The sequence below is a fragment of the Oceanobacter mangrovi genome, from assembly GCF_019740315.1.
In the GTDB taxonomy this organism is placed as follows: Bacteria; Pseudomonadota; Gammaproteobacteria; order Pseudomonadales; family Oceanobacteraceae; genus Oceanobacter; species Oceanobacter mangrovi.
This window is the reverse complement of sequence record NZ_JAHXZR010000002.1, coordinates 115,343-230,685: the sequence shown is the minus strand read 5'-3', so window position 1 is coordinate 230,685 and position 115,343 is coordinate 115,343. Positions and strand designations below refer to the sequence as shown.

The window sequence follows — 115,343 nt, the reverse complement described above, 5'->3', positions numbered from 1 at the left end:
CAACATCCAGGGTAAAACGAATAGTCCGGCCATCTTCGAGTTGGCACTGCCAGCCCTGCAATCGACCAGGCACCCGCAACTGGCGAATGACTTCAGCAACTTCCGGCTCCGGCAACAGATGACCAATCGCCGCCAGCGCCTGAATCGCCGTAGCGATATTGGCGCCCGGGATATAACCGGCTGGCAGTTGCCATTCCATGCGGGTGTCTTCGTCCGGATATGGCAGGAAGCGGATTTTCAGAACACGCTCGTCACCGTTGGCCTGCTCAACCACATCGAACTGCTCACCGCGCCCCAGCCAGAAACCATGCAGCTGCTCAACCGTTTCACGGCCACGGGCTGGTGCATCCGGCTGGCCACATACCAGGTAACGACCTTCACGGGCAATCGAACATTTCTCATAGGCAATGACGTTAACGTCGTTACCCAGCCAGGCCTCGTGATCAAGCCCAATGCTGGTCACCACCGACAGATCAGCTTCGACCACGTTCACGGCATCCAGACGACCGCCCAGGCCAATTTCCAGCACACAGGCATCAAGAGACTGCGAGCGGAACCAGGCCAGTGCCGCCAGGGTACCAAATTCAAAATAGGTCAGTGGAATATCACCACGAGCCTGTTCGACCAGCTCAAATGAGTGACACAGATCCGCGTCGGCAATATCACTACCATTCACCGAAACACGTTCGTTGTACTTCAGGATATGCGGGGAGTTGTAGGTCCCTACCCGCATACCCTGTCTGGCCAGCAGTCGCGTCAGCAAGGCTGAAGTCGTACCCTTGCCATTGGTGCCACCGACCAGAATCACCAGGGGTGCTGGTTTGAGACAATCGAGACGAGCCGCAACCTGCTGCACCCGTTCGAGTCCCATATCAATATCCGCCGGGTGAATCGCTTCCAGATGTTGCAACCAGCGATTCACATTCCAGGTGGATGTATCCATTCTTGTCTCTCCAGCAACCGTGTTTAATCAATAAAGCAAAAGCGGATCAGGCCTGATCCATCGCCGTACGCATCTCAGCAATCAGCTCACTGACCTGCTGGCGGGCAAGTTCGGCGTTGTCGGCATTGGCAGCGATACGATTGACAATCGCCGAACCAACAATCACGCCATCACAGACTTTGGCAACGGCACCGGCAGTTGCGCCGTTGCTGATACCAAAACCCACTCCGACCGGAATCGACACATGTTTACGAATGCGGTCGAGGTTACGCGCCACATCGTCTACGTCCAGTGCTTTGGAGCCGGTAACACCCTTCAACGACACGTAATATACGTAACCACTGCCCGCCTTGCCGATGGTTTCGATACGTTCATCGGTGGTGGTTGGTGCGATCAGATAGATCATATCCAGCTCACGGGATTTGAAGCTGTCTTCAACATCAACTGCCTCTTCCGGTGGCAGATCGACCAACAACACACCGTCAACGCCAGCCACCACCGCCGCCGCCGCAAACTCGTCGTAGCCCATCCGCTCAACCGGGTTCAGATAACCCATCAGCACCACCGGCGTGGTGGCGTTAGTGGTACGGAATTCAGCCACCATCGCCAGCACATCTTTCAGCGAGGTGTTGTGCGCCAGAGCGCGCTCACAGGCCAGCTGAATAGTCGGGCCATCCGCCATTGGATCAGAAAAAGGCACGCCCAACTCAATCAGATCGGCACCCGCTTCAACCAGCGCGTGCATCATGGGAACGGTGGCTTCCTTCTGTGGGTCACCGGCAGTGATGTAGGGGATCAGCGCCTTTTTGCCCTGCGCTTGCAGGGCTGCAAACAAACCGTTAATACGAGACATTTTTAAATTTCCTGAATTCTTGATCCTGTATCCGCGAGCAATTTCGAAAGCGTCGTGAGCGATACGCAAGCAAGGCAAAAGTCGGCGATGAAGCGGAGTTTATAACTCATAAATGAGCATTCAGAGCCGACTTTTAACGCAGCATACGTGAGCGCAACAGCTTTCAGTGCATCAAGCGGTTACACCGTCGAGCGCTGCGATAGTATGAATGTCCTTGTCACCACGACCGGACAGGTTGACCACAATGACCTTGTCTGACGACATGGTTTTGGCCAGCTTCATGCCATAAGCAACCGCGTGAGAGGATTCCAGTGCTGGCATAATGCCTTCCAGCCGGGTCAGCTTGTGGAATGCGTCAATCGCTTCGTCGTCCGTCGCCGCCACATAGTTGGCGCGGCCAACGTCTTTCAACCAGGAATGCTCAGGACCAACGCCCGGATAATCCAGACCGGCAGAGATGGAGTGTGTTCCCATGATCTGGCCGTTCTCATCTTCCATCAGGTAAGTACGGTTACCGTGCAAAACGCCCGGGCGACCCTTGTTCAGTGGCGCGGCGTGATCATCACCGTCCAGACCCAGGCCACCGGCTTCAACGCCGTACAGGGCCACTTCCGGATTCTTGATGTAGGGATAGAACATACCAATGGCGTTGGAACCACCACCCACACAAGCAACCAGCGCGTCTGGCTGGCGACCCAGTTGCTCCAGGCTCTGTTCTTTCAGCTCACGGCCAATAATCGACTGGAAGTCACGTACCAGCATCGGGTACGGGTGTGGGCCTGCGGCAGTACCAATAATGTAGAAAGTGTCGTCAACATTGGTTACCCAGTGACGCATGGCTTCGTTCATGGCGTCCTTGAGGGTTTTGGTACCGGAAGTCACAGACTCCACTTCGGCACCCAGCAGCTTCATGCGGTATACGTTGAGCTTCTGGCGCTCAACGTCGGTAGAGCCCATGAACACCTTACATTCCAGACCAAAGCGTGCTGCCACTGTGGCAGACGCCACGCCGTGCTGACCGGCACCGGTCTCGGCAATGATTTTCTTCTTGCCCATAAACTTGGCCAGCAAGGCCTGACCAATGGTGTTGTTCACCTTGTGGGCACCGGTGTGGTTAAGATCTTCGCGCTTGAGGAAAATGCGCGCACCACCACAGTGGTTGCTGAGACGCTCGGCGTAGTACAGCGGTGACGGACGGCCAACATAGTGGGCCAGATCAGAATCGAACGCTTTCTGGAAATCTGCGTCATCACGCAGTTTCAGATAGGTTGCCTGCAGCTCATCAAGCGCTGCCGTCAGGGTCTCAGAAACAAAACGGCCGCCGTGGATACCAAAGTGGCCACGTGCGTCTGGCAGGTTGGCTTCCATAAAAGCCGCGTGTGCGTTATCAGGAGTGGTTGACACGATACACCTCGTTCATAAATGCCTGGATCTTGCTGGCATCTTTGATGCCTTTTTGTCCGTCGGCTTCAACACCACCGCTGATATCCACTGCAAAGGGATTAACATCACGAATGGCGGTAGCCACGTTATCCGGCGTCAGGCCGCCAGCAAGAATAATGGGTTTGGTCAGATTAGCGGGTACCAGTGACCAGTCGAAGGTCTCACCAGTACCACCGGGAACACCCGGCTTATAGCTGTCTAGCAGCAGTGACAAGGCACCTGGGAAGCGCAGGCACGCCTCCACCATATCCGACGCTTGCCGGACACGGACGGCTTTGATGTAGGGGCGGTTGAATTGTTGGCAGAAGCCATCGTCTTCGTCACCATGGAATTGAATAAGGTCGATTCTAACGGCATCCAGCACGCTTTGCACTTGTTCGGAAGTCGGATTCACAAAAAGTGCCGTGATGCTGACAAACGCAGGCACAACAGCGGCAACAGCCTGCGCCTGCTCAATACTGACCGCCCGCGGACTGGGTGGATAAAACACCAGCCCCAGTGCATCAGCACCGGCATTGACCACCGCAATGGCATCTTCCGGACGGGTAATCCCACAGATTTTGGTACGGGTGCGCACCACAGCGTTGGCCAACATTCTGCTACTCCAGCGTCAAAAATGCCGAAATAGTATCAGAGAAAACACCCTGATGAATCAGAGCGCCTGCCTGATTAGCGCGTTAGCGACAGCGCAGGTTCAAGAATCAGCGGACCAAATGGCTGCGACGGAATCTCAAACTGCTCAGGGTAGCGCACCCCCACAAAATGCAGACCGTCACCCGGTGCTGTCACGCCAGCTGCCAACCGCGAACGAGCATCCAGCACGTCCTTCATCCAGTCAGGTTCTTTATGACCTTCGCCCACCGGAATCAGTACCCCCATGATGTTGCGCACCATGTGGTAAAGAAAGGCACTGGCCTCCAGCTCTACCATGATCAGATCACCCCACTGCCGCACCTCGATGCGATGCATGGTTTTGACCGGAGTTTTGGCCTGACAGTCCTTGGCCCGGAAAGAAGTGAAGTCGTGCTCACCGAGCAAATGATTGGCCGCCTGCTGCATTCGTTCAGCATCCAGCGGATAGCGCCACCAGGTCATCTGATCATGCTGCAACGCCTGACGGTATTTGCTGTTGTTGATGAGGTAACGATAACACCGGGCCCGGGCCTTGAAGCGGGCATGGAAGTCGCCATCCACTTGCTGCAACCACTGTACTGACACCGCTGGCGGGGTATTGGTATTGATCCCCATTATCCAGCCGTAATCGGTACGTTTCGAGGTGGAATCAAAGTGAATCACCTGGCGGGTAGCATGCACACCGGCATCAGTACGCCCGGCACAGGCTACTTCGACAGGATGATTGGCTACTTTCGAGATAGCCGCTTCGAGAGCGGCCTGAACGGTAGGTTCGTTGTGATGTTTTTGCTTCTGCCAGCCGTGGAAACAAGCACCGTTGTATTCCACGATGGCAGCATATCGATAGACTTCAGACATTAATCAGGACAGTGAATCCAACAAAGATTGAGCTTCCTGCTTTTGCTTGTCACTGCCTTCCTGCAGGATCTCACCCAGCAATTCACGCGCACTGTCTGATTCACCCATATCAACATAGGCACGAGCCAGATCCAGCTTGGTTTCACTGGCATCGGTACCAGACAGATAAGCGAACTCATCGTCTGTTTCAGCCAGCTCATCCAGGTCAATGGCATCATCGGCGTCTGCAGCGTTGAAAGTGACTTCTTCCAGTCCATCAACATCGGCGGCTGCCGGCTCTTCCAGATCAGCCAGCTCAGGCAACTCTTCTGCCAGCTCGCCCAATTCTGGCAATTCTTCATCCAGTTCGCCCAGCTCTGGCAAAGCTTCGTCAAAGTCGGCCAGATCAGCTTCCTCTGCAGTCAGCTCTGCACCCAGTTCAGGCAGTTCTGACTCCTCAAAAGCTTCCAGTTCTGGCAAGTCATCAGCTTCGGCAAAGTCTTCCAGATCAGCCAACTCGGGCAATTCAGCATCGCCAGACAGATCACCCAGATCAAGCTCCGCCGGCTCAGCTTCGGCAGCCACTTCGCTACCATCAGCTTCCCACTCCATTGCCCGGTTCAGGTCATCCAGGCTCAGTGCCGGAGCTTCAGAATTCTCACCCAGACCATCCAGATCGAAGTCGAGAGAATCCAGGTCAAACTCTCCAGCACCAGCATCCATCAGCTCGTCGAGGTCAGGCATCGCTGTTGCAGCCAACTCAGGCTCAGCATCCAGTGTCGGCAATTCTGACGCTGTTTCTTCAACAGTAACCTGTTCTTCAGCAGCATCATCGTCAGCGACTTCACCCTCTTCAACGAGTGCAGTGTCAGCGACAGACAGGTTATCTTCATCGTCCAGTGCAGGCAGATCATCCAGCTCTGCAAGACCGTCCAATTCAGCCAATTCGTCCAACTCAGCCAGGTCTTCCAGCTCAGCGAGAGGCTCAGAATCCACATCAGCAGATGTTTCTTCCAGCTCAGCCAGATCGCCGGACAGGTTCAATTCCAGCTCAGGCAAGTCATCCTCTGCAATGGCTTCCAGCTCTGGCGGTTCTTCATCACCCAATTCCGGAATTTCCATATCACCGAGATTGAAATCCAGTGAATTATCATCTGTTGCAGTTTCAACAACCGGGGCTTCTTCTACAGGCTCATCGAACCCGGATAGGTCAAACTCCATCAGGTTGTCATGAGAGTCTGTCTCATCTGAACTGGCGGTGTCAGAACCCAACTCCAGATCCAAACCGCCAGCCGGTGCAGAGTCACCCAGGTCGAAGTCCAGAGTCGGCAAGCTATCGTCAGCATCACCTTCGTCCACTGCGGCGTCGTTGCCACTGTCCAGATCAAAATCCAGCGAAAATTCATTGCTGGTTTCGACGGATTCTTCCTCACCATGATCCAGTGCTGATTCGAAATCCAGACCACCTTCCAGGAAGTCAGTGAAGTCTTCACTTTCGTCAACGCTGGTTTCGGCGACAGCAGGAGCGACGTCATCCAGACCGCTCTGGAATTCCATATCCAGATCATCCAGCGACACATCATCAAAGTCGTTATCCGACAATGCTGTCGCACCAGCAGCAACACCGGCCCTGGCGGCAAATGGCGCAATTGGACGGCTCAAACGAGCACGCATAGACTCGGCCGTATCCAACTGATAGCTGTCGCCAAACTGTTGCAAACGGGCTTCTTCATCCGCGAAGGATTGTTCGTCATCCAGCTCTGCATATACTTCCAGCAGCTTCAGGCTCAGTTCACCACTTTCCGGATTTTCGTCAATGGCATCTTGCAATTGCGCCTTGGCATCATCAAAACGGCCGTAGGCAATGTGCTCATCAACTTCTTCCAGCAACTGATCGAATCGATTGAGAGAGAGGCTTGAAACATCAACCGCATCGTCATCCATGAAATCGTTGCCAAGATCAAAGTCAGGCTGCGCAGTGGTTTCTTCGGCTTCATCCATCTGGTTGAAGGCAAATGCATTCTCATCAACTTCTGGTTCCGCATTGAGATCTGCAACCGCTTGCTCCAGTGCAGCAGCTTCTTTAGCGGATTCAGCTTTTTTACCCTTGCCAGCCAGACGCTTTTTGACAGCCACATAGATCAGGCCCAGTAGCAGCAGCACAACAACCAGCAAGCCTCCAGCCATCAGCGGATCCAACAGAATCTGGTCAACCAGACTTGGTGGCGGAGGTGGTGGCAGCACTGCTTTTGGACGCTTGACCTGTTCTGGTTTGGCTGCCTCTGGCGCTTTCGCGGCAGGAGCTGGAGCCGCGTCAGCAGGCTTGGCCGTTTCTGCCTGACCAGCAACGGCTGGAGACTGCTCCGCCATCGCGGGTTTTGCAGCTGGCGCAGACTGGGCTTCAGGCATTGACTGTTTGGCAGCAGAGTTAGCCTGCATGCTGGCCAACTGATCGTCTTTCAAACTCATCAAGCGCTGCAGTGCGGCAATCTGCTCTTCCAGCGACGCCAGGCGCTCAGCCAGGTCGGCATTGTCACGACGAGACTTGTCGAGGTTTTCCAGCGCGATGGCCAATTCATTTTCCAGCTCAGCCTGTTTGCCAGAACCTGCAACCTTGCCGTCACCACTGGCACCGGCTTTATCAGAAGCCTGTTCAGATGGTGTAACCAGACGCACTTCCCCACCGGAGGTGTTGAAGCGTGCCGCAGGGTCGCTGCTGCCACGGCCAGTGGCATCAATCTGGGCAACGCCGGCCAGGGCATCGTTCTGACGAGCCACTTCAGCAATCGCGGTTTGTTGGGCCACCGTAGAAATCTGATCAGCTGCCGGAATACGCAACACCTGGAAGGTTTTCAGACGATTGATGTTGCCGCCAATAAAGGCTTCCGGGTTGGCACGTTGAATAGCCACCATCATTTGTTGCGGTGTTACATCCGCAGCTGGACGGGTCGCCAGAGAAATGGCCCAAAGGGTATCGTTTGGCTGTACGGTGTAGGTGCCAGGCTGCTCACTGCCCGCCGGCTGACGAGGTGCTGGCTTGTTGCCAGAACGGATATTAACAGCACCGGTAGCTGCAGCCTGACCATTGGAGCCAGAGGTGCTTGATGATGGCGACGACACCAGCGGCTGGTAGCTTTCTTCTTCGAAGGTCGGCGGATCCAGCAATACGGTGAATTCACGCACTACACGACCAGACGGCCAATTCAACTCCACCAGGAAATTCAGGAAGGGTTCGGTTACACCGTCTTTGGTTGTCAGTTCGATCTTATCGCCAACAACCGTGAATTTGATCTTGGTCAAAAAATAGGACCGATCCACACCAGAGCGCTCAAAAACTTCCTGACTGGCCAGGGCAGGTTTAATTTCCCAGTCAGATAATCCCTGTGAGTCAATAAGGCCAATCTCCGCTTTTAACGGCTGGTTCAGAGCTGACTTCAATGTCAGCTCACCAAGACCCAGAGCCATGAGCTGACTAGAGATGACCAGACTTCCTAACAGCAGCAAGGCATTTGAAAACAGGCGCTTCATTAGTGCTTCCTTGGTGTCACGATTTGGCAATTGCCGGAATTTTTACATAACGACCCGGCCATAACCGAATCGGCACACTAATACCAGTGTTGATAAAACTGGCGTAAGTATTAAGTATAAAAAGTTCCGGTGCAATGTTTTGGAATGGTAACCCTCCACAAAACTGATATAGAAGAAGGGTTTATGAATCTTTCAGGAAGGAATGTATGAAAAAGCGGGCTGACGCCCGCTTTAAATAAAAAATTCTATGAACGATTTAACAAAATACGCAACATACGACGCAGCGGTTCGGCCGCACCCCACAGCAACTGGTCACCGACAGTAAAGGCTGAAATATATTCAGGACCCATATTCAGTTTACGGATACGGCCAACCGGAATACTCAGAGTACCGGTTACCTTGGCTGGGGTCAGTTCCTTCATAGTGATATCACGATCATTTGGAATCACTTTGACCCAATCGTTATGCGCCGCCAGAATCTCTTCGATCTCGGCAATGCTGATATCCTTGTTCAGCTTGATGGTCATCGCCTGGCTATGACAACGCATCGCGCCTACACGCACACACAGACCATCAACCGGGATTTGCTGTTCGGAGCGTCCCAGAATCTTGTTGGCCTCAACCTGAGCTTTCCACTCTTCACGACTTTGGCCGGAAGCCAGCTGTGAATCGATATATGGAATCAAACTGCCAGCCAGCGGCACACCGAATTGTTCTTTTGGATATTCATCGCTATTAATGAATTCAGCCACCTGACGGTCGATTTCCAGAATCGCAGAAGCCGGATCGTCCAGTTTGTCTTTAACGTTGGCGTGTACAGCACCCATCTGGCTGATCAGTTCGCGCATATGACGCGCACCAGAGCCGGAAGCCGCCTGATAGGTTTGCGGAGCAACCCACTCCACCAGGCCTTTTTCGAACAGGCCGCCCAACGCCATCAGCATCAGACTGACAGTACAGTTCCCGCCAACATAGGTTTTGATGCCGCTATCCAGACCGCGCTCGATCACGTCAGCATTAACCGGATCCAGCACGATAATGGCGTTGTCGTCCATCCGCAGGGATGATGCGGCGTCAATCCAGTAGCCCTGCCAGCCGGCTTCGCGCAGCTTGCCATAGACTTCCTTGGTGTAGTCGCCACCCTGACAGGTAATAATCACGTCCTGGGCCTTGAGCGCATCAATATTGAAAGCGTCTTCCAGAGTGCCGCAATCCTTGCCACCAAACTGCGGAGCAGCTTGCCCGGCTTGAGAGGTGGTGAAAAAAGTGGGCTCGATCAGGGAAAAATCACCTTCGGCTTCCATACGCTGCATCAGCACGGAACCTACCATGCCACGCCAGCCAACCAGACCTGTTTTCAACATACGTCGTTTACCTTGTTTAACACCGTTTATACGGCAGAACCGCGCCAGGCGCGGTTCAGTTTAATTACGTCAACCCCAGAAGGTATCAAAGAGCAGCGACGACTGCATCTCCCATTTCTGAAGTAGAAACCTTTTGCATACCTTCAGAGAAGATATCGCCAGTACGCAGATTGCTGTCCAGCACCTTGCTGACAGCCGCTTCAATCGCATCGGCGGCTTCGTTCTGACCGAGGCTGTAACGCAGCATCATGGCAGCAGACAGAATCGTTGCCAGCGGGTTGGCAATGCCCTGACCCGCGATATCCGGCGCAGAACCGTGACAAGGTTCGTACATACCCTTGTTGTTCTTGTCCAGTGAAGCAGAAGGCAGCATGCCGATCGAACCAGTCAACATGGCAGCCGCATCAGACAGGATGTCACCGAACATGTTGCCGGTTACCAGCACGTCGAACTGCTTCGGTGCGCGCACTAGCTGCATCGCCGCGTTGTCGACGTACATGTGTGACAGCTCGACTTCCGGGTAGTCTTTGGACAGTTCGTCCATGATTTCACGCCACAGTACAGTCACCTCCAGCACGTTGGCCTTGTCGACGGAGCACAGCTTCTTGTTACGCTTCATCGCTGCTTCAAAGGCAACACGACCAATGCGACGAATCTCGGATTCGTTATAAACATAGGTGTTGTAACCTTCACGCTCGCCGTTTTCCAGCGTCCGAATGCCGCGAGGCTGACCGAAATAGATACCACCAGTCAGTTCACGCACGATCAGAATATCCAGACCGGAAACCACTTCTGGTTTCAGCGTGGAAGCATCCGCCAATTGCGGGTACAGAATGGCTGGACGCAAGTTGCCGAACAGTTCCAGGTTCTTGCGGATATCCAGCAGACCTTGCTCAGGGCGTTTGGAACGGGCGTCCAGCTTGTCCCACTTTGGACCACCCACAGCCCCCAGCAGAATGGCATCAGCGGCTTTGGCTTTTTCCAGTGAGTCAGCTGGCAGCGGCGAGCCGGTTTCGTCGTAGGCAGAACCACCAACCAGACCGTGTTCGATTGCCAGATCCAGAGAGAACTTTTCGTTAACCGTGTTCAGAACCTTGACGGCTTCAGCAACGATTTCAGGGCCAATACCATCACCTGGCAGCACCAGAATTTTCTTGCTCATGTTACGTATCCTGTAAAAAAGCCTGCAACCAGGTTGCAGGCTGAATTCAAATTAGTGATTCAGAAGACTCAGGCGCCAGCGTTGAACAACCACGGCGCATTTTGCTTGCGCTGTTCTTCGTAGGCATGAATGTCGTCAGCGTCCTGCAGGGTCAAACCGATGTCATCCAGGCCATTCAACAAACAATGCTTGCGGAAAGCGTCTACTTCAAACGGAATGTCCTGATCGTCCGGGGTCATCACCAGCTGTTTATCCAGATCAATGGTCAACTGGTAGCCTTCGGTACCGGCCACTGCCTTGAACAGGCCATCAACCACGTTTTCCGGCAGAATAATTGGCAGCAGACCATTCTTGAAACAGTTGTTAAAGAAGATGTCGGCAAAGCTCGGAGCTATCACCGCACGGAAACCGTAGTCTTCCAGCGCCCACGGCGCGTGCTCCCGGCTGGAGCCACAACCAAAGTTCTCACGCGCCAACAGCACGGATGCACCCGCGTAACGCGGTTGGTTGAGCACAAAGTCCGGATTCAGCGGCCGGCCTGAGTTGTCGGCATCCGGCTGGCCTTCATCCAGATAGCGCAGCTCGTCGAACAGGTTCGGGCCAAAGCCGGAACGCTTGATCGATTTCAGGAACTGCTTCGGAATGATCATATCGGTGTCGATATTCGGGCGATCCATTGGCGCCACGACACCTGTGTGTACAGTAAAAGCTCGCATGTCAGGCTCCTCAGAATTCACGTACGTCGACAAAGTGACCGGCAATCGCCGCAGCAGCTGCCATGGCCGGGCTGACCAGATGGGTCCGGCCGCCGTAACCCTGACGACCTTCGAAGTTACGGTTGGAGGTGGAAGCACAATGCTCACCGGCACCCAGCTTGTCCGAGTTCATCGCCAGACACATGGAGCAACCAGGCTCACGCCATTCAAAACCGGCTTCGAGGAAAATCTTGTCGAGACCTTCCGCTTCCGCCTGCTCTTTCACCAGGCCAGAGCCAGGTACAACCATGGCTTGCTTGATGCTGCCAGCAACCTTGCGACCTTTGGCAACGTCAGCCGCCTGACGCAAGTCTTCGATGCGGCTATTGGTACAGGAACCAATGAATACGCGATCCAGCTGGATGTCGGTAATTTTCTGACCGGCTTCCAAACCCATGTATTCGTAGGCACGCTTGAATGCAGAACGCTCAACGTCATCACGGGCATCGTCCAGGGTTGGCACGGTGCCATCAATGGTCGTCACCATCTCTGGAGAGGTACCCCAGGTTACCTGCGGCTTGATGTCTTCAGCCTTGATATCAACGACCTTGTCGAACACTGCGTCATCATCGGAAACCAGATCTTGCCAGGCAGCAACAGCCGCTTCCCACTGAGCTTCGGTTGGCGCGAACGGGCGCCCTTTGACGTAGTCAGCGGTAATTTCATCGAATGCCACCATACCCACGCGGGCACCGGCTTCGATTGCCATGTTACACATGGACATACGGCCTTCCATGCTCATCGAACGGATGGCCGAACCGCCGAACTCCATCGCATAACCAGTACCACCGGCAGTGCCGATAACACCAGTCACATGCAGCACCACGTCTTTACCCGTAATCGCCGCGCCCAGCTCACCTTCGACCTTGATCAGCAGATTTTTCATCTTGCGCTGAATCAGACACTGGGTTGCCAGCACGTGTTCGACTTCGGAAGTACCGATACCGTGTGCCAGCGCCGCCAGGGCACCGTGAGTGGCTGTGTGGGAATCACCACAGACGATGGTCATACCTGGCAGAGTCGCGCCCTGCTCTGGACCAACCACGTGAACGATGCCCTGACGCTTGTCTTTCATATCAAACTGGGTGATCCCAAAATCATGACAGTTGTCATCAAGGGTTTTCACCTGGATGCGGGAAACCGGATCCTGAATACCATTGATACCACCGGCACGCTCACCAGCATCGGTTGATACGTTGTGATCTGGCGTCGCCAGGTTGGCGCTCAAACGCCATGGCTGACGACCAGCCAGACGCAGCCCTTCAAATGCCTGCGGGGAAGTTACTTCGTGCAGCAGCTGACGATCGATATAAATCAACGCCGTACCGTCATCCCGTTCCTTAACGACATGTTGCTCCCAGAGCTTGTCGTACAAAGTCTTGCCAGCCATGAAGGGCTCCTTGGATTTCTCTCATTAATTGTGTCTGTCAGAGACAGCCAAACCAATCCGGATGTTCAGGAACATCTCTTTGATTGCTTTATGCTACCTGCTTTGTTAAACAACACAAATTCATATTATTTCTAAATTGAATTCCTGTAAGGAATGCGAAGTCTATGGACAATCAACAGCTGAAGGCTTTTCTGGCGGTTGCCGAAAGCGGTTCGTTTTCATTGGCCGCTGAAAGTCTGTTTCTGACCCAGTCCGCAGTATCGAAGCGCATCCAGACACTGGAGCAGCAACTCAGCAGCCAGCTGTTCGAGCGCCACAATCGTTCGGTCAGTCTGTCTGAATCCGGTAAAGTACTGTTGCCCAAGGCCCGTGCGATTCTGCAATTGATGGACGATACCCAGCTGCAGCTGACCAATCTGGCAGGGGCTGTCAGCGGCACGCTCAGCATCGCCACCAGTCACCACATAGGTTTGCACCGCCTGCCACCGGTATTAAAAGCCTTTGCACGGGAATACCCGCAAGCCCGGCTGGATATCCATTTCCTGGCATCCGAAGACGCTTACCAGGCGGTCGAAAGCCGCCAGGTCGAGTTGGCTCTGACCACCCTGCATCCCGATCAAACAGACCACCTGCATGCCGAACCCCTGTGGCAGGACAAGATGCTTTGTGTCGCCGCAGCCGACCACCCGCTCAGCCAACTGACCGAAGTTACCCTCGAGCATCTGGCTGATACCCCGGCGATTTTGCCGGAACCCGGCACCATCACTTATCAGGTCGTTAATGAAGCTTTTCGTGACGCCGGCCTGCCACTCAACACCCTGATGCCAACCAATTATCTGGAAACCATCAAGATGATGGTAACCGCCGGTCTTGGCTGGAGCGTGTTACCAGCCAACATGCTGGATGAACACTTGGTTGTATTGCCATGGCCAATAAAGACCATGCAACGACAGCTGGGTCTGATATGGTTGCGCCACCGCCCTCAAAGCAATGCCGCGAGGGCCTTTATCGACATGCTGGCCAGTGATTGACCGGCCAGCTATTTTTGATGCAAGGCATACGGACTGGTTTGCCAAAGGCGTATGCTGAAAGCAGGTTTCAACGGAGGATAACGCCATGCTGGATATCAACCACATTCTTGTTGTGCTGGATTCCGACCACCCTGAACAGATCGCACTCGACAAGGCGATGTGGCTGGCTGGCCAGGTCAATGCCGACATCACACTGATTACTTCGGTTTACGAACCTTACTGCGGCGAAGGCTCTGCACTGGACCCGGATACCAAAAAACGTATCCACGACGCCCGTATGGAATCGACCGAAAAATGGATCAATAGCTTCGTACCAGAAGTCCTGTCTGAAGGCCGCAAGGTCGCAACCCGGGTTTACTGGCAGAAACACCTGCATGATGCCGTAGTCGAGGCCATGCGTCAGGATCATTACGATTTGGTCATCAAGGGCACCCTGCCCCACAGCCTGATCGACCGTATTTTCACCCATACCGACTGGAACCTGCTGCGCCACTGCCCGGCTCCGGTTCTGCTGGTGAAATCTGCAACCCCATGGCAACACAATCGCCTGTTGGCTTCCATCGACGCCACCTCAGTCGATGATGGTCATCAGCAAATCAACGACAATATCCTCGCTTTTGCTGAGCACCTGGCCGATCACTTCGAAACAGATCTGCATCTGACCAACGCCTATCCGCAGATTTCCGTGGCGTTTGCCATGGTGCCGGAAGTTACTGCTCCGGATGATATTCAGGAGTACATCGTTGAGCAGCACAAAACTGCCTGCGACCAATGGGCGCGTAAATACAAGGTTTCTGAGGACCATGTTCATATCGGTGAAGGGGAAACAGACGAAGTTGTCTCAGCAGTCGCCACTGAAATTGGCGCCGACCTGCTGGTTGTCGGCACTATGGGTCGTAGCGGTCTCGCTGGCGTACTGATTGGCAACACCGCTGAACAGCTGGTTGACAAGGTGCCTTGTGACGTACTGGTCGTAAAACCCCAAGACGGTGTCGCCGAATAGGCTCTTACCGAACAGCCTTTGGTGAACAAATCACAGGCATAAAAAAGCCGGGCCAATTGGCCCGGCAGAATCCATCATGAAAGAGAGCGGGTAGTTGAAACCGGATCTGACGAATCCGCCTCAAGCTATAACCATAGACAGCCAATACTGAAATGGTTCACAAAAATTTCCCGCAACGGCAAATTTATTTGCAGATTCCCTTCAGCTTCAGAATATCCTGAATTTCTTCAAGGCAAGCCGGATCATCAATGGTTGACGGTGCCACGTATTCTTCACCGTTGGCAATGTTACGCAGGATCTTGCGCAGGATCTTGCCGGAACGGGTTTTCGGCAGCCGTTTCACCACAATCGCGCTCTTGAAGCTGGCAACTGCACCAATCTGGTCGCGCACACGCTGCACCAGTTCTTTCTGCAATTGCTCTTCATCAACGTCAAAGCCGTCTTTCAGCAACACCAGGCCCAACGGTTCTTCGCCCTTGAGATCACTGGACTGGCCGATAACGGCACACTCTGCAACCGCAGCATGACCCGCCACAACCTCTTCCATCTCACCGGTCGACAAACGGTGCCCAGCGACGTTAATGATGTCGTCGGTACGACCGAGTACAAACAAATAGTTGTCATCGTCCAGATAACCGCCGTCACCAGTAATGTAATAACCGTCAAAAGTCGCCAGATAACCGGCAACAAAACGATCATGATTACCCCAGATGGTTGGCAGACAGCCCGGTGGTAACGGCAGCTTGATGGCAATACTGCCCTGCTCGTTACGCGCTACCGGATTACCCCGGCTATCCAGGATCTGCACGTTGTAACCAGGTGACGGACGAGTCACCGAACCGGCTTTTACGGCAACAGGCTCCAGACCCACATGGTTACCGGCGATGGCCCAGCCGGTTTCGGTCTGCCACCAGTGATCCACTACCGGACGTTGAATGTGTTCAACAACCCATTCATAGGTTGGAGGATCAAGGCGCTCACCCGCCATGAAGATGGTTTTCAGTTTGCTGAGATCGTACTTTTTCGCCAGATTGCAATCCGGATCTTCCTTGCGAATGGCCCGGAACGCGGTTGGCGCAGCAAACAGCCCCTTCACGCCATACTCTTCACAGACGCGCCAGAATGCGCCGGCATCCGGGGTACGAACAGGTTTGCCTTCGTAGAAGACAGTGGTGCAACCCGCCAGCAGCGGCGCGTAGACGATGTAGGAGTGACCAACCACCCAGCCTACGTCGGAAGCCGCCCAGAACACGTCACCTGGCTCCATATCATAGACAACGTCCATGCTGTATTTCATCGCTACCGCATGGCCACCGTTGTCCCGCACAACGCCTTTTGGCTTGCCGGTAGTACCTGAGGTATAGAGAACGTACAAGGGGTCAGTTGCCAGTACTGGCGTGCAATCTGCTGGCTCTGCCGCCAGCTGTGCTTCTTGCCAGTCGATATCATTCTGGCCCATGGCGCAGCGGCTGATATCCCGTTGCAGGATCACTGAACAACCCGGCTTGTGGGTAGCCATTTCTATGGCAGCGTCCAGAATTGGCTTGTAATCAATGATACGGTTGATTTCGATGCCGCAAGAAGCCGACACAATCACCTTGGGCTCTGCGTCGTCGATACGCACCGCCAGCTCATGAGCCGCAAAGCCACCAAACACTACTGAGTGAATGGCGCCCAGACGAGCACAGGCCAGCATGGCAATCGCTGCTTCTGGCACCATCGGCATGTAAACCACCACCCGATCACCCTTTTCAACGCCCTGTGCTTTCAGTACACCGGCAAATTTGGCAACCGCTGCGGTTAATTCGGCATAGGTATAGCTGCGTCGAGATTCGGTTACCGGGGAATCGTAGATCAGCGCCAGCTGATCGCCACGTCCTTGCAACACGTGATAGTCGAGAGCCAAATAGGCGGTGTTCAGTTCACCGTCAGCAAACCAACGGTCAATGCCGTTTTCATCCTTTGAGAGAATGGTTTCCGGATCACGGAACCATTGGATGCGTTTGCCTTGTTCGCGCCAGAATCCTTCTGGATTGGTAATGGACGCCTGATATTGTTGTTGGTATGTCATGAGGAATCCCCGCTTGGTCGTTGTCACACAATAGGCTGACGACAACAACAGCTCTATTCGACATTTGGGGATCAAACCTTGGTCTATCGAGACTTTAGTTCGCGGCAATATGAGCCAAAACAATACTTTAGCATCACCCTGCAAACATAAAAAAACCCGCGCATTGCGCGGGTTTTTCAGGAAGCAAAGCCGGGGTAAATAATTACCAGCCGGTTTTTTCCTTCAGTGCCTTACCGATGTCAGCCAGGCTGCGAACGGTAGTAACACCAGCGTCTTGCAGGGCAGCAAACTTCTCGTCAGCAGTACCTTTACCACCAGAGATGATCGCACCAGCGTGACCCATACGCTTGCCAGCCGGAGCAGTAACACCAGCGATGTAGGAAACTACAGGCTTGGTTACGTTTTCCTTGATGAAGGCAGCGGCTTCTTCTTCAGCAGTACCACCGATTTCACCAATCATAACGATGGCTTCAGTCTCAGGATCTTCCTGGAACAGTTTCAGGATATCGATGAAGTTTGAGCCTGGGATTGGGTCACCACCAATACCAACACAGGTGGACTGGCCGAAACCGTAGTCAGTAGTCTGTTTTACAGCTTCGTAAGTCAGAGTACCGGAACGGGATACGATGCCAACTTTACCTTTCAGGTGGATGTGACCAGGCATAATGCCGATCTTGCACTCATCAGGAGTGATAACACCCGGGCAGTTTGGACCGATCAGGGTAACACCCAGCTCGTCACACTTAACCTTGGCATCCAGCATGTCCAGCGTAGGAATGCCTTCAGTGATACATACGATCAGCTTGATGCCGCCATTGGCAGCTTCCAGGATGGAATCCTTACAGAAAGGTGCTGGAACGTAGATCACGGAAGCATCTGCGCCAGTCGCTTCAACAGCTTCGGCAACGGTGTTGAATACTGGCAGGCCCAGGTGAGTCTGGCCACCTTTACCTGGAGTAACACCACCAACCATGTTGGTGCCGTATGCGATCGCCTGTTCAGAGTGGAAGGTACCCTGAGCACCAGTGAAACCCTGACAGATTACTTTGGTGTCTTTATTGATAAGAATGCTCATGATAACCCCTTACTTGCCAGCTGCTGCAGCAACAACCTTCTGGGCAGCGCCAGTCAGGTCAGTATCCGCGATGATGTTCAGACCAGATTCACCCAGAACCTTGGCACCCAGTTCAGCATTGTTACCTTGCAGACGAACCACAACAGGTACCTTAACGCCTACTTCCTTAACAGCGCCGATCACGCCTTCAGCAATCATGTCACAACGAACAATACCGCCGAAGATGTTGATGAATACGGCTTTAACCGCTTCGTCAGACAGAATGATCTTGAATGCTTCAACAACGCGTTCTTTGGTTGCACCGCCGCCCACGTCCAGGAAGTTGGCAGGAGCACCACCGTGCAGCTTGACGATGTCCATGGTACCCATGGCCAGGCCAGCACCGTTAACCATACAACCGATGTCGCCATCCAGAGCTACATAGTTCAGTTCCCACTTGGCAGCATGAGCTTCACGAGGATCTTCCTGTGAAGGATCGTGCATTTCCTGCAGGTCCTTGTGACGGTATACCGCGTTGCTGTCGATGTTCAGCTTGGCATCCAGACAGTGCAGGTTGCCTTCGTCGGTGATAACCAGTGGGTTGATTTCCAGCAGCGCCAGATCCTTGTCAGCAAACAGCTGAGCCAGACCCAGGAAAATTTTGGTGAACTGCTTGATCTGGTCGCCTTCGAGGCCCAGTTTGAAAGCCAGTTCACGAGCCTGGTATGGCTGTGCGCCAACCAGTGGGTCGATGGTTGCTTTCAGAATCTTTTCTGGAGTTTCTTCAGCAACTTTCTCGATCTCTACACCACCTTCGGTAGAGGCCATGAAAACGATACGACGAGTGGAACGGTCTACAACCGCGCCCAGATACAGCTCTTTGGCGATATCAGTGCAGCTTTCAACCAAGATACGGCTAACAGGCTGGCCTTTTTCGTCAGTCTGGTAAGTTACCAGATTCTTGCCCAGCCACTGTTCAGCAAAAGCCTTGATCTCTTCCTTGGAAGAAACCAGCTTAACGCCACCTGCCTTACCACGGCCACCGGCGTGCACCTGAGCTTTAACAACCCACTTGTCACCACCGATTTCGTCTGCTGCTGCTACTGCTTCTTCTGCAGTCTTGGCTGCCACACCCTTGGATACTGGCAGACCGTACTGTGCAAAAAGCTGTTTACCCTGATATTCGTGAAGGTTCATCGCTTTCGTCCTGTTTATTTTGTCGAGGATTACCCGACAGCCTGTGTTAACTGAACCGCCATTGTGTGGCGCACTTACGTGCCGAGTGTTCAGCAATATAAGCAAAGGCCCGGAATAACCGGGCCGTTGTTATTATCTTGTATTATTTTTTCGGGCGACGGTTTGCTTTATGGATCGCCGCGTTGTTCACCGCCAGTGCCGCTTCGTGTACTGCTTCGGACACAGTCGGGTGAGCAAATACCATCATGCCGATGTCTTCAGCGCTGGAGCCGAATTCCATCGCAACCACTACCTGCTGACACAGGTCGCCAGCGTTAGGGCCAACGATGTGTGCACCCAGGATGCGGTCAGTTTCTGCATGAGCAACGATCTTGACGAAACCGTCAGTCTGGTTGCCAGCCATTGCACGACCGTTGGCCGCGAATGGGAACATACCCACATTGTATGGTTCGCCTTCGGCTTTCAGCTGATCTTCAGTCTTGCCAACCCAGGCAATTTCAGGGCTGGTGTAGATAACAGAAGGAATCACGTCGTAGTTCATCTGGGCTTTGTGGCCATGGATGCGCTCGGCAACCATTACGCCTTCTTCAGAAGCCTTGTGAGCCAGCATTGGGCCACGAACCACGTCACCGATTGCCCAGATTCCTGGTGCATCAGTCTGACAGCTGTCATCAACGTGGATGAAGCCTCGCTCATCCAGGTTCACACCACAGTCAGCAGCCAGCAGACCTTCGGTGAATGGACGACGACCAACAGCAACGATCAGCTTGTCGAAAGTTTCAGACTTCTCTTCACCACCTTCCTGGAAGGTAACGGTAACCTTGCCGTCTTTCACTTCAGAACCGGTCACACGGGCACCCAGACGGATGTCCATACCCTGCTTGGTGAACAGCTTCTGGGCTTCCTTGGAAACCGCAGAGTCAGCCACGTGCAGGAACTTGTCCTGAGCTTCCAGAACAGTCACCTTGGCACCCAGACGCATCCACACGGAACCCAGTTCCAGACCGATAACGCCGGCACCGATCACGCCCAGTTTCTCTGGAACGCTGGTGAATTCCAGAGCGCCAGTGCTGTCGACAATGATGTCTTCAGTCAGCGGAGCTGGTGGAATGTTGAACGGTACAGAACCAGTAGCGATGATGATGTGTTCCGCTTCAATCAGCTCAGCTTCACCACCGTGAGGGGTGTACTCAACTTTCTTGCCAGCCAGAACCTTACCAACACCTTCCAGACCAGTAACACCGTTAGCCTTGAACAGGGTGGCAACACCCATGGTCAGGTTTTTAACGATCTGATCCTTGCGAGCCAGCATTTTGGCGATATCAACAGTCACTTCACCAGTGCTGATGCCGTGCAGATCGAAATCATGCTTGGCTTCTTCATACTTGTGAGAAGTATCCAGCAGCGCCTTGGAAGGAATACAGCCAACGTTCAGACAGGTACCGCCGAAAACGCCTTTGCCTTCCTTGCCGATCCACTTGTCGATACAAGCAGTGTTCAGACCCAGTTGGGCTGCACGAATAGCGGCAACGTAACCACCAGGGCCACCACCGATTACAACTACATCAAATTTCTTGCTCATTGCGAATCCTTAAACTTGTCGATTAAACGTCCAACAGCATACGGGCAGGATCTTCCAGCAGATCCTTGATGGCAACCAGGAACTGTACTGCTTCCTTACCATCGATCATGCGGTGATCGTATGACAGCGCCAGGTACATCATTGGCAGAATTTCTACCTGACCATTTACAGCCATTGGGCGGTCCTGAATCTTGTGCATACCCATAATGGCAGTTTGCGGTGGGTTCAGGATTGGAGTGGACATCAGGGAACCGAAAGTACCACCGTTGGTGATAGTGAAGGTACCGCCCTGCATTTCTTCGATGCCCAGCTTGCCATCACGACCGCGTTTGGCGTAATCACCAATGGAGCTTTCGATCTCAGCCAGACCCATAGCATCAGTATCACGCAGTACAGGTACAACCAGACCGCGGTCAGTAGATACTGCAACACCGATATCCTGGTAACCATGGTAAACCATGTCGTTACCGTCGATAGAGGCGTTAACGGCTGGGAAGCGCTTCAGGGCTTCAGTAGCAGCTTTCACGAAGAAAGACATGAAGCCCAGTTTAACACCATGCTTGGCTACGAAAACGTCTTTGTACTTGTTACGCAGTTCCATAACAGGCTTCATGTTGACTTCGTTGTAGGTAGTCAGCATGGCAGCGTTCTGCTGGGCATCAACCAGACGCTTGGCGATGGTTGCGCGCAGACGAGTCATCGGAACGCGTTTTTCCGCACGTTCACCGGCAGTTACCACGGCGGCAACGGCTGGAGCAGTTACCGCTGGAGCAGCAGCGGCAGGCTTGGTAGCGCCTTTCAGGTGGTTCAGTACGTCTTCCTTGGTCACACGGCCGTCTTTGCCGGAACCTTGAACAGCCGCCAGGGAAACACCCTTCTCTTCGGCCAGCTTGCGGGCAGCCGGGTTAACCATGCCGTCCTCTTCAGCAGCGTCAGCGGCTGGTGCCACGGCAGCTGGAGCTTCAGCGGCTGGTGCAGCAGCAACAGCGCCTTCAACAAAAACAGCCAGCACTTCATCACTCAGAACGACATCACCTTCGCCCTTGAAAACTTCTTTCAGGGTACCGCTAGCAGGAGCTACAACTTCCAGTACAACCTTGTCGGTTTCGATGTCGACCAGCAGCTCATCACGTTCTACTGGTTCACCTGGCTGTTTGTGCCAGGTTGCGACTGTGCCGTCAGCGACGGACTCAGGAAAAGTTGGGGCCTTGATTTCGATGCTCATTGATTTTTCCTTAGTGTTCCTGCTATTAGCCCTGAATATCCAGAGCGTCTGTGATGTATTCTTCAAGCTGCTTCAAGTGCAGCGCCATATAACCTGCGGCTGGAGAAGCAGCAGCAGCACGACCGGCGTAGTTCAGTTCCAGATCGAGACCGACGGTGCTGATTGCACGCTCCATGTAATGCTTGGTGTGGTACCAGGCACCCATGTTCTTCGGCTCTTCCTGTACCCAGTAGATCGCTTCCAGATTTGGATATTTGGCCAATTCGGCTTCCAGATCGTCATGCGGGAACGGGTACAGCTGTTCGATACGGATGATCGCGATGTCGTTGATTTCTTCGGCACGACGACGTTCAAGCAGGTCGTAATAAACCTTGCCGGAACACATCAATACACGACGCACTGCCGCTGGATCCTGCTCATCCAGTTCTGGCAGGACGGTGTGGAAGCTGCCTTCTGCGAGTTCTTCCAGAGTGCTGGTAGCCAGTTTGTGACGCAGCAGGCTCTTTGGAGACATAACCACCATTGGCTTGCGCAGCGGGCGAATCACCTGGCGACGCAGCATGTGGTACACTTGGGCAGGAGTCGACGGTACGCAAATCTGCACGTTGTGCTCGGCACACAGCTGCAGGTAACGCTCCAGACGCGCAGAGGAGTGTTCTGGACCCTGACCTTCGTAACCGTGTGGCAACAGCATGGTCAGACCACACAGGCGGCCCCACTTGCTTTCACCACTGGAGATGAACTGGTCGAATACCACCTGGGCACCGTTGGCAAAGTCACCGAACTGGGCTTCCCAGATTACCAGCGCGTTTGGCGTGGTAGTGGCGTAGCCGTATTCAAATGCCAGTACCGCTTCTTCAGAAAGCAGCGAATCGTACAGGGCAATTGAAGGCTGGTCATCTTTCAGGTTCGCCAGTGGCACGTAAGTGCTGGCGTCTTTCTGGTTGTGCAGTACCGCATGACGGTGGGAGAAGGTACCACGACCAACGTCCTGACCAGTCAGACGGACCTGATAACCTTCATCCAGCAGCGTGGCGTAAGCCATGGTCTCTGCGTAACCCCAGTTAATTGGAGTTGCGCCAGCGCCCATACGGCCGCGGTCTTCCAGAATCTTGCCAACCTGACGCTGAATGCTGAAGCCTTCTGGTACTTCCAGCAGCTTGGCAGACAGTTCCTGCAGGCGCGCCAGATCAAAGGTGGTATCCGCATCAGCAGTCCAGCCGTGACCCAGGTGTGGAGTCCAGTCAACAAACAGTTCCTTGTTCGGCTCTTTAACCAGGCTCTTCACTACGTGCTGACCGGCATCCAGTGCAGAACGGTATTCTTCTTCCAGATCCTTGATACCCGCCTCAGTGATGACGCCTTCCGCAGCCAGTTTGGCGGAGTACAGTTCACGAGTGGTTTTTTGCTTCTTGATCTGGGCATACATCAGCGGCTGGGTGCCAGATGGCTCATCCGCTTCGTTGTGACCGCGACGACGGTAACAAACCAGGTCGATCACGATGTCTTTACGGAACTCACGACGGTAGTCAGCAGCCATTTGGGCTACGAACAGCACAGCTTCCGGATCATCACCGTTAACGTGCAGAATCGGCGCCTCGATCATCTTGGCAACGTCTGTACAGTATTCGGTAGAACGCACGTCTTCACGCCTGGAAGTGGTGAAACCAACCTGGTTGTTGATCACAACGCGAATGGTACCGCCAGTCTTGTAGGCGCGAGTCTGGGACATCTGGAAGGTTTCCATTACCACACCCTGACCTGCGAATGCAGAGTCACCGTGCAGGGTAATAGGTACTACCTTCTCGCCAGTCTTGTCAGCGCGACGGTCCTGACGGGCACGTACGGAACCTTCAACCACTGGTGATACGATTTCCAGGTGAGACGGGTTGAACGCCATCGCCAGGTGCACTTCGCCACCGGACGTCATCACGTTGGAAGAGAAGCCCTGGTGGTACTTCACGTCGCCGTGGTGCTGGTAATCAGCCTTGCCTTCAAATTCATCAAACAGGTCGGAGGTCTTTTTACCCAAGGTGTTGATAAGGGTGTTCAGACGACCACGGTGAGCCATACCGATGACGATTTCCTTGGCGCCGTAGGAACCAAAGCGCTGGATCAATTCGTCCATCAGAGGAATCAGGGATTCACCGCCTTCCAGACCAAAACGCTTGACGCCCGGGTAACGGGAGCCGAGGTATTTTTCCAGGCCTTCAGCCGCAGTCAGACGCTCCAACAGGTGCAATTTGACTTCGTTGCTGAACTTTGGATGGGCGCGGGCGCTTTCCAGACGCTGTTGGAACCAGCGCTGCTCTGCGGTGTTCACAATGTGCATAAACTCTGCACCGATTGTTCCGCAGTAGGTAGCTTCCAGAGAATCAACGATCTCTTTCAGAGTCGCTTCTTCCTGGCCAATAAACAGGGTGCCACACTGGAATTTGCTGTCGAGGTCAGCCTTGGACAGGCCATGGAAATGCAGATCCAGATCAGGTACAGATTCGCGTTTCATCAGACCCAGCGGGTCGAGACGGGCTTGCTGGTGACCGCGACCACGGTATGCGTGGATTAATTGCAGAACCTGAACCTGTTTGCGCTCGTGCTCAGTGCTGACACTGGAGGCAGCAACAGGACGGCTACGGCGCTGGTTCTTGGAAATGAGCAGAAACTGTTCACGAATCGGTTTGTGAGGAATATCGACGGTAACGTTTTCGTCAGCTCTGGGGAGTTGGTCAAAATAATTGCGCCACTCTTCAGACACCTCATTTGGGTCTCTGAGATAGGCTTCATAGAGCTCTTCTATGTAAGCCAAGTTCCCACCGTCAAGCTGGGAAGTGCTCCATAGCTGCTCCATTGTCTGCTCGTGCATGTACGATCACCCTGTTCCTGATTAATTGAGGACGATCACCCAAGATGGCTGCACCGACTCTAGCAATGCCAGGCAAGATAGAGGGCCGACTGATAGGTCGCAAGGCCTCTGAGGTGAAGCAGGAATACCCTGGTCCCTCAACAACGTTTTTTCACTTTATATACGCGCTTTGTGGGCGCGAAATTTTTGGGATTTTTTACGAAAACGAGCTGTGTGTCCAGCCCACTTACGTCTAACCGGAAACCCTGAAACACAGGGTTTCCGTCAGCGTGCTGATTAAATCTGTTGATTCAACAGCATGTTGCGAATGTGACCAATCGCACGGGTCGGATTCAGACCCTTTGGACACACATTCACACAGTTCATGATGCCGCGGCAACGGAACACACTGAATGGATCAGACAGATCCGTCAGACGCTCAGCTGTAGAAGTATCACGACTGTCAGCCAGGAAACGGTAAGCCTGCAGCAAACCGGACGGGCCAACAAACTTGTCTGGGTTCCACCAGAAAGATGGACACGCAGTTGAACAACAAGCACACAGAATACACTCGTACAGGCCATCCAGCTTTTCACGCTCTGCAGGAGTCTGCAGACGTTCGATGGCTGGCGCAGGAGTATTATTCTGCAGGTACGGCTTGATGCGCTCGTACTGCTTGTAGAACAGCGACATGTCGATAACCAGATCACGAATCACTGGCAGACCAGGCAATGGACGCAGCACCAGCTTGTCCATTTTACCTTTGGTAGCTTCAGAGATCGGCGTGATACAAGCCAGACCGTTCTTGCCGTTGATGTTCATACCGTCAGAGCCACATACACCCTCACGACAGGAACGACGGTAAGCCAGACCGGTGTCCTGCTCTTTAACCAGAGCCAGAACATCCAGCACCATCACGTCACGACCACCAGGAATCGTCACCTCAAAGTCCTGCATATAAGGTGCAGAATCTTTTTCTGGGTTGTAGCGATAGACACTTACTAACATTGCTTACCTCCCATTAATAGGTACGGATTTTTGGTGGGAACGCTTCCATGGTCTTGGGAGCGAAGTTCACTGCACGCTTGCCAATGGTCTTGGTTTGCGGGAAGTACAGGGAGTGGCACAGCCAGTTTTCGTCATCACGCTCGGTGAAGTCGTTACGGGCATGAGCACCACGGGATTCCTTACGCTCAATCGCTGCTACCGCAGTGGCATAGGCAGTTTCGAACAGGTTATCCAGTTCCAGCGCTTCGATACGGGCAGTGTTGAAAGCACCACTCTTGTCATCCAGCACAGTGTTCTTGACGCGCTCACCGATCTCTTTCAGCATCGCCAGACCCTTCTCCATGGAAGGACCTTCACGGAACACACCAAAGTACAGCTGCATGGTTTTCTGCAATTCAGCACGAACGTCAGCAACACTCTCACCACCAGTGGTGCTATTCAGGCGATTCAGACGAGCCATTGCTGCGTCGATGTCGGCATCAGAAGCAGGAACAGATTCGAAACCGTCACGGAAGCTTTGTTCAACCTGCAGACCCACTGCACGACCGAACACCACCAAATCCAGCAGTGAGTTACCACCCAGACGGTTGGCACCATGTACGGATACACAGGCGATTTCGCCAGCAGCGTACAGACCTTCAACAACAACATCGTTGCCGTTTTCATCAACAGTCAGCGCCTGACCACCGATATTGGTTGGAATACCACCCATCATGTAGTGACAGGTTGGAACAACCGGGATCGGCTCTTTAACAGGATCTGCATGAGCGAAGGTACGGGACAGTTCCAGAATACCTGGCAGCTTGGCGTTCAGGGTGGCCTCACCCAGGTGATCCAGCTTCAGGAATACGTGATCGCCGTTTTCACCACAGCCACGACCTTCCAGAATTTCCAGAACCATGGAGCGCGCAACAACGTCACGACCCGCCAGGTCTTTGGCGTTAGGAGCATAACGCTCCATGAAACGTTCGCCGTCCTTGTTGATCAGGTAACCACCTTCACCACGACAGCCTTCAGTTACCAGAACACCGGCACCGGCAATACCGGTCGGGTGGAACTGCCACATTTCCATATCCTGCATTGGCACGCCAGCACGGATCGCCATACCAACACCGTCACCAGTGTTGATCAGAGCATTGGTAGTGGACTGATAGATACGACCAGCACCACCGGTTGCCAGCACAGTCGCCTTGGACTGGATGTAAACGGTTTCGCCGGTTTCGATGCAGATAGCGATAACACCCGCTACCTGACCTTTGGAGTTTTTCACCAGATCAACGGCATACCATTCATTCAGGAAGGTAGTACCGCCTTTCAGGTTGCCCTGATAGAGAGCGTGCAGCAGTGCGTGACCAGTACGGTCAGCAGCAGCACAGGTACGAGCAGCCTGACCACCCTTACCGAAGTCTTTCGACTGACCACCAAACGGACGCTGGTAGATACGACCTTCTTCAGTACGGGAGAATGGCAGACCCATATGTTCCAGTTCGAACACCGCCTGCGGGCCTACGGAACACATGTACTCGATAGCGTCCTGGTCGCCGATATAATCGGAACCTTTAACGGTATCGTACATGTGCCAGCGCCAGTCATCATTGGGATCAGCAGAAGCGATCGCACAAGTGATACCGCCCTGGGCAGATACGGTGTGGGAACGGGTTGGGAAAACCTTGGTAATACAAGCTGTCTTGATGCCAGCTTCGGTCAGCTGCAGCGCGGCACGCATACCAGCACCGCCACCACCAACTACGATGGCATCAAACGACATGGTTCTGATAGATGACATAACTTACACGCTCCAGAGGATATCGATACCCCATACGAGGTAAACAAACAGAAAACCTGCACACACCAGCTGGAATACGATACGAACGCCAGCGTTCTTCAGGTAGTCAGTTGAAATGGTCCACATACCTACCCAGGCATGGGCACAAATCGAAATCAGAGCGGCCAGACTGAAGACTTTCATCCAGGTCTGGGCAAACAGGCCCTGCCACTGGGCAAACTGCAGATCTGACGAAGACGCCAGGAAGCCCACCAGAAACAGAGTGTAAAGGGCAAGAACAACCGCCGTCAGGCGCTGCACAACCCAGTCATAAAGGCCACTACGGCCCAGGTTTGTGACACTTGTTACCATACCCAAACTCCTGCCAGTACGATCACAACGACGCCCAGAACCAAGGTAATAATGGCACCGGTACGTCCGCTTTCTTTGGTTTCACCAATTCCCATGTCCATCAACAGGTGTTTGATACCTGCTACAAAGTGGTAACCGAGAGCAGACAAAATGCCCCAGGCGATGAACTTGACCAAGCCATTATCGAAGGCACCGACCAGGCTTTCGAAGCCTTGCTCAGATTCCAGTGAGGTCGCCAGTGCGGTCAGCATGAACGCAACAGCAAAAAACAGGATGAAACCAGAGATACGGTGAATGATGGATGCTTTAGCGGGAAGTGGGAGCTCAATAGTAGAAAGATCTAGGTTTGTAGGTCTATTGCTATTCACGGCTCTTTACACTCTCTTATGGGCTGGACAGCTGCCAGATAGCAACAGTACAGCGCGGGCTCAAGAAGACAGCCGACACCTTGTACAAGGTTTGCACAAGTTTTACGGCCGCGACAAATTATAGTCACGCCCTACCTCTTTTACAAACACTTCACACCCCCCTTCTACTACTATCGTATAAATAGAAGATACTAATTTGCCCCATAATTCCCCGTGCCACGTGGATATTATTGTTTCCTGTACGGAATATGCTCATCGACCAGTAATTGACAAAAATACTTCAGTACCTATAGTAAACGCCCTTAATTAGAGGTAACGCCTTAATTATTGGGCTTAATTTTGAACAGCAGGAGGCCTATCCATGGCTGACAAAAAAGCAATACTAACAGTCGACGGCATCGAGGAATCCCTGGAATTACCGGTTTATGAAGGTACGCTTGGACAGGATGTAATCGATGTTCGTAGCCTGACTGGAAAAGGCCTTTTTACGTACGACCCTGGCTTCGTTTCTACCGCAGCAACCGAATCCAAAATCACCTACATCGATGGCGCTGCTGGCATTCTGCTGCATCGCGGCTACCCGATTGAACAACTGGCTGAAAAGTCTGACTACCTGGAAACCTGCTACCTGCTGCTGCACGGCGAACTGCCAACTGCAGAGCAAAAACAGGAGTTCGTCAGCACCATCAAGAACCACACCATGGTTCATGAGCAACTGAGCCACTTCTTCAACGGTTTCCGTCGTGATGCTCACCCAATGGCGATCATGTGTGGCGTTGTTGGCGCATTGTCTGCGTTCTACCACGACTCACTGGACATCCATGACGAAAATCACCGTGTGATTTCCGCTCACCGCCTGATCGCGAAGATGCCTACCCTGGCAGCAATGGTTTACAAGTATTCCATTGGACAGCCGTTCATGTATCCACGCAACGACCTGAGCTACTCTGAAAACTTCCTTCACATGATGTTTAACACCCCATGTGAAGACAAGGAAATCAGTCCGGTTCTGGCCAAGGCAATGGACCGCATCTTCCTGTTGCACGCAGACCACGAACAGAACGCCTCTACATCTACAGTACGTCTGGCTGGCTCCACTGGCGCCAACCCATTCGCCTGTATCGCAGCCGGTATCGCCGCACTGTGGGGCCCTGCTCACGGCGGTGCTAACGAAGCCGTACTGCGCATGCTGGCTGAAATCGGTGACGAGTCCAACATCGACAAGTTTATCGCCAAAGCCAAGGACAAGGACGACCCATTCCGCCTGATGGGCTTCGGTCACCGCGTCTACAAGAACTTTGACCCTCGCGCCAAAGTGATGAAGCAGACCTGTGACGAAGTACTGGCAGAACTGGGCATGGAAGACGATCCAATGCTGAAGATCGCCATGAAACTGGAGAAAATCGCCACCGAAGACGAATACTTCGTCAAGCGTGGCCTGTATCCAAACGTCGACTTCTACTCTGGCATCATCCTGAAAGCCATCGGCATCCCGACTGAGCTGTTCACTGTGATCTTTGCCACCGGCCGTACGCCAGGCTGGATCGCCCACTGGAACGAGATGATCAGCGGCGACTACCGTATCGGTCGTCCTCGCCAGCTCTACACCGGTCACACCCAGCGCGATTACCCAGCCTGATATGACCAATAAAAAAAGCCGCATATGCGGCTTTTTTTATATCTGCGCAAAATATATCCAGTCGTAACGAAAAAACGAATAACCAAATCAAATATTTAATATACCCTCATACTTATTCCCAACATAAAGGTATTAAATATGGACATCGCATTTATTGGCCTCGGCACCATGGGATATCCAATGGCAGGTCATCTCGCAAAGAATGGCCACAATGTCACTGTGTATAATCGTTCACCAAATAAAGCTGAAAACTGGATAAATGAGTTCTATGGCAGTCGGGTAACAAGCCCGGCAGAAGCCAGCCTCAAGGCCGACATTTTGATGCTGTGCGTTGGCCGCGATGAGGATGTCGAGGAAATGATCTGCGGTGCTGAAGGCATCCTCCGCAATGCCCGCCCCGGCCAAATCATCATCGACCACACGACCACCTCATCCGCACTCGCCGAACGCATGTCAGATGCCTGCCAACAAGCCGGGGTTACCTTCGTTGACGCACCCGTCTCTGGCGGCCAACAAGGAGCGATCAATGGCCAGCTTAGTGTGATGGTTGGCTGCAGCGAAGAGGTCTATGCCAAAGTTGTTGAAGCAACCAACGCCTACACCAAAACCATCGCCCGCATCGGTAACGTTGGCAGCGGTCAGAAAGCCAAAATGGTTAATCAGATCTGCATCGCCGGATTGGTACAAGGACTTGCCGAAGGCCTGCATTTTGCCCAACAAAACGACCTCGACATTGAAACCCTGATTCCGGTTATTTCACAGGGAGCCGCCGGTAGCTGGCAAATGCAGAACCGCTACAAAACCATGATCAACAACCATTATGACCACGGTTTCGCGATCGACTGGATGCGCAAGGATCTCGGCATCTGTTTACAGCAGGCACGCAACGTCAACGCCAGCCTGCCAGTCACCGCCCTGGTCGACCAGTTCTATGCCGAACTGCAAGGCCGCGGTGAAGGCCGCAGCGACACTTCCGTCCTGCTCAAACGCCTGCAGCGCAAACAGGACTGATCTTGTCCGCATTTCTCCCCAACTTGCATAAAGTGGTCTAGGGTTAAAGGACCACTGCAGTGAGATGCACCAATGAACAGAGAAAGACACTCGATAGCAGGCAATGCCCAGCCCGATGACCAGACCATGGACTGGAGCCAGATTGGTGAAACCATGGCCATGCTGGCGTTGGCCGTCGCCCAGATTGAAACCACCATGAAAGATGGTTCCCAGTCAGTCGACAAGCTATCGACCACCTTTCTTGCGATGGCATCCAATACCTTGCGAATTCTCGAAATAACCCAACAGGATCACAGTAGCGACAGCATTGCTGACAGCGCTGCTCTCAAGGCTGAAATCCACCGTATTGCCAGCGGCGTCAGCGAAGAAATCCAACAGTCAATTATTGCCTTCCAGTTCTATGATCGCCTCAGTCAACGGCTTGACCACGTCAGCCATAGCCTTGAACAGGTTGGCCACCTGATGGCCGATAACAGCGCCCGCTACAAACACAGTGCCTGGAAACATCTGCAAAACCAGATCAAAAGCAACTACACCATGGAAGCCGAGCGCATCATGTTCGAACACATCATGGCTGGCCACACAGTTTCCCAGGCACTACAAATCTACCGCCATCATTTTAATGACAGTAGCAAAGAGGACTTTGGCACTACCGATGAGGTCGAATTATTCTGAAACGGCAACAATATCGAACACCTGTCCAACATGAAGGGAATCCATCTCCCGCACCAGTGCATTAACACCAAAAATCAGCTTGTTTTTATGCAGGCAAATGGACTTCAGTGCCGCTGTCACTGCTGGCTGACGCTGCTGGGTAACCATATCCCGGGTCGGGATGACACAACGCTCACACGGCTTCACCAAAACCAGTGACGACTCCCCAGCTACCAGCTGATGCCATTGCAACTCGGCAAATGCAGCACTACCGGATACCACCACATTAGGCCGAAAGCGGCGCACATCAATATCCAGACCGGCTTCTTCAGACAAGGCTTGCAAGGACGATTCAGAAACGACCAGCACTGGAAAACCGTCAGCAAACGAAACCAGCTCACCCGCTTCAGCATAGCGCTGATCGACCAGCCTCTGACTATCAGCCGTCAGATAAACCAGTCGACAAGGTCGCTGCAACAAGTCCGAAAGCCAGCTGGCTACTTCAGCGCCGCAATCTTGCGCCTGCACACTATCACCCCAGACATTGACCTCCAGCCACTCTCCACCACCGGCCGGAACCTGAATAACTCCGGCATCGGCAGCTGCCAGCGACAGCTCCCCCGCTTCATCCAGCTGCGGATAGATATGCGCCATCGCAGGCAGCTGACGCTGGGTAAGGAACTTGCCATCAGGGTCGACCACCATGTAGCGCCGATCATGCAGCGGGCCCTGCTGATCAAAGCGCAAAGAGGATACAGCCAAGCCCGCGCAGGATTTGACTGGATAGATAAACAATGAAGAAACGGTTACGAAAGCCATGGGGAAACACATGCAGAAAATTTCCCCGAGCATAAGCGCTATAACCAGGCCTGACCAGAATCAGGCCAAAAACTTCTCGCGCAGCAAACGCTGAATTTCAGTGGCCATCAAATGCGGGGCGAACTTTGACAGAAAGGCATCACAGCCGACCTTTTGCACCATGGCCTTGTTGAAATTACCAGACAGTGACGTGTGCAACACAACAGTCAGTTCCCGTAGCTCAGGATCGCGACGTATTTCAGTGGTCAGCATATAGCCATCCATCTCCGGCATTTCCGCGTCGGTAATCACCATCGTCAGCTCGTCGCGAATATCCATACCGGTTTCCTTCCAGTGCATCAGCAACTGATAGGCATCAAGACCATTACGAACCTCAACCACTTCCAGCCCCATTGGCTCCAGCACCTGACGCATTTGATCAAGTGCTACCCGTGAGTCGTCAACGATAAGGATTTTTTTACCGCGCACCCGATCCAGTACATCAACCTCATAAACATCATCTGACAGCTTGGTGTCGTATGGCGCGATTTCTGCCAACACCTTCTCGACGTCAATAATTTCGACAATACGGTTATCTATACGAGTAATCGCCGTCAGGTAATGATTACGACCAGCACCACCCGGCGGCGGCAGAATTTCGTTCCAATTCATGTTGACGATACGATCAACACCAGAGACCAGAAAGGCCTGCACCGTCATGTTGTATTCGGTCACTATGATGGTGGCGTCTTCTGGTTTGACGTTCAGTGGCCCCATCTGGATTGCCTGTCGCAAATCGACAACCGGCACGGTCTGGCCACGCAAATGCGTCACCCCCCGCACTACCGGATGACAATCAGGCAAAACTGTCAGGCGAGGCAACCGCATTACCTCCTGCACTTTGAAAACGTTGATCGCGAAGTACTGGCTGCCGCCCAAATGGAACAACAAAATCTCCAGCCGATTTTGGCCAACCAGTTTGGTTCGGGCATCAACACTGCTCAATACGCCGCTCATATAAGGCTCCGCTTGTCACTACTAAAAGCAAGTGTAGACAAGCACAGGAAAAACGCATGAATGCGCTACACTAATAGAGCTGCTTTTTGCCAGATGAGACTCCCGGATGACCAATTTTTCTGCGCCACTGCTGGCCCGCCAGCCCATTCTCAACAAAAATCAGGAGATCGTTGGCTACGAATTACTGAGTCGGCCGGTACCGGCAGCCACCGAAGCCTGGCAGGCCAGCCATGGCGACAGCGCTACCAGCGAGGTCATAACGGGCGCCTTTGGCGATCTTGGCATTGAAGAAGTCACCGGCGGCCTGCCCGCTTTTATCAATTTCACCCGCTTCTGGCTGGAAAATCCGCCGATGATTTGTGGCCAGCAGGTAGTCGCGGAAATTCTTGAACATCTGGAACTGACGACCGACCTGATCCCTCACCTGCAAAAGCTGAAGAAACTGCAATTCCGGGTGGCACTGGATGACTACACAGGCGCCGTAATCCCGCCCGAACTGCTCGATCACATCGACATCATCAAGGTTGATATTCTGGCGTTGGACAACCCCCAAAAAATGACCGATCTGATTCAACAATATCAGCGACCCGGACTGTCATGGCTAGCGGAAAAGGTAGAAACGCAGGAAGATTTTGAAGCCTGCCTGGCAGCTGGCTTTGAACTGTTTCAGGGCTATTTTTTTGCTCGCCCCCATACCCTCTATGGCAAGAAAATTTCTGACAACAAGTTAAGCGTACTGAAACTGCTGCGGGTACTGAACAACCCCGACTCCGAAGTCGATGACGTAACCCGAGTCATTCAGGCCGACCCTCAGTTGAGTTTCCGTTTATTACAAATCGTCAACTCGGCGTCGATGGGCTGTCCGACAGAAGTCACTTCGATCAATCGTGCCATTATGATCATTGGTTTTGATCGCCTGCGCTCCTGGAGCAACCTGCTGGCTCTGGGCCAGCTCAATGACAAGCCCAGAGCATTGCAGGAACAAGCCGTTGCTCGTGCCTGCCTCGCGCGCCAACTGGCCGCGCACTGGAAAAATACCGACAAGGAAACTGCTTTCACCATCGGCCTGCTGTCACTATTGGATGCGTTTGTCGATTTACCCATGCCGCTGCTGTGCCAGAAACTCAAGCTGCCGGATGCATTTACCAAAGCGCTCACAGAACGCAGTGGCGAACTGGGTGCACTTCTGAAGGTCATTCTGAAACTGGAACAAGCCGATTGGTCAACCCTGAACTGGGCCGCACTGGAACAGCGCGGACTCAGTAGTCAGGACGTGTCGCTGGCCTATCTGGAAGCTCTGACGGATGCCAGAGATCTGATTCAGGCACTGTCGTGACAGGCCGCAATCAAGGCCTGCAACTGGTTAACCACCCGCGGTGGTGAAATCTCCCGATAACAGGGCGGCTCAACCGAACCATCGCCTGGGTTAAGGCATTTACGCGACAAGCACGGCGCACAGGCATAACGACTGGCCAATACCTCCATCGCCGGACCCAGCGCACCTGTCAGCTCGGCATTGGTCGAGCCGTAAATCGCCACCGCAGGCACTTCAAGCGCCGCTGCAACATGAGAAAGACCGGTATCCACCCCGACAATGGCTTCAGCATAAGCCAGCCATGCGGTCAGCTCGTTGAGACCCATTCGAGGCAAGACCTGCACGCCTTGCAGTCCATCAGCAATGCGTTCGGCGCGGGCTTTTTCTTCATCATTGCCCCACGGCAACATCACCTTGCGGCCAACCGCCAACGCCAACCCTGACAACTCACGCCAATAGTTTTCCGGCCACAATTTGGTATCCCAGGTGGTTCCATGCAAGAACAGCCAATAGGCACCATCAGCTGCAGGTGCCTGCCAGCGTTCACGACTGACACCATAACTGAACGGCAAATCCTGCCAGTCGTACCCCAGAGCCTTGCCAAACAACTCACGCAAACGATGAATCGCATGACCACCACGAGCAACCGCAATTTTCTGGCCATACACCCGCGAGGCCAACGGCTCCCGAGCACTGTCACGATCCAGACCAATACTCTTGCCGCCAGCCAGCCAGGTTATGGCAGCACTTTTGATCAACCCCTGGGCATCAAGCACCAGATCGTAGTTCTCTGCGCGCAAGCGCTGGCGAAAGGCTTTCATTTGCTGACGATTTTCGGCTTTCAACAAGCCTTTACGCCAACGTCGCCAAGCCACCGGGATAACGCTTTTCACGGCCGGATGCCAACCAGGAATATCGGCAAACGCTTCTTCAACCACCCAATCGACTTCCAGATCCGGAATTTTGCGGCGCGCATCTTCCAGCGCTGGCAGCGTGTGGAAGACATCGCCAAGGGATGAGGTTTTGATCAGCAAGAGTTTCACGATTACGATTCCCAATTGAACTGCGCGGAAAGTACCGGTTGCGCCAGCAGGATGCAATGGCCGCTATCACAGGGTTGTTTGCTTGACATCCACAGGCATGAGCGCAAGTATCCCGCGCCTGCCAGCAAGCGCAGGTTTTCATTCGCTTACCAAGGTTCGCCCCATGCTCAAATCCTGGAAATTCTGGGCAAGCATTTTCATTCTTATTGCTTTTATTGTATTGGTCGAAAAAGCCTACGGCTGGACCGCAGTATTGCAAAGCTGGCAATCAATTCCATTGCCTTCTCTATTGATCGCCATTGGCCTGATGCTGGCCAGTTATTTTTTACGCGCCGCCCGTTTTTACGATTTCTTCCATCAATATTGTCGTGGCCATTGGTGGCAGCTGACGCGCATTACTGTCGTCCATAACTTCCTTAACAACCTGCTGCCGATGCGAACCGGCGAAGCCAGCTTTCCGTTGTTAATGAAGACTCACTTCCAGTGCCCGGTGCGACATTCCGCCCCGGCTCTCCTGTGGCTGCGCCTGTTGGACCTTTACGCCCTGCTGGTCTTGTCTTTATGGACCCTTGGCGGCCTGCTCGAACAACTCAGCGGTATCTCAGCTGAGCTGATGTGGTGGCTGGAAGGCGGTTTGCTGCTGTTGCCGATGATTGTTCTGCCTCTGCAAAACGCCATTCGCCAATGGCTGTTACAACACCCGTCAAGCAAAGCCAATCAGTTGGCCGAATTACTACAGGCATTGCCGACCTCACCCTGGCCATTTGCCCGCGCACTTGGCTGGACCCTGATCAACTGGGCATTGAAGGTTGCGGTTTATTCCTGGCTGCTGGTGCAATTTAGCCAGATTCCGCTCAATCAGGCATGGGTCGGTGCCAGCACTGGCGAACTCAGCAGTGTGTTACCGATTCACGGCGTTGCCGGTGCTGGCACCTATGAAGCCGGTGTGGTTGCCGGACTGGCCGCCTGGGGCATCCGACCTGAACTTGCGTTGGCTGGCGCGGTCAACCTGCATCTGTTTGTACTTGGCTGCACCCTGCTGCTGACGACCCTGCTGGCGTTATTGATTCGTCCTGCAGCAACGCAGCCGCCAGCCGCAGCCGTTTAATCCAGACAGTCATACAGCCCGGCCGGGCTTTGAGTTTAATAGCGCGGGGCTTTTGGGTATTATCCGCGCACTTTTCACGAATGTTCAGAGTGGTACCCCTGTGACAGAGAACACCAAGCCGTCCTTGTCTATCGTCATCCCGATGTACAACGAAATCGACAACGTCGGCCCGATGATTGCCCGCGTTCATGAGGCACTCAGCCAATACAACGGTCAATGGGAACTGCTGATCGTCGATGACGGCAGCACCGACGGCACACCACAGGCACTGCAACAGGAAAGCGAAAAGTACGGCAGCCATGTACGGGTGGTGGAGCTGCGTCGCAACTTTGGTCAGACCGCTGCCATGCAGGCCGGTATCGACGAAGCCCGTGGTGAACTGATCGCCACCCTCGACGGCGACCTGCAGAACGACCCGAAAGATATTCCGCGCATGGTAGACCACTTGCTGGAGCGCGATCTCGACCTGCTCACCGGCTGGCGCAAAAACCGCAAGGACGATCTGGTGATGCGCAAGATTCCATCCCGTATCGCCAACCGCCTGATCGGCAAGATCACCGGCGTGCGTATCAACGACTACGGCTGCTCGCTGAAAGTCTATCGCGCTTCCGTAATCAAGCAGGTGCGCCTGTATGGCGAAATGCATCGTTTTATTCCTGCCTGGGTGGCGGCAGTTGTACCACCGAGCCGTATAGGCGAAATCGTGGTTTCTCACCATGCTCGTACCGCAGGCACGTCCAAATACGGCATTTCCCGTACCTTCCGGGTAATCCTGGATCTGCTGTCCGTTTATTTCTTCATGCGCTACCGCTCACGTCCAGGCCATTTCTTCGGCATGATAGGTCTGTCGATGGGCTCCGTTGGCGCCCTGTTGCTGACTTATCTGGCGTTCGTCAAGTTTGTGATCGGTGATGATATTGGTGGTCGGCCGATGTTCCTGATCGCCGTTTTGTGTGTGATTGCCGCCTTGCAATTTCTCACCACCGGCGTCATGTCAGAGCTGATTTCCCGTACCTACTTTGAATCCTCCCAGCGCCAGATGCAGTACGTTATCTATCGCCGTGAAGATGCCAGCACTGACGAGCCCGGCTGGTCACAAGGCAGGGCACCGCTGGCAGAAAGCAGCTCGGTTATCCAAGATTCCACGTCGGAGAGCTGATCCGGCATGAAACGATTGCTACCTGCAGCCATGCCCTTTTGGCTGCTTCCCCTGATTGTGGTGCTGTTCGCGCTCAATCTGGGAGGCTATCTGTTGTTCGATCACGACGAAGGGGCTTTTTCGGAAGCCACTCGCGGCATGTTTGAACGCGGCGATTTTATTACCACCTGGCTGAATGACCGGGTGCGGTTCGACAAACCCATCCTGATTTACTGGCTGCAAGGCGTTTCAATGACGCTGTTCGGCACCGAGGTTTGGGCCTTCCGGATTCCATCCATGCTGGCTGGTATTGGCTGGGCGCTGGCCGTGTTCAGTTTCTCCCGCCGTTATCTCAGTCGTGACACAGGCGTGGCGGCGGCGATGATCTGCAGCTCAGCCCTCGGCATCAATATGATTGCGCACGTCGCCACTGCCGATGCGCTGCTGAACGTGATTCTGGCCTGCACCCTGCTGCTGATGTATCACCACAGCCACATCACTCTGGACGATCCAGCAGCGGGCAAACCCGTGCTGTATCTGATTTACATTCTGATGGCGCTGGGGGTTCTGACCAAAGGGCCGGTCGCGGTAGCAATTCCCGGCGCGGTGGCCGTCATCTACTACCTCTGGAGCGGCCAGCGTGCCGGTTTGATCAAGGCGCTGTTTTTTATTCCTGGCTGGATTCTGTTCTTGCTGATCGCCGCGCCCTGGTACATTGCCGAATACATGGCGCAGGGCCAGGCGTTTATTGATGGCTTTTTGCTGAAACACAACGTCAATCGCTTCAACAATGCAATGGAAGGCCATGACGGCGGTTTGCTGTTCTACCCCTTGGTACTGCCATTTGTGCTGGCACCATTCGGGCCGCTGCTGCTGCGCATTCTGCCCAGCATCCGCAGTGTCAAGACCGACCCCCTCAACCGATTCCTGTGGATCTGGTTCCTGTTTGTGCTGATTCTGTTCAGCAGCGCCAGCACCAAGCTGCCGCACTACATCCTGTATGGCTGCACGCCGCTGGTATTGCTGATGGCGCGCTACCGCTTTCAACTCAAGCGCCGCTGGCTGGTCGCTTTATTACCCGCGCTGGTTTTCATCATCTTTGCGGTGTTCCCGCTGCTGATTCCAACCATCAAGGCCGGACTCACCAATCCAATTGAAATTGCCACGGCCGATCGCGCAGCCCAGTTTGTGAATACCCGCTTTGCTGTCAGCGCCGCTGTTCTCGGCCTTCTGGCTGTAGCAGCTATTTTGTGGAAACGCCTGGCCATCTGGCAGGGGTTGTTTGTCGCTGGCGTACTGCAGGCGGTTTTTGTGTGGTTTGTGTTTGCCCCGGCATTCAGTGATGCCCAACAGCAACCGGTCTATGACGCTGCCATGTATGCCAGACAGCATCAGTTGGATATCGTCACCCAATCTATCGACATGCCGAGCTTCAACGTTTATTTCAACAAGGTAACACCGCGCCGTTCCCTGCTGCCGGGTGAAAACGGCTTTGGCCGCGTTGACCGCATAGACAACATCGAGCAATACCAGCTGTTGTTCCAGTCAGGTCCGATTGTGCTGATCCACCGTCCTTTGCAAGACAAGTCACCAGACCAGCCAGTTGCGCCGGTTACGGTTACGGAGCAGGCCCATGACTGATCTCTCACGTATTCGCTTGGGCGGCCAGCAGGTCCCCATGCTGGTTGCCGCCTTGTTATTACTGCTGGCGGCGCTGGTTGTCGAACTGAGCGACACCAATGCCGCGCTGTTCCTGCTGATCAACCACTACACAATGATGCTGCCAGATGCCTTGTGGGCCAATCTGACTTTTGCTGCCGACACCTTGTTTGCAGTCTGCATGCTGTTACTGGCGGCCAGTTATCGCCCTCAGCTGCTGGCACCTTCACTGGTGTTACTGGTATTGGGAACCTTGTATGTCCATGGCGGTAAGGCCCTGTTTGATGCCGCGCGCCCGGCGGCGGTATTGGTGCCGGACAGTTTCCATATCATTGGCCCGACACTGACCCGCCACAGCTTTCCCTCCGGGCATTCCTTTACCGCCCTGAGCTGCTGGACGCTGATCATTCTGGCGGTTTCACCACGCTGGCTGATGCCGCTGCTGGTAATCGGTCTGCTCAGTGCTGTCAGCCGCATCGCGGTGGGTGCCCATTGGCCGCTCGATGTGCTGGTCGGTTCTGCTGGCGGCATCCTGATAGCCTGGCTGTCGGCCTGGTTATGTCAGCGTTATAGCTGGCTGAACCATCCCGGACTGGTGTTATTCTGTGCCTTTTTGTTAACGCTGGCGGCAATCTACACGCCGTTTTACGAAGACAGATACCCTTTCACAGACCCACTGGCACTTGCTATTGCCATTATTTCCCTGACCGCAGCGGTGTTCGGCTTCTGGATTCCGGTGTTCAAACGGCTGAAACAGCTGAAAAACCGCGTTTGAATACAAAATCGGTTCCAAAATCCTCGATCCGCCTCACAAATCCTGCAACCGTGGCCTGAGTTACGTCAGGCCATTTCGACCTTGATTGACGATTCTCAGTTAAGAATATTTTTCTTTATCCATTTTTGCCGTCTGCTATATAGTGGAGCGCAATTTTAGGGGGTTTGGGCCAATTCAAGGCTCCATTACTTCTCTTTGAAACATTAATTCAATGCGCTGGTCGTATGATTCACCGTTGAATTCCAATTTAAAAAACAGTTCAGAGATCTAGTTATGCGTCGAGTGGTGGTTACAGGTATAGGGATTGTTGGTTGCCTGGGAAACAATAAGGAAGAAGTACTTGCCTCATTGCGTGAACAGCGCTCCGGTATTCAATTCATTCCTGAGTATGCTGAAATCGGCATGCGTAGCCATGTGGCTGGTCGTCCAAACATCGACCTGGAAGAACATATCGACCGCAAACTGAAGCGCTTCATGGGCGCCTCTGCTGGTTACGCTTACCTGTCCATGAAAGAAGCCATTGCTGACTCCGGCCTGACCGAAGACATGGTCAGCAACCCACGTACCGGTATCATCACCGGTTCCGGTGGTGCTTCTACCAGCGACATCGTTGAATCTGTTGACATCCTGCGCGAGAAAGGCGTCAAGCGCGTTGGCCCATACCGTGTAACCCGTACCATGGGCTCCACCACCTCAGCCAACCTGGCAACGCCGTTCAGTATCAAGGGCGTTAACTACTCAATGACTTCCGCCTGTGCTTCCTCTGCGCACTGTATCGGCCACGGTGCCGAACTGATCCAGTGGGGCAAGCAGGACATCGTATTCGCTGGTGGTGGTGAAGAAGAGCACTGGGCACTGTCCATGCAGTTCGATGCCATGGGCGCACTGTCCACCAAGTACAACGACAACCCGGCGACGGCTTCCCGCGCATACGATGCCAACCGTGACGGTTTCGTCATCGCTGGCGGTGGTGCAATGGTGGTACTGGAAGAATACGAACACGCGGTTGCTCGTGGTGCCAAAATCTACGGCGAACTGATCGGTTACGCAGCAACCTCCGACGGTGCCGACATGGTTGCACCATCCGGTGAAGGCGCGGTGCGTTGCATGCAGATGGCACTGGCCGAAGCTGGCAACCCGGAAATCGACTACCTGAACACCCACGGCACCTCGACTCCAGCCGGTGACATCACCGAGCTGAAAGCCGTTGGCCTGGCCTTTGGTGACAAGGTACCACCAATCAGCTCTACCAAATCACTGTCCGGTCACTCTCTGGGTGCCGCTGGCGTGCAGGAAGCCATCTACTGTCTGCTGATGATGCAAAACGGCTTCATCACTGGCAGCGCCAACATCAGTGAACTGGATGAAGGCGCCAATGGTTACCCGATCGTGCGTGAAAACCGCGATGCTGAACTGAAGACTGTGATGTCCAACAGCTTCGGTTTTGGTGGCACCAACGCCACCCTGATTTTCAAGGCCGTCTGATGACAGCCTGAGTGGCGTGTAAACGTCACTCACTTTTCCGGCCTGCACCAGCAATCAGCCACAAGCCGATTGCCGTTGCGGGCCATGCTGGTTTGGCTTTGTGGCCGCCAGCCTTGTCCGATCATCGGCAAATTACGGAATTGATCAAACATGTCTGAACAAACCTCCAAACAAGTAGACCAACTATTTCAGATCGCCGAACAACTGTCGGCGGACTTCTCGCTGTTCCCTGAGTACGAAGACAACGCTGTTGACCAGACTGTAAAAGGTCTGATTGCGCCTGACACCTGTGACACCGAATTGGCGCGTCTGAGCACTCTGAACATCGATGAGTACATCGAACAAGTGGTTGCTCCAAGTGAAAGCAACCAGCGCCCTGGCGCCAAGTCGATCGTTAAGCACCTGATCCTGCGCACCATCACTGAAGTGGATGATGGTCCCCTGTATGCCTGTGAAGCCGATATGGACTTCAATGGCAAGGTTCGCCGTGTTGCCTTTGTGTGCCAGAACCGCGAAACCGCCAACGGCGTGTGGGGCCCGCAGCACCACAACCGCGCAGCACAGCTGGTACGCTCCTACTCCCGTCGCTCGATGCCAATCGTTACCTTCATCGACACCCCGGGAGCGGACGCAGGCGAACTTGCCAACGCTGGCAACCAGGCCCACAGCATTTCCCACCTGATCACCGAAATGGCCAACAACGACGTGCCAAGCCTGGGTATCATCTGGGGAGCTGGTTATTCAGGCGGCGCCATTCCACTGGCCACCACCAACATCCTGTTGACCCTGCGTGACGGTATTTTCAACACCATCCAGCCGCAAGGTCTGGCCAGTATCGCCCGCAAGTACAACCTGTCCTGGCAGGAATGTGCCAAGTATGTGGGTGTTTCCGGTTACGAACTGCGTCAAGCCGGCATTATTGATGGCATCATCGATTACTCGCCAAACGATCCGGATGAAAAGCGCTTCAACCTGCATCAGGCAGTCGTCAGCGGCATTCAGTCGATCGAAGCTTCAGCAGCCGAGTTTGCCAAGAACAATCCGTACATGATGGAGCACTACAAGACCTCTGTAGAACGCTTCCTCAACCCGTCCGAGCAGCTGCAGAACCTGCAGAAAGATGCCAATTTCTTCCTCGCGGAAAACCCGACTGAACACGTTAACCTGTTCGGTCTGACCTACCGCTACACCCGCTACCTGACCCTGCGTCGTCGCATTCACTCCAGCACCGTTGAAAACTACGGCCGCCTGGCAGAGAAAGAGATTCCTGAAGGTCAGCTGCAGCAACGCCAGAAAGCCGAATCCAAGCGCAAGTTCCAGAACTGGCTGCAAGCGCCAGAGAAAATCGTTTACGACGACAACCTGCACAAGAGCTGGAAAACGTTCTGGAGCAAGTACGAAGAACGCGATGAGAGCCGCGGCACCATCAAGCGTCTGTTCCTGGGAGAACCAAAGAACAACTATCTGAAAGCCAAGCAGGATCTGTGTTTCAACCTGGGTCTGTACCTGTTCAACCGCTGGAAGTCTGATGCACCGGTTAACTTCACCGGTCTGTTGAACTACCTGGAAGATTACAAACAGAGCCGTTTCCTGCTGCGCGCCAGCGATGTACTGGATACCCGTGCGGTCGCCCAGTTTATTGAGAACAACGCGCACCCGCTGGCCGCCTACATCCGCGAAGAACTGCCTCACGACGTTCATCAGGAACTGACCCAGGGCATGGAGAAGGAGAAGTCCAAGGGCGCACTGAAGCAGACCATCGCTTCCGCTCTGAACATCATCCTGAAAGGCGAACTGGTACCAGACAACATCCGCAGCGAACTGAAGCTGTCGAGCCGCACCGAAGCACTGGCCAACAGTGCCGACAGTGTCACCATCGAAGCCAACCGTCGCATTCTGGAAGAATCTCTGGCTCCGTACATCCAGTTCCGCCAGGAAAACATCCAGAACCCACAACATCCGGACATCACCATTCTGGACGCCATCCTGCATGACGAACTGCGCCTGGAATTCACCCAGGTCTGTCAGAACATGCTGGTGTTCGGCAAGATGTACGACAACTTCATCAGCAACCTGGTGAACGTTGCCAAGGAAGCTAACGAAGCCCGTGCACTGTCGCTGGAGTCGCTCAAGGCGCTGCTGGACAAGTCACTGGCTGAAGCAACTGCCGGCGACAGCTACACCGACCAGGAGAAGGAATCCTTCACCTACTGGCTGAGCTATTTCTCCAAGAGCAGCCAGCGCGGTAACTTCCTGAAGTCTGTTGAAGAATGGAAAAAGCTGGCGTTCCCACGCCTGTCCGACACCCTCTTCGTCGTTATCACCTTCATCCTCGAGAAGCTGGTACCTGAGTACTATGCTGCCGATCAGGAAGGCAAGACCTACAACGGTCGTATCAACCCGGTTGCCATTGGTCGTCGCAAGGACTTCTGGAACCGTCTGACCATGGCCTACCACGACTTGCTGATCCAGCAGGTTCTGGACGACACCAAGCGTCAGAAGAAGACTTCCGCCAATGCCATCATTGAGCGCTTCTTCAGTGATTTCCAGGAAACCAACGCCAACCTGATGTCGGCTGACCCGGTTCAGTTCCCTGGCTTCCGCAGCTCCATCGAAGGTGCGCTGAAGAAAGACATCAAGCCATGTGGTGTGATCACCGGTATCGGTACCATCAAGATTGGTGAGCGTGAGCAGCAGGTCGGTGCACTGGTATCCAACCTCGACTTCCAGGCCGGCGCCTTCGATATGGCCTCTGCCGAGAAGTTCTGCAAGCTGATGGTGGAATGTGCCAAGCTGAAGCTGCCTGTCGTGTGCTTCGTATCTTCCGGTGGTATGCAAACCAAGGAAGGTGCTGCGGCACTGTTCTCCATGGCTGTTACCAACGACCGTATCACCCGTTTTGTGCGTGACAACGAACTGCCTCTGGTCGTGTTTGGTTTCGGTGACTGTACCGGTGGTGCCCAAGCGTCTTTCGTGACTCACCCGCTGGCACAGACCTACTACTTCTCTGGCACCAACATGCCGTTTGCTGGCCAGATCGTAGTACCAAGCTATCTGCCAAGCACCAGCACCCTGTCCAACTATCTGTCGGTTTCTCCGAAGTCCATGGACGGCCTGGTTGCCCACCCGTTCTTCGACGACATGGACGACCGTCTGCGTGCAATCGACCCGGATATCCCGACTGCCCGTCACAGTGTTGAAGACGTATTGGATCGTGTACTGCAAGGCTTCGTGGCAGCAGAACGTCTGATCCCGGATACCGGCAAGGGCGCAACCGCTTCCAAGGTATTTGGCCCGGTCGACAAGGTACTGATCCACGCCCGTGGCTGTACTGCCGTAAAACTGATCCGCAAGGCGCAGGAAAACGACATCAAGGTAGTACTGGTGCAGTCCGACCCGGACATGCAATCCGTACCTGTTGATATGCTTGGCCCTGAAGACCGTGTGGTTTGTATCGGTGGTAACACGCCGGACGAATCCTACCTGAACGCCAAGTCAGTCCTGCGCGTTGCTCATCACGAGAACGTCAAGGCACTGCACCCTGGTATCGGCTTCCTGTCCGAGAGCAGCGCGTTCGCGGCTCTGTGTGGCAACCACGATATCAACTTTATTGGCCCTGCGGTTTCTTCAATGGAAACCATGGGTAACAAGTCCAACGCGATTAACACCGCCATGCGCGTGAACGTACCGGTTGTACCGGGTTCTCACGGCATTCTGACCAGCTCGGCTAACGCCGCAGCGGTAGCGGAAGAAATCGGTTACCCGGTATTGCTGAAAGCGGTACACGGTGGTGGCGGTAAAGGCATTCAGGTGGTTCACGCTGCCGACAAGATGCACACCCTGTTCCACCAGATCTCTACCGAAGCCAAGGCTGCCTTTGGTAACGGCGACGTTTACCTGGAGAAGTTTGTTACTTCACTGCGCCACATCGAGGTTCAGGTGCTGCGCGACAAGCACGGCAATACCAAGATCCTTGGTCTGCGTGACTGTTCCGTACAGCGTAACAACCAGAAACTGTTCGAAGAATCTGGTTCCACCATGCTGCCACGCGAACTGGAGCAACTGGCTTACGACTACGCTGCCAAGCTGGCTGACGCGGTTTCCTACGTAGGTGCAGGTACTGTTGAATTTATTTTCGACCTCGCTGCCGACACCATCTACTTCATGGAAATGAACACCCGTCTGCAAGTGGAACACCCGGTAACCGAGTGGGTATCTGGCATCGACATCGTGTCTACCCAGTTCAAGATCGCCGAAGGTGAATCCATTGCTGATCTGGCACCGAAGCAGAACGGCTACGCCATCGAAGTCCGTATCAACGCCGAGAAGCCGGTGATCAAGGGTGATGAGCTGCAGTTCGTTCCGACTCCGGGCAAGATCCGCGAGTGTGTGCTGCCGCAGGAAGACTACATCGACCTGATTTCCATGGCGGCACCAGGCAAGGAAGTTTCACCGTTCTACGACAGCATGATCGTACAGATCATCTGTTACGGCACGGATCGTAACGACACCATCGCCAAGCTGCGTGAATACCTGGATCGCGTTGTGATCACTGGCGTGTGCACCAACATCCCGACTGCCAAGCGCATTCTGGATGACGAAGTGTTCATCAACGGTGTTTACGATACCGGCTACCTGCCGAAATTCCTCGACCGTATCGATCTCAACGAACTGATCAAGGACGTTGAAATTGCGGCGGACCTGGCGTCCAACGCGGTAGATGCATCAGCCCTGAAGATCGAAGGTTCCGACGAACTGAAAGTTCTGTCACCAACCACCAGCATCTTCTACGGCTCATCTTCTCCTAGCGAACCGGCGTTCGTGAAGGAGGGCGATGTGATCGACGTTGAGCAGACCCTGTGTCTGATGGAAGCGATGAAGATGTTCACACCGCTGAGCCTGAAGCAGTTCAACCGCGCTGGTAACGAACTGTACCCGGCCGGCCAGAAGTTCAAGGTAACCCGTATCATGAACTCTGACGGCCAACAGGTTAACCAGGGTGACCTGCTGTTCGTGGTAAAGCCGCTCTAACGAGCACTTTATAAAACAGCTAAAGAAAAGCCGGAGCAGCATCCACTGCTCCGGCTTTTTTATTTTCTGTCGGCGTGAATTTCTGTCAACTTGAAACATCAATTGGCTATCCAGCCGTCAGACAAACGCCAGCCCGGCGTCAATCATCTCCAGCAAACTTCAGGGTTCCAGCCAATCTGCATGGGTTGGTAACGAATCATCCAGCCCTCCAGCCAACAACCAGCGCCACTGATAGCATTTGCCTGTTTATTTATTTGCGGAGATGACTCATGGCATCTGCTTTAACACCACCCAAGCATCCCCTGGCAGTCTGGGCCATGTTATTGGCACTGGTATCTGCACCACTGCTGCTGGTCAGTTGTGGCAGCGGAGATAATTGTGTAACCACCTGCAGCACGGATTCCGATGACGACAGCGATGACGACGACGATGACAGCGACGATTCGGATTCAGATGACGACGAAGAAACTGAAACAGGCGTTAGCTATTACCCTCTGGCGATCTATGAAACCGCCAATGATAACTACAACGCACTCGATGAAAGCGCCTTTATCCGCGACACCAGCTACCCCTATATTTTCAACCACATGATCATCCCAGTGGACTCACAGACACTGGAATCCATTACCACAGCCACCCTTGATGACTATCTGGTGACAGTTGATGACAGCGAAATTGATGCCGAGGAAAGCTTCCCGATATTGCAGCAGGTACTGGGCTACAGCATCAACCTCAACACTGCATTGGTCATCGACACCAGCTCCAGTATGGATGATGTTGATCAAAGTGCCTTGCTGGCAGAAGTCGAAAGTTTTATCAGCACCGCCCAGGGCAGCACTAATACCACCATCGCCAATCAGCAATTCAGTATCTGGGCATTTGCCGATGCAACGCACATCACCTGCCTGACCTCGGACTTTACTTCCGACACAGATACTCTGGATACCGCACTGGAAACCCTCGCCAGCAACTGGGCCAATAACGCCTATGGCCGCAGCTCTGCCGTTTATCAAGCCATCGTCGCAGCGATTGGGACCTATGCTGGTGACGGCTCCTATAGTGACAGTACAGGCTACGACTACTCATCAGATGACTGTCCAGACCTCTATGACGAAACCGAACTGGACAGTATGACTCTCAGCAACATCGTCTTGATTTCCAGTGGCAGCAACACCGTCGGCGGCTTTGATATTGATGCTGTCGACACCGCCCTTGGCTGGCAATCACAACTGATTTACGACACCGACTCCGACGACTACGCCAGTGACTACCAGGGCAAGCCGCTGCTCTATGTCGAGCTTGAAGGGGATGGCGACAGTTCGCTGGAGGATTATGCTGAAACCATTTTAACGCCAACCTATAGCAGCAGTAGCTACAGCTTTGCCAGCGACCTGTTGTCTGCCCAGGCCAGCGCTCTGGAAAGCCGTACCCACGGCGCTGACAACATCTGGGCCTACCGTTACGCATTCCTGCCAAGGGATGGCGAACACAGCAACACCTTTGAGTCCCAGACGTCCTACTACGACTTCGACCTCAGTGGTACCACAGACCTGACCGACGGCAGTGCTGCCGCTATCGGAACCCCCGAGGAAGAGCTGGAAACCCTGGTCGAAATTACCGGGGCCAACGACGAATATCTCGCCAATGGCATCGCCAGCCTGAGTGAGATTACCACCCTCTATCCAGCCACCCGCTGGACCAACACCAGCTATGATACGGATTCCTACAGCTGGACCGTGGAGGGCGTCAGCCGCAGCGCCAACAGCGATGGCTCAATTGACATCAGCAGCGCCGACGTTGGCTTGACCGTGATGCTCAGCAACAACTCGCTGGGTCAGAACATCACTTTGACCGTTACGGAATAAACTCGCCCTCCAGAAACCACACCTCAGAAACAATAAAGCCAGAGCAATGCCCTGGCTTTATTGTTTCTGACCTACAGCAGGCTTCGTCAGAAGCCCATTTCAACCTTGGCAGCCTTGCCTTTGGCAGCAGCACACAAACTGATACGACTGGTCAGGTTACGACCCTTCTCGTCCTTTTGTCCCACAAACCAGGCTTTAACATTATTGGCCCGGGCATCCGCCAGTTGCGGCCAGGCATCGCCCTGTTGAGTGACTTCATCCGGGCTTACAAACGGACAAACCTGCAATTCCAGATCCGTCTTGCTGGTCATGGTTTTGGCCACTTTCTTGAGGTAATCCTGCTGCTCAGCAGTCAGCTCAGCAACCCCCGGCTCGTACTGCAATGGGTCCAGTCGAATCGCAAACAACTGGTCGCCAGCCAGCGAGGCCAGACTGATCAGCGTACCGTAAGGCTGAAACGCCTGTTGCAGGTAGTACAGCGTCGCACTGCGCACCGCCGTTTTGGTCACCTGCCTGAGCACATCGTTGATGCCAATATCGGGGTCATCAATCGGCCCTTTGATTGGCACATCAATCTTCATATTGTTGTTATCGTCTTTCAGTACTGACAATGCCGTTTCAACCGGCATCGAAATCTGTTTGCTAACGCGAGCAATGGTGTCTTCGTTCTCTGGTTCAAACTCGCTGTTCTGCAAACGAATGCGGGCGTTGCCATTCATTTGCCCCTGCGTGACCGTGACATCAGATTTCACTTCCAGCATGCCCTTTTTGACTTTATAACCGATGGCGTTCACCACGTAAGGGCTGAATGGCAACAGATTCATCGAATCAATATTGAGTTTATATTGGCCTTCCGGCAGGCCATTCCAGAGTCCCATTTGAGCTTCAAAACGAATTTCGTTGTATTGGTCCAGGCCCGCCAGAGCCGTTACCGGCACACGTGTCTTACTGTCGTTTAACAGCTCATCGGAATTAATACGTCCAACCGTTAACTGGCGCAGGCTCAGCACACTTTTGTGGTCTGGCTTGACGGCATAATCGGTCCAGTAAATCTTGCTACTAGCCTCGGAACTGGCCAACTCAACACCATCAACCTGCACCACAACATCCGGTTTGGCGTTGACCTTTTGAATCACCGGGCCATCCCCTGCAACATCTTCAGTTGCACCACCATTCGCCCTGGCGCCAGCGGTCGACTGCACCGGCAACCCGGCAATACGCCCATCCTGCAAACGGGTCACTCTGGCAACCAGCCCAGAGAAGCTCTGCACCCCGGTAGAGAAGGTTCGGCCATCGAAATAGATCTTCGGAATCCGGTATTGCCGCAGGCTCAACAGCGATCCTTGCTGGCGAATCGCCGCCGATTCCGACGCTGGCATGGCAACATCCAGACCATCCAGAACCAGCTCGGCAACGGTTTGTACCGACCGGTCGGCGGAAATTCCAGCCAGGCTCAGCTGTTCGAATGACAACTCCGGCTGCCCCTCCAGCTTGACCTTGAGGTTCTGCAAATTGACGTCACCCGTCAGCTGTGGCTGGCGACGCCAGTCAAGCAACTGTCCTTGCCAGCTGAAATTCAGCGGCTGCAACAAGTCCAGCGTTTGCGGCTTGCTGACGCTCAGCTTGTCGACTTGCAGGGAACCATCCAGATCAATAGGAGCATTCAGCGCGCTATCAATAACGCCCGTGCGCATTTGCGGTGAAGACAACACCAGTTCGATACCGTCGCAGCCAAACGCCAGCGAGAAATCATCCAGCTCAACACCGGCAATACGGGCATCCTGAATCAGCCGTTCAGCCGAATCCTGGTTGGCACCTGCTGATACCGTGCCACTTCCTGCTGCCGCATCACTGGATGCTTCAGAATCTTCTGGTTGATCTGCCGTATCACTACTGGCGACGGCTGCATCAGCAGCGGACGCCTGCGGAATCAGCTGTAGCGGCAAACCGGGCAAACGACCATCCTGCAACTGGGCGTTAACCGCCAGGCCAGATAACAACTGCTTGCCGGCCTTGAGTTCAACACCATCAAACGCCAGCTCATTGAGCTGGAGCTGTTGCAAAGCCAGCCAGTTCTGCACAGAGCCATCACGATCAGCGCCGACCTGCAAATCCTGCAACAGTAACGATCGCAGCGACTGGGCGCTGCTATTGGCTTGCAGCTGTTGCAGATTCATACTGCCAAAACCAGCGCGAATGCCCGCCAGAGCATCCAGCTGCAACGAGCCCAGCTGCAGATCACCACTAACACCTGGCAGTTTTTGCCAATCGGTCACATCCCCTTGCCAGCGAATCTCGAACGGTTGTTGCAGGTTCAGAGTCAATGGCCGCGGCTCAGTGAGCTGATCAAGCAGAGCTGCACTGGCCTGGGCATCCATCAGTTCACTGGCATCGACCACCAGCTCGTCTACCGACAGATCCAGCACCAGCGGGATATTGTCATTGTCAGTAGAGTCAAAATCAGCCAGCGACAGACGCTGCAAACTGGTGCGCGTAGCAACACCCGGCTGCTGCCAGCCGAGTTTAAAATCGGCCAACTCCAGTTTATCCACCGCGATGCGCCAGCTTTCGGGTGACTTATCTGTTGCTGAAGCAGCGGGGGCAGCATCTGTCTCTGCGCCCAGCGGCAAGCTCAGACCAGCAACCTCTAACTGCTCGCCATTCAGACTGGCTTTCGCACTCAGACCGACCAGCGCCAGCGACTCCACTTCGAGATCCCGATCCTTGATCTTGCCAGTGTTGATATCCAGCGCCAGTGAGTCGAGGGAGGTTTTACCATCCCCCTTGTCCGGGTGGATCAGCTCCAGGCCCGCCAGTGAGAAGGTGCCCTGCCACAACGACAACTGCCAGTCCGCCAGTTTTAGCTGATAGCCATCCCCCTGTTCGGCATACCATTTTTGCAGCCAGCTGATCGCCAGTGGCGGCCCCAGATAGCGAATCACCGGCACCAGCACAATCACCAGTAACAGCAACACCAACAAGGAACGGCCGATCCAGAAACCAATACCACGGCCTTGACCGGTGACTGGTGGCCTGGAGGGTCGTTGAGGGGTTCTGCCAGCAGGGTTAGCCGAATCAGCAGACATGCGTATTCTCCAATAACAATTTTTAACGATGACTGATAACGATGAACATCAACAACTCTGTTCAGTCATTCAAATACCGGTTTGCCACAAGGCATCCCGCAAACCACTGGCACGTTCAACCCGGGTTTCCAGCCCAAGCTGCCAGCAGCGCAGCGACGTCAATACCACAAAGCCACTGCGGGCACGGGTAATGGCGGTGTAAATCAATTCACGAGTAATGACAGATTGCCACTGCGACGGCAACAGCAGCAGTACCTGATCAAATTCCGAGCCCTGGCTTTTATGGACTGTCATGGCAAAAGAAGTTTCATGAGCCGGTAGTCGACTGGGTAGCAAATAACGAATCTGGCCATCCGTTGCCGGAAATGCCACCCGTAACTCGCCCTGGGCGTCACGTACAGTGACCCCAATATCGCCATTAAAAAGCCCCAGATCGTAATCATTACGACTGACCATCACCGGCCGACCGACGTACCAGAAGCTGTCGCTGGCACGCTTGAGTCGGCCATGACGGGTTAGCAGATTTTCAATCTGACGATTGACCAGCTCGGCACCAAACGGGCCCTGTCTGACCGCCACCAACACCTGAAACCGCCCCAGTGCCGCTAACATGGCACCGGCATCGGCACTGGTAATCGCAGCACAATAGTCCTGATAACCGGCTAGCAGATCGGTTTCCCACAACCGTCCCGGCCCATGCGTGTCACTATCGCCCAACCACTGCACGGCCAGATCATCGGCTTTGGCAAGAATCGTCAGCGACTGCTGCAACTGCCCGGCGTTTACGCTGGCGGCCAGCTTGCCAATGCCACTGTCTTTATGAAAACGATGGGAAACCCGCAACTCCGCCACTGCATTGGCAATTGAGGCCTGCGGCGGCTGTGCTGGCCACTGCCGTGCTGTTGATGTTGTTTCTGTTGATGCTGCCTCTGGTTCAGCAAACAGATCCAGCGTGGCAGGCTGCTGCACTGCCTTGCTACCGATCTGACTGCAACCCGACCCGGTCCATCCGGCAGAGACCGGATCAAAACCGCACAAAGTCGCCACCCACTGGCCATATACCGGTTGCGGCTGGAAATACTGACCGGCATTACAGAGGTCCGCCAACACACTGCCTGCCTCCACCGAAGCCAGCTGATCGCGGTCGCCCAGCAGAATCAGCCGGGCTTTGGGCGCCAGCGCAGACACCAGCTGATACATCATGGCGAGGTCAATCATCGAGGATTCATCCACCACCACACAGTCGTAAGGCAGCCGGTGACGGGCACTGTAACGAAAGCCATCCGGCCGCCAGCCCAATAGACGATGCAAGGTGAAGCTCTGCTCCGGAATCAAGTCACCATTAGGTAAACCGCCTTTGGATCGGGCCGAGCGAATTGACTCCGTCATCCGCGCGGCCGCCTTGCCCGTCGGTGCTGCCAGTGCAATCCGCATATCCGGTTGAATGCTCAATAGCGCACTCAGCAACCTGGTAACCGTGGTGGTTTTACCGGTTCCAGGCCCACCGGTAATCACACAAAAGCCTTGCAAACAGGCCGTCGCGGCCGCTGCCGCTTGCCAGCCAGAACCGTCATTACGCTCGGGGAACAGCTGATCAAATACCGGCACCAGTTGCTCTAGCGGCAGCTCCAGATCCACACTCAATCGCTGCTTGACCAGCTGTTCGAGGCCAGCCTGATAAAAATAATAGCGGGCCAGATAAAGCCGGTAACGGCGTTGCCCGCCAGTCGCGCCTGGCCCCTCCAGCAAACGGGATTCCAGCACCAGCGGTTGGCCCCGGTAGGCGCCATTCGGATACACGGCGTCACCTGTCCCTGTCTCCAGCAACCAGACACAATCCAGTTGTTGTAACCAGTGCAGCCACTGCTCTGCGACTGGCCAGACGTTGGCCTGTAAAGTCTGCCAGCCCAGCGGCGGTGGATGATCCAGCGGCAAACAGACCTGGCCGCGCCCCAGCGCCCACGACACCAATGCCGACGCCATCACCAGCGCTTGCCGCTGTTCAGCAGTAATAACGGCAGAATCAGCAGCAGCACTGTAATCCAATAATTGCCGCGCCAGCTGCCAGTCGATGGTTCTCAAGGTCGGGTTGGCCAGCAACGTCTGCAGCCAGCCGCCCAAGGCTCCCGGCTGAACCGCAAGCTGCGCCAGCTCAGGCACAGCCTGTGGTAAGATCCCTGTGATCCCTGTTGAGGATTTCACAGCAGACAATCTCATAGCGGTAATTCTCCCTGTGCAGGTTCATCCGCTGCGGTCTGCCCAGCGCCTTGACCTGCAGCAGCACCGCGTAGCAGCCGGGCTTTCCAGCGCTGTAGAGCCTTGCAATCAATCGACTGGAAATACACTCCTGCCGTTTTTTCACCCACAGGCACTTCAGCCTGCAGGCCGCGCAAGAACAGATAAATCACGCCACCCAGATGTTGTTCAGGGTCATAGTCTGGCAGACGTAAGGCCAGTAGCTGATCCAGCGCCAGGGTATAGATCCAGGCTTGCAGATCGTAGTGATGGTCCAGCATCGCCTGATGCAGCGCCGCCCCCTGGTAGTCACTGATCTGATCACCGAGATAATTGGACTTGTAGTCGAGCAAATAGTATTTGCCCTCAAAGCAGAACAGCAGGTCGATAAAGCCTTTCAGAAAACCACTGAGCGGATTGAACTGTAGTTTTTTACGGCGTCCCTGCAGTTCTGGCTGGCAGTCGCTTTCTATCAACAAGGCATTGAGACGTTCGGGGCGCAAATCAGTGACCGGCAAACAGAACTCCATTTCGTCCAGTCGCAAGGCAGGATCGATATTCGCAAGCGAGAGGGGTTTTGCCTCGCCTGCGGCCGCCAATGGTGTTGCTACTATCCGCTCGAACCAGTCGGCCAGTAACTGCAAGCCGCTGTCATTATCACTGACCTCAGCCGTCAGTGGGGCCATTACGTCCTGCGACTGTGGCAACAGTACCGGTAGTTCAACACCAAAATGATCCAGTTCAGCAGGCAGCAGTTCCAACAGCTGTTCGCGACTGTGGAAATCCCACTGCTCAAACACACTGTGCAAACAGGTACCCGGCTGGGCGCCACGCGGAAACAGCACGGCCATGCTGGTTTCAAATGCCAGCTGCTGTGGCGAAGCCTGTGGTTCTTGCCAGTCAACTGCCATTGCAGCCGGGCCAGTCTCATCCAGTCGCAACACCGCAGCATCGCTTTCCAGCTGCAATTCCGTCGCATCTGTACTGCTGTCGTGATAACTCAGACCGGTAAAACTGGAGACCCGCCAGCGATCCTGTAACCGTCGCTCAAAATGCGCCGCAGCAACCGTGTCATCGAGGTCAGCCTCAGCAGTGACCGCAGCCGTGGGCCACAACGGTCGTGAGCCCAGATAACAGACCTCGGAATTCCACTCCGCCAAACCATCAAGCTGCTTGCTGGCAGCCTGCAACAATTCACCGATGGCAGTTTGAAACAACACTGGCGCGGCGTTTTTGCCGCGTCCCGCCAGCGCCGCCGACAACCACACAAAACAGCCCTGCACCGGCCGCGTCAGGGCCACATACAGCAGCCGCATGAATTCAGCGCCCTTGTCACGACTGGCTTGCTGACGGGCGTCATCGTCCGGGTCGAGGTTAATCACCACCTGCTTTTCTGCATTCAGGTAACGGACGTCGTCATAGCGGCTTAATTCCGCCACGTCATTCCACAAAAACGGCAGGAAAACCAACGGGTATTCCAGCCCTTTCGATTTGTGAATGGTCACAATCGAAACCAGGTTGGCGTCCGACTCCAGCCGCAGCTGGGCTTCCTCACTGCTGGCGCTGGCATCCAACACATGTTCGGTAAACCAGCGCAACAAGGCCTGCTGGCCACGCAGGCGGCGACTGGCCTGCTGTAACAGTTCACCAAGGTGCAGCAGGTCCGTCAGCAGTCGCTCGCCATCACCTCCCTGACGTAACAACACTGCCCGCTGGTCCGTAGCCAACCATTGCATCAAGGCCGCCATAATGCCGTGGCTGGCCCACAACTGATGGTAACCCCGTACTTCCTGCAACACCCGTTCGAGCGCTTGTTCGTCAGTCTGCAGCTGATCCAGTTGCTGGCTGCTGTAGCCATACAGCCGGGTCGCCAGCGCGTTACGCAGCTGGCGTTCGTCGGACGGATCGGCAATCGCGGCCAGCCAGATCAGCAATTCGCGGGCACTGTCGCTGTTGAATACAGACTCACGCGACAGCATCACAGCGGTAATACCTTCCAGCGCCAGCGCATGACGCATGATTTCAGCCTGCTTGTTGGTACGTACCAGTACCGCCATATCACCGGCCCGCGCCGCCTGCTCGCCCAGTCGGGTCGCTCCCGATAGCATCTGCCGAATGGTTTCGGCACACTCGCGGGCGCAACGGCGCTGACCGGCATCGCAACTCTCTTCCTGTTCATCAAACCAGAACTGCAGCGGCGCCACCGTTTGCCAGCCGTCAGTGGTTTGAATCGTCAGCTGCTGGTGATCATGACGACCAGCCGCCTTGACCGGCTGAAAAGGAATGTCTTCGGCAAACACAAACGGCGCTGGATGCGCGGCAAACAGACCGTTAACTGCACTGATCAGGCGGCTGTGACTGCGCCAGTTAGTGTCCAGTGTGAAAATCCGCCCCTCAGCCATCGACCGCCGCGCCTGGATATAGGTGAAAATATCCGCCCCCCGAAAGGCATAAATCGCCTGCTTGGGGTCACCAATTGCGGCCAGACCACACACCTGTTCCGGTACTTCCGACGGCCGGTAAATGGTGGAAAAAATCCGGTATTGCAGTGGGTCGGTATCCTGGAATTCGTCAATCAGGGCAACCGGATACAAGGCCCGGATACGCCCAGCCAGCAAGGCTCCCTGCGGCCCTTGCAGGGCGCTGTCGAGCAGTCGCAAAAGATCGTCTGGCGACATCGCACCCGCTTGCTCCATCAGCTCAAAATAACGCTGCTGCACCTGGTCGAACCAGGCCTTCGGCAAGCTGCAACGCAGCTGCTGACGGTATTCAAGCAAAGGCTGCATGGCTGCCAGCAAGTCGTCCAGCAAACCAAAAAACGCCGCCGTCGGTGTCGTGCCTTTTTTACTGGTTTTGGCCGTCAAAGCGGATTGTGTGAGGGTTTCAAGCTTGTCAGGCAACTGCAGGGAAAAGCCTTGCTGGAACCAGCGCCGGGCGGCCTGCAAGCGCGCCGGAATCGACGCCGGTTTATAACTGACGTTATTCAGGTCCTTGTTGCTGGCAGCATCCACCAGCAAGTCCTGTAGTTGTTGCCAGCCTTGCTGTTCGGCACTTTGGCGGGCCTGTTCGAACAACTGTTCGGCGCTGCTGGAATCCGGCATCTGTTGCGGCACCGCAGGCAGAAACAGTGCATCCGGGCGGGCAAACCAGCCACGAATACGCTCCTGCAGCTGTTCTGGCGTGCTGAATACCGAATGAAAAAAACGCGCTTCGGCAATATTGGCCTGGTACAGATGACGCCGCCAGATGTCTTCGCAGGCCTGCTGCAAATAGCCCAGCGAGTCCATTTCCAGTTCGGCGCTGAACATCACCCCACTGTCGAAGGCGAACTGTTTCAGCATCCGCTGACAGAAACCGTGGATGGTGTAGATGCTGGCGTCGTCCATGCTCGACAGGTTGACTTGCAGCCAGTCGGTCAGCTGTTCGAGGCCCTGCTCATCCAGTTGCAACTGGTCGAGCCAGCCTGCGAATTGCGGGTCTTGCAGCGGCATCCCGGCACGCTGGCGTAACACATCTTCATGGTTCTGCCGCAGGCGATCACGAATCCGGCCGCGCAGTTCTTCGGTCGCGGCCTTGGTAAAGGTCACCACCAGAATCTGGTCACACGCCAGCTGTCCCAACGGGTTGTTATGGCCGATGGCCAACCGGCTATAGAGACTGGCGATGGTGAAGGTTTTACCGGTACCGGCACTGGCTTCAATCAGCGACTGGCCAGTCAGCGGGAAGCGGCTGACGTCGAGTGGCAGCGCCTGCACAGGATTGTTGGCAGTCTGGCTCATTGATCTGCTTCCTTGTCGCCGTATTGATACTGTCGCAACAGCAGTTCAAACACCCAGCTGTGTTGGCTGATCCAGCTCTCGCGCCAGCCGTCATCTTCCAGTTGGCGAGCCAGTTGTGGCAGACAGCGTTCGACTTCAATACTGCCGAGCTGGCCAAATTCACTGTCCTGTTCGGCTTTCACCAGTCCCTCGTGTTTGTCTTCTTCTTGCTGCAGCAGTTGCCAGAGCAACTCGGGCAGCAGGGTTTGCGGAAATTGCCAGTTCGCCAGGTAATAGCCTAATGCCCGGGTCAGCCAATCTTGCGCCTGTTCGGTTGTTGGCGCTTGCAGATGGTGCACCTGTAACTTGCCACTCTTGCGGTCCAGCCCCAGATACAAAGCAGCCTGAATACGCTCACCATAAACCAGCCGGGCCAATAACAAATCCAGCCAGCTGGCCAGCAAATGACTGCTGCGCACCGCACCGGCACGCCAGTAGATCAGCGTGCCATCCAGCTGTGGCCCAAGCTCACCCTGCAAATCGAACACTTGTTCGGCTGCGCTATCAGCAGCCAGCACCAGGCGGGTCTGCATCAGTTCCGGTTCAGCCGTTTGCAAGGCCAGCTGCTGCAGCCGCTCAATCAGCGCTTGCGATCCCTGACGAGCGCTTTCCAGTACCAGCTTGCCCAGTGCCTGGACCGGTAATTCGCCCAACGACTGCAACCGCTGACGACGCAGATCACTGTCATCCAGAGTTGCTGACGGCGCTGCCGCGGCGGCCAGCGCCAGGGTAATTTCTTCGTCACGCACCAGGTATTGTTGCAGGTTATCCAGGCTGAATGGCTCTTCGGTGGGATTATCCTGCCATTGCGGCTGCAAACTCACCCGTAAGCGCCGCTGCAGGAAAAACTGGCAGCTGTTTTTCAACGCCCGCTGTAAATCCGCCAGTTCCACCACCGGCACCTGACCGTCAATGCCCAACAGTTCATCCGGCAACGCCAGCGGGGCGGCCAGAAAGCGGTTGTTATGCTTGTCTGATGCGCCCGCGGCTTGCCCAGCAACGGCTGCCCACAATTGCTGATAACCCGGTATCGCCCGCGGAAGATGGCTGGCCCTGAAGACTCCTGCACCGAACGGCTGCAAGGGCAGCTCTTCCAGCAGCCACTGGCGCATTTGCCGACGACTGTCACCGTGGGGCAAATCCGCCAGCTGCGGCAGACAGAAACCGTCGCAGAGATAATCCATCAGTTCGCTGATCAGCACTGAGGGTTGTTGCTCATTGTTTTCGCGTACACCACGGCCGCGATAACTGATATAGAGCTTGCGCTGGGCCGAACTGACGGCTTCCAGAAACAGATAACGGTCGTCGTCACGGCGGGAACGATCACCGCGACGGCGTTTGCCAGTGACCATCAAGTCAAAACCAACCGGCGGCACCTTGCGTGGATAATCCACGTCGTTCATGCCCAACAGGCAGACCACCTTGAACGGAATCGAACGCATCGGCATCAGGGTACAGAAGTTCACCGGCCCGGCCAGGAAGCGCTGCCAGCCACCCTGCTGGCCCAGCTGATTGGTGAACCAGCTGCGTACCACCCGGGCGCTGAAGGTCAATTGCTGATCCTGCAGGGCACCACCCCGTTGCAGTTCTTCCTGCCAGCTCAGCAGGGTGTCACGAATTCGTTGCAGTGAGCTTTGCTGACGCTGTTGTTCGAGCGCGCCAATGGCGTCGGCACGGCCAAATTCGGTACTGAATAATGCATCCAGCAGACCGCTGATCAGGCTCAGCCATTGCGCCGGAGCATGGTTCTGCCGCAGCAGCTGTTGCCAGCGTTCAAGGCAATCGACCAGCTGCAGCAGCTTGCCCAGCAATTCAGCACTGCTGCCCTCAACCGCCGCTACCGGCCAGTCGCCGGACCAGCCCGGCTGCATGTCGCTGCCCGGAATTTCCACCGGAATCATCAGCCCCAGCAGCAACTGCCGCAGTCCCTTGCGCCAGCTGTTTTGTTCAAACGCTGGCAACCCCAGCTGCTGCCGTTGCTGACCGTGCATCCCCCAGCGAATATTGGCACGACTGAGCCAGTCCTTGATGGTGTCCAGTTCGTCACTGGCGATACCAAAGCGGCAGCGAATCGCCGCCACATCCAGCCAGTCCTGCACATCGGCGACCGTCAGGCGACTGTCGGCCAGCCCCAGCAGCGCCAGAAAGGTTTCGATCAGCGGGTTTTCGACCATTATTGACTGGTCGGCAATGGCCCAGGGAATCCGCAGGCCACGATCCTGACTGGCCTGTTCGGCGCTGCCAAACACGGCGTCGATGTAGGGTGCGTAGGAATCGATATCCGGCACCATCACCACCACATCACGGGGCTGCAATTGCGGCTCCTGATCAAACCAGTACAACAGCTGATCATGCAATCGCTGCACTTCCCGCAATGGGCTGTGGGCAGAAATAATCCGAATACTGTCATCGGCCGGGTCGACAGCGGTTTTGAACTGGCTGTGCTGCAGCGCTGCCGGTGTAAATGCCTGTTGCTGACGGTCGTTCAGTTCCAGAATGTCGCTCTGCAGCTGTTGCAGCAGCGTGGTTTGTTCAGGCTCCACCCAGGCTTCAATATCGGACGCCAGTTCAGTGTCGTGCACCAGCGTCAGAAAATCGCGTCCCAGCCGCCCCCAGCTGGCCAACAGCGGATTACCCCGTTCCAGGTAGGTGGCGGCCTCAGGCTGGCGTTGCAGAATCCAGGCCCGACGTCGGTCATCGACAATATCGCCCCAGAAGTTGCGGCACGGGTTAAGCAGGAAGAAGTGCACCTCGATTTCACTGGAAATGGCGTTCAGCACCTGCCAATAACTGCCCGGCAAGGCGGCTATGCCGAACACAAACAGGCGTTTGGGTAATTGTTGCAAGCGTTGCGGGTAACGGCTGACCAGTTCGGCCAGCTGATCCATCAGCCGGGCGCGGTGATCAAGACAATGACCCAGGCTTTTGGCATCTTCGACTAACGCCCGCCAGACCACCGGCTGCCAGGGTTGCAGGGTGACATCGGCATCGTCGATGGTGTCAATATTCGCTTCCCAGTTAATCAGCCAGTCAGGCCGGTAAACCAGATACTGGTCGAATACGTCGGCAATGGTTTCGGCCAGCTGAAAGCATTTGATGCCCTGCGGATCGTCATCCAGATAATGCGCGATCGCGGCACAGGGGTGTTGTGAGTCCGCTGCCGCCCCGGCCACCAGCTCAGGCAACAGCCGCATCAACTGCCAGCTCATGTAGGGCTTGTCAAAATGAGAGCGCTGCGGCAAATCCGGCCGCAGCTGGTTGAACACCTGCCAGACAAAACTGAACGGCAGCGGGAAGTCGATTTGTGCCGCCACCCCAAGCCCTTCGGCGATATTCAATTTGAGCCAGTGCGCCATGCCCTGACTCTGTACCAGAATGGCTTCGCGCTCGAACAGTGATGGCGGTTGCTGCTTCATAATGGCCTGCAACATGCCACACAGCACATCGAGGTCGTTGGAGTGGTAAATCTTCAGCATGATGTCCTTGTCGGTATTGGCAGCAAGCAGATAGCCAGAGTAACAAAAACGGCTCTGACCAGTCGCTGGTCGGGCAAACAAACTGACACAGGCAAATACTTGTATTCGCTGGTCGGGCGACTAATATCCTAGCACTACACATGGGCATCAAGAGCATCAAGAGCAGGCATGGAGAACAACCGTCCCAATCACACCCTCGGGCGCTATGCCTTGTTACATCAAACCGTTTTTGCAGTGGCTCTGGCAGTAATAGCAGTACAAATGATCGTCGCGGTTGAACAGCTGCAGGTCAGCCTCTGGTGGTTAATACCGGCCGCCCTTGCAGGTTGGTATACCGCTGACGCCAGCTCAGGCTGTGCCCACTTTGTTCTCGACTATGTCAAAACCCGCCCAAACACTGGCCTGCGGGAGCTGTATTTCTACAAGGGTGCCAAGGGCACGGCAGATTATCTGAAACTGCGCGATCGGGCGATGAGTCAGCTTTCGCCATTTGAAAAAGTTGCCTTCGACTTCAAAACCCACCACAAACACCCGGGCGCCCTCGCCCAGCGGCAAACCCTGTTAGTCATATTGCCGACTCTGTATCCGATAACCCTGCCCTTTTTGGTCGTGATCAGTCTGATTGAATGGTTGCTGCCAGGCTATTCCTTGCTCGCCTGGATGCTGCTTGCCCATACCATTGGCCTCACCTTTGCCCAGCACGCTCATGCACTGTCACATCTTCGCGAACCGCCCCTGCATGGACGAATTCTACAAAAGCTCGGTTTGTTTATGACCGCCAAAAAGCATTCCAGCCATCACCAGAATCTGGGCATTAACTTCTGCATCCTCAGCGGCTGGGCCGACCCCCTGGTGAACCGGATTTTCCGGTTCTGCAAATCCCGCGGCTGGATTTATCTGGAAGGACTGGAGCCGATACCGTGATTTAACAGCAACAGCCCCGCGTATCCTGCCTTTCAGAGTTCCAGCACAACACCAGAGTGGCGGCACAAGCGCGGGGCGTGGCCTAGCCCTCGACCACAAAACGCCCTGCCGCCAGCCAGATTATTAATACTGGCCAATACCCATACAAAAAACCCGTCCTTTTCATTGACATTTTGAAAAACAGCCAAACAGATCAATCCCTCACCAAAAGCACTGAAAAGCCCTCTCCACAGTCATTTATGACCATAAAAATCCACTACCGGTAAAGCATAAGACAGGTACAAAAGTGTCATCTTTGACTAGACTAAGGTCTATATCTCGACAATTGAACTTTGACACTTTATCTTCGGGCGCACACATGCCTGAACGGCATTATCACGGGAGGTTTTTGACGATGCTGAATGGACTGGATGCTCTGATTGAAAAGCAGCAGAGTATTTATCTGAATGCATTCAAGCACCCGATGGCGCAGCCGGAATTGCAATTAACCGGTGCTGACCGCAAACCCGAAAGCGGCTTGCTGGTGGTGGCTCGTTATTCCCATGAACTATCCGGGTTGCTGGCCGAAGCCAGCCAGCTGGTTGCCGACACCATCCCCGCCATTTGTTTTACCCCGGATACCGTTTACACCGGCTTGATTGTCGGCCCACGCCTGCACGATCTTGACCACAGTGAAGCTGAAGCCATGGTGCTGCAAACCCAGCGCTGGTTTTTTGAAGACGCCCTGCCGATTGGCCGCGAACTACGCAAGCAAGTGCAATTCCAGTTCACCGACTGGCTGTTCAACAGCAACACCCTGATCGCCGCCAGCAAGGCCAACAACAAATACTGGGAGCTGGCGCAATTGCTGGCAAGCAGTGCGGAACAGGCTGGCATCAGCGCCAACATCCCGTGGGGCTCACACGTAACGGTTTCACGCTTTGTTGCCAACCAGTTGCCATCCGAAGAATTACGCTCAGCCGTGCAACAACTGCCAAAGCTTCCCACTGAAGTGGTCACCCCTATCGGCATGGACCTGATTCGCTACGAGTGTGACAACCATGCCTTCCGTTTGATCAGCAGCGACGTCTGGTCGTCCTGAAACGGATACATTCAGTTCATCAAACCCATCAAATAATTTCACCTATAACATGGCCCACAGGCGGTATAGTAGGCGCGTGTATCTGAGCCATTACATTGAGAATTTTCATGACTGAACAAACCCGCGGTCGTCTGACTACCCGAACCATTGCAATGCCAAGTGACACCAACCCTGCCGGCGATATTTTTGGTGGCTGGGTGCTGTCACAAATGGACATTGCTGCTGGCATTTGTGCTGGCCAGCGCGCCCAGGGCCGGGTTGTGACCGTCGCAGTCGACAGCATGAGTTTTATTCGCCCTGTCAAAGTAGGCGACATTCTGGGGGTATACACCCAGGTTGCCGAAACCGGTCGCACCTCCATGAAGGTTCACGTTGAAGCCTGGGTGCGTCGTGGTCGTATTGGCCAGCGCGAGAAAGTCACCGAAGCTACCTTCAAGTTCGTTTCACTGGACGACGATGGCGTACCCAAGCCGCTGCCAGCCGAAGAAGACCTGCCGGAATACGTACTCGACAACAACAGCTGTGAGTTCTGACCCGGGGCCGGGACAAAATCCGTACAAAACCCATGGTTAATATATAACCAGCTTTCCGCTAGAATCCGCCGCCCCGGCGCACAACCGGGGCGAAGCAATGCCGGAACCGGCTAGCGCCTCTCCGCCGCTTTATCTGAACATCCCTGCCAGCTTGTGACTTTTTGGTCACGGCGAACACACGCTCCGGTTTTACGTTCCGGACAGCGAGGAAATTATGACCCAAACCAATCCGGCCACCAGCAACGAGCTTGTTGTTGTCTGTGCCATGTACAAATTCGTCACACTGGAAAACTTCGCCGATCTGCGCCAGCCATTGCTGGACACCATGCAGTCACTGGATGTCAAAGGCACCCTGTTGTTGGCTTTGGAAGGAATCAACGGCACCGTTGCCGGTTCCCGCGCCGGTATTGATGGCCTGCTGCAGTGGCTGCAACAGGACCCGCGGCTGGCCGACATCGGTTACAAGGAATCCTACGACGAACAGCAGCCGTTCTACCGCACCAAGGTCAAATTGAAGAAAGAGATTGTGACCATGGGCGTCGAAGGCATTGATCCCAAGCGGGTGGTTGGCACCTACGTCAAACCAGCCGACTGGAACCAGCTGATTGCTGACCCGGACGTGGTGCTGGTGGATACCCGCAACGACTACGAAGTTGGCATTGGTACTTTCAAGGGTGCGCTGGACCCGAATACCAAAACCTTCCGCGAATTCCCACAATACGTGAAGGACAACCTGGATCCGAGCAAGCATAAGAAAGTCGCCATGTTCTGCACCGGCGGCATTCGTTGTGAAAAATCGACGGCTTACCTGAAAGAGCAAGGCTTTGAAGAGGTTTACCACCTCGAAGGCGGTATTCTGAAATATCTGGAAGAAGTGCCTGCCGAAGAATCAATGTGGCAAGGTGAATGCTTTGTGTTCGACAACCGGGTAACGGTAAACCACCAGCTGGAAAAAGGTCAGTACGACCAGTGCCACGCCTGTCGTCGTCCAATCACCGAAGCCGACAAACAGTCCGAACATTATCAGCAAGGCATCAGCTGCCACCACTGCATTAATGAATACGACGAAGAGCAGCGCGAGCGCTTCCGCCAGCGAGAACAACAGATGCAGCTGGCCAAACAGCGTGGTGAAGACCACCTGGGCAACGACCTGCAAACCGTAATCAAGCAACGCCGCAAAGAAAAACTGGCCTTCAAGGACCAGCAGCGTCAGCAGCGTTAACTCTGTGCGAGAAACAAATCAGGCCGCGTAATGCGGCCTGATTTGCAGATATCACAGGACTGGTCAGACAGTTCTGCGCAGGTCCCGGGTAGTGATGACACCGTCCAGCGTTACCTGCACCACGTGATGGCGGATACGCTCAAGCTTCCGCAGTGCTTTCTGCCAGCTGATTTGCTTGAGCTGCGCCTGCTCTCGCAGCGTTTCCTGTACTGCCATGACGTGCTGCAGATACAAATCGCGGGCCTTGCGGTCAATCTCTTTATCGAGCTGCAATACCTGTAACTCGCTTCTCAGAGCGCGCACCGTTAATTCAAAGGTTTCTTCCACACCCAGCTGTAACATTTCCATATATTCCCCCAACCATCCATTGCCAGCAGGCCAACGATAGCCTGCCTGACAAAGCGAACGCCGTGTACGTCTGGGCGAAATATATACGATTACACTACAGATTGTTTGCAGTTGTTCAAATTTTAGCCAAAAAATCCAGATCCACGATACTGTCCCAAGGCTATAAATCAGCGCTGTAACGCCCGTGTCGCTGCTGTAATCCCCTCCAGCGTTAACGGATACATGCGTTGATCCATCAGTTGTCGAATCAGCGCCAGCGAATGGGTGTAACTCCACCATTGCTCAGGTACCGGATTGAGCCACACCGTTTGCGGAAACTGGTCGGTTACCCGCTGTAGCCAGGTTGCTCCGGCTTCACGGTTGTTGTGCTCAACACTGCCACCAATGTGCGTCACTTCGTAAGGTGCCATCGAAGCATCACCCACAAAGATCACCTTGTAGTCCGGGCCGTATTTGTGCAGGACGTCCCAGGTGCTGTAGCGCTCCTGAAAGCGGCGTTTATTGTCTTGCCAGACGTATTCGTACAAACAGTTATGGAAATAAAAGCACTCCATATGTTTGAACTCCGCCCGTGCCGCTGAAAACAGCTGCTCACAGATACGTACGTGGTCATCCATCGAACCACCAATATCAAAGAACAGCAGTACCTTGACAGCGTTGTGGCGTTCCGGCACCAGTTTGAGATCCAGCTGACCGCCGTTACGAGCAGTCGAGCGAATGGTGTCGTCGAGATCCAGGTGCTCAGCCGCACCCTGACGGGCAAACTGCCGCAAGCGCTTGAGCGCTACCTTGATATTGCGAATGCCCAGCTCAACGCTGTCGTCGAGATTACGGTAGTTACGTTGCTCCCACACCTTCACGGCGCGACGATGACGGCTTTCGCCCTGACCGATTCGAATGCCTTCCGGGTTGTAACCAAAGGCGCCGAACGGCGAAGTACCGCCGGTGCCGATGTTCTTGCTACCACCCTGATGGCGTTTGGTCTGGTTTTCCAGCCGTTCACGGAAGGCTTCCATGATCTTGTCGAGGCTGCCAAGACCTTTAACGCCCGCTTTGCCTTCAGCATCCAGCACCTTGTCGATTTCCTTGCGTAACCAGTCATCTGGCAGGTTGAGTTCTTCCAGCTTGCCTTGCCAGTGTTCAAGGCCATCGAAGTAGGCTCCAAAAGCCTGATCAAAACGATCGAAGTATTTTTCATCCTTGACCATGCACAAGCGTGCCAGCAGGTAGAACTGCTCGTAATCGGCAAACGCCATGCCCTGTCGCAAGGCCGCCAGCAGATCGAGGTATTCGCGAATCGACACCGGCACACCGGCCGCTCGCACCATCCAAAAGAAATCAATCAACATGGCGGCTTACCGGCCCTGACGGCGACGACTCATAAATGCCAGCTTTTCCAGCAGCATGACGTCCTGTTCGTTTTTCAGCAGCGCACCATGTAATGGCGGAATGGCATCGGTGCCGCTTTTGCCCTGCAAGGCTTCCAGGCCAATATCATCGGCCATCAGCAGCTTGAGCCAGTCGATCATTTCAGAGGTCGATGGCTTTTTCTTCAGTCCGGGTACTTCACGCAGATCGAAAAACACATCCATCGCAGCACTGACCAGTTCCTTTTTGATCTCGCCGAAATGCACGTCCACAATTCGCGCGAGGGTTTCACGATCCGGGAAGTCGATGTAGTGGAAGAAACAGCGACGCAGGAAAGCGTCCGGCAGTTCCTTTTCGTTATTACTGGTGATCAGGATGATCGGCCGCTGGCGGGCAACAATTTTCTGTTGGGTTTCGTAAACGAAGAATTCCATCCGGTCGAGTTCCAACAGCAGGTCGTTGGGAAACTCGATATCGGCCTTGTCGATTTCGTCGATCAGTAACACCACCGGCTTGTCGGCTTCAAAGGCTTCCCATAGTTTGCCCTTGACGATGTAGTTGGCAATATCGTGAACCCGGTCTGAGCCGAGCTGGGAATCCCGCAACCGTGATACCGCATCGTACTCGTAGAGTCCCTGCTGGGCGCGGGTGGTGCTCTTGATGTGCCACTGGATCAGCTCGGTTCCCAGTGCTTCAGCCAGCTGTTCCGCCAGCATGGTTTTGCCCGTACCCGGCTCACCCTTCAACAGCAAGGGTTTTTGCAAGGTGATGGCAGCATTCACTGCCATCTGTAATTGGGGGGTAGCGATATAGGCATCCGTACCAACAAACCCGGAAGCAGACTTAACAGGACCAGACATAGACAGACTCCGATAAATACTGCCAACAGTATAAAAAGCCAGCCTGTCATCAAAAAGCATTTATTTCCAAAATGGCATCAACAGGCGCCAGATTATTTCCCGAATTCAGGGCAGCACAAACGGGTTTGCGGGTGTATGATGCGCGCCAACGGCAGACTTTGAACCAGTGCTCATAAACGAACACCCGTTCGAAGGCGCTGTCATCCCGATTCTGGCGTCGACAGACGCTACTCCACAATTGCAAGCAAAAAACTTCTGATGGTCACGACACAGCGCAACCTGGCGAACACTGTATGGACATCCTTGTACCTTTGCAGACTGATAAACTTACATTCAGAACAAAGCACGATTGACATCGTGACAGACCGGTTTTCAACCAAAAAGCCGATTTCTGAACTTTATTTCAGTCTTGTCATAAAGTTGTAACAAAAATGTCACATATAGTCTGCAGCATCGCGCTTTCCTGATTTCAGGATATTTCAAACCGTGAGTAACAATTGGTATGAACGACACAACTGCAACACAAACATCCGGTGAAATAGCCCAGCATTCTCCCAAGGCAAACTGGCTCAACTGGTTCAAGATCGTTGGCCTGGTTTACCTGTTGCTGATTGCTGTTTCCATGATTGGCAGCGGCTTCAAGCTGGGCGCCGGTCCCCACGCAAAGGAATTGTTTGATTTTGCCAGCAACCCGCTTACCGGGTTGATTGTTGGCACTGTTGCTACTGCACTGATTCAGTCTTCCAGTACAGTCACCTCGATTATTGTCGGTCTGGTTGCCGGTGGTTTGCCGGTCGAGATTGCCATCCCGATGATCATGGGTGCCAACATTGGTACCACCATCACCAACACCATCGTCAGCCTCGGCCACGTGCGTCAGGGGGAAGAGTTCCGCCGCGCCTTTGCGGCAGCGACGGTGCATGATTTCTTTAATTTGTTGGCAGTTGCGATTTTCCTGCCACTGGAAATCATGTTCGGTGTTCTCGACAAGATTGCCGGGCTGTTTGCCGGTTTCCTGTCCGGTGCCGACTCGGTTTCCATGAACAATATGAACTTTATGAAGCCGCTGGTGAAACCGCCGGTTGATTTCGTCAAACACCAGATGGGCGCTTTGATGCCGGATACCGCTACCGGTATCGTCATGGTAGTACTGGGCATCGCGCTGATCTTTGGTGTGATCACCCTGATCGGCAAGCTGCTGAAATCCCTGATGGTCGGCAAGGCCAAGGAAATCCTCCACTCTGCCGTTGGTCGTGGTCCACTGTCCGGTATTGCTTCCGGCACCATCATGACGGTTCTGGTGCAGTCCAGCTCCACCACCACCAGTTTGATCGTGCCATTGGCAGGCAGCGGTGTCTTCAGCCTGCGTCAGATTTTCCCTTTTACGCTGGGTGCCAACATTGGTACTACAGTGACAGCGTTGCTGGCTGCTACTGCAGTAACCGGCGGCAATGCACAGTTTGCGCTGCAAATTGCGTTGGTACATCTCATTTTCAACGTGCTGGCGGTAGTAGTTATTTACGGCTTGCCATTCCTGCGTAATATTCCTCTGGTAGCTGCCGAACGCCTGGCGGAGGCAGCCCTGAAGAACAAGCTGTATGCGGGTGGTTATATCCTGACCTTGTTCTTTATTGCCCCATTGGTGTTGATTGGCGGTAGCCAATTATTGGGTCTTTGAGGAGTGTCCCATGTGCGATAACAAGCAGGAACTGAAACAAAAAATTGAAGCACTGGAAGCCAGCCTGACCGAATTGAAGCAACGTCTGGCAGCGCTGGAAAGTGGTGAACAACACGACGCGGTTGAACATCTGGATGAGCACATCCGGGTGATTGACCACGAATATGATTCACTGAAGGAGTTCTGGCCCGTATTTGTGGAAGATTTTCGCAAGCTGTTCCAGAAATAAGCCACGCGGCCAATAACAAAAAGAGCGCTCATTAAGCGCTCTTTTTGTTTGCAGCCGGAACCCGCCTTCAGCCCAGGCAACCCAACATCCACAGACCAGCAACCCCACACCATCGCATGGATCCTGAAGCAAGTTCAGGAAGACGATGATTCATTACCAGAGCCATCAAAGCTTGTTAAACAGACTCAGGTTGCTGATGGTGGTGTAACTCTGCTGGGCAGCCTCCAGCAAGGTGGTCTGCAGCGACATACGACTGACCGCCTCCGCCAGATCGGTATCACGCAGCTGCGACAGCACATCCTGATTCACCAGCTTCATATCTGCAGTTAACGATTCGGTATTGGACACCACGTTAAGGCGAGCACCAATATTACTCTGGGTACGCGATACCACTGCCAGCGCGCTGTCGAGATTGGCCAGAGTATCATCCAGCAGTTTGCCCAGTGTCTCGGAATCTTCCGGTGAATTGGTCAGATCGTTGAGCGCTTCCTGCAAGCGATAAACCGTATCCGTAATGCTTTGTTTGGGAGTCGATTCCACCAGCACCTGATCGCCTGGTGCCGGATCGCCACTGATCTTCAGAGTGACACCGGCAATCTGGATTTCCTGACCTTCGTTATACAGCTGGTTGGAATAGCCACTGATTACCTTGCCATCGGACGCCTGCCGCACGGTGTAGTTGATGCCAGCCGGGTCAACCGCACTTTCCGGGTTGAAAGTGATGATGATGTCGTCCGGATAAAAATCCGCATAGGCTTCTTCGTCGATCACAAAACCAGCGCTGACCTGGGTGCTACCGGTATTGAGTTCACTGGTTCGGGTGGTGAAGGTTTCACTCGAAGCCGGGATATTCACGAACAGGTCAAAGCCATTGTCGCCAGTGGCCACATTGGTGGTATCACCGATGGCGACAAAGCGCTGGCCTTCATCACCGACGTATTCATAACGGCCGTTTGGCAGTTGCTGAAATGGCGCCGAGCCACCCTGGTAACCGGCAAAAATATAGTCGCCACTGGCATCGCGGGAATTGAACAGCTCCACCAGCGCCTGTTGGATCTGCTCCACTTCAGCCCCGATTGCCTGACGGTCTTCCTGGGTCAGGGTACCGTTACCAGCATTGACGGTTAACTGCCGCAGGCGATCGTAATAATCTGTCACAGTCGACAGCGTGCCCTCTTCCATTTCCAGCCGGTTGTTGGCCGCAATCATGTTGTTTTCGTACTGCTCTGCCAGTGCCAGCTGCTGCTGGATCTGCAACATCCGCGCAGCAGCAATTGGATCATCAGCAGCCGTGTTGACCCGCACACCTGACGACACCTGTTGCTGGGTCTTGGTCAAATCCTTCTGGTTATTAAGCATGTTGGCCAGACCGGATTTATGAATCTGTAAGGTAGAAACTCGCATCACTCAGCCTCGCTCAGTTAAAGGTGGCAATCAGGGTTTCGAAGATTGACCGCGCCACCTGAATCACCTGAGCGTTGGCGTTGTAGGCCAGCTCGTACTGAATCAGGTTGGCGGCTTCTTCGTCGAGGTTAACACCACTGACCGACGAGATAGCGGCTTCTGAGGCCTGCAACAACACTTCGGCCGACTCCAGACTGTTCTGCGAGCGGTTGGTGATCGAACCGACCTGCTCCACCAGCGTGGAATAGGCTTCCGAGAAAGTGCTGGTGCCGTTGACGGTATCAGTGGCCTGCAGAGCCAGCATGGCGGTACCGTTACGACTGTCGGTGATCGCATTTTCGTTGTTGCCAATGGTGAAGGAATCCCCTGCCACCACCGAACCGGCAATCGCTACCTCCATCCCCATGTAACTGCTTTCGTACTGCATATCGAGTGCAAACAGGTTGTTGGAACGGGTTTCATTCACCAGCTCCACGCCTTCGTCGACCACCACCGTTAACTGGCCGCCAAGCGTCAGCTTGTTGGAGCCATGAATGCCGGTGCCAGACACCTCCAACCGAGGCTGGAAGTTGATGTTGCCGCGTTCGTCGATATCGACATCCAGCTCGCCGTTAAAATCAAAACCGGCGTCAGTAATCGCCTCGCGAATGCCCTGCAGCATGGCTTCCGGGCTGTCGTAGTTTTCCGTCAGCTGAAACTCAAATGAACCCTGCTCTGCGGTTTCAAAAGTGTAGGTGTAAGGGCCACCATCGCTGAAGTCATAGCCTTCATAAACGTTCAGCGGCTTGAACGGGTCGGCACCGGTAGACGTCACCTGAATATCCTGGCCGTTGCCAACGTCAACACTGTCACCACCGTCACCACTGATTTCCAGTTGCAGGTCTTCACCGTTAAGCGCCGTAATCGTCACGGTTTCACCATCACTGGTAGCGGTAATGCCCATTTCCTGAAAGTCGAAGTTGGCGTTAATACGGTCGGCAATAAAGTCGGCGGTCATCGGGTCCGGCACTGTCGCCGGATAATCGTCTTCGTATTTGGTCTGCGCGGTGGTCAGGCTGTCGGTCAGCACGATACCGTTGAGCGTCACTTCCATGCCCTGAAAACCGTCGTCATCCGCCTGGAAATTGCTCAGCTGCATGGTGGTGCGGGCAGTTGCTTCCACACCCGGATATTCACTCAGTGCCGCAGCAATGTCCTTCGCCGACGTATTGGCCGGGATCGACAGATCAGAATAATGACTGTACTGACCACTCACCGGATCGGTGTAGCTGATATCAAACCGCTGCAGGGTAAAGCCATTGCCCGGCGTCACTTGTGTCGCAGGCAACTCCGCCTGATAGGTCGCTTTCAGCGGCAACTGATCGACATAACTGCTGGTGACGTACTGGCTGGTTGAACCCAGATTGATGGTATTGGAAATACCGGCAACATAAGGCTGGTTACTGATGGGCGGTTGCAGCGGCACCGGATTGGCCGGGTCACTGTTATCCAGTACTTCATAACTGGTCGATGAGGTGAAACGAATCAACAGCGGCGGGTCCAGCTCGCCGTCGTCATTAAAGGCAAAGGTATCAATATCACTGACCGAACCGGCTGAAATCGCCGCTGAACCCTGGTTGCCGTATGACGCTGCCGTCGCAATCGGCGAGGCCAGTGCGATCTGCTCGGCCAACGTCAGATCAACTTCGATATTACTGGCTTCGTTGCGGGTTGGCGTGATCATAAACAGATCACCTTGCTGGAAACTGCCGCTTTCGAGATGGATCTCGGCACCGTCGATTTCAATAATGTCCGGGAAGTCGCCGGTAATCGCGCCCTTTTGCACCACCTTGCCAGTACTGTTATCGGTCAACTGATAGTTGTAGTCATCCGGGCCAGTGAACTCGAGCGTGAAGTCGCTGGTGCTGAGATTGCCGGCGTCAGTGATGTAGACCGACAAAATGCGGTCATCCGGGTTGGCGTTATTATCGTCACCAATCGCCCGCTGATAGATCATTTCGTCGCTGTTGATGTCCTGGAAAAAGTTCTGACCTTGCTCGCCATCGTAATCCAGCCCCAGTGACTGCTGCTCGTTCATCTGCTCGGCAATCACCAGCGCCAGTTTGCCCAGCGAGTTAAGGGTTGGGTCGAGAATTTCATCCCGAAAATCCACCGTCGCCCCCAGATTGCCACCGGTAACCTGCTCGGTTACTTCGGAAGTGCGCCCGGCGCTGACCAGATAGAGGGAATAGCGAGATGGGTCGACTTCACCACGGGACGCATACAAGGTATTGGCCGTCGTGCCGGTTACCAGCGGCAAACCATCCCCCATGTAAATATTGACCTGTGAATTACCCAGATCACCCACCGAAATATCAATCATCTCTGAGAGCTGCGTGATCAGCCGGTCGCGCTGATCCAGCAGGGTGCTGGGTTCATCGCCCTGGGCCTTGCCGATGGCAAAGGCAATGTCTTCGTTGAGCTGGGCAATGGATGCGGCAATGGCCGACACCTCGTCCGCCTGCACCGCCATCTGGCCGTTAATCATGGTGTTGAGGGCATAAAGCTGATCCGACACCACTGCAAAACGGTCGGTCAGCGAGCCTGCTTCCGTCAACAACACTTCACGGGTACTGATCGACGATGGGTCATCTACCACCGCCTGCAGCGCCGTAAACATGGCTTCCAGACCCGGCTGCACGCCCGTGGTGGAATCCGCCAGCAGACTGTCGACCCGGCCGGCATAGTCCGACATGGTGTTGTAATAGTTGTACTCGGTGGAGTCTTGCCACATTTGCTCAGTCAAATACTGGTCATAGATACGCGATACCGAATCCACCGACACCCCTGAACCGAGCCAGTTACCGGCCAGATACTGACTGCTGTTTTCACTGAAGCTGACGGTCTGGCGGCTATAGCCTTCCGTTCCGGCGTTGGAAATATTGTTACCGGTAACCGACAAGGCCGTTTGTTGTGACTGCAGCCCGGAAATGGCAATGCTGAGAATATCGGCCATGGCTTATTGAACTCCCTGCTTATTGGTAACACCGGCAGCTGCTTTGCTGGCTTCCGTTGTGGGCTGATCATCTTTGGCCCAGTCATTCACCACCGCACTGCGAGCGATACGCTCAATCTTGCTGCCGTAATCCGGGTCAGTGGCATAACCGGCCTGCTGCAAGGCATGACCGTACTGATCGGCTGCCAGACCCTGACCAATCGCCTGCTGGTAACGTTCGCTGTTGCTGAGGAAGTCGGCGTAGTCACGCAAGCCCTGCTCCAGCGAGGCATAGGAACGGAACTCGGCGCTTTCATTAACCCGCACACCCTGGTGATATTCATGAGTCATGACCGACACGGAGTCGCCTTGCCAACGGCTGTCGGCCTTGATGCCAAAGAAATTGAAACTGTTGCGGCCCTGCTCGTCGGTGATCATGTGCTGACCCCAACCGGTTTCCAGCGCCGCTTGGGCGACGATAGCCCGGGCATCAACACCCAGCTCTGCCGCCACCGCTTTGGCGTGCGGATAAAGAGCGGCAACAAACTCCTCGGGAGAGGCAAACTGCTGCCCTTTACTGCCGCTGCCAGATGCCACTGCCGTGGCCTCGTCAGTGCTGTTGGCCGCTGTTTTTCCGACAGCTGTACCAGTGCTGGCGGCCGCCTGAACAGCGGCCGCCGTGGTTGATTGAGCGACTGAATTGACGCTGGCTGACTGGCCTTGCTGCTGCAGAACATCGTCGACTTTTTCAATCGCCTGTTGCAGATTGCTACCCGCGATACGACGCTCAAACAGCTTGCTCTGATCCAGCTCTGGCACTTCACCAGAACCGTTATAAGTGCTCATCAGCTGGCGGTAGATCACGTCCGCCAACCCCACACCCTTACTATTGGCAACCGTGCTGGAAGCCCCGTCGTTACTGGCTTTATTGAATGAACCGGCAGCACTGTCACCCGACAACTGCAAAGCCATCTGGTTGTCGTACATGCCCTGATAGAAATCCATTTCCGGGGAGTTGAACATCGAGTCTTCGGTGAAAACCGCATTCGCCTGGCGCATCGAAGTCAGCATCATATTCATAAACATCGACTCGAACTGACGGGCCACTTCCATCAGTGCCGCGCTCTTGTCCTGCTTACCCAACTGACGAATGCCCTGCAGGCTGTTGAGGTCGGTATAGACGTCTTGTGGTCGTGTCTGGCTGCCTGTGATCTGGCTACTCAGTGCCATGGCCAACTCCGCTAAATAAGTGATCTATAGCGGTATCAGCAAGATGTCTGCCAACTGATAAGGTGGCCAATATTGAACGGTGATGAGCCAGCCTAACCGGGATGCTGAAAATTGCTTGCAGAGTTCGGCCAATAATTGGCCCTGTGCTGAAAATTCAGCTGAAAAAGACAACTGGGAAATAGGCGCAAGAGGCTCCCAGATAAATCCCCGTCCAAACGTACTGCGAACAGATTCCAGAGCAATCGCCAACTCGATCCGGTTTTAACGACAGGAAAAGTCAGTTTTGTAGGAATGCGGTCTGGGCTTCCTCATGAGCACCGGGCCACCACTATGATGCGCGCATTTCCACAACCACGATCAAGGAGTCGATCTTGCGTTATCTCACTCCCCTTTTTGCTGTTGTTGCCCTGGCTGCGTTATCCGGTGCCGTCGTCCAGGCCAATCCCGACGCCCAACTGATCGAACAGGCTCAACAATGCTACAAACATAAAGACCCGGTCTGCACCTATCAGAAACTGTTGGCGTATGTGGAATCTGATGACTCCATCAGTTTAACGGACTCAACCTATGGCACCCCGAATCGCATCGCCCAAATGCTGGAAAGGCAGTTTGTTGAAGCGGCACCGACAGTGAAACCGGAAACCGCACGCGATGACAGCCTCAAGATTATTTCCCGCCTGAGCAGCAGTAGCAGCCATCCGCACATGTATCTGTATCTGGCCAGCTACTACATTGTTCAGGCCGAGGCGTGCAAAACCCTCTCTGATCAAGCCTGTCTGCAGGAAAGCCAGGCCATGCTGTGCCTGACGCAAAAACAATGGCAACGAGACGGTGGCAATGGTCGCCTGCTCAATATGTCTGAGGAAGGCGAAAGCCACTTGCTGAACGCCATGGGCGACTGCCAACAGTCGCTGCAATCATTCCCGCTTGTACAGAATCTTGACCAACTGATCCGCAGCAACCTGAAAACGCTGGAACAGGCCGATGAACAAACCGCTTATAAACTGATGATTTCACCAGAACTGCGGCAACAAATGGCAGAAGACCCTGCCTTTGCCCAATCCATAGGCAACCTGACCGGCCTGGTCGACCAACAGATTGAAAATCTGCGTCATTACTCTCCAGAAACCGTGATGATCAGTCGTAATGGCAAGGAGTTCCGCGCCAGTTATCTGTATGCCGCCGACCCGGAACAACCGCACAACCTGACACCGGTTATTTTCAACACAATTGATGGGAAATGGCAGCTTTACGCGTTGTGAGGAATGAGGAGTGCCAAGAGAACCTAAAAAGAGTGGTCCTAATTCAAGGAGCGCTACACATTCAAGTAGATGACAAGTCAAAACTCTAGACCTGAAAATGCTCTATGAGTGGCTGTCCTAGTTGTCTTTAGGCGAAAGCCATGGGGTCAAGCCAGTCCTGAAGACCACCAATCAGTGGCTGTCCTGCTTATTCCCTGTTCTATGCCGATATGTTGAAAGCTTCCGAGAAATGGACGAATCCGGTGCAGAACTAGAACCTTACGCTATCGCAGCTGAGCATCCACTTTGAAGGCCGAATCGACAAATACGTAGATCTGTGAAAATTGACTGACACAGAACTATGAACACCCTCGGATGCTGATCTAAAATTTGGGGTCCTGTTTTTGGTTTCTCCAATGTATAACCTATTCTGGCAATCTAGCCCCCTATCCAGGAATTAATTCGAACTTAATCTGATCGATAGATTTAACAACACACGCCAAAAGAACTTCATGCCCTTTAACAAAAAACATGATTTTAAATTCATTCAGTGATTTACCATAGGCGAGGTTTAAACCTAATTTGGTCTCTTTCATCAGCTCGCCAAAAGATTCAGGCGGGACGTAATAACCATTTTTCGATGATAGTATTTCAGAAATATATACCAATTCCAAATGACAATACCGAATCAATGGGTTAGAACTAGATTCAACATCAAATATCTTCATATCGCTGGTCATTATCTGAACAACCACCTCATCGCCATCATATAGAGAAAGTTTCACATTGTAGTAACATCCCGACGAAGTTACTTCCAGCAACTCAGCGTCACCACTCATTTTGATCAAATCCTTCAGAGTCATCCTCATCCCCCAGCCAAAGACAATATTTCTTCTTTAAAAGTGTCCATCTGACCTCTATTGACTATCTTGTCTTTCAAAAACAAGTGGCCCTTTTTATTGCCTATCTCGTAATTTAAATGAGGAGAATCCGAGAGCCCCAAGCCCCCCCCCCAATCACCGTGTCCCCAATAAACTTTATCACCAGCATCGTTCTGCCATCCGACCCACTTTCCAGTGTCGTCGTATATTCGTTCTTTAGATAACCCCAGCTGTTTGGCTGCCCAGTTTTTTGCATCATTTGAGTTTTGGAAAAGAATTTCTTCTTTTATTTTTCCTTTCTTTTGAGGCCGTGTAACCAATACGGTGCCATCTTTGTCAGGCACTCCATCAATTTTCCTCTCCAGCTCTTCCTCACAAGCCAACCCCCACGGATCCACCCACCCCACCGGGTTCGGTACGTACAGGTAGTTGTTGTTACCACCCAACAACCCAATCGGGTCCTGGTTGATAAAACGGCCACATTCAGGATCGTAATAACGGAAGCGGTTGTAGTGCAAGCCACTTTCTTCGTCGTAGTACTGGCCCTGGAACCTCAGGTTGTTTTCTACCTGTTGGATTGGTGCTAATGCTAACGATCCGTAGGCTTTGTATTGGGCGGTCCAGACCAGTTCGCCGCTGGCGTTGGTGATTTCCTGTGGCGTGCCGAGGTGATCCAGGTGGTAGTAGTGGATTTCGTCGTGCTGCACAAACGCCAGCGGTTTGAAGCTGTTTGGCTCAAACACGTAATGACGGGTTGGCGGTTGCTGTTCGGGGTGATCTGACGATTCAAGTGCCAGTTCTAACGCCTGCTCGACGAGCAGGACGCCGTCATTCCAGTAGAACTCCGTGCCGCCAATGGCTTGCTCACTGGCGTTTTTGTGGATCTTTCGAATACGGCGGCCGAGAGCGTCGTATTGGTATTCGGTACGAGCAAAGCCTTTGCCGTTTTGACTGGCGCTATTTTCCTGCTCGATGGCGATGAGTCGGTTCTGATGGTCGTACTGGTAGCGGGTGACTTGTTTGCCGTCTTTACCCCGTCGTTGTTCGATGCGGTTGCCTTGAGCGTCGTAAGCATAGTGACGGTCGCCCTGGAAGTTAAGGCGGTTGCCGCTAACCTGTAGGGTTTTGGTATCTGATCCTGCAGCTACGGTATCGACGTCTTCTGGGGAGCCCAGCAGGTTACCCGCCGGGTCGTGTACAAATTGCTCGGGCTGCGGGCCGGTGACCTGTATCAGCCGTTCGATGTTGTCGTAACGGTATTGGGTACTGCCACGCAGTTGGTCGTCGATCAGGCTGATTTGGCCGGTGGCGTTGCACTGGTATTGGCGTTGGGTTAATGACGGTCGCCAGGGATATCGATGTATGTCCCACCGGCTCTGCCTTCGCACTAACAAACACGGGGCGATTGATGACAACCTCTCACCAATCCTGAGCCGCATCGGGCTGGACGACCAGCAATGGCTCACCATGACTCAACAATTTGAGCGCTGTTTCAGCACCTTTGTAGGCAACGAAACCAACGTTCGACAAGCCTGCGAACAACTGGGCTATAAACGGCCGACCGGAATAACCCAGGCAAAACGCTTATTGGCTGGCTAGCTCACTCTATTCCAGACACTGCCATATCAACAGATCTATCAGGTCAACATCTGAGGCTAACACTCGCCCCCGCAGCGGAATATCAACTCAAAGCCGCCTTGAAGCAGCCGTATAGCCAGCCCCAAAACAACAGCAACGATGCAATGCTGAAAGTAGAGCACATTCTTCAGTGAACACGAGGATACTGCACTTAAAGTGGGTGTCCTGTTTGGGCATTTTTCAGAGGCGCTCTAGCAGTAGATGTCTTATTTACCGCCTATTTACCGCGACATTCTTTCTGGACTTTTAATTCCAATGCAGCGCTAGTAATATTTTTTGAAATATGACATTTATGAACCGTGTTTACTAGAGAAATACAATCGTTTGAAAATACAAATCTAATTAAGCTATCTTCCCCAAAGAAAGCATCCGGATAAACATTTATATCATCCCCCCAATCATATTTAAAACCAGAAAGATCAACAATAATAGCATCAGGCTTGCTAAGCACACAGACATCTCTCAAGGCCCACTTTATTTCCAAAGCGTCATCAGCACCCGATGAACCATGCCCATATTCACCGAATAATGAAATCGTAACACCAACCCCCTCTACTCCCACCTCCCATTTTTCTACTTTATATTCCAACCGACTACTAGGAAGCTCACACTCCACCATATTACGTAACAAATAATCATTATTGATATTTTTTCCAGATGTGTATTTTTTAAGACAAGGGTAAATACTACCATCAAACGCATCAAGGAGGCTTCTTATTACCACACAGCCATTGATATAAAAATCCTGCCTAGAGATCAAATAGCATGGATGATTTCTCAAAACTTGTTGCTTTAACAACAGATCAAAATCCAAGACTCCTTCACCCCCGACACTAGTAATATCGAATATAAAACACCTCCCTCTCCCAAAATCAAAAAATCGATTCAAATACAAATATAAAACTTCATTTAGAACTTCAACATCATCGACAATCTCAGCATCAACAGAAATCAACTTAAATATTGAAGCTGAAGCCAATGACTGTGGAAATCTCAAGCTATATAGTTTCGCATCTACCAAAGATTCAATTTCTAACGGATAGTTTTCATACATAAAATCACTCCCTAACAATAACAAAGCTTTCAGGGTTTTCATCAGCTAAAACAGATTTCTTCAGCAATACCGCGTCAGCCTTCCGACCAATTTGACTGCTTGTCAAATCACTGAATTCGTCTAATATCTCCTGAAGTTCAGGGTTGATGCCACCCATAACATCAGGCTTTAAACGGCCATCACCGGTAAAGTAATCGGAGTATTTTCGTTCTAATTTCTCACTAGTGAAAAAGAAGTCAACATCACTGGCTTTTAACTCGCCTCGCTCTACTCTGTAACTGCCTCCCTTCGATGAACGACCTGATACTGAACTTCCACGAATGCCAATCTGAACATCGTCAATGCCCAGCTCAGCCAGCCGATTCTTTAAATAACCTGCACGCTCTAACAATTCCCCAGCATTTCGGAACCCTCTCACCTCCTTTCCATTGATGACAGTCAAAGATTCTCTATTTGCTCTTCTCCGTCGTCTTTTGTCACAGTCATTTTTAGCGCTCAACCCCCACGGATCAACCCACCCCACTGGGTTCGGCACATACAGATAGTTGTTATTACCACCCAGCAGCCCAATCGGGTCCTGGTTGATAAAGCGGCCGCACTCCGGATCGTAATAACGGAAGCGGTTGTAGTGCAAGCCGCTTTCTTCGTCGAAATATTGTCCCTGAAATCTGAGGTTGTTTTCGACCTGCCGGATGGGTGCCAGCACTAATGAGCCATAGGCTTTGTATTGGGCGGTCCAGACCAATTCACCGCTGGCGTTGGTGATTTCCTGTGGCGTGCCCAAGTGATCCAGATGGTAGTAATGTAGTTGTTCATGCTGCACAAACGCCAGTGGTTTGAAGCTGTTGGGTTCAAAGACGTAGTGGCGGTTTGGCTGTTGTTCGGCTTGTTCTTCGCTGTCGTTTGAGACTTCAAAGCTTGTTACTAACGCCTGCTCGGTCAGCAGGACGTCGTCATTCCAGTAGAATTCTGTACCGCCAATGGTTTGTTGGTTGGCGTCTTTGTGAATCTTACGAATACGGCGACCCAGGGCGTCGTATTGGTATTCGGTACGCTGTTTTTCGCTATCCGGTTTGCTGCCGTTTTTCTGCTCGATTCCGATTAAACGGTTCTGATGGTCGTACTGGTAGCAGGTGACTTGTTTGCCGTCTTTACCACGACGTTGTTCGATGCGGTTGCCCTGAGCGTCGTACGCATAGTGACGGTCACCCTGGAAATTGAGGCGGTTGCCGCTAACCTGTGGGGTTTTGGTATCTGATCCTGCCGCTGCGGTATCGACGTCTTCTGGGGAGCCCAGCAGGTTACCGGCCGGGTCGTGTACAAATTGCTCGGGCTGCGGGCCGGTGACCTGTATCAGCCGTTCGATGTTGTCGTAACGGTATTGGGTGCTGCCACGCAGTTGGTCGTCGATCTGGCTGATCTGGCCAGTGGCGTTGTACTGGTACTTGCGTTCGTTAATGACGGTGTTTTGGTGATTACGCAAGGTCTGGGCTTGCAGTCGGCCTTGCGGGTCGAAACTGCTTTGTTGCGACAGACCATTACCAAACAGTCGCGCCTGTTCGCCGCCGGATTCGTCGTGAATAAAGCCACTAATCAGCCGGTCATTCCAGTGAATGGCTTCGGCTTGCCCGGCGCTGTTGTAGCCATAATGAATCTGGTCGCCGGTGGGCAGTTGGGTGCGGATGCGCTGACCAAGGGTATTGTGGCTATGCAGCAGTTCATGCTGGTCCTGCAGCGCCTTGATGACCTGACCGGCGGGGTTGTATTGCCAGCTCAGTTCGCGGTGTTGGTTGTTGGCTTGTAACAGCCGTCCAGCCGGGTCATAACGGTAGTTGGCAAGGTACTGGTGAACGGGTTGGCCCTGATCCAGCTCCTGCAGCTGCGACAGCAATTTGCCAGCGGCGTCGCGGCGATAACGAATGCGGTTAAGCGGGCGCACAAGGCCATTATCGGTGCGATATTCTTCACTACTGGCGAGATAGCCTGCTGCGCTGTATTGGTAACGCTGTACCCGGCCGTCAAAGCCGATCTCTTCGATCAGACGCTCATTGCCGTCGTATTTAAGCTGGTACTGCTCGCCGTTTTCGTTGGTGAGGCCAATCAGGTTGCGTTCGGCATCATAGTGATAGTCGAACGCCTGGCCGCTGGCGTCGACTCGCCTGATAACCTGAGAAAGTTTGTCGTACTGGTATTGGGTGGTCCTGCCGGTGTGATCGGTGAACTGGGCCAGGTGCCCCAGCGCACTGTACTGATACGATGCCTGACTTCCGTTTCGAATCTGAAATCAAACGGTGTTATGTCTAACCCATGGTTTAGGATCGGTTGGATTATATTCAACATACCACGCCCTAGGCTGTTGTTCTGCTGGAATAAAAAAAACAGATCCTCCCGAACTGAATACACCAACAGGATTACCCTTATCTTTTAAGCATATGAACGTCCCATCAACATATTCAAAAATACCCTTAGGACCGCCAGCCAAAAAAACCCTCTGGTCAATATTACCAACCCCGTACCATGAATATCCAGACACGCCTACATCTTCAAATCCATCTATAGCATTACCTTTCAATAACCTACCATTTCTGCCAGTGATATACACAACATTTTCATCAACAACACACACATCGGTGAAAGCTTCATCAGGTTCAATATCGTTGGGCAGGATTACTTTTGACCATTCAATACCATTCCAATAGTATATATTTCCATGATATCCAACCACATAAACATCATTAGACGCACTTCCATCTATTGAATTTGGTGCTTCAAAAAGAAAACTTTCAGTCCATTCAAGACCATTCCAATGAAATATTTCACCATTAAATGAGGTTGCCCAAACATCATCATCAGATGAACCCCAAATACCATTGAGCTGCCCCCAAAATATTTTAGTTATTTTCCAACCCACCCCATTATCATTATATTTTAGATGTTTAAAATGAGGCTCTGAAAATTTAATTTCAGCCGTCGAATATACATCTCCATGATCATCCACTACCCATACAGCGCCAGAAGGAGACAACCAAAATGCATTTAATTGACAATTAACCCCTAATATCTGACTACCTCCGTCTGGTCCATACATAGCCAATTGTCCAACTGCAGATAATGGATCCGACTCGTTATACTCTGTATACAGGGCATAACTACCGTTAGAGTTCCGAGCAGCATCGATAACATGCTCAATCTCATATTCTTTCTCTGACATACATTCTCCTTAGAACTCAACACTGTCTCTACTTCTAGCTGACGGAACATCTCCACCACCAACCAAATTCGACATCTGGGCATTCTTATCTACACCTAATACGTCCAACTGGTTCTCGTACTCTATTCGTATCGCCTTGGCAACATCCGCTGCATCGTCCACTGGAATCCGAGCTCCAGTAACACCCTCAGCAATCTCAACGTTCATATCTGAAAACATCTGAGCTGTGCCAGATTCCATGTGATCTAGCCACTGAGTAACGGTTGCATACTCTCTGTTATCGCTCAAAGATTGTGCATACTGCTTCTCAATATCTGTAATATACCGGTGTTCTGTCCCCTTGCTCTGGTCATCATAAACAAAGTAGGTATAAGCATCTCCTTCAGTATATTCGCCAAACTCACTTCGAATTGGCACCTGCGAGCGCCGTTCACCTGACTTTGTATCTAACGAACGCTCCATAAAATTTGAGTGCGGTAGAAAATGCTCTCGTTGAAATCCTGGTTTACTAATTTTTTGGAGGTCTTTATAACGACCAACAACAACACCGTATTTCGCCAACAATGCTTGTCTCACTGCGGCATTGTTTAGATTGCGAGGCTTACTTAGTAAGCTTCGAGGCTCTTCAATTTCTTGTTTTACCTTCTTCGTTTCAGGATATACCCGCACAACCTCAGGAGCTTCGACTTCTTTCATCTCGGCCTTGCGCATCAACCTCGCCATGTCGCACATAAGGTCAATCATTTCAAGCGTAAAAGGACCGATTCGGGAAAGCTTCGCAGCCTTTGCGGCTCCAGCAGAAAAGGCCCTGCCGGCTTTGGCAGAAATCTTTGCCAAGGCACTGCCGCCGCCACTCGCAAACGCAAGCAAAACCTCAACACCAACTTCAAGAGCAAATCGGGTGGGAACTGTTCGACTGTCACGGAACGGCAAACTCTCGTAACGCGCATCAAAGTAGTCGATCAGGAGCTGACGGGTCAGAGGATCGTTCGTGACCAGATTAAAGAGGTCTAATCCTTGTTGTATTTTTGCTGTCAGCGCTTCTACACTTTGTAACCACCCACCAACCTTGATACCAATGGCTTCCAGATCTTTTTGAGCTGCCTCTTTGTTTCCCGAGATATAGTTAGCAAAAGCACGTTGGGCGAGCCGCTTTATTTCGGCTCGTGCAATCATAACTTCACCGGTTACTTCAACCACAAATACCAATAGTTCAAGAAATCCGACGATCGTATCGTAGGCGTAATCAACAACTTCAGCGCCAGTATCAACGGCTTCGACCAGCTCTCGGTGGATTGCATTCCTGTCCCAATGCAGCCTGTCAGCCTTATCCTTACCGATCCAGAAATCCTCCAGATCTTTCGCAAACGAAACTGCCAGCTTTAGCCTGAGCGCGTTGATTGGTGAGTATTCATTAATCTCATAGCCCGTCGCGACGCTGTATATCGTGTCATTAATATTTGCCATGCGTCGTGCATCTTTTTCATCCAGTCTGAATGCACGCAATCCACCAGACATGATCAGATCCCTCAGATCATTCTTGGTGGACCCAAAGATCCAATGGCTTTCTTCTTTTCTTCCGGAGAGCCGATAAAGATCAAGAATCTGGCCGTCATCCAGCTCTTCCAGTAACCCGTCAAGTTCCGTTGAAAAGCTGAAAATAGCGGGGTCGCCAGCAAAACCCTGGCGCTTGAACAATAGAAATGTCGACATCTGGAAGTCGGATGCAGCAAAGATCCAGTAGTCTTCGCCAATTTGATAACCCAGTAACGATGGATGGGCCAAAGCGATCGAAGTGGCACTCATTGGTCAGCCACTCCCGTATTCGCAATAACGCTGCTTTCCGGGTTATTCAAAGACCTGCTTCTCATTTTGACGTCCATATCCTGAAAGTATTCGTATATTTATGATGCTTATCTCAAAATCAGTTTTTCGATAATCACACAAAATCGACGCACGATTTTTGGACGTTTGGACAAGCCGCGTCAATGCCAATAGAGTGATGACTTTCTCAAATTGACAAATATCGCATCAAGACTGAGAAGCCCGGTTTCACTGACATTCAGACGCTACCAGACGAAATGGATAGCATCGCTTATCAGGAAAAAGCATCGGATCAGGCTTATTTATATAATTGGAAATCGTCTTTTAATGCGTATTTAAAGGCCCGATTAAAAATATATTTCCGAGTGCCTGTTTTCAAAAAATACAATCGGCCACTACGCAATTAATAGCACTGTTTACTCCATCGTTTCGTAATCTGATGAATGCACTTTTCTCATGCAAAGGCAGGACATGTCCTGCCCCTACGCAAATAGACATTTTCATCCTATTGTAAGGTCCAGATATGCCTGGACACTGGTGCGAGCATCAGAACTCGGCGTCACCAATAATCTCGGCTGCGGCGCGGAAAGCTTCCTGTGCAGCGGGAGCACCACAGTACGGCAAACTGTGTAACAGCACCGCCCGAATTTCCGCTGGCGTACAGCCGTTATTGAGCGCGCCACGAATATGCCCCTTGAGTTCGGTTGGGCTGCGCAGTGCGGTGAGCATGGCAATGGTGACCAGCGAGCGGACGTTGCGCGGCAGGTCGTCACGTTGCCAGGTGGAGCCCCAGGCGTGTTCGTTAATCCACTGCTGTAGCGGTTCTGTGAGTGGGATGGTGTTGTCCTGGGCTTTCTGAACGAAGGCTTCGCCCATCACTTCGGTACGAACCTGCAGGCCGTTAATTTTATCTTGTTCTGACATGTGCTGGTCTCCAGTGTGGTTGGTATCAGCGATCAAGCTACCAGCCTGGTGTTTGGAAACCAGCATTCTTTGGGAGGGTTTTATGGGGGTGGAATGGAAGGATGGCTATGTTGCCCTGATCGAGCAGTGATTCAGGATCCATACCGCTTAGCAGTATTCAACGCCGCATGGATTCCGGGGCAAGCCCGGAATGACGGATATTCAGTACCCATACCGCTCAGCAGTATTCAACGATGCATGGATTCCGGGGCAAGCCCGGAATGACGAATGACCGTCATCCTGAACGCGCAGCGATTCAGGATCCATGCAGCTCAGCAGTATTCACGCCGCCTGGATTCCGGGGCAGGCCCGGAAAATGGCAACGGGTGATTCTAGTGCCCACCCATCGAGCGGTAATGTTTGACGTTTTTGTGCTTTTTCTTCTGGCCTGCGAGATCCTTTTGCTCCTGCTCCAGCAGGTTCACCAGCTGCCGTTCTTCCACCAGCATTTGTTGCAGAAAGGCTTCCTGTTCCTGGGTGATGGTGATCAGTTCGGACACCCGGCCGAACCAGTCGCGCAGCATCTGGTCACGCTGTTGCAGCTTGTCGTCGATGTCCTTGCGTACGCCCTGCCGAATCAGTGATTGCAGCTCCAGCGACAACGCCCGAATCGCCTGAAAGTCTTCATCCATCTGCTGCCGAATAGTCGGCTTGTTTGCATCGGTCATATCACAATCAACTCTGCCTTGAGGGCACCCGCCTGTTTCATGGCTTCCAGAATCGCCATCAGGTCACCGGGGGCGGCACCAATTTCATTTACAGCCTTGATGATGTCGTCGAGGGTGACACCCGGGCCAAATTTGAACATCCGGCTCTCGCCGCCGTTATCTATCGTGATGTCGGTTTGCGGCACCACCACTGTCGCCCCATCAGCGAGTGGATTAGGCTGGGACACCTGAAAATCTTCTTTTACGGTCACCGTCATGCTGCCGTGGGTCACCGCCACCGGGTCGATGCGCACGTGCTGGCCCATCACAATAGTGCCGGTGCGGGAGTTAATCACGACCTTGGCGCGATCATCGCCAGTCTTGATTTCGAGGTTTTCAATAATCGACAGGTAAGCCACGCGCTGGCTGGTATCGCGCGGGGCGCTGACACGAATAGAGGTGGCATCGAGCGCTTCGGCAGTACCCGGGCCCAGCAGGTCGTTGATTTTTTCGACCATGGCGCGAGCAGTGGTGAAATCTGGCTGGTCAAGGTTGAACACCAGACTGTCGCCACGGGCAAAGTTATTTGGCACCGCCTGCTCGACTGAACCACCGTTAGGGATACGACCAACGCTCGGGACGTTGATGGTAATTCGTGAGCCGTCGTTGCCATCAACCCCCAGGCCGCCGACGACCAGGTTACCTTGAGCAACGGCGTAGGTGTTGCCATCGGCACCACGCAACGGGGTAAACAGCAACAGACCACCACGCAGACTCTTGGCGTTACCTAACGAGGATACAGTAACGTCAACCCGCTGGCCGGGTTTGGCAAACGGCGGCAATTCAGCCGTGACCGACACTGCAGCGACGTTCTTGAGCTTGGGGTCGGTGCCTTCCGGCAGCGTGATACCAAACTGCGCCATCATATTGGTGAAGGTCTGAGTGGTGAACGGAGCCTTGTCGCCAGTGCCATCCAACCCCACCACCAGGCCGTAGCCCACCAGCTGGTTGCTGCGCACACCGGCAATCGAGGTGATGTCCTTGATTCGCTCGGCGGTCGCGACGGTCGGAGCCAGCAGCATGACTGCCAGCAACCCCGCACAGCAGCCACGAGTCAAACGCGCTAAAAATTTCACAGGACACCTCACCTACAACGCCGGGCTTTTACTGCAAGCCGCAAATTCTGTTTAACGATAGCAGCCACCTGATGGCTACGCCGGGATTCTCAAATCAGAACGGCCACCAGGGCGAATTCAGAATCCGGTCACCCCAGCCCTGCTGGGTAGAGTTGTTCAGATTGCCGCGACCGCCGAAAGAGATTCGGGCATCGGCCACCTTGCTGGACGGCACGGTATTGTCTGGCGTGATGTCTTGCGGCCGGATCAGCCCAACGATACGAATAAACTCGTCACCGTCGCTCAGCGTCAGCCATTTTTCACCACGGATACGGAGGATGCCGTTGGGCAGCACTTCGGCAATCGACACACTCACCTGGCCCGACAGGCTGTTGGAACGGTCCGCCTCGCCCTTGCCGGTAAACTGCCGGTCTGAGCTGGTTTCTACACCCAGATTGAGGTTACGCAACCCCGGCGTTACACCCAATACCGTGCCGGCGCCCATGCTGTTGGTCGATGACTTGTCTGCCTTGGTCTGGGCCGATTTGCTCGACTGATATTGCTCGTCAAAAATCACCGTAATGATGTCTCCGACCCGCCGTGCCTGCTGGTCGGTGTATAGGCCGTTGGAATAATTGGCCTGAAACAGCGAGCCGGTCACGTTCGGTGGCGGCTGCAAGCTCTGGGCAGAAACCGGCGCAAAGTTCGGGTCGTTGGGAAACACATCGCGTTCCAGCGGCACCGAGGTGCAGCCGCTGGCCAGCAGCACAGCAGCCACCAGCCACAAGACCTTGATGTCAGCCGTGAGTGATTGCAACAGTCGCATGGGCCACCTCACCGGATTACACGTTCTGGGTCAGGAACTGCAGCATCTGATCGGCCGCAGAAACCACTTTGGAGTTCATTTCGTAGGAGCGCTGGACGGTGATCATTTTCACCAGCTCCTCCACCACTTCGACGTTGGAGTTTTCCAGCGCGCCCTGCTCCAGCGAGCCAAAACCCGCTTCACTCGGCACGCCGACTTGTGGCGCACCGCTGGCAGCGGTTTCAAGGAACAGGTTTCCACCGGTAGCCTGCAAGCCAGCCGGGTTGATAAAGTCGGTGGTTTCGATCTGGCCCAGATCAATCGGGGTTGGATCGTTCTGCAGCGTGGCCTGGACGATACCGTCACGGCTGATGGTGACTTCGTTGGCCTGATCGGGAATGGTGATCTGTGGCTCCAGCGGGTAGCCGTTGACGTTCACCACAGTGCCTTCGTCATTGATATGGAAAGTACCGTCGCGGGTGTAGCCAATATTGCCGTCTGGCAGCTGAATCTGGAAAAAGCCGCGACCGTTAATCGCCACGTCTAACGGCTGGTCAGTGAGCTGCAGTGAGCCTTCGGTAAATACCTTCTGGGTGCCAGCGGTACGCACCCCGGTCCCCAGCTGCAGGCCAGACGGCAAACGAGTGTCGGCGGAGCTATTGGCTCCGGGCTGACGGTCGATTTGATACAGCAGATCTTCAAATACCGGCCGGTCTTTCTTGAAACCGGTGGTGGCAACGTTGGCCAGGTTGTTGGACGTGGTGCTGAGCGCCAGATCCTGTGCTTCCAGCCCGGTTTTACTGATCCAGAGTGCGTTCATCATAATGGCTTACCTCGCTTGGCTGGGCTTACTGGCCTTGCAGCAACTGGGTGGTTGCCGCCGCGTTTTCATCAACATTTTTCATGAGTTTTACCTGCATCTCGTACTGACGGTTCAGTGCGATCAGGTCGGTCAGTTCGCTAACAGCGTTAACGTTACTGCCTTCAATAAAACCGTTTACCAGGGTCACGTTCGGGTCGGCCTGAGCCGGTGGCGTAGCCGGATCACGGAACCGGAACAGGCCGTCTTCGCCTTTTTCCAGCTGTTTGTAGTCCGGGTTCACCAGCTTCATCTGTACCGGTTCGGCAACCCCGACCGGCTGTTCACCGGCTGGCTGAATGGTAACGATACCAGCACGGCTGACTTCAATAGCGGTGTAAGGCTCCAGCACAATCGGGCCTCCCTCGCCAATCATTTGCAGGCCCTGGCCATTGAGCAAACGGCCATCCGGGTCGACGCTGAGATCACCAGCGCGGGTATAGGCTTCCTGACCATCCGGGCCGACTACCGCAAACCAGCCTTCGCCTTCCAGCGCGACGTCCATACGGCGGCCGGTTTCCATTAATGGTCCTTCGCGGAAATCACTGGCAGGCCGCTCGGTCAATGCGTAGGCACGGGTCGGAAAATGCTCGCCGAAAACTCCCATCGCCCGGCTCTGGGTGTAGTCCGACCGAAAGCCCGTGGTGCTGGCGTTGGCCAGGTTGTTGGCGTGTGCCGCCTGACCATAGGTGTTCTGCTTGGCGCCAGACATGGCGATGTACAGTGCCCTATCCATTCTTCCTCCCGCGCAGCGCAAAAGGCGGCTGCTCTTGTGATTCCTGCAGGTGATTTACCTGCCTTTGGATGGAATAAAGCAGTAGTCGTGCCAGTTATATTTTTCGTATGTTTTTCAATAGGTTGACTGAATTTTGGCGGGATTTTGAAAATCAAAAGTCAAAATAGCGGCACGGTATTGCCGCTATTTCGTGGGTTGCAGAAGACGGGATTTTGACTGGCTTGTTGGGCACGGCCCAACCGGGTGATACAGGGGAGTTTATTCCGTAGGGTCCAGGCATGCCTGGACAACAGCCTTTGGTATCATCACCGTGGCGTCGGGACATGTCCCGACCCCACACCCACGCTGTTGCGTGGTAATGCCAAACGGGTGATACAGGGGAGTTTATTCCGTAGGGTCCAGGCATGCCTGGACAACAGCCTTTGGTGTCATCACCGTGGCTGTCGGGACATGTCCCGACCCTACACCCGCGCTCTTGCGTGGTAATGCCAAACGAGCAGGATGGGCCATGCCCATCACAACGCGGTTAATCCAGAAACTTCTGCCAGAACAGCGCATGACCGGCAGCCGGGTCGAGTTCGTAACCGGCAAAGCCAAATTTCTGGTAGGCGTTTTTGGCAACGTCATTGTTGGACAGTACTTCCAGCGTCACCTTGCAGCAGCCTTGTTCACGAGCCAGATCTTCCACCACTTGCAGCAGCTTCTGGCTGAGTCCAAGGCCTCGGAAGCTTTTCTTCACAGTGATGTCGTGGATATTGAGGATCGGTTTGGCCTTAAAGGTAGAAAATGCGCCGAACACGTTAACCAAACCAGCTGGCTGGCCGTCGACCCAGGCAATCCAGCTGTAGGCATGGCTGATGGCTGAGAGGCGCTGCGGTAACTGGCGGCAAACTTCTGCCGTCAGCGGTTCACCACCGCCCATTGGGTCTATAGCGTAGTCGTTAAGCAGTTCGACCAGTGCAGCGGCTTGTTGTGGATCGTTGTAATCAACCTTGCGAATGTCGATAACAGGTGAGGTGGAATTGGCAGACATACGGGCTCCTTGATTAGCCGTTCAGGGTAACCTGAAGACCGTCTTGCTGCCAATTAGCGTGTTTATCAGGACATCTCCTGACCCTACGCAGATAGATATATTCATCATATTGGCAGGGCCATATGTCATGCCCCTGCGAACCGGTGATTTGTAGGGTCCAGGCATGCCTGGACTACCCCCTCACAGGCCTCATCAGATATTCAGAATCGCCTGGGTTACCTGGTCTGCGGTTTCAATGGTTTTGGCGTTGGCCTGGAAGTTACGCTGGGCAATGATCAGCTGCACCAGCTCTTCTGACAGGTCGACGTTGGAGTCTTCCAGCGCGGCTGACTGAATCTGGCCCAGCGACGCGGTATTCGGCTCACCGATGGTGGCAGAACCCGAGGCGTAGCTTTCAGCCCAGGCAGTATCCCCAATTGGGGTCAGGCCATCCGGGTTGACGAAGTCTGCCAGCGCCACCTGACCCAGCGTCTGGGATTGGCCGTTGCTGAACTGGGCGAAAATAACGCCATCCTGGTCAATCTCCAGACCAGTCAGACGACCAGTGGTGTAACCATCCTGATCAACCCGGTTAACCGCGAAGTCGCTGCCGTACAGTGTGGTGCCAGCTAGGGTGATCTGATAGTTGGAGCTGTTGGGCGGCGTGGTCAGCGGCAGGCCGCCTTCCAGTACGTTCATTGAGCCCAGCGCGCCATTACGATCGCCATTCTCATCTACCGGGTCCCAGTTGGTGATGTACATTTCGCCGGTGGCAGCTTCGTCGATGGTGCCATCCTGGTTGAAGTAGATAGTGAAGCGCGCCTGGGTTGGTTCCTGGTTGGCCGGGTAATCCAGGGTGTAATCCGGGTCGCCAACGTTTTCGCCATCCACGGTGACGTACATGGCCCATTCGTTACCGGAAGCCGCTTCGGTAGACGGCTCATGGACGAAGTATTGGGTCATTACGTGGGCGTTACCCTGGCTGTCGTAGATATTGATCGAGGTCGCGTGGTTGTAGGTCGACGAGTCAGTTGGATCGAACACGTTCAAGGCGTAATCGGTGAACTCGGTTTCATCCAGGTTGCCGAAAATACCAGTCACGGATGGGCTTGGGTCGGTCAACGTGTAGCCTTCGTTCAGCACGATATTCACGGTACCACCAATAGTGGCGGCACGATCAGCGGAGCTGCTGCCACCCAGTACAGACTGGCCGGAGTTCTCGGAACCCATCAGCACCAGCGAGTCGGTGTCCACCGTTGAGTCGATCTCGATATTGATATCACGGCCGGTGCGGCTGCTGATTTCCAGATCCCCATCGGTATTCAGTTCGGCACTGAATCCTGGCAGCGAGGTAGTGGCGTAGCCGTTGATTTCCTCCACCAGACCTTCCAGCGTGGTTGAGGTCAGCGTCTGGCCATTCAGCGTAATGGTCATCTCACCAGTTGGGCTGTTGTAGCCTGCGGCGGTAATGGTTGCGGTGGTGCTGGCCGACGCAGTAATGCCGGGTTCATCGTTCAGCAAGGCGACAATTTCGTTGGCTTCGCTGTATTCCGGAATGGTGATCAGGGTTTCGTTACCGTCCGGGTCCACCAGGGTCACAGTGGTTTCCGGGTAACCGTTATTGACTCCTTCAACACCGCCCACCATCAGGGTGCTATCAGAAGCGTCAACCTGCAGCAGTGCGTACAGATCTGCTACGTCGAGGTCAGCACCGCTGGCCGTGACGTTAGTGATGCTGATGGTGGAATCTTCACCTTCGACGGTAGCGCGCAGCTCCAGCTGATACTGGGCCGGAGTTGTCGCAGGTTCTACTTCAGCAGCATAGGCCAAAACACCGATGTAATCATCGCTGGACTGGCTGTTGAGCTGGGCGTTAATCGCGGATGCCAGTTCCTGTACCGAGTTGATTTCCTGATCCAGTGAAATCAGTACCGAACCACTGCGGCCTTCGGTGTCTGGTGATGGCACAGTCAGGTTGATACGGAAGCTGTTGGTGCGGTCGATCTCGTCTACCCCACTCACTTCATACAGGCTGTCCAGCCCCAGCAGCGACACCGCCTGCGGCTCGGTGGTCGTAGACGCAATGCTGATGCCTTCGCCGGAACCTGTGTTCAGGTTGGTGAATACCAGCTGACCGCCAACGGCTTCAACACTGACCTTGTCGGCCAGACCACTGGTGCCAATGTAGGTGTCAATCTGATCCTGAATCTCACTCGCCAGGTCGCTCAGGCTGGCATAGGTACCGGTTGGAATAATGATGGTGTAAGGGCCAGCACCGTTGCCGGTGTCACTGGTGACTTCCAGGGTGAATTCGTTGTTGGCTTCAATCGGCGCAACACCAGCGTCGTAACGAGCAGATGAGGAGAAGCCGAGATCGTCCAGGTTCATGCCGACAGAGCCAGACTGGTTATTGGCCAGCTGCACATAATCACCGGCACTGGCCGGTGCCTGCACGTCGAAGGTCAGGTAACCACCAACGTTGGAGACAACCACATCCGGCGTGGTGGTCAGGGTGGCAATCTGGGTGTTGATTTCACTGACCAACTCAGTAGCGGAAATACTGGTGAAATCGGTTGGTGCGGCAGACTGCCAGTCGGCTTCAGAAATACGAATGCCGTAGGTCGAACCATTGCCAGTAGCAACGGTAAAGGCCAGTACATTGCCGTTGGCAGTGCTGAAGTCCTGCGCCAGATAAACGCCATCACCAGTCAGTGACGCGTATTCCCCCGGGTCTGCAGATACAATTTCCAGTGGCGGAGTTGAAGTAGTCCGTGTGGTGGTTGATGTGCCCGGTTCGCTCGACAGATCAATGCTGATCGGCGTGTTGCCGACAAACAGCAGTTCACCGGCGGTGCCGTCTACCACGCCGGTATTGGTACCAAAGGTAGTGTCCCAGTCGGTGGTGCTGCTGATGGTAAAGGTGCTGCCGTCGGTGGCGGCATAACCGGCACGCTCAATCACCAGCTCACCGGAAGTGCCCTGGCTGGCAACAAATTGCTGTGAACCAAAGGTGCTGTTAAGGGCGCTCTGCACATCACTGAGCACGTTGGCGACGGTGGAACCGGCAGCAACGCCGGTAAGGGTCACGGTTTGGGCTCCATTGCCGTCGTTGGCATCAATATCCATGGTAATGGATGCATAACCTGTGGTGGCTACGGTGGACAGGTCAGTCGCAAAAGCCAGCTCTGCCGGAGTGCCGCCGGTCATTGGCTGACCAGCCGGATACAGGGTGGTCGTGGTGGATTCCGGCAAACCGGTATCCACCACACCGACTGCCAGACCCGTAGTCGATACCGTAGAGCCGATTTCCTGCAGCACAGGTTCACTGGCATCGATGTTCATCGAACCTTCCACCAATTCAGTCTGGTGCGGTGCCTGGCTGCTGACTTCAATCGTCAGATCCTGCAGCACACCACCGATTTCGCCGTTTTCGTCAGCGGCAAAACCTTGCAGGTGAGCGCCATTATTGGCGACGACGTTGCCGTCTTTATCCAGCGAGAAGATACCGGAACGGGTGTAGCTGAGGGTGTCATTGCTGCTCAGCACAAAAAAGCCGGTGCCATCGATAGCCAGGTCGAGGGTATTGTCAGTCGAGCTGATGCTGCCCTGGGTAAATTCCTGGGCAATATCTGCTACCGAAACACCGCTACCCACTTTGGCTCGGCCGCTGCCCAGCAGCGAGTTGGTGTAGACGTCGCCGAACTCGGTCCGCGACTCTTTGAAGCCGGACGTACTGGCGTTGGCGATGTTGTTACCAGTAACCGAAAGGTCTGTAGATGCCGCGTTCAGACCGCTCAAACCAATGTTAAATGACATAACCTGTTCCTCTCACTGATGGCACTGGGCCAATCACCTTTCGTCTACTGTTAATCTTCAAGAATCTGACTGATATCGGACAGGCCAGCGGTCTGGCCTCCGGTCAGGTTAAGGGTCACTGCGCCTGTCGAAGCCAGCGTGACGCTCTCAACCCGGGTGCTCATGTTCATCGCCATCTGCTCGGTACTGCCCGCCACGGTACCAGTCAGCACAAACTGATATTGGCCAGCATCGTACGGCGCCAGAATCGCGTTGCCGTTGCTATCGAGCAGCAGCTCACCATTGCTGTCGGTGAGGTACTCATCGCGATTGAGGTTGTTATTGGTGACCGCCTGGCCGTCCATGGTCAGGTTCAGACCATCCCACTGGACAGACAAGGCACCTTCGCTGTGGCTACCCAGATCGTATTGCTCCAGCAACTGACCAGCGCTGTTGTAAACCGTCATGGTCAGGTCGGTCGCACTGGCGTCCAGATTGGTAGATGCGCTCAGCACACCATCCTGACGCAGGCTACCAGTGGTGTTGCCGTCGATGATCACCGACTGCCCCACCATACTGGAGGCCTGCAATGCCGAGAACGACGAGAACTCGGACGAAATGGCTTCCACCGTACTGTTCAGATTATCGATCCCTTCGACGCTGGAGAACTGCGCCAGCTGGGCCACAAACGCCTGGTTGTCCATCGGATCAAGCGGGTTCTGGTTATTCAGCTGGGCAACCATCAGCTCCAGAAAGGCATCCTGACCCAACTCGTTAGAGGCCGTGCCAGTACCCGAACTGGTGTTGGTACGATACTGGTCCAACACGGAGGCTGAGGTTACGTCGGTGATCGCCATGGTGTTCTCCTTACTGTCCCAGCGTCAGTGTGCGGGTAAGCATTTGCTTGGCCGTTTTCATCACTTCAACGTTCATCTGATAACTGCGGGAGGACGACATCATGTCGGTCATCTCTTCCACCACGTTGACGTTGGGGTAATACACATAGCCATCTTCGTTGGCCATTGGGTGGTCGGGCTGAAAACGCGCCTGCAGCGGCGAGTCTTTCTCAACGATGCCCAGCACCTGCACGCCGACACCAATGTTGCTGTCGAGATCGCTGAACTGGTTGTCTTCATTAAGCTTCAGCTGCTCCTGCTTCATCACCGCAAACCAGGGCTTGCGAGCTCGGTAGGTTTCATCCACCGAGCTGGACGCACTTTCGGCGTTGGCAAGGTTGGACGCAGTGGTGTTCATTCGCACCGACTGGGCGCTCATACCGGAACCGGCAATATCAAATACGTTGGTCAGTGACATGATTATTCTCCCCGGATCGCGCCTTTGAGGCCCTTGAACTTGGCACTCAGAAATTCAAACGACGCGTTGTAGTCGAGACTGTTGCGGGCATACAACGCCTGCTCGATCTGCGAATCCACCGTGTTACCGTCGATCGCCGGTTGCATCGGATTGCGGTAGCTGAGGTCGTCCTCGATATAACCGTGACCGGCAATATGACCAGCAGCAGTGCGCTCCATCGCCAGACCGGTTTGCTGACTGGTGCCCACCTTGCTCTGCTCAACAGCGTTATCCAGCGCCGTACGGAAATCGAAATCCCGCGCCTTGAATCCGGGTGTATCCGAATTCGCCAGGTTATTGGCCAACACCTCAGCGCGCTTGCCACGCAACTGCAGTGCTTCATCGTGTACGCCCAGGGCGTTGGAAAAATTGATTGCCGCCATTGTCTGTCTCACGGTCACAGCTTCTGATGCAGTGACTACAGCAACCAGTGTGCCAAAAATAAATTTCTTTATTTATCAGTAGTTTATGGATTCAAGAGCGGCAAACCAGATTCAAAGCGGCAAGCTGCCGCTGGCAGGCAAACGGCAGATTGCCGCTGCGCGAGGAAGAAGGAAGAAGGAAGAAGGAAGAAGGAAGAAGGAAGAAGGAAGAAGGAAGAAGGAAGAAGGAAGAAAAGCCGAACAGCAGGAAATCGGAATACACCAACCCGACCTCCCAACTCCGTAGGGTCACGGCATGCCGTGACAACAGCCGAACACCACTCCGGGCGAACCTGCAAATGCCAAACATGTAGGGTGCTATTAGCGAAGCGTAATACACCAACCACCCCAGCCTGACGCTATAGCCAGCTCTCGCAGGGCCACACGTCGTAGGGTCACGGGTTATCTACGGTAATCGCTGATTCCTGGATGCATCAAATTGGTATCGTATGAAAAAACGTATCCAGTAAACGTAGGTTTTCTCTGTTCTCAGGCTGTAGCCTCACGTGCGCATAAAGCGACGAATTCCGTTCAGAAACGGGCTGTAGACACCTTTCTCCTCTTGAATTAATACTGTACATATAGACAGCAAAATCAGGTATTGGAAAAATCAATGCGCGCTTTTCCGACAGGCTTGCGCGCTTTCCCTAGCGCTGATACGGTAAGGCATTGATACATGGAAGGTTATTGCGCAGGTTTACAGATTAATGCGCAACGCGAACCGGAGTTAATGCGCATGCTCGCTTTCTTAGAATGGACTGATCTAGAAATGGAATTTTATTCATATATTTCAGCTGATTATCGCACCTTTCCAGAAACTGGTTTACCCAGAAAGCGCGGATGCGCACTAATAAGCTGTTAGCCACTATAGCCCAATCGTTAAATTAAACCTCATTAACTGTTATAATGCTGAACTTTTATACTCCAAGCCAAGATAGAGTGAGTTAAAACATGACTAATACTTCAGAAGAACTAATGCTTAGAGATAAATCTACTGGACGTTGGATAAAACGTGTAGATGAAGATGTTAATTTAAGTAAAAATTTAGTTCCCGATACGTTAATTACAGTCAACAACAATATAATTAACTATACAGACACAAACAGAATAATAGAGAAAATTGTAGAGGTACGGAAAACATCGAGAATCGTTTTCTTGGAAGATAAATTTAATAAAGTGGTAGATAGCTTAGATAACTACCGAGCTTACAATGTCGGTATCGAAAAGGTGTTCAATGCATGCGAAGAGCATTCTAGTGAGTTTGATAATCGAATAAGATCTATTATAGGTGAATTTGATTATGGGTTTGGTTATAAAAATGATAATGAGCATTTACTGAACGTGTCTAGTACATATCTTAAAGTCCTATTTTCGTATATATATTCTTCTTTCATTCTTCACAAAGATAAAGTTAAGAATGAAACAGTCATATACACTAAGTTAGAATCTTTTAAGAGTTATCTTCAAGAAGTTATTGAGAGAATATTAATACCAACAAGATTTAGTCATGAGTTGGATTATCGTAATTCGATATACTCCAATATGATCTACGGAGATATGGACATAGACAATGTACGTTCACTTGTAAAGTTTGACCGTCGATTTAGTGATGAATTAGACTTGATTAAAAGTCACACGAAAACTTTGGTTGGAAATGATTACTGCTCGGATATTTCTGGGAGTTTTATGCGCTATTCCGAATATGATGAAAAGATTAAGTATGTTTCTGGTTTATACATACTTCTCTGTGATATTGATAACCTAATTAAAATTAGGCAAGAAATTCATAGCATAACTGATAAAACTATTTTTATTGAGTACGAGGCCAATCTAAATAACAAGGCGCTGCACACGGAAAAATAACTCGCTGCGCTCCTTATTTTCCGGTGAGCGCGGCGTTATAAGCCATACACGGAGAGGTTATGAACGGAGAACAAGAAAAACCAGGTGCTTTCCCTTATGTCATAGGTGGAGCTTCTTTTATTCCAGCTATCGGAATAATCTTTGGCATCATTGCCATCATTTGGGGCTTGGTAACAAAAAATCCTGGGGGTAAGAAACTGGCAATTATCGGTGCTTGCGGCATTGCCTTGAGTGTCATTCTATATGGTTCACTTTTTTATTTCGGCTTTGTCCAAAGAGATGGAGTATATGATGATCTTCGTGCCAAGCTAAGTAAAAACACAATCACATCTCTCGCGCAAGCCATTGAGTTTTATAAAACACAAAACGGAAACTATCCGGCTTCACTTGAAGTCCTGCGCGAATCACTTCCAGAAAATTCTATGGTGTTCGTTTATGACCCAGCACATGTTCAAATAGGCGACGAGCCACGTTATTACCACTATGATTTAAAAGACGATTCACATTACTACTTACTGGGAGTAGGCCCTGATGAGAAGCCATTTACAAACGATGATATTCTGCCAAATATTGAAGTAAAACCTAATGGTAATATTGGTTTTATAGTTCATGAAGGTAGCAAAAGTGGCTTATAAAATTCGCTCGTGTGGGGTGCTTAACCTCGATTCGGCTAACACCCCACAGATTGACGTTAGAAGGATTAAACTGTGATTTTTAAAATACTTTTACTTGTTGGTCTACTCCAGTTGTTATATCGAACTGAGAATCCATTGTTATGCTCTGGTGTCTATGGAGTTGCTGCACTCTTGCTGGGTTTGATATTCGGTGGCCAAATTTTAAGCGTTTTGATTATGTCCCTGATTGCCTTCGGACTAGCGACAGCGTATTTCTGGCTTTTGAATGAATATCGAGATGGCGTGGCTCATTGGGGTATCATGATTGGCGGTCTACTCATTGGAATCATTTGACATGCATTCTAACAAGCGGCCGTTGAGGCAACTGAAACGTGTGGAGGGACGCGTAAAAACACGTGCCCCAGGTCCGGGCATTAGGCAATAATAGATTCATAGGATTTAGAAAGTTTGTTGAGCTGGATTGTTTTTGGGTTGGTGGTCGTAACTTTTTTCGTATTTGGTGAGGTGCCCGGGTGGCGTGTGGTTGGGTTTTTTCAGATGCTATATTCAATTCGGGTTATGAGAGAGCGAAGAATAGGTGTCGGTATCAAGGGGTTTGATCCAAGTAGCTATGTAACCGGTAAGTCTGCCCTTGTCTTAGGTGCTTTATCTTTCATACCAGGTTTACTGTTGCTGTTAAGTCCCCACATCTTTTTGGAATTTTTTTCCAAAAATCCAAGCTAATATAATTATTCAACCAGGAGCTAGTGTGTTATCAATAATTGTTAACAAGGGCGCGGGGTCCTGTGCCTAACAAGGTACTCAAGAGATATTCGATGAAAGGGAAAAAATTTTTAATAGGAATCATTGCCGTACCAACCCTGCTGTTTTTGACACAATCAGCGATGATTTCTTATATGTTACTGGCTGGCTCTATAAGACCAGGTGATCGTATTTATGGTGATGGCGTAGCCCCTTCTTATCTTGGGTCGTACCTATCAACCATTGCAAGCTTTACTGTTTTAGTGCTGCTAATATATGCTAATTATCGGGTGGGAAAAAATTCTGCAAACTCAAGGTCATAACATGCCGCTCAAAGTTCAGCCGTGGCCTGGATTTCGCCCAGCCCCTGTTACGGGCATTATTGCAACAGGTAACATAATGAAGCGATTACTTTTCTTATTCGTTATTGCCGTATCTGCTTGCTCCTCAAATAGCATCATTACAGAGAAAGAACGGGAGTGGATACAGAAGCTCCAAATCTTTGATCCTGTTGGTAAGAGCAAAGAAGAACTTTTTAAATGGCAGAGTGACAATGGCGTTCCATTAAATTCTTTCCCACATTAAGGGGGAATAATTCTCGAAACTATAGAAGTAGATAATTCCATATGCGCAATGTGGCATATAATTATCGCTATTGAGACAGATACTAATGGGAAAGTAACGAATTATTCAATCAATAGTGCTGGTACATGCTTGTAAAAACTGCTGGCCATAACAAGGCGTTGTTGTCGGCTGCGACTGCCTTCCGCTGCGCTCCAGTCAGCCCTAAACCGAGGCGTTACTCGCTATGAAACGTATATTTCTACTTCTGACACTTTATCCGGCCTTACTAAATGCATCGGTCGACTTGGTTAAAGTAGTCAAGTCAGAAAACCGTATGATGCTGATGGAAGGAGGTCAGGTCGTAACTGAATATGATGTAGCATTTGGAGCGAACCCAAAGGGACATAAGTTCCAGGACGGTGACGAACGGACACCAGAAGGCCGATATACTCTGGATTACAAGAAAGAAGATTCGTCGTTCTATCGTTCTATGCATATCAGCTATCCCAATGCTGAAGATGTAGCAAAGGCGGATGAGCTTGGGGTATCTCCTGGCGGTTTTATCATGCTACATGGCCAGAAGAACGGTTTAGGATGGCTTTCATTCCTCTTTCAAAAGTTCAACTGGACTAACGGCTGCATTGCACTCACGAATAGTGACATGGATGATTTTATGGAGAGGGTAGATGTCGGCACTCCGATTGAAATCCAGTGGTAAGTGTACTAATAAGCAAAGGCAGGCTGGGATGGCTTCGCCGCCCCTGCTTTCAGTGCTAAGTGTAAGGAAGAGTATGAAGCATCTATTATGGATCGTTGTCTTGTTATCTGCTTTCGCACAAGCAGGTGACGAGAAAATTGCAATTTATCTCGATTTCGAAAAAGCTTACATGAGTAATAATGTATCTTCATTCTCTCCGTGGCTTGGTAAGGAATATAAAATCAGTCAAACTTTGCATATCCCAGGCATGGGGGCGGATACTCGGTCTGTTTCAAAACGCCAGTTATTGGCGTCGATGAAAGCTGTCGGAAAACCAAGCTCTATGCCACATTCTGCACCTGAAAATACAGTCATTGAATCTGTGGGTGGCAATAGCTTTTGTGCAAGTTCAACAACTCTAAAGAAAACCATCGTGGGTGGAGACAAATACGAAGAAAAGGAAGTTAGGAACGTTTGTTTTTCTCAAAATGGGTCAAAGTATTTAGCCACATCACACAATATTGATGTCTACTATCGTGCCCTGTAAACACTTAACAAGCGGCTCCAATGCGCCCCGTTTAGCCTGGCCAAATGTGATATATGGTTTTACCCCGTTATTACGGACACATCTAAAAATGTAGCAGATCAATTTATTGAAAAAATGGGGCTTATCAATAAGGTCGTTCCAAGCCCGGTGATATTATAGTTATAAAAAATCATTCAAATACAAGGGCCTGCCCCCTTCTTTAAGATGGCTCCGCGGCATTCGATTAACTAACGGATCATGATGTATTCCAAGCCCCACCCCCGCTGTTGGCTTCAACGTGAATATTACAGCTGACAGGCTGTCACCCGTCAGATTGCAGACTGTGATAGCAAAACCAGCTGTTCCCTACACGGTAAACTGAGCAAGTTCGCTATCCAGTTCATCACTGCTGTGGCTTAACTTGCGCATAAAGTCACTGCTCTGACGTGCATCCGCATTGGATTGCTGTGCCAGCGATGCGATGGTCTGCACCTTCGACGATACTTCCGTAATGGTCACCGTCTGCTGTTCTGTTGCCGTTGATATTTGTGTGATCAACATCGACAGCTCTGTCATTTGTTGACGAATTTCATCGAGCGATTCGCTGGCTCCTGCAGATTTGGTCATGCCGTCGCTGACTTCTCCGACGCAGCTTTCCATCAGGGTAAAACACTGATTAGTCTGGTTCTGAATCGTTCTTATCACGTCAGTAATTTCAGTGGTGGAATCTGCAGTACGTTGCGCCAGTGTGCGGACTTCATCCGCGACTACCGCGAAACCCCGGCCTTGTTCTCCCGCTCTGGCCGCTTCAATTGCCGCATTGAGCGCCAGCAAATTGGTTTGCTCAGAGATACCGGCAATCACTGACACAATATCGCCAATTTTACCTGCCTGTTCTTTTAACGAGGCAATGGACTCTGAGCTGGCCGAGACCCGCCCTGTGATTGCCTGCATACTGCTGACGGTCTCCTGTACGCGCTGTTCACCAAGCACCGCCAGCTTGCTGACTCGTTCAGCACTGTCAGCGGCACCTACGCAACTGGCGGCAATTTCCCGTGAAACCTGTGACATCTGCTCACTGGCAACAGCTACTTCGTCTGCCTGGCAGGCCGTTTTTTCTGAACTGCTGTTAATGACATCTGCGCTGCTACTGGTACGAATCACCAAATCCCGAATGGTGATGCCGTTATTTTTAATTCCTGAAATCATAATTTGCAGCCGTTCAATAAACTGGTCGACAAAGCGGGACAAATCCCCTATTTCGTCATCGCGGGAAAAGCCTGTACGTTTGGTCAGATCGCCATCTCCCATAGCGATATTGCGGATGCGTTCGGTGATTGCGATTAACGGCGACATAACCATTTTTCTTGTCATAACGGCGAGAAAACCTGCTATCAGGAGCCCGGCTATAAAAACGGTCGTCATCAGTAAATAGACTGAATCTACGGTACTTTCACTGGCGAGAACCTGCTCGTCGACCTTGCCGTCAGCAATTTCTTCAATATTTCCTAATAGCATCTTCAAATTGTCTGTTGACACCTGGTAGCCTGTATTTGACTGCATATAGGTTTTGTAATTTTGTATGACTTGTTCCAGCAAATCCCTGAATTGAGCAATTTGCTGGTTCAGCGCCTGTTCCTGGGACTGTCCGGGCACCGTGGTCGAGGGAGCGGTAAAAGCCCCGGTTTGCAACATGCCGCTTATGGCGTCGTCCATGAACGTCGAAGCCTGCTTTAATTGTTTTTCCATCAAGACGGGATATTCCCCTCTCAGAAGCCGTTCAAGCAGATAGAGTTGTTTTAATAGCCCAATGGTTGATTCCATACCACCATCAGCCGCCTCCCATTTAACACTCAGTCCGCTATTCCAGCTGATCATGGTGTCTGGATTGCTTTCCAGCACCTCCACAGCTCTATCGCCTTGTTCTTCGAGTTCTCCCAGCAAGGTCACTAATTCTGCAGTCACTCGCTGAAACTCCTTCCGGGATGTTGCAAACCGGTTGTAGTCAGAAATCAGGTTGTTTTCCCTGGCTTCCCTATCTGATTGGGCTTCACGTAATGATGCGAGCACATCCGTTGGTACAAGACTGCTCGCTTCAAGTCGGCTGCTTGCCTGTGCCACCGATTTTTTGCTCTGTTGATGCGCGGCTGTATCCAACGGTTTGCCTGCGAGCATCATTTCTATGTCGAGCATTTGCTTTTGCAATTCGATAGTCGTTTCCATTGCACCATCGGCGGAATCCCAGGCCGGGCCCACCACATAACCGAGCGAACTGCTGAGACGATGAATGCCATAAAAGCCGACTGCAGCAATCAAGATGATGGTGACGGCCATTAATCCAAGGCCCAATGATGCTTTGCTGGATAGTGTCATAGCGTAACTCCGTAAAAGGCATTCACTTCGATGGAAAGCGTCAGCACCCATGCATCGCGTATCTCGTTCAAACCAGAAGGATGCTGGATAAACTGAATATCCGGCTGCAGCATGAGCTGGTCATAACCGAACCCCAAATCAGCATCCAACAAAAAGCGAGACGTAAGACCCCTTTCCACCCCGCCGCTGACGACCTGAGAGTTATCGACCGCGATGTCGGCGAAGGGGATAAAAGTGTCTTCGGAAGCCTCTGCTGAACAGAAGACAGCAAGGGCAGATAACGATGCTGTAGAACCGGTGCGTAACAGCAGACTCATAGTGATGGCCTGATAATCTGGGGCTGATTATTAACGGTAGACAAGGGAAGATAACTGCGCAAACCAGTGGCATTCAGGCTGATTGTCATTCATCCGGGCGTCTATCCGAAATCTGCCCACTCAGGCAAAGAGTCAGAAAAAGTTTTACGGTTGTGGTGAAGTGCAGCGCAAGACGATAACTTTCAGACCTTATTAAGCCGTCCGTGAAATCGGGGTAGAACCCGGCAGCTCAAACAGCCCACACACCCTTCATGAATATTGCTCACATTGATCTGAGATAATATCAATTTTTCTCACGTTGTCGTTCCGGTATAAATCCCCCACTGCTCTGAACCAGCCTCCCCTGCTGCCGAAAATCCGGCCAGCAACTAGAGGGGAAAGACCACTGATTGGGTAAGTCCGAATCGCCATTGGAAGGTCCCGCAAGAGCACAAACACATTCAGGCTTTATCAGATAATCAGGATGCCAGGAACGATGAACACGAATTTCAGCTTCGCGATAAAAAGCACCCGCTTCGACGAACATTACCAGCCGTCGGATAACACTCGTATCACCACCAACTTCGCTAATCTGGCGCGCGGTGCCCGTCGTCAGGAGAACCTGCGCGACACTCTGCGGATGATCAATAACCGCTTTAACGCGCTGGCCAATTGGGATAACCCGAACGGTGATCGTTATTCCGTCGAGGTTGAAATTATTTCGGTGGATATCGACATTGAGGGCAACGGCCAGACCTTCCCGACCATCGAGGTGTTGCAGACCACGATTATCGACCACGCCCATAACAAGCGTATAGAGGGTCTGCTTGGTAACAGCTTTTCGTCGTATGTGCGGGATTACGATTTCAGTATTTTGCTGCTGGATCACAACCAGAATCAGGCCCGTTTCAGTGTTCCCGAAAACTTCGGTGATCTGCACGGCAAGCTGTTCAAGTATTTTGTGAATTCCGCCGCCTACCGTCAGAACTTCAGCAAGCAGCCGGTGATTTGTCTGAGTGTTTCAGACAGCAAGATCTACCATCGCACCGAAAACCAGCATCCGGTGCTGGGCTTTGAATACGAGCCGAATGAAGCGTCGTTAACCGAAAACTACTTCAAACAGATGGGCTTGCAGGTTCGTTATTTTATGCCGCCCAACAGCACCGCACCGCTGGCGTTTTATTTCTTTGGTGACCTGATTAACGACTACAGCAACCTGGAGCTGATCAGCACCATCGCCACCATGGAGACGTTCCAGAAGATTTATCGGCCGGAAATCTATAACGCCAATGCAGTGGCGGGCGAACGTTTTATTCCAAGCCTGCAGCACCCGGATCACTCGTTGACCCGTATTGATTATGACCGTGCCGAGCGTAGTCAGCTGGCCATCAAGCAGGGCAAGTTTGCTGAAGAGCATTTCATCAAGCCGTACCGCGCTGTGCTTGAGCAGTGGTCCGCCAGTTTCGCCGTTTAATTTGTTACCGATATTTGTTGATTGATTATGAAAAAGTTATTACCGACATCGACCGCTGGCAGCTTGCCGAAACCCGTTTGGCTGGCACAGCCGGAAACCCTCTGGTCACCCTGGAAGCTGGAAGGTGATGCGCTGGTCGAAGGCAAACAGGACGCCTTACGTGTATCACTGCAGGAGCAGCTGCAGGCGGGCATTGATATTGTCAGCGACGGCGAACAAACCCGTCAGCATTTTGTGACCACCTTTATCGAGCACCTCAGCGGCGTCGATTTTGAAAACCGCAAGACCGTTAAAATCCGCAATCGTTATGACGCCAGCGTGCCGGTGGTGGTGGATGCCGTCAGCCGCACGCGGCCGGTGTTTGTTGAAGACGCCCGCTTTTTACGCCAGCAAACCAATCAGCCGATTAAATGGGCGTTGCCCGGCCCCATGACCATGGTCGACACCCTGTTTGACGACCATTACCAGAGCCGCGAAAAGCTGGCCTGGGAATTCGCCAAAATTCTGAATCAGGAAGCGCGTGAGCTGGAAGCGGCTGGCGTCGATATTATCCAGTTCGATGAACCGGCCTTTAACGTGTTTTTTGATGAGGTTAATGACTGGGGCATCGCGGCACTGGAAAAAGCGGTTGAGGGCCTGCAATGCGAAACCGCCGTGCATATTTGTTACGGCTACGGCATCAAGGCCAATACCGACTGGAAACAGACGCTGGGTTCGGAATGGCGCCAGTACGAAGAGATTTTTCCGAAGTTGCAACGCTCCAGTCTCGATATTGTGTCACTGGAGTGCCAGAACTCCCGTGTGCCGATGGATCTGATTGAACTGATTCGGGGCAAGAAGGTGATGGTCGGGGCGATTGATGTCGCCAGCAACCAGATCGAAACGCCCGAGGAAGTGGCTAATACGCTGCGAAAAGCGCTGCAGTTTGTCGATGCTGACAAACTGTATCCAAGCACCAACTGCGGCATGGCTCCCCTCTCCCGCCAGGTTGCACGTGGCAAGTTGCAGGCCTTGAGTGACGGGGCGGCGATCCTGCGGGCGGAGCTTGCGGGTAGCGAGTTGGCGTTGTTGGTGTAATTCGGAGTTGTTGTCACGACATGTCGTGACCCTACGCAGGTCGGTGTTTTGTGCAACCCTGACGGTGTAATACGCCTGCGGCTATTACACCCTACGGTTCTGATGCAATTCGGAGTTGGTGTCACGACATGTCGTGACCCTACGCAGGTCGGTGTTTGGTGCACCCCTGACGATGTAATACGCCTGCGGCTATTACACCCTACGGTTCGGATGTAATGCAGGGCCGTTGTCACGACATGTCGTGACCCTACGAAGACGGGTATTTTTGCGTGGGGGATGGATTCCGAAGACGAATGTTTTTCGTAGGGGCAAGGCATGCCTTGCCAATGGCTTCCCGGAAGCAAAAAAACCGCTATCCAAAGATAGCGGTGTCATCATCAACAAGGGATGACAGCAAGAGGAACTACCTCACCAACGTCTTTCTATTTGTCTGCACGGTTTATCCCGCCAGGCGGCTGGTTGCTTGCAGTGGCGCAACCGACACGCCGCTATAACGCTCGACGTCCTGTTGCAACTCGGCACGATCCCGTGACGGGCTGAAGTACACCCGATACAACACCTCCCCGGCCTGTACCTGGCTGCCGAGTTCAACATACAGGTCGATACCCGCTCTCGGGTTCAGCGGCGCCCCGGCGTAACGGGCAATGCTGTTGATACGCCAAACATCAAAGGCATCCACCACACCACTGGCGCTGGCCAGCACATCGAGGTATTGATCCGCCGGTTCCGGCAGTGATTTACGCTTGCCCTGGGCCCGGCATATGGCGAGGAATTTTTTCGCCGCAGCGCCGGATTTAAGGGTTTGCAACGCCAGCTGGCGTCCTTCGCCCACTCCTGCAACGCCAGCCATTTCTAACAGCCGCCCAGCAAAATGCAGTGCCTTGTCGCGTAAATCTGCCGGGGCAGTTTTATGGTTATTCAGCACGTCGATAACATCACGGGCTTCCAGAGCCGGGCCAACACCACGACCTACCGGGTGATCCCCATCGGTCAGAATGGCGTCGACCTGAATGCCTAGCGCCTGGCCAACCGATTCAAACAGCGCCTTCAGTCGTTCGGCTTCCTGGCGGGTTTTTAATTTGACGTTGGGGCCAACCGGCAGGTCGATCACCAGGTGGGTAACCCCGGCGGCGTACTTTTTCGACAGAATCGACGCCACGCTCATCTTGGCGGAATCCAGATCGAGCGGCCGGATCATGGCGTTGGTCAGATCATCAAACAGCGTATGGCTGATGCGGCCATTCCAGACGATGCAGCCGTTCTCCTGCGCCACCACATCCTTGACCCGCTGGGCCGACAGATCGACGTCGGCGAACAAGGCCATGGTGTCGGCAGTACCCGCTGGCGACGTAATGGCTTTGGATGACGCCTTGGGAATCTTCAGCCCCAATGCTGCAATGATCGGAATAATGATCAGGCTGACCCGGCTACCGGGCAGCCCCCCCATCGAGTGCTTGTCGACCACCACTGGCAAGTCCCACGCCAGGTTGCTGGCAAAGCGTGAGCGCGCCCGCGTCAGGTCACTTAACTCGGTATCCGACAGGTCGTTAGACAAGGCCGTCAGGAAGGCACTGGCTGCCCCTTCAGAAATGCGGTTTTCATTAATGTCACTGATGACCGCATGGTATTCCTGCTCATTCAGGGGATTGCCTTTAATCTTCTTCTTCAGCAACGCCAGGCCGGCCGGGAAACCCGGTTCACAGACGGTCACACGCACTTTGGGATCAAACCCGAGCAAGCGGTAGGAAGCCTGCAAGATGCCAATCTGGTCGGACTTCAAGGCCACTGAATCCGACACAATCACGTCGAATACCCGCCGTTCATTAAAGAAGCATAACTCCAACCGAGGGTTGGCTTCGTCGCCGATTTGACCGATCCAGGGGCTGTCAGTGCGGATTACACAGGCTAGCCGGAATCCCGCTGTCATCTCGATCGGTCGGGTTTTGGTGTCGCAGCCCCAGAAATGACTGAGCGCGTCCAGAAACCGGTTGATGCCGTATTCGAGCGTTTTGTCGTTCACAATCCGCACAAACGGAATGCCTTCCGGAATATCCCATTCGAGACTATTGAGCCGCTGCTGCACGCCTTCCATGCTTTCACGACCTCGCTCAATCAAACGCTGTTTGAGCACTTCCTTGGAAGCGGTGATCTCAATCAGGGTCACCGGCAAATCCAGCTCTGCCAGTTGGCGAACGACCTTGCGGGAGACGTTGGCGATAACCGTCTCGCCAGCTGCAATCCGCGCCGGAATATCAGCTTGCAGGCCATAGTGCAAATCATGGGCCTGCCAGCTGGTGAGCAACCGCCCCGACCGCTGCCACTCGGCAAACTCGCTCTCACTGACAGCAATGTGATCCTCTCCACCAGCGTCAGCCGGACGGCTGACAACCCGCATGGCCCGGCCCACCTTGTGCCCGTACAAACGTTGCAGGGTCAGATCGATCAGGGTGTCCTTGCCGACCCCACTGGGGCCGACGACCAGAACGAGCATGCCCGCAGCACGGGCGGTTTGGTTACTCATGTGCCATCACTCCGCTTCGTCCAGACCGATATCCAGGGCTGGGGAAGATTGGGTAATACGACCAACAGAAATGAAATCAACGCCGGTTTCTGCAATCGCCCGAATGGTTTCCAGACGCACGCCACCCGAGGCTTCCAGCAGGATTTTGCCGTTCACCATTTCTACCGCTTTTTTCATATCTTCAAGGGACATATTATCCAGCATAATCACATCCGCTTTGGCTGCCAGTGCTTCGGCAACCTGATCCAGCCGGTCGCACTCCACTTCTACCTTGGTCAGCACCGGTACAGACGCCTTGGCGCGCTCGACCGCCGCAGTGATGCTGCCACAAACAGCGATGTGGTTATCTTTCAGCATAATGCCGTTATCCAGCCCCAGACGGTGGTTACGGCCACCACCACAGGCAACGGCGTGTTTTTCCATCGCCCGCAGACCCGGAGTGGTTTTGCGGGAATCGATCAACTGTGCCTTGGTGCCTTCAATCTCCTTGACGTAGCGGGCAGCCACGGTGGCAATACCCGACAGGTGCTGACAGATATTCAGCGATACCCGTTCGGCGGTCAGGATGCTGCGGGCACAACCACGAATTTTCAGCAGCACATCACCCTTGGCTACCTGGTCACCATCAGCGACCAGTGCCTCAACCTGCAGGCTCGGATCATAGAAGCTGAACACTCGCGCAGCGGCGGCAATACCGGCAACGGTCATTGGCTCACGGGCATTCATGTAAAAGTCGCCCTGTAATTCCTTATCCACCAGCAGGGTCGCTGTCAGATCGAAATAGCCAATATCTTCACGTAAAAAGGCGCGGATTTGATCGTCCAGCACCAGTGGATCCAGTGGCCAGGCAACAGGTTTTTTAGCAGTCATAATAGATACCTCAAATAAACAGGATTTATTTCAAACAGTTCTGGCCAATACACCAGACATTTCTTTTCTGAGTGCTACCAGAATGGCAGCCACCAGAATTACAGGAATAATCGAGTAATAATCACCAGGTGCCAGCAGTGATATACCACAGGCCAATATCACCAAACGGGCAACCGGATGAATCTTGTGAGACCAATATCCTTCCGCCGCAATTGCAATTGAAACGGTCGCCATCAATGCCTGAATAATCGCCAGAATACATTCCACTACCGAGCCGTTAAGCAAGACGCCGGGGTTATAGATAAAGGAAAACGGAAATACAAAAGCAATCGCCGACAAACGCACCGCGGTAGCCGCAATGGATATTGGATTACCGTGACACAAGCCTGCAGCGGCATAGGCAGCCACCGCAACCGGTGGTGTCAGTGCCGACAGAACCGCGTAATACAGGATAAACAGATGGGCCGACATAATCGGCAAGCCCATATGATTCACCAGGGTTGGGCCAACCAGCACAGCCGCCAGAATATAGGCGCTTGGGGTTGGCATCCCCATACCCAGCACAATGGTCACTACCGCGCTCAACACCAGAGTCATAAACTGGCTGTCACCGGCCAGCATCAGAATTAGCGCCGAGAACTTGGTGCCCAGGCCCGTCATGGTAATGCCGCCAATCACCAGCCCGGCCGAGGCGCAGGCAGCCGTGACGCCAACCATCCGAATCGTTGATTGCGGGAAGCTGTTCAGCAACTCTCGCACCGGAATACGGCGTTTGCCAGGCAACTGTGACACCACCAGAATGGCGGCGATTCCGAAGATGGCAACAAAGGTCGGCGAATAGCCCAGCACCAAAGGCACCACCATGGCCGTGAATGGCACCAGGAACATCCACGCCCCTTCGAACACCTCACTCCAGCGCGGGATTTCTTCACCCTGCTGCTGCCCGACGCCATGCGACAGACAGTACAGATGCACCTGCAGATACACGCCCACGTAATACAGCACTGCCGGAATCAGCGAGGCGATGATGATCTGGTTGTACGCCAGGCCGGTATATTCCGCCATGATAAAGGCTACCGAGCCCATGATTGGCGGCAGCAAACTGCCACCGGTAGACGCCGATACTTCGATCCCTGCCGACAGGTCTTTCGAAAATCCCAGCCGCCGCATCAATGGAATGGTGACCGAGCCGGTGGTCACCACGTCCGCCGTCGGACTGCCGGAAACCGTGCCAAACAGACCCGATGAGATAATCGCCACCTTGGCCGGGCCACCGATAGTTTTACCGGTCAGTTTTGAGGCCAGCCGGAAAAAGAAGTCACCGCCCTTCACCGCTTCCAGGAAGGTTCCGAACATCACAAACAGGAAGGCATAGGTTGCCGCGACCCGCACCGGTACGCCAAACAGGCCATCACTGGTGTAGATATTGATGTCGATAAAATCGGCCAGCGGAATATAACCGTGGCTGAATTCGCCAGTAAGCTTGTGACCCAGCAGGTTGTAGCCAATAAACAGCATGGCGATCATGGTTAACCCCAACCCAACGGTACGGCGGGTGGCTTCCAGAGTCAGCAAGGTTACGGCGACACCAACATAAAACTGCATATCGGTTAACGGTGTCAGCAGGCTGATACGATCAGTCAGTTCATCCATATTCAGCAGAAAAAACATCGAGCACAAGAAGGATAACGCGGCCATACCATAATCGGTCATTCCGGGTTTATTTGAACTGTCCGAACTCGATGGCGAAAATATGATAAATACCAGCACCAGCATTTGGGTCAGGTAGACAATAGTCAGTAACAATACATCCGAGGTGGAGAATATTGTTGACCAAAGCACCCAGCCAGCAATCGCAAAACCATATAGACTGACAAACTTATTGAGTAATCCCGCAGGCTTTCTACGATATCCCGTAGAAAGCAAGGCGACCCCCAGCGATGTTGAAATATTCAAGGCATCACTCCGAAAATCGTTATATCGATTTAATTACAAACCGTGCTTGTTATAGGCAGCTACTGCTCCCGGGCTATACGGCAATCGGGTTTGCGATTTCAGAACATCCGGCGTGAGTTTGCCCATCGCAGAATGAATGCCTTGCATCAGGTCAATATGCTCAATCAGGGCTGACGTCAGTGCTTCGGTCACTTGTGGCGCCAGTTTGTCGGAGACCACCAGCATGGCAGTTGCAGCGTTACTGCGAATATCCTTGCCGAGCCATTCGTATGAGTCTGCGCTGATGGTAAATGGCGTATCACCATACTTGGCTGACATTGCATCGACCACGCTGTCTGGTACTTCCAGCAAGCGCATGCCCATGTTTTCAGACATCGACCGAATCGCCGAGCTGCCGACAAAGGTCTGGTTCACCCACATATCAGCGCGACGGTTCTGGATCAATTCAGAAGCCACCGAAGACCCCTGATTCACCACACTGCCACCCCAACTCTTGATGTCATCCACGCTGACCCCCAGGCTGGCCAGTTCGTCTTCCGCAACCATCGACGGCAAAATGCCCTTGCGGTTCATCACGATGCGGACTGGCGGCTTTTTATCGGCCAGATCCTGCAACGAGCTGATGCCATATTTGGCCGCAAATTCTTCCGTCATGACCCATTGGGTCGGTGCCCAGTTATACAGCACCGCGACGACTCCAAAGTCTTTCTCTGGTGCCCGGAATGGCGCTTTGCCAGCCTCGGCCAGACTGGCTTCGCCGAGGTGCACAATGCCAAGATCACAGGCACCTTTCTTGAGCTGCATAATGTTGGCAAATCCGCCAGACGAGGTTTGATAGGTCACGCTGGAGTCCGGGTTTTCGGCCTTCACCACCCGATCCAGGCCGACGCCCAGCAAGCTCCAGAGGCCATTCGGGCTGCCTCCACAGAGGTTCAGGTTCATCGGCTCGGCGGCCTGTGCGCTCATTGAATGAGCAGCCAGGCAGGCCATGGTGGTCCACAGGGCTTTCTTCAACATCGGGTCATCCTCCGGTATCTGCAAAATCATGATTCGAACCACCAAAAACAACGTACACACTTGTTTTTTGGTAATTCCAGTAACATCCCCTTAAAACCAGCCGATTTTTTTCAATAAAAATCAGTTGGTTAGAAATCAAAAAATTCATCCTTCAATCACGGATGAATTGTTTAATCACATGTACAGAGGATTTAGCAGGTTGGATGCCAAGGGGCCAAAAGTGCTATTTTTGATCTGAATCAATGTTTTGTTTTTATTAAAAAACCATTAATTTCAATAACTTGGATTCAATTCAGAAAAATTTCAGCTAAAACGCAAAAAATCGGAAATTCGCCGCTCTGGATTCAGAGTCACGGTTAATAGCGCATCAGAACAGCACACAGTGCGCATTTAGAATGCACACATCGGATGCATTCTCCTGGTGGCAGGTTTGTCAGGCGTTTTGCCCAAGGGGAACCGGACTACGCTTGTTGTCTCCGCCGTTATGTCACGACATGTCGTGACCCTACGCACGCTTTACAAATGGCACCCTTGGAGGGCAAATGAGATTTCATGTGTAAGATGGGCCGTGCCCATCAGTTGTTGGGCATGGCCCAACCTACAGTTCCGGGGTAATTCAGGGCCGTTGTCACGACATGTCGTGACCCTGTGAAGGGCGGTGTTTTTCTTAGGGGCGAGGCATGCCTTGCCAGATTTTCTCTGATACACCCAAAACAAAAAGCCGCTACCCGAAGGTAGCGGCTTTGAGAGTCAGCCGAAGCTGAGTCTTATTGGGCAACAATGGAGGTAACGCCTTCGATGCTCTGACGGCCAGCATAGCCATCCAGATCACGTTCACCGGTTACCACAACGGTTGTGCCAACCGCAGATGGGTTGCTTGACGGGCCCCAGCTGGCGCGCTGGTCGGTTTCCAGTTTCACAACAATCACCTGGCTGGCGTCGTCAACATCCGCAATTTCCATCGCGTAGTCACCGTTGATAACGGTGCTGGTAACCACACCCACGACATCCACCACTTGCTGATCAACGGTTACGGCCAGTGCATCCGTCACGCTCATGGCGGTGCTGGAGCTGCCTGCCGCTGTCACCGGAATCGGGCCGAAGTAGCCGATCTGGGCTTCGTTACCAGCGGATGGATCGACAGACTCGTCACCAGGGTGCTGCACCACGTTGGTGATGTAAGCGAAGCCGTTGATCTGGTTGAACATGTACGGGCCAGTATTTTCAGCGCCGCTTGGGGCCGAGAAGATACGGGTCAGTGCTGCGGTTTCGAGGTTATATGACCAGACAAAGTTGTTGGCATGGTAGCCGGTGTCTTCGGTGATGATCAGGGTGTTGTAGCCAACGTAGGCAACGTTGTCCGGACCGGACAGGCCCTCGACATCACAGGAAGAACCGGATGGAATACCCGCCACCAGACCGGCAGCAGCACCGATTACAAACTCAGAGCCAATATCGCTGTTGCTGCCCAGTGACAGTTCGTAGATACCGCCACACTGGTTGGCATTGGCGATACGGATGTCGTTGGCACCGCCGTCTTCGTTGCTGCCATTGAGCATTGCCTTAACCACGTTGGTGATGGCCATGTAGGCCTTGTGATTGTGCGGGTTGTAGGTGAAACCTTCTTCCTTGGCTAACTCAACCGTGGCACCTTGCAGCGCCGCGTAACGACGGGTTTCCAGACGTGAAGCGGATTGTTCCATACCGGCGTTCAGCTTCAGACATTCCTGGGTGCCCAGGTAGTTGA

Annotated in this window: 87 protein-coding genes and 1 pseudogene (2 of these 88 running past the window's edge); 30 read left to right on the top strand and 58 right to left on the bottom strand. The window is 53.2% G+C overall.

Annotated features, from left to right (window positions below):
* From K6123_RS05075 to leuC, 10 genes are all read right to left on the bottom strand, one after another.
* Nucleotides 1-943: the 5' portion of a bifunctional folylpolyglutamate synthase/dihydrofolate synthase gene (locus K6123_RS05075; protein ID WP_221794801.1), read on the bottom strand. It extends 383 nt beyond the left edge of the window; 943 of the gene's 1,326 nt are visible here — the first part of the coding sequence; its start codon is at nt 941-943; the stop codon falls past the left edge of the window.
* 46 nt (nt 944-989) lie between these two features.
* Complete coding sequence (gene trpA / locus K6123_RS05070) at nt 990-1,796, bottom strand: tryptophan synthase subunit alpha (protein ID WP_221794799.1); 807 nt, start codon at nt 1,794-1,796, stop codon at nt 990-992.
* Nucleotides 1,797-1,967: 171 nt separating this feature from the next.
* On the bottom strand, nt 1,968-3,164 hold the full coding sequence (gene trpB / locus K6123_RS05065; RefSeq protein WP_221795589.1) for a tryptophan synthase subunit beta: 1,197 nt from the start codon (nt 3,162-3,164) through the stop codon (nt 1,968-1,970).
* Nucleotides 3,165-3,183: 19 nt separating this feature from the next.
* The gene (locus tag K6123_RS05060) at nt 3,184-3,834 is read right to left on the bottom strand and encodes a phosphoribosylanthranilate isomerase (RefSeq protein ID WP_246624630.1); all 651 of its coding nucleotides are present in this window, start codon (nt 3,832-3,834) and stop codon (nt 3,184-3,186) included.
* 74 nt (nt 3,835-3,908) lie between these two features.
* Nucleotides 3,909-4,730 (bottom strand): tRNA pseudouridine(38-40) synthase TruA, encoded by an 822-nt coding sequence (truA, locus tag K6123_RS05055; protein WP_221794797.1) that lies wholly within the window; start codon nt 4,728-4,730, stop codon nt 3,909-3,911.
* A 3-nt stretch (nt 4,731-4,733) separates the two neighbouring features.
* Nucleotides 4,734-8,237: a FimV/HubP family polar landmark protein gene (locus tag K6123_RS05050; RefSeq protein ID WP_221794796.1), complete on the bottom strand. Its 3,504-nt coding sequence runs from the start codon at nt 8,235-8,237 to the stop codon at nt 4,734-4,736.
* Nucleotides 8,238-8,482: 245 nt separating this feature from the next.
* Nucleotides 8,483-9,601 carry an aspartate-semialdehyde dehydrogenase gene (gene asd / locus K6123_RS05045; RefSeq protein ID WP_221794794.1) on the bottom strand — a complete coding sequence of 373 codons (1,119 nt, stop codon included), beginning with the start codon at nt 9,599-9,601 and terminating at the stop codon, nt 8,483-8,485.
* 85 nt (nt 9,602-9,686) lie between these two features.
* Entirely contained in the window at nt 9,687-10,763 is a 1,077-nt protein-coding gene (gene leuB / locus K6123_RS05040) for a 3-isopropylmalate dehydrogenase (RefSeq protein WP_221794793.1), read from the bottom strand.
* 68 nt (nt 10,764-10,831) lie between these two features.
* Nucleotides 10,832-11,479 carry a 3-isopropylmalate dehydratase small subunit gene (gene leuD / locus K6123_RS05035; RefSeq protein ID WP_221794791.1) on the bottom strand — a complete coding sequence of 216 codons (648 nt, stop codon included), beginning with the start codon at nt 11,477-11,479 and terminating at the stop codon, nt 10,832-10,834.
* A gap of 10 nt (nt 11,480-11,489) precedes the next feature.
* A complete protein-coding gene (leuC, locus tag K6123_RS05030; RefSeq protein WP_221794789.1) occupies nt 11,490-12,908 on the bottom strand; it encodes a 3-isopropylmalate dehydratase large subunit in 1,419 nt (472 codons plus the stop codon).
* Between the two features lie 164 nt (nt 12,909-13,072).
* Here leuC and K6123_RS05025 point away from each other — a divergent pair, with 164 nt between their 5' ends.
* Together K6123_RS05025 and uspE are read left to right on the top strand one after the other, a co-directional pair.
* Nucleotides 13,073-13,939, top strand: a complete 867-nt coding sequence (locus tag K6123_RS05025) for a LysR family transcriptional regulator (RefSeq protein ID WP_221794787.1) — start codon at nt 13,073-13,075, stop codon at nt 13,937-13,939.
* 85 nt (nt 13,940-14,024) lie between these two features.
* Complete coding sequence (gene uspE, locus K6123_RS05020) at nt 14,025-14,942, top strand: universal stress protein UspE (protein WP_221794785.1); 918 nt, start codon at nt 14,025-14,027, stop codon at nt 14,940-14,942.
* Nucleotides 14,943-15,126: 184 nt separating this feature from the next.
* Here the strand turns inward: uspE and K6123_RS05015 are convergent, their stop codons facing one another.
* From K6123_RS05015 to sdhC, 10 genes are all read right to left on the bottom strand, one after another.
* Nucleotides 15,127-17,013 carry a propionyl-CoA synthetase gene (locus tag K6123_RS05015; protein WP_221794784.1) on the bottom strand — a complete coding sequence of 629 codons (1,887 nt, stop codon included), beginning with the start codon at nt 17,011-17,013 and terminating at the stop codon, nt 15,127-15,129.
* Nucleotides 17,014-17,215: 202 nt separating this feature from the next.
* On the bottom strand, nt 17,216-18,088 hold the full coding sequence (gene sucD / locus K6123_RS05010) for a succinate--CoA ligase subunit alpha (protein ID WP_221794782.1): 873 nt from the start codon (nt 18,086-18,088) through the stop codon (nt 17,216-17,218).
* 9 nt (nt 18,089-18,097) lie between these two features.
* Nucleotides 18,098-19,264 (bottom strand): ADP-forming succinate--CoA ligase subunit beta, encoded by a 1,167-nt coding sequence (sucC, locus tag K6123_RS05005; protein WP_221794780.1) that lies wholly within the window; start codon nt 19,262-19,264, stop codon nt 18,098-18,100.
* Between the two features lie 142 nt (nt 19,265-19,406).
* Nucleotides 19,407-20,846: a dihydrolipoyl dehydrogenase gene (gene lpdA / locus K6123_RS05000; protein ID WP_221794778.1), complete on the bottom strand. Its 1,440-nt coding sequence runs from the start codon at nt 20,844-20,846 to the stop codon at nt 19,407-19,409.
* A gap of 22 nt (nt 20,847-20,868) precedes the next feature.
* The gene (gene odhB / locus K6123_RS04995) at nt 20,869-22,071 is read right to left on the bottom strand and encodes a 2-oxoglutarate dehydrogenase complex dihydrolipoyllysine-residue succinyltransferase (protein ID WP_221794776.1); all 1,203 of its coding nucleotides are present in this window, start codon (nt 22,069-22,071) and stop codon (nt 20,869-20,871) included.
* A gap of 25 nt (nt 22,072-22,096) precedes the next feature.
* Entirely contained in the window at nt 22,097-24,934 is a 2,838-nt protein-coding gene (locus tag K6123_RS04990; protein WP_221794774.1) for a 2-oxoglutarate dehydrogenase E1 component, read from the bottom strand.
* Between the two features lie 276 nt (nt 24,935-25,210).
* Entirely contained in the window at nt 25,211-25,921 is a 711-nt protein-coding gene (locus K6123_RS04985; RefSeq protein WP_221794772.1) for a succinate dehydrogenase iron-sulfur subunit, read from the bottom strand.
* Between the two features lie 13 nt (nt 25,922-25,934).
* On the bottom strand, nt 25,935-27,707 hold the full coding sequence (sdhA, locus tag K6123_RS04980) for a succinate dehydrogenase flavoprotein subunit (protein ID WP_221794771.1): 1,773 nt from the start codon (nt 27,705-27,707) through the stop codon (nt 25,935-25,937).
* 3 nt (nt 27,708-27,710) lie between these two features.
* The gene (gene sdhD / locus K6123_RS04975) at nt 27,711-28,058 is read right to left on the bottom strand and encodes a succinate dehydrogenase, hydrophobic membrane anchor protein (protein ID WP_221794769.1); all 348 of its coding nucleotides are present in this window, start codon (nt 28,056-28,058) and stop codon (nt 27,711-27,713) included.
* Nucleotides 28,052-28,426, bottom strand: coding sequence for a succinate dehydrogenase, cytochrome b556 subunit (sdhC, locus tag K6123_RS04970; RefSeq protein WP_221794767.1), 375 nt, complete (start codon nt 28,424-28,426; stop codon nt 28,052-28,054). Before sdhC ends, sdhD begins: the two co-directional genes overlap by 7 nt.
* A 361-nt stretch (nt 28,427-28,787) precedes the next feature.
* On the opposite strand from sdhC, the gene gltA reads away from it, so the two are divergent.
* From gltA to K6123_RS04955, 3 genes are all read left to right on the top strand, one after another.
* Nucleotides 28,788-30,065: a citrate synthase gene (gene gltA, locus K6123_RS04965; protein WP_221794765.1), complete on the top strand. Its 1,278-nt coding sequence runs from the start codon at nt 28,788-28,790 to the stop codon at nt 30,063-30,065.
* Nucleotides 30,066-30,203: 138 nt separating this feature from the next.
* Nucleotides 30,204-31,076, top strand: a complete 873-nt coding sequence (locus K6123_RS04960) for an NAD(P)-dependent oxidoreductase (protein ID WP_221794763.1) — start codon at nt 30,204-30,206, stop codon at nt 31,074-31,076.
* 72 nt (nt 31,077-31,148) lie between these two features.
* Nucleotides 31,149-31,751, top strand: coding sequence for a hypothetical protein (locus tag K6123_RS04955; protein WP_221794761.1), 603 nt, complete (start codon nt 31,149-31,151; stop codon nt 31,749-31,751).
* Here K6123_RS04955 and K6123_RS04950 read toward each other — a convergent pair.
* Together K6123_RS04950 and K6123_RS04945 are read right to left on the bottom strand one after the other, a co-directional pair.
* A complete protein-coding gene (locus tag K6123_RS04950) occupies nt 31,743-32,549 on the bottom strand; it encodes an MOSC domain-containing protein (protein WP_221794759.1) in 807 nt (268 codons plus the stop codon). The genes K6123_RS04955 and K6123_RS04950 overlap by 9 nt on opposite strands.
* A 60-nt stretch (nt 32,550-32,609) precedes the next feature.
* Nucleotides 32,610-33,545, bottom strand: a complete 936-nt coding sequence (locus tag K6123_RS04945) for a chemotaxis protein CheV (protein ID WP_221794756.1) — start codon at nt 33,543-33,545, stop codon at nt 32,610-32,612.
* 106 nt (nt 33,546-33,651) lie between these two features.
* On the opposite strand from K6123_RS04945, the gene K6123_RS04940 reads away from it, so the two are divergent.
* Complete coding sequence (locus K6123_RS04940; RefSeq protein ID WP_221794754.1) at nt 33,652-34,881, top strand: EAL and HDOD domain-containing protein; 1,230 nt, start codon at nt 33,652-33,654, stop codon at nt 34,879-34,881.
* On the opposite strand, the gene waaC is transcribed toward K6123_RS04940, so the two are convergent.
* On the bottom strand, nt 34,866-35,903 hold the full coding sequence (waaC, locus tag K6123_RS04935; RefSeq protein ID WP_221794752.1) for a lipopolysaccharide heptosyltransferase I: 1,038 nt from the start codon (nt 35,901-35,903) through the stop codon (nt 34,866-34,868). The two genes, K6123_RS04940 and waaC, sit on opposite strands and share 16 nt — an antisense overlap.
* Nucleotides 35,904-36,066: 163 nt before the next feature.
* Here waaC and K6123_RS04930 point away from each other — a divergent pair, with 163 nt between their 5' ends.
* The 7 genes from K6123_RS04930 (at nt 36,067) to K6123_RS04900 (ending at nt 48,964) form a co-directional block, all read left to right on the top strand.
* Nucleotides 36,067-37,011 carry a lysylphosphatidylglycerol synthase transmembrane domain-containing protein gene (locus K6123_RS04930; protein WP_221794750.1) on the top strand — a complete coding sequence of 315 codons (945 nt, stop codon included), beginning with the start codon at nt 36,067-36,069 and terminating at the stop codon, nt 37,009-37,011.
* Between the two features lie 100 nt (nt 37,012-37,111).
* Nucleotides 37,112-38,170, top strand: coding sequence for a glycosyltransferase family 2 protein (locus K6123_RS04925; RefSeq protein ID WP_343223962.1), 1,059 nt, complete (start codon nt 37,112-37,114; stop codon nt 38,168-38,170).
* A gap of 6 nt (nt 38,171-38,176) precedes the next feature.
* A complete protein-coding gene (locus tag K6123_RS04920; RefSeq protein ID WP_221794748.1) occupies nt 38,177-39,790 on the top strand; it encodes an ArnT family glycosyltransferase in 1,614 nt (537 codons plus the stop codon).
* Nucleotides 39,783-40,583, top strand: a complete 801-nt coding sequence (locus K6123_RS04915) for a phosphatase PAP2 family protein (protein ID WP_221794747.1) — start codon at nt 39,783-39,785, stop codon at nt 40,581-40,583. The genes K6123_RS04920 and K6123_RS04915 overlap by 8 nt, the downstream gene beginning before the upstream one ends.
* A 273-nt stretch (nt 40,584-40,856) precedes the next feature.
* Nucleotides 40,857-42,068, top strand: coding sequence for a beta-ketoacyl-ACP synthase I (gene fabB / locus K6123_RS04910; RefSeq protein WP_221794745.1), 1,212 nt, complete (start codon nt 40,857-40,859; stop codon nt 42,066-42,068).
* Between the two features lie 150 nt (nt 42,069-42,218).
* A complete protein-coding gene (locus tag K6123_RS04905; protein WP_221794743.1) occupies nt 42,219-47,099 on the top strand; it encodes an ATP-binding protein in 4,881 nt (1,626 codons plus the stop codon).
* A gap of 269 nt (nt 47,100-47,368) precedes the next feature.
* The gene (locus tag K6123_RS04900; RefSeq protein WP_221794741.1) at nt 47,369-48,964 is read left to right on the top strand and encodes a VWA domain-containing protein; all 1,596 of its coding nucleotides are present in this window, start codon (nt 47,369-47,371) and stop codon (nt 48,962-48,964) included.
* A gap of 86 nt (nt 48,965-49,050) precedes the next feature.
* Here the strand turns inward: K6123_RS04900 and K6123_RS04895 are convergent, their stop codons facing one another.
* The 4 genes from K6123_RS04895 to recC all read right to left on the bottom strand — a co-directional run bounded on the left by K6123_RS04895 (nt 49,051) and on the right by recC (nt 61,660).
* Nucleotides 49,051-52,050, bottom strand: coding sequence for a DUF748 domain-containing protein (locus tag K6123_RS04895; RefSeq protein ID WP_221794739.1), 3,000 nt, complete (start codon nt 52,048-52,050; stop codon nt 49,051-49,053).
* 69 nt (nt 52,051-52,119) lie between these two features.
* The gene (gene recD, locus K6123_RS04890; RefSeq protein ID WP_221794737.1) at nt 52,120-54,267 is read right to left on the bottom strand and encodes an exodeoxyribonuclease V subunit alpha; all 2,148 of its coding nucleotides are present in this window, start codon (nt 54,265-54,267) and stop codon (nt 52,120-52,122) included.
* A complete protein-coding gene (gene recB / locus K6123_RS04885; protein ID WP_221794735.1) occupies nt 54,264-58,064 on the bottom strand; it encodes an exodeoxyribonuclease V subunit beta in 3,801 nt (1,266 codons plus the stop codon). The genes recD and recB overlap by 4 nt, the downstream gene beginning before the upstream one ends.
* On the bottom strand, nt 58,061-61,660 hold the full coding sequence (gene recC, locus K6123_RS04880) for an exodeoxyribonuclease V subunit gamma (protein ID WP_221794733.1): 3,600 nt from the start codon (nt 61,658-61,660) through the stop codon (nt 58,061-58,063). Before recC ends, recB begins: the two co-directional genes overlap by 4 nt.
* 87 nt (nt 61,661-61,747) lie before the next feature.
* Between recC and K6123_RS04875 the strand changes: the two genes are divergently transcribed.
* The 4 genes from K6123_RS04875 (at nt 61,748) to trhO (ending at nt 65,339) form a co-directional block, all read left to right on the top strand.
* On the top strand, nt 61,748-62,503 hold the full coding sequence (locus K6123_RS04875) for a fatty acid desaturase family protein (RefSeq protein WP_221794731.1): 756 nt from the start codon (nt 61,748-61,750) through the stop codon (nt 62,501-62,503).
* 394 nt (nt 62,504-62,897) lie between these two features.
* On the top strand, nt 62,898-63,584 hold the full coding sequence (locus tag K6123_RS04870; RefSeq protein WP_221794728.1) for a hypothetical protein: 687 nt from the start codon (nt 62,898-62,900) through the stop codon (nt 63,582-63,584).
* A gap of 107 nt (nt 63,585-63,691) precedes the next feature.
* Complete coding sequence (locus K6123_RS04865) at nt 63,692-64,117, top strand: acyl-CoA thioesterase (RefSeq protein WP_221794727.1); 426 nt, start codon at nt 63,692-63,694, stop codon at nt 64,115-64,117.
* A 214-nt stretch (nt 64,118-64,331) separates the two neighbouring features.
* Nucleotides 64,332-65,339: an oxygen-dependent tRNA uridine(34) hydroxylase TrhO gene (gene trhO / locus K6123_RS04860; RefSeq protein ID WP_221794725.1), complete on the top strand. Its 1,008-nt coding sequence runs from the start codon at nt 64,332-64,334 to the stop codon at nt 65,337-65,339.
* A gap of 63 nt (nt 65,340-65,402) precedes the next feature.
* On the opposite strand, the gene K6123_RS04855 is transcribed toward trhO, so the two are convergent.
* The 3 genes from K6123_RS04855 to K6123_RS04845 all read right to left on the bottom strand — a co-directional run bounded on the left by K6123_RS04855 (nt 65,403) and on the right by K6123_RS04845 (nt 67,915).
* Complete coding sequence (locus K6123_RS04855) at nt 65,403-65,687, bottom strand: hypothetical protein (protein WP_221794723.1); 285 nt, start codon at nt 65,685-65,687, stop codon at nt 65,403-65,405.
* A 167-nt stretch (nt 65,688-65,854) separates the two neighbouring features.
* A complete protein-coding gene (locus tag K6123_RS04850; protein ID WP_221794721.1) occupies nt 65,855-67,036 on the bottom strand; it encodes a vWA domain-containing protein in 1,182 nt (393 codons plus the stop codon).
* A gap of 6 nt (nt 67,037-67,042) precedes the next feature.
* Nucleotides 67,043-67,915, bottom strand: a complete 873-nt coding sequence (locus tag K6123_RS04845) for an AAA family ATPase (protein ID WP_221794719.1) — start codon at nt 67,913-67,915, stop codon at nt 67,043-67,045.
* Nucleotides 67,916-68,417: 502 nt separating this feature from the next.
* Here K6123_RS04845 and K6123_RS04840 point away from each other — a divergent pair.
* Nucleotides 68,418-69,593, top strand: coding sequence for a Na/Pi symporter (locus tag K6123_RS04840; RefSeq protein ID WP_221794718.1), 1,176 nt, complete (start codon nt 68,418-68,420; stop codon nt 69,591-69,593).
* A 10-nt stretch (nt 69,594-69,603) separates the two neighbouring features.
* The gene (locus K6123_RS04835; RefSeq protein ID WP_221794716.1) at nt 69,604-69,822 is read left to right on the top strand and encodes a hypothetical protein; all 219 of its coding nucleotides are present in this window, start codon (nt 69,604-69,606) and stop codon (nt 69,820-69,822) included.
* A gap of 165 nt (nt 69,823-69,987) precedes the next feature.
* On the opposite strand, the gene flgL is transcribed toward K6123_RS04835, so the two are convergent.
* From flgL to K6123_RS04820, 3 genes are read right to left on the bottom strand one after another with little or no spacing between them, the layout of a single operon-like run.
* Entirely contained in the window at nt 69,988-71,226 is a 1,239-nt protein-coding gene (flgL, locus tag K6123_RS04830; RefSeq protein ID WP_221794714.1) for a flagellar hook-associated protein FlgL, read from the bottom strand.
* A gap of 13 nt (nt 71,227-71,239) precedes the next feature.
* Nucleotides 71,240-74,221, bottom strand: a complete 2,982-nt coding sequence (gene flgK / locus K6123_RS04825) for a flagellar hook-associated protein FlgK (RefSeq protein WP_221794712.1) — start codon at nt 74,219-74,221, stop codon at nt 71,240-71,242.
* Nucleotides 74,222-74,224: 3 nt separating this feature from the next.
* Nucleotides 74,225-75,430 (bottom strand): glucosaminidase domain-containing protein, encoded by a 1,206-nt coding sequence (locus K6123_RS04820; RefSeq protein WP_221794710.1) that lies wholly within the window; start codon nt 75,428-75,430, stop codon nt 74,225-74,227.
* A gap of 371 nt (nt 75,431-75,801) precedes the next feature.
* On the opposite strand from K6123_RS04820, the gene K6123_RS04815 reads away from it, so the two are divergent.
* Both K6123_RS04815 and K6123_RS04810 read left to right on the top strand, forming a co-directional pair.
* Entirely contained in the window at nt 75,802-76,692 is an 891-nt protein-coding gene (locus K6123_RS04815) for a hypothetical protein (RefSeq protein WP_221794708.1), read from the top strand.
* A 194-nt stretch (nt 76,693-76,886) separates the two neighbouring features.
* Nucleotides 76,887-77,012, top strand: a pseudogene (locus K6123_RS04810) (IS256 family transposase); the annotation flags it as partial.
* Nucleotides 77,013-77,117: 105 nt separating this feature from the next.
* Here K6123_RS04810 and K6123_RS04805 read toward each other — a convergent pair.
* The 18 genes from K6123_RS04805 to K6123_RS04715 all read right to left on the bottom strand — a co-directional run bounded on the left by K6123_RS04805 (nt 77,118) and on the right by K6123_RS04715 (nt 97,212).
* Nucleotides 77,118-77,510, bottom strand: coding sequence for a hypothetical protein (locus tag K6123_RS04805; RefSeq protein ID WP_221794707.1), 393 nt, complete (start codon nt 77,508-77,510; stop codon nt 77,118-77,120).
* A gap of 26 nt (nt 77,511-77,536) precedes the next feature.
* A complete protein-coding gene (locus K6123_RS23125) occupies nt 77,537-78,967 on the bottom strand; it encodes an RHS repeat domain-containing protein (RefSeq protein ID WP_281423899.1) in 1,431 nt (476 codons plus the stop codon).
* 440 nt (nt 78,968-79,407) lie between these two features.
* Nucleotides 79,408-80,244, bottom strand: coding sequence for a hypothetical protein (locus tag K6123_RS04795; protein ID WP_221794705.1), 837 nt, complete (start codon nt 80,242-80,244; stop codon nt 79,408-79,410).
* Between the two features lie 4 nt (nt 80,245-80,248).
* A complete protein-coding gene (locus K6123_RS23355; protein WP_485020564.1) occupies nt 80,249-82,474 on the bottom strand; it encodes an RHS repeat-associated core domain-containing protein in 2,226 nt (741 codons plus the stop codon).
* A gap of 54 nt (nt 82,475-82,528) precedes the next feature.
* Nucleotides 82,529-83,455, bottom strand: coding sequence for a beta propeller repeat protein (locus K6123_RS04780; protein ID WP_221794702.1), 927 nt, complete (start codon nt 83,453-83,455; stop codon nt 82,529-82,531).
* A gap of 9 nt (nt 83,456-83,464) precedes the next feature.
* Nucleotides 83,465-85,261, bottom strand: a complete 1,797-nt coding sequence (locus K6123_RS04775; RefSeq protein ID WP_221794700.1) for a hypothetical protein — start codon at nt 85,259-85,261, stop codon at nt 83,465-83,467.
* Between the two features lie 564 nt (nt 85,262-85,825).
* The gene (locus K6123_RS04770; protein WP_221794698.1) at nt 85,826-86,203 is read right to left on the bottom strand and encodes a carboxymuconolactone decarboxylase family protein; all 378 of its coding nucleotides are present in this window, start codon (nt 86,201-86,203) and stop codon (nt 85,826-85,828) included.
* A 371-nt stretch (nt 86,204-86,574) separates the two neighbouring features.
* Nucleotides 86,575-86,910: a hypothetical protein gene (locus K6123_RS04765; protein ID WP_221794696.1), complete on the bottom strand. Its 336-nt coding sequence runs from the start codon at nt 86,908-86,910 to the stop codon at nt 86,575-86,577.
* Nucleotides 86,907-87,971 (bottom strand): flagellar basal body P-ring protein FlgI, encoded by a 1,065-nt coding sequence (locus K6123_RS04760; RefSeq protein ID WP_221795580.1) that lies wholly within the window; start codon nt 87,969-87,971, stop codon nt 86,907-86,909. The genes K6123_RS04765 and K6123_RS04760 overlap by 4 nt, the downstream gene beginning before the upstream one ends.
* Nucleotides 87,972-88,119: 148 nt before the next feature.
* The gene (gene flgH / locus K6123_RS04755) at nt 88,120-88,830 is read right to left on the bottom strand and encodes a flagellar basal body L-ring protein FlgH (RefSeq protein ID WP_246624628.1); all 711 of its coding nucleotides are present in this window, start codon (nt 88,828-88,830) and stop codon (nt 88,120-88,122) included.
* Nucleotides 88,831-88,846: 16 nt separating this feature from the next.
* Nucleotides 88,847-89,632, bottom strand: coding sequence for a flagellar basal-body rod protein FlgG (gene flgG, locus K6123_RS04750; protein WP_221794694.1), 786 nt, complete (start codon nt 89,630-89,632; stop codon nt 88,847-88,849).
* Nucleotides 89,633-89,657: 25 nt separating this feature from the next.
* The gene (flgF, locus tag K6123_RS04745; RefSeq protein WP_221794692.1) at nt 89,658-90,404 is read right to left on the bottom strand and encodes a flagellar basal-body rod protein FlgF; all 747 of its coding nucleotides are present in this window, start codon (nt 90,402-90,404) and stop codon (nt 89,658-89,660) included.
* Nucleotides 90,405-90,930: 526 nt separating this feature from the next.
* A complete protein-coding gene (locus tag K6123_RS04740) occupies nt 90,931-91,437 on the bottom strand; it encodes a GNAT family N-acetyltransferase (protein ID WP_221794690.1) in 507 nt (168 codons plus the stop codon).
* Between the two features lie 192 nt (nt 91,438-91,629).
* Nucleotides 91,630-95,232 carry a flagellar hook-basal body complex protein gene (locus tag K6123_RS04735; protein ID WP_221794689.1) on the bottom strand — a complete coding sequence of 1,201 codons (3,603 nt, stop codon included), beginning with the start codon at nt 95,230-95,232 and terminating at the stop codon, nt 91,630-91,632.
* Between the two features lie 50 nt (nt 95,233-95,282).
* Entirely contained in the window at nt 95,283-96,068 is a 786-nt protein-coding gene (locus K6123_RS04730; RefSeq protein WP_221794686.1) for a flagellar hook capping FlgD N-terminal domain-containing protein, read from the bottom strand.
* A gap of 10 nt (nt 96,069-96,078) precedes the next feature.
* On the bottom strand, nt 96,079-96,525 hold the full coding sequence (flgC, locus tag K6123_RS04725) for a flagellar basal body rod protein FlgC (protein ID WP_221794684.1): 447 nt from the start codon (nt 96,523-96,525) through the stop codon (nt 96,079-96,081).
* A gap of 2 nt (nt 96,526-96,527) precedes the next feature.
* The gene (gene flgB / locus K6123_RS04720; RefSeq protein ID WP_221794682.1) at nt 96,528-96,947 is read right to left on the bottom strand and encodes a flagellar basal body rod protein FlgB; all 420 of its coding nucleotides are present in this window, start codon (nt 96,945-96,947) and stop codon (nt 96,528-96,530) included.
* Between the two features lie 91 nt (nt 96,948-97,038).
* A complete protein-coding gene (locus K6123_RS04715; protein WP_221794680.1) occupies nt 97,039-97,212 on the bottom strand; it encodes a hypothetical protein in 174 nt (57 codons plus the stop codon).
* 725 nt (nt 97,213-97,937) lie between these two features.
* Between K6123_RS04715 and K6123_RS04710 the strand changes: the two genes are divergently transcribed.
* The 7 genes from K6123_RS04710 (at nt 97,938) to K6123_RS04680 (ending at nt 102,033) form a co-directional block, all read left to right on the top strand.
* Complete coding sequence (locus tag K6123_RS04710) at nt 97,938-98,849, top strand: hypothetical protein (RefSeq protein ID WP_221794678.1); 912 nt, start codon at nt 97,938-97,940, stop codon at nt 98,847-98,849.
* 59 nt (nt 98,850-98,908) lie between these two features.
* Complete coding sequence (locus K6123_RS04705; RefSeq protein ID WP_221794676.1) at nt 98,909-99,484, top strand: hypothetical protein; 576 nt, start codon at nt 98,909-98,911, stop codon at nt 99,482-99,484.
* A 72-nt stretch (nt 99,485-99,556) separates the two neighbouring features.
* Nucleotides 99,557-99,817, top strand: coding sequence for a hypothetical protein (locus tag K6123_RS04700; RefSeq protein WP_221794673.1), 261 nt, complete (start codon nt 99,557-99,559; stop codon nt 99,815-99,817).
* A gap of 482 nt (nt 99,818-100,299) precedes the next feature.
* Nucleotides 100,300-100,548: a hypothetical protein gene (locus K6123_RS04695; RefSeq protein ID WP_221794671.1), complete on the top strand. Its 249-nt coding sequence runs from the start codon at nt 100,300-100,302 to the stop codon at nt 100,546-100,548.
* A 1-nt stretch (nt 100,549) separates the two neighbouring features.
* Complete coding sequence (locus K6123_RS04690; protein ID WP_221794669.1) at nt 100,550-100,810, top strand: hypothetical protein; 261 nt, start codon at nt 100,550-100,552, stop codon at nt 100,808-100,810.
* Between the two features lie 223 nt (nt 100,811-101,033).
* On the top strand, nt 101,034-101,507 hold the full coding sequence (locus K6123_RS04685) for a L,D-transpeptidase family protein (protein ID WP_221794667.1): 474 nt from the start codon (nt 101,034-101,036) through the stop codon (nt 101,505-101,507).
* 73 nt (nt 101,508-101,580) lie between these two features.
* Nucleotides 101,581-102,033, top strand: a complete 453-nt coding sequence (locus K6123_RS04680; protein WP_221794665.1) for a hypothetical protein — start codon at nt 101,581-101,583, stop codon at nt 102,031-102,033.
* A 345-nt stretch (nt 102,034-102,378) separates the two neighbouring features.
* Here the strand turns inward: K6123_RS04680 and K6123_RS04675 are convergent, their stop codons facing one another.
* The gene (locus tag K6123_RS04675; protein WP_221794663.1) at nt 102,379-104,385 is read right to left on the bottom strand and encodes a methyl-accepting chemotaxis protein; all 2,007 of its coding nucleotides are present in this window, start codon (nt 104,383-104,385) and stop codon (nt 102,379-102,381) included.
* Entirely contained in the window at nt 104,382-104,702 is a 321-nt protein-coding gene (locus K6123_RS04670; RefSeq protein ID WP_221794661.1) for a carbohydrate porin, read from the bottom strand. The genes K6123_RS04675 and K6123_RS04670 overlap by 4 nt, the downstream gene beginning before the upstream one ends.
* Nucleotides 104,703-105,177: 475 nt before the next feature.
* On the opposite strand from K6123_RS04670, the gene K6123_RS04665 reads away from it, so the two are divergent.
* Together K6123_RS04665 and K6123_RS04660 are read left to right on the top strand one after the other, a co-directional pair.
* On the top strand, nt 105,178-106,155 hold the full coding sequence (locus K6123_RS04665) for a DUF1852 domain-containing protein (RefSeq protein ID WP_221794659.1): 978 nt from the start codon (nt 105,178-105,180) through the stop codon (nt 106,153-106,155).
* Between the two features lie 27 nt (nt 106,156-106,182).
* Nucleotides 106,183-107,232, top strand: a complete 1,050-nt coding sequence (locus tag K6123_RS04660) for a methionine synthase (protein ID WP_221794657.1) — start codon at nt 106,183-106,185, stop codon at nt 107,230-107,232.
* A gap of 439 nt (nt 107,233-107,671) precedes the next feature.
* Here K6123_RS04660 and K6123_RS04655 read toward each other — a convergent pair whose 3' ends face one another.
* The 5 genes from K6123_RS04655 to K6123_RS04635 all read right to left on the bottom strand — a co-directional run.
* Nucleotides 107,672-109,753 carry a thymidine phosphorylase gene (locus K6123_RS04655; RefSeq protein WP_221794656.1) on the bottom strand — a complete coding sequence of 694 codons (2,082 nt, stop codon included), beginning with the start codon at nt 109,751-109,753 and terminating at the stop codon, nt 107,672-107,674.
* A 6-nt stretch (nt 109,754-109,759) separates the two neighbouring features.
* Nucleotides 109,760-110,623, bottom strand: a complete 864-nt coding sequence (nadC, locus tag K6123_RS04650; protein ID WP_221794654.1) for a carboxylating nicotinate-nucleotide diphosphorylase — start codon at nt 110,621-110,623, stop codon at nt 109,760-109,762.
* Between the two features lie 30 nt (nt 110,624-110,653).
* Nucleotides 110,654-112,465, bottom strand: a complete 1,812-nt coding sequence (locus K6123_RS04645) for a TRAP transporter permease (protein ID WP_343223967.1) — start codon at nt 112,463-112,465, stop codon at nt 110,654-110,656.
* A 147-nt stretch (nt 112,466-112,612) separates the two neighbouring features.
* Nucleotides 112,613-113,596, bottom strand: coding sequence for a TAXI family TRAP transporter solute-binding subunit (locus K6123_RS04640; RefSeq protein ID WP_221794650.1), 984 nt, complete (start codon nt 113,594-113,596; stop codon nt 112,613-112,615).
* Between the two features lie 767 nt (nt 113,597-114,363).
* A protein-coding gene (locus K6123_RS04635; protein ID WP_221794648.1) for a DUF5017 domain-containing protein crosses the window boundary here: on the bottom strand, nt 114,364-115,343 show its end. Its footprint extends 4,822 nt past the window's final position; only the last 980 of its 5,802 coding nucleotides appear in the window; its start codon lies off the right edge, out of view — the gene reads right to left on this strand; its stop codon occupies nt 114,364-114,366.

What these genes read in the sequence shown, in the direction of transcription:
- trpA (WP_221794799.1), bottom strand. Translation starts at nt 1,796, where the DNA reads ATGTCTCGTATTAACGGTTTGTTTGCAGCCCTGCAAGCGCAGGGCAAA.
- trpB (WP_221795589.1), bottom strand. Translation starts at nt 3,164, where the DNA reads ATGGAAGCCAACCTGCCAGACGCACGTGGCCACTTTGGTATCCACGGC.
- K6123_RS05060 (WP_246624630.1), bottom strand. Translation starts at nt 3,834, where the DNA reads ATGTTGGCCAACGCTGTGGTGCGCACCCGTACCAAAATCTGTGGGATT.
- truA (WP_221794797.1), bottom strand. Translation starts at nt 4,730, where the DNA reads ATGTCTGAAGTCTATCGATATGCTGCCATCGTGGAATACAACGGTGCT.
- K6123_RS05050 (WP_221794796.1), bottom strand. Translation starts at nt 8,237, where the DNA reads ATGAAGCGCCTGTTTTCAAATGCCTTGCTGCTGTTAGGAAGTCTGGTC.
- asd (WP_221794794.1), bottom strand. Translation starts at nt 9,601, where the DNA reads ATGTTGAAAACAGGTCTGGTTGGCTGGCGTGGCATGGTAGGTTCCGTG.
- leuB (WP_221794793.1), bottom strand. Translation starts at nt 10,763, where the DNA reads ATGAGCAAGAAAATTCTGGTGCTGCCAGGTGATGGTATTGGCCCTGAA.
- leuD (WP_221794791.1), bottom strand. Translation starts at nt 11,479, where the DNA reads ATGCGAGCTTTTACTGTACACACAGGTGTCGTGGCGCCAATGGATCGC.
- leuC (WP_221794789.1), bottom strand. Translation starts at nt 12,908, where the DNA reads ATGGCTGGCAAGACTTTGTACGACAAGCTCTGGGAGCAACATGTCGTT.
- K6123_RS05025 (WP_221794787.1), top strand. Translation starts at nt 13,073, where the DNA reads ATGGACAATCAACAGCTGAAGGCTTTTCTGGCGGTTGCCGAAAGCGGT.
- uspE (WP_221794785.1), top strand. Translation starts at nt 14,025, where the DNA reads ATGCTGGATATCAACCACATTCTTGTTGTGCTGGATTCCGACCACCCT.
- K6123_RS05015 (WP_221794784.1), bottom strand. Translation starts at nt 17,013, where the DNA reads ATGACATACCAACAACAATATCAGGCGTCCATTACCAATCCAGAAGGA.
- sucD (WP_221794782.1), bottom strand. Translation starts at nt 18,088, where the DNA reads ATGAGCATTCTTATCAATAAAGACACCAAAGTAATCTGTCAGGGTTTC.
- sucC (WP_221794780.1), bottom strand. Translation starts at nt 19,264, where the DNA reads ATGAACCTTCACGAATATCAGGGTAAACAGCTTTTTGCACAGTACGGT.
- lpdA (WP_221794778.1), bottom strand. Translation starts at nt 20,846, where the DNA reads ATGAGCAAGAAATTTGATGTAGTTGTAATCGGTGGTGGCCCTGGTGGT.
- odhB (WP_221794776.1), bottom strand. Translation starts at nt 22,071, where the DNA reads ATGAGCATCGAAATCAAGGCCCCAACTTTTCCTGAGTCCGTCGCTGAC.
- K6123_RS04990 (WP_221794774.1), bottom strand. Translation starts at nt 24,934, where the DNA reads ATGCACGAGCAGACAATGGAGCAGCTATGGAGCACTTCCCAGCTTGAC.
- K6123_RS04985 (WP_221794772.1), bottom strand. Translation starts at nt 25,921, where the DNA reads ATGTTAGTAAGTGTCTATCGCTACAACCCAGAAAAAGATTCTGCACCT.
- sdhA (WP_221794771.1), bottom strand. Translation starts at nt 27,707, where the DNA reads ATGTCATCTATCAGAACCATGTCGTTTGATGCCATCGTAGTTGGTGGT.
- sdhD (WP_221794769.1), bottom strand. Translation starts at nt 28,058, where the DNA reads ATGGTAACAAGTGTCACAAACCTGGGCCGTAGTGGCCTTTATGACTGG.
- gltA (WP_221794765.1), top strand. Translation starts at nt 28,788, where the DNA reads ATGGCTGACAAAAAAGCAATACTAACAGTCGACGGCATCGAGGAATCC.
- K6123_RS04960 (WP_221794763.1), top strand. Translation starts at nt 30,204, where the DNA reads ATGGACATCGCATTTATTGGCCTCGGCACCATGGGATATCCAATGGCA.
- K6123_RS04955 (WP_221794761.1), top strand. Translation starts at nt 31,149, where the DNA reads ATGAACAGAGAAAGACACTCGATAGCAGGCAATGCCCAGCCCGATGAC.
- K6123_RS04950 (WP_221794759.1), bottom strand. Translation starts at nt 32,549, where the DNA reads ATGGCTTTCGTAACCGTTTCTTCATTGTTTATCTATCCAGTCAAATCC.
- K6123_RS04945 (WP_221794756.1), bottom strand. Translation starts at nt 33,545, where the DNA reads ATGAGCGGCGTATTGAGCAGTGTTGATGCCCGAACCAAACTGGTTGGC.
- K6123_RS04940 (WP_221794754.1), top strand. Translation starts at nt 33,652, where the DNA reads ATGACCAATTTTTCTGCGCCACTGCTGGCCCGCCAGCCCATTCTCAAC.
- K6123_RS04930 (WP_221794750.1), top strand. Translation starts at nt 36,067, where the DNA reads ATGCTCAAATCCTGGAAATTCTGGGCAAGCATTTTCATTCTTATTGCT.
- K6123_RS04920 (WP_221794748.1), top strand. Translation starts at nt 38,177, where the DNA reads ATGAAACGATTGCTACCTGCAGCCATGCCCTTTTGGCTGCTTCCCCTG.
- K6123_RS04915 (WP_221794747.1), top strand. Translation starts at nt 39,783, where the DNA reads ATGACTGATCTCTCACGTATTCGCTTGGGCGGCCAGCAGGTCCCCATG.
- fabB (WP_221794745.1), top strand. Translation starts at nt 40,857, where the DNA reads ATGCGTCGAGTGGTGGTTACAGGTATAGGGATTGTTGGTTGCCTGGGA.
- K6123_RS04905 (WP_221794743.1), top strand. Translation starts at nt 42,219, where the DNA reads ATGTCTGAACAAACCTCCAAACAAGTAGACCAACTATTTCAGATCGCC.
- K6123_RS04900 (WP_221794741.1), top strand. Translation starts at nt 47,369, where the DNA reads ATGGCATCTGCTTTAACACCACCCAAGCATCCCCTGGCAGTCTGGGCC.
- K6123_RS04895 (WP_221794739.1), bottom strand. Translation starts at nt 52,050, where the DNA reads ATGTCTGCTGATTCGGCTAACCCTGCTGGCAGAACCCCTCAACGACCC.
- recD (WP_221794737.1), bottom strand. Translation starts at nt 54,267, where the DNA reads ATGAGATTGTCTGCTGTGAAATCCTCAACAGGGATCACAGGGATCTTA.
- recB (WP_221794735.1), bottom strand. Translation starts at nt 58,064, where the DNA reads ATGAGCCAGACTGCCAACAATCCTGTGCAGGCGCTGCCACTCGACGTC.
- K6123_RS04875 (WP_221794731.1), top strand. Translation starts at nt 61,748, where the DNA reads ATGGAGAACAACCGTCCCAATCACACCCTCGGGCGCTATGCCTTGTTA.
- K6123_RS04870 (WP_221794728.1), top strand. Translation starts at nt 62,898, where the DNA reads ATGCTGAATGGACTGGATGCTCTGATTGAAAAGCAGCAGAGTATTTAT.
- K6123_RS04865 (WP_221794727.1), top strand. Translation starts at nt 63,692, where the DNA reads ATGACTGAACAAACCCGCGGTCGTCTGACTACCCGAACCATTGCAATG.
- trhO (WP_221794725.1), top strand. Translation starts at nt 64,332, where the DNA reads ATGACCCAAACCAATCCGGCCACCAGCAACGAGCTTGTTGTTGTCTGT.
- K6123_RS04855 (WP_221794723.1), bottom strand. Translation starts at nt 65,687, where the DNA reads ATGGAAATGTTACAGCTGGGTGTGGAAGAAACCTTTGAATTAACGGTG.
- K6123_RS04850 (WP_221794721.1), bottom strand. Translation starts at nt 67,036, where the DNA reads ATGTTGATTGATTTCTTTTGGATGGTGCGAGCGGCCGGTGTGCCGGTG.
- K6123_RS04845 (WP_221794719.1), bottom strand. Translation starts at nt 67,915, where the DNA reads ATGTCTGGTCCTGTTAAGTCTGCTTCCGGGTTTGTTGGTACGGATGCC.
- K6123_RS04840 (WP_221794718.1), top strand. Translation starts at nt 68,418, where the DNA reads ATGAACGACACAACTGCAACACAAACATCCGGTGAAATAGCCCAGCAT.
- K6123_RS04835 (WP_221794716.1), top strand. Translation starts at nt 69,604, where the DNA reads ATGTGCGATAACAAGCAGGAACTGAAACAAAAAATTGAAGCACTGGAA.
- flgL (WP_221794714.1), bottom strand. Translation starts at nt 71,226, where the DNA reads ATGCGAGTTTCTACCTTACAGATTCATAAATCCGGTCTGGCCAACATG.
- flgK (WP_221794712.1), bottom strand. Translation starts at nt 74,221, where the DNA reads ATGGCCGATATTCTCAGCATTGCCATTTCCGGGCTGCAGTCACAACAA.
- K6123_RS04820 (WP_221794710.1), bottom strand. Translation starts at nt 75,430, where the DNA reads ATGGCACTGAGTAGCCAGATCACAGGCAGCCAGACACGACCACAAGAC.
- K6123_RS04805 (WP_221794707.1), bottom strand. Translation starts at nt 77,510, where the DNA reads ATGAGTGGTGACGCTGAGTTGCTGGAAGTAACTTCGTCGGGATGTTAC.
- K6123_RS04795 (WP_221794705.1), bottom strand. Translation starts at nt 80,244, where the DNA reads ATGTATGAAAACTATCCGTTAGAAATTGAATCTTTGGTAGATGCGAAA.
- K6123_RS04780 (WP_221794702.1), bottom strand. Translation starts at nt 83,455, where the DNA reads ATGTCAGAGAAAGAATATGAGATTGAGCATGTTATCGATGCTGCTCGG.
- K6123_RS04775 (WP_221794700.1), bottom strand. Translation starts at nt 85,261, where the DNA reads ATGAGTGCCACTTCGATCGCTTTGGCCCATCCATCGTTACTGGGTTAT.
- K6123_RS04770 (WP_221794698.1), bottom strand. Translation starts at nt 86,203, where the DNA reads ATGTCAGAACAAGATAAAATTAACGGCCTGCAGGTTCGTACCGAAGTG.
- K6123_RS04765 (WP_221794696.1), bottom strand. Translation starts at nt 86,910, where the DNA reads ATGACCGATGCAAACAAGCCGACTATTCGGCAGCAGATGGATGAAGAC.
- K6123_RS04760 (WP_221795580.1), bottom strand. Translation starts at nt 87,971, where the DNA reads ATGCTGCTGGCTCCGACCGTCGCGACCGCCGAGCGAATCAAGGACATC.
- flgH (WP_246624628.1), bottom strand. Translation starts at nt 88,830, where the DNA reads ATGCGACTGTTGCAATCACTCACGGCTGACATCAAGGTCTTGTGGCTG.
- flgG (WP_221794694.1), bottom strand. Translation starts at nt 89,632, where the DNA reads ATGATGAACGCACTCTGGATCAGTAAAACCGGGCTGGAAGCACAGGAT.
- flgF (WP_221794692.1), bottom strand. Translation starts at nt 90,404, where the DNA reads ATGGATAGGGCACTGTACATCGCCATGTCTGGCGCCAAGCAGAACACC.
- K6123_RS04740 (WP_221794690.1), bottom strand. Translation starts at nt 91,437, where the DNA reads ATGTCTGCCAATTCCACCTCACCTGTTATCGACATTCGCAAGGTTGAT.
- K6123_RS04735 (WP_221794689.1), bottom strand. Translation starts at nt 95,232, where the DNA reads ATGTCATTTAACATTGGTTTGAGCGGTCTGAACGCGGCATCTACAGAC.
- K6123_RS04730 (WP_221794686.1), bottom strand. Translation starts at nt 96,068, where the DNA reads ATGGCGATCACCGACGTAACCTCAGCCTCCGTGTTGGACCAGTATCGT.
- flgC (WP_221794684.1), bottom strand. Translation starts at nt 96,525, where the DNA reads ATGTCACTGACCAACGTATTTGATATTGCCGGTTCCGGTATGAGCGCC.
- flgB (WP_221794682.1), bottom strand. Translation starts at nt 96,947, where the DNA reads ATGGCGGCAATCAATTTTTCCAACGCCCTGGGCGTACACGATGAAGCA.
- K6123_RS04710 (WP_221794678.1), top strand. Translation starts at nt 97,938, where the DNA reads ATGACTAATACTTCAGAAGAACTAATGCTTAGAGATAAATCTACTGGA.
- K6123_RS04705 (WP_221794676.1), top strand. Translation starts at nt 98,909, where the DNA reads ATGAACGGAGAACAAGAAAAACCAGGTGCTTTCCCTTATGTCATAGGT.
- K6123_RS04695 (WP_221794671.1), top strand. Translation starts at nt 100,300, where the DNA reads ATGAAAGGGAAAAAATTTTTAATAGGAATCATTGCCGTACCAACCCTG.
- K6123_RS04690 (WP_221794669.1), top strand. Translation starts at nt 100,550, where the DNA reads ATGCCGCTCAAAGTTCAGCCGTGGCCTGGATTTCGCCCAGCCCCTGTT.
- K6123_RS04685 (WP_221794667.1), top strand. Translation starts at nt 101,034, where the DNA reads ATGAAACGTATATTTCTACTTCTGACACTTTATCCGGCCTTACTAAAT.
- K6123_RS04680 (WP_221794665.1), top strand. Translation starts at nt 101,581, where the DNA reads ATGAAGCATCTATTATGGATCGTTGTCTTGTTATCTGCTTTCGCACAA.
- K6123_RS04675 (WP_221794663.1), bottom strand. Translation starts at nt 104,385, where the DNA reads ATGACACTATCCAGCAAAGCATCATTGGGCCTTGGATTAATGGCCGTC.
- K6123_RS04670 (WP_221794661.1), bottom strand. Translation starts at nt 104,702, where the DNA reads ATGAGTCTGCTGTTACGCACCGGTTCTACAGCATCGTTATCTGCCCTT.
- K6123_RS04665 (WP_221794659.1), top strand. Translation starts at nt 105,178, where the DNA reads ATGAACACGAATTTCAGCTTCGCGATAAAAAGCACCCGCTTCGACGAA.
- K6123_RS04660 (WP_221794657.1), top strand. Translation starts at nt 106,183, where the DNA reads ATGAAAAAGTTATTACCGACATCGACCGCTGGCAGCTTGCCGAAACCC.
- K6123_RS04655 (WP_221794656.1), bottom strand. Translation starts at nt 109,753, where the DNA reads ATGAGTAACCAAACCGCCCGTGCTGCGGGCATGCTCGTTCTGGTCGTC.
- nadC (WP_221794654.1), bottom strand. Translation starts at nt 110,623, where the DNA reads ATGACTGCTAAAAAACCTGTTGCCTGGCCACTGGATCCACTGGTGCTG.
- K6123_RS04640 (WP_221794650.1), bottom strand. Translation starts at nt 113,596, where the DNA reads ATGTTGAAGAAAGCCCTGTGGACCACCATGGCCTGCCTGGCTGCTCAT.